Source organism: Hymenobacter sp. BT188 (assembly GCF_014333585.1).
Taxonomy (GTDB): Bacteria; Bacteroidota; Bacteroidia; order Cytophagales; family Hymenobacteraceae; genus Hymenobacter.
Genome location: NZ_JACSCW010000004.1, coordinates 634,112 through 748,282, shown reverse-complemented (window position 1 = coordinate 748,282; position 114,171 = coordinate 634,112). Strand labels below are relative to the sequence as shown.

At 54.6% G+C, this 114,171-nt stretch carries 107 protein-coding genes and 1 pseudogene (1 of these 108 running past the window's edge); 67 read left to right on the top strand and 41 right to left on the bottom strand.

The genetic code is table 11. The annotated features are described in order from the left end of the window. From H8B13_RS14685 to H8B13_RS14675, 3 genes are all read left to right on the top strand, one after another. A protein-coding gene (locus H8B13_RS14685; protein WP_187311539.1) for a L,D-transpeptidase family protein crosses the window boundary here: on the top strand, nt 1-1,263 show its 3' portion. Its footprint begins 222 nt before the window's first position; the window shows 1,263 of its 1,485 coding nt (coding positions 223-1,485); its start codon lies beyond the left edge, outside the window; it ends in the stop codon at nt 1,261-1,263. A gap of 179 nt (nt 1,264-1,442) precedes the next feature. Then, a complete protein-coding gene (locus tag H8B13_RS14680) occupies nt 1,443-2,306 on the top strand; it encodes a universal stress protein (RefSeq protein WP_187311538.1) in 864 nt (287 codons plus the stop codon). A 49-nt stretch (nt 2,307-2,355) separates the two neighbouring features. After that, a complete protein-coding gene (locus tag H8B13_RS14675) occupies nt 2,356-2,577 on the top strand; it encodes a hypothetical protein (RefSeq protein WP_187311537.1) in 222 nt (73 codons plus the stop codon). An 85-nt stretch (nt 2,578-2,662) separates the two neighbouring features. Here the strand turns inward: H8B13_RS14675 and H8B13_RS14670 are convergent, their stop codons facing one another. Both H8B13_RS14670 and H8B13_RS14665 read right to left on the bottom strand, forming a co-directional pair. Then, the gene (locus H8B13_RS14670; RefSeq protein ID WP_187311536.1) at nt 2,663-3,427 is read right to left on the bottom strand and encodes an SDR family NAD(P)-dependent oxidoreductase; all 765 of its coding nucleotides are present in this window, start codon (nt 3,425-3,427) and stop codon (nt 2,663-2,665) included. A 47-nt stretch (nt 3,428-3,474) separates the two neighbouring features. Then, nucleotides 3,475-4,347: a universal stress protein gene (locus tag H8B13_RS14665; RefSeq protein WP_187311535.1), complete on the bottom strand. Its 873-nt coding sequence runs from the start codon at nt 4,345-4,347 to the stop codon at nt 3,475-3,477. 274 nt (nt 4,348-4,621) lie between these two features. Here H8B13_RS14665 and H8B13_RS14660 point away from each other — a divergent pair, with 274 nt between their 5' ends. The 6 genes from H8B13_RS14660 (at nt 4,622) to H8B13_RS14635 (ending at nt 10,213) form a co-directional block, all read left to right on the top strand. After that, a complete protein-coding gene (locus H8B13_RS14660; protein WP_187311534.1) occupies nt 4,622-5,344 on the top strand; it encodes an intradiol ring-cleavage dioxygenase in 723 nt (240 codons plus the stop codon). A 65-nt stretch (nt 5,345-5,409) separates the two neighbouring features. Then, on the top strand, nt 5,410-5,913 hold the full coding sequence (locus H8B13_RS14655; RefSeq protein WP_187311533.1) for a hypothetical protein: 504 nt from the start codon (nt 5,410-5,412) through the stop codon (nt 5,911-5,913). A gap of 1 nt (nt 5,914) precedes the next feature. Further along, entirely contained in the window at nt 5,915-6,652 is a 738-nt protein-coding gene (locus tag H8B13_RS14650; RefSeq protein WP_187311532.1) for a hypothetical protein, read from the top strand. Between the two features lie 73 nt (nt 6,653-6,725). Next, nucleotides 6,726-7,907: a sensor histidine kinase gene (locus H8B13_RS14645; protein WP_261990379.1), complete on the top strand. Its 1,182-nt coding sequence runs from the start codon at nt 6,726-6,728 to the stop codon at nt 7,905-7,907. Between the two features lie 9 nt (nt 7,908-7,916). After that, a complete protein-coding gene (locus tag H8B13_RS14640; protein ID WP_187311531.1) occupies nt 7,917-8,672 on the top strand; it encodes a LytR/AlgR family response regulator transcription factor in 756 nt (251 codons plus the stop codon). Nucleotides 8,673-8,941: 269 nt separating this feature from the next. Next, complete coding sequence (locus H8B13_RS14635) at nt 8,942-10,213, top strand: metallophosphoesterase (RefSeq protein ID WP_187311530.1); 1,272 nt, start codon at nt 8,942-8,944, stop codon at nt 10,211-10,213. On the opposite strand, the gene H8B13_RS14630 is transcribed toward H8B13_RS14635, so the two are convergent. Beyond that, nucleotides 10,170-11,081 carry a diacylglycerol/lipid kinase family protein gene (locus H8B13_RS14630; RefSeq protein ID WP_187311529.1) on the bottom strand — a complete coding sequence of 304 codons (912 nt, stop codon included), beginning with the start codon at nt 11,079-11,081 and terminating at the stop codon, nt 10,170-10,172. The genes H8B13_RS14635 and H8B13_RS14630 overlap by 44 nt on opposite strands. Nucleotides 11,082-11,181: 100 nt before the next feature. Beyond that, on the bottom strand, nt 11,182-11,994 hold the full coding sequence (locus H8B13_RS14625) for a M48 family metalloprotease (protein WP_187311528.1): 813 nt from the start codon (nt 11,992-11,994) through the stop codon (nt 11,182-11,184). Nucleotides 11,995-12,179: 185 nt separating this feature from the next. Here H8B13_RS14625 and H8B13_RS14620 point away from each other — a divergent pair, with 185 nt between their 5' ends. Continuing rightward, nucleotides 12,180-12,374: a hypothetical protein gene (locus H8B13_RS14620; RefSeq protein ID WP_133272968.1), complete on the top strand. Its 195-nt coding sequence runs from the start codon at nt 12,180-12,182 to the stop codon at nt 12,372-12,374. A gap of 90 nt (nt 12,375-12,464) precedes the next feature. Here the strand turns inward: H8B13_RS14620 and H8B13_RS14615 are convergent, their stop codons facing one another. Beyond that, nucleotides 12,465-13,232, bottom strand: coding sequence for a murein L,D-transpeptidase catalytic domain family protein (locus H8B13_RS14615; RefSeq protein ID WP_187311527.1), 768 nt, complete (start codon nt 13,230-13,232; stop codon nt 12,465-12,467). 436 nt (nt 13,233-13,668) lie between these two features. On the opposite strand from H8B13_RS14615, the gene H8B13_RS14610 reads away from it, so the two are divergent. The 3 genes from H8B13_RS14610 (at nt 13,669) to H8B13_RS14600 (ending at nt 15,378) form a co-directional block, all read left to right on the top strand. Then, on the top strand, nt 13,669-14,052 hold the full coding sequence (locus H8B13_RS14610; RefSeq protein ID WP_187311526.1) for a hypothetical protein: 384 nt from the start codon (nt 13,669-13,671) through the stop codon (nt 14,050-14,052). Between the two features lie 496 nt (nt 14,053-14,548). Continuing rightward, nucleotides 14,549-14,866, top strand: a complete 318-nt coding sequence (locus H8B13_RS14605; protein ID WP_187311525.1) for a hypothetical protein — start codon at nt 14,549-14,551, stop codon at nt 14,864-14,866. 110 nt (nt 14,867-14,976) lie between these two features. Then, complete coding sequence (locus H8B13_RS14600; protein ID WP_187311524.1) at nt 14,977-15,378, top strand: hypothetical protein; 402 nt, start codon at nt 14,977-14,979, stop codon at nt 15,376-15,378. A gap of 132 nt (nt 15,379-15,510) precedes the next feature. On the opposite strand, the gene H8B13_RS14595 is transcribed toward H8B13_RS14600, so the two are convergent. Together H8B13_RS14595 and H8B13_RS14590 are read right to left on the bottom strand one after the other, a co-directional pair. Further along, nucleotides 15,511-15,915, bottom strand: a complete 405-nt coding sequence (locus tag H8B13_RS14595) for a hypothetical protein (RefSeq protein WP_187311523.1) — start codon at nt 15,913-15,915, stop codon at nt 15,511-15,513. Between the two features lie 276 nt (nt 15,916-16,191). Further along, nucleotides 16,192-16,659, bottom strand: a complete 468-nt coding sequence (locus tag H8B13_RS14590; protein ID WP_187311522.1) for a DUF4199 domain-containing protein — start codon at nt 16,657-16,659, stop codon at nt 16,192-16,194. Between the two features lie 357 nt (nt 16,660-17,016). Between H8B13_RS14590 and H8B13_RS14585 the strand changes: the two genes are divergently transcribed. Continuing rightward, nucleotides 17,017-18,639, top strand: coding sequence for an ABC-F family ATP-binding cassette domain-containing protein (locus H8B13_RS14585; RefSeq protein WP_187311521.1), 1,623 nt, complete (start codon nt 17,017-17,019; stop codon nt 18,637-18,639). 17 nt (nt 18,640-18,656) lie between these two features. Then, nucleotides 18,657-19,472, top strand: coding sequence for a hypothetical protein (locus H8B13_RS14580; RefSeq protein WP_187311520.1), 816 nt, complete (start codon nt 18,657-18,659; stop codon nt 19,470-19,472). 129 nt (nt 19,473-19,601) lie between these two features. Here H8B13_RS14580 and H8B13_RS14575 read toward each other — a convergent pair whose 3' ends face one another. Further along, nucleotides 19,602-19,763 carry a lmo0937 family membrane protein gene (locus tag H8B13_RS14575; protein WP_133272977.1) on the bottom strand — a complete coding sequence of 54 codons (162 nt, stop codon included), beginning with the start codon at nt 19,761-19,763 and terminating at the stop codon, nt 19,602-19,604. 374 nt (nt 19,764-20,137) lie between these two features. Here H8B13_RS14575 and H8B13_RS14570 point away from each other — a divergent pair, with 374 nt between their 5' ends. From H8B13_RS14570 to H8B13_RS14560, 3 genes are all read left to right on the top strand, one after another. Continuing rightward, nucleotides 20,138-21,028 carry a 3-hydroxybutyryl-CoA dehydrogenase gene (locus tag H8B13_RS14570; RefSeq protein ID WP_187311519.1) on the top strand — a complete coding sequence of 297 codons (891 nt, stop codon included), beginning with the start codon at nt 20,138-20,140 and terminating at the stop codon, nt 21,026-21,028. 240 nt (nt 21,029-21,268) lie between these two features. After that, the gene (msrA, locus tag H8B13_RS14565) at nt 21,269-21,808 is read left to right on the top strand and encodes a peptide-methionine (S)-S-oxide reductase MsrA (protein WP_187311518.1); all 540 of its coding nucleotides are present in this window, start codon (nt 21,269-21,271) and stop codon (nt 21,806-21,808) included. Nucleotides 21,809-22,024: 216 nt separating this feature from the next. Beyond that, nucleotides 22,025-22,435, top strand: coding sequence for a DUF983 domain-containing protein (locus H8B13_RS14560; RefSeq protein ID WP_261990378.1), 411 nt, complete (start codon nt 22,025-22,027; stop codon nt 22,433-22,435). Between the two features lie 6 nt (nt 22,436-22,441). Here the strand turns inward: H8B13_RS14560 and H8B13_RS14555 are convergent, their stop codons facing one another. The 4 genes and pseudogenes from H8B13_RS14555 to H8B13_RS14540 form a co-directional block, all read right to left on the bottom strand. Beyond that, nucleotides 22,442-25,042: a cation-translocating P-type ATPase gene (locus H8B13_RS14555; protein WP_187311517.1), complete on the bottom strand. Its 2,601-nt coding sequence runs from the start codon at nt 25,040-25,042 to the stop codon at nt 22,442-22,444. Nucleotides 25,043-25,255: 213 nt separating this feature from the next. After that, nucleotides 25,256-26,074 (bottom strand): 2,3,4,5-tetrahydropyridine-2,6-dicarboxylate N-succinyltransferase, encoded by an 819-nt coding sequence (locus tag H8B13_RS14550; RefSeq protein WP_187311516.1) that lies wholly within the window; start codon nt 26,072-26,074, stop codon nt 25,256-25,258. A 480-nt stretch (nt 26,075-26,554) separates the two neighbouring features. Beyond that, nucleotides 26,555-26,812: pseudogene (locus H8B13_RS21695) on the bottom strand (sensor histidine kinase); the annotation flags it as partial. A 132-nt stretch (nt 26,813-26,944) separates the two neighbouring features. Then, the gene (locus H8B13_RS14540; RefSeq protein ID WP_187311514.1) at nt 26,945-27,487 is read right to left on the bottom strand and encodes a hypothetical protein; all 543 of its coding nucleotides are present in this window, start codon (nt 27,485-27,487) and stop codon (nt 26,945-26,947) included. A gap of 268 nt (nt 27,488-27,755) precedes the next feature. On the opposite strand from H8B13_RS14540, the gene H8B13_RS14535 reads away from it, so the two are divergent. From H8B13_RS14535 to H8B13_RS14510, 6 genes are all read left to right on the top strand, one after another. Then, nucleotides 27,756-28,625 (top strand): glycerophosphodiester phosphodiesterase family protein, encoded by an 870-nt coding sequence (locus tag H8B13_RS14535; RefSeq protein ID WP_187311513.1) that lies wholly within the window; start codon nt 27,756-27,758, stop codon nt 28,623-28,625. After that, nucleotides 28,625-29,788, top strand: a complete 1,164-nt coding sequence (locus H8B13_RS14530) for a glycosyltransferase (protein ID WP_187311512.1) — start codon at nt 28,625-28,627, stop codon at nt 29,786-29,788. Before H8B13_RS14535 ends, H8B13_RS14530 begins: the two co-directional genes overlap by 1 nt. 94 nt (nt 29,789-29,882) lie before the next feature. Beyond that, a complete protein-coding gene (locus H8B13_RS14525) occupies nt 29,883-30,893 on the top strand; it encodes a 3-oxoacyl-ACP synthase III family protein (protein ID WP_187311511.1) in 1,011 nt (336 codons plus the stop codon). A gap of 98 nt (nt 30,894-30,991) precedes the next feature. Next, complete coding sequence (locus tag H8B13_RS14520) at nt 30,992-31,651, top strand: metal-dependent transcriptional regulator (protein WP_187311510.1); 660 nt, start codon at nt 30,992-30,994, stop codon at nt 31,649-31,651. A gap of 133 nt (nt 31,652-31,784) precedes the next feature. Further along, a complete protein-coding gene (gene mnmE / locus H8B13_RS14515) occupies nt 31,785-33,173 on the top strand; it encodes a tRNA uridine-5-carboxymethylaminomethyl(34) synthesis GTPase MnmE (RefSeq protein ID WP_187311509.1) in 1,389 nt (462 codons plus the stop codon). Between the two features lie 192 nt (nt 33,174-33,365). Beyond that, nucleotides 33,366-34,652, top strand: a complete 1,287-nt coding sequence (locus H8B13_RS14510; protein ID WP_187311508.1) for a citrate synthase — start codon at nt 33,366-33,368, stop codon at nt 34,650-34,652. Nucleotides 34,653-34,743: 91 nt separating this feature from the next. Here the strand turns inward: H8B13_RS14510 and H8B13_RS14505 are convergent, their stop codons facing one another. From H8B13_RS14505 to lepA, 7 genes are all read right to left on the bottom strand, one after another. Continuing rightward, the gene (locus H8B13_RS14505) at nt 34,744-35,103 is read right to left on the bottom strand and encodes a hypothetical protein (protein ID WP_187311507.1); all 360 of its coding nucleotides are present in this window, start codon (nt 35,101-35,103) and stop codon (nt 34,744-34,746) included. A 321-nt stretch (nt 35,104-35,424) separates the two neighbouring features. Further along, nucleotides 35,425-35,793, bottom strand: a complete 369-nt coding sequence (locus tag H8B13_RS14500; RefSeq protein WP_187311506.1) for a hypothetical protein — start codon at nt 35,791-35,793, stop codon at nt 35,425-35,427. 292 nt (nt 35,794-36,085) lie between these two features. After that, a complete protein-coding gene (locus H8B13_RS14495) occupies nt 36,086-38,044 on the bottom strand; it encodes an OmpA family protein (RefSeq protein ID WP_187311505.1) in 1,959 nt (652 codons plus the stop codon). A 16-nt stretch (nt 38,045-38,060) separates the two neighbouring features. Then, nucleotides 38,061-38,663 (bottom strand): 7-carboxy-7-deazaguanine synthase QueE, encoded by a 603-nt coding sequence (locus H8B13_RS14490; RefSeq protein ID WP_261990402.1) that lies wholly within the window; start codon nt 38,661-38,663, stop codon nt 38,061-38,063. A gap of 198 nt (nt 38,664-38,861) precedes the next feature. Next, entirely contained in the window at nt 38,862-39,773 is a 912-nt protein-coding gene (locus H8B13_RS14485) for a bifunctional 5,10-methylenetetrahydrofolate dehydrogenase/5,10-methenyltetrahydrofolate cyclohydrolase (RefSeq protein WP_187311504.1), read from the bottom strand. Between the two features lie 16 nt (nt 39,774-39,789). After that, nucleotides 39,790-39,978: a hypothetical protein gene (locus H8B13_RS14480; protein WP_187311503.1), complete on the bottom strand. Its 189-nt coding sequence runs from the start codon at nt 39,976-39,978 to the stop codon at nt 39,790-39,792. A gap of 104 nt (nt 39,979-40,082) precedes the next feature. After that, nucleotides 40,083-41,870, bottom strand: coding sequence for a translation elongation factor 4 (lepA, locus tag H8B13_RS14475; protein WP_187311595.1), 1,788 nt, complete (start codon nt 41,868-41,870; stop codon nt 40,083-40,085). Nucleotides 41,871-42,232: 362 nt separating this feature from the next. On the opposite strand from lepA, the gene H8B13_RS14470 reads away from it, so the two are divergent. From H8B13_RS14470 to H8B13_RS14410, 13 genes are all read left to right on the top strand, one after another. After that, a complete protein-coding gene (locus H8B13_RS14470; RefSeq protein WP_187311502.1) occupies nt 42,233-42,646 on the top strand; it encodes a GlcG/HbpS family heme-binding protein in 414 nt (137 codons plus the stop codon). A gap of 159 nt (nt 42,647-42,805) precedes the next feature. Further along, a complete protein-coding gene (fdhA, locus tag H8B13_RS14465) occupies nt 42,806-43,999 on the top strand; it encodes a formaldehyde dehydrogenase, glutathione-independent (RefSeq protein ID WP_187311501.1) in 1,194 nt (397 codons plus the stop codon). A gap of 188 nt (nt 44,000-44,187) precedes the next feature. After that, the gene (locus H8B13_RS14460; RefSeq protein WP_187311500.1) at nt 44,188-44,541 is read left to right on the top strand and encodes a hypothetical protein; all 354 of its coding nucleotides are present in this window, start codon (nt 44,188-44,190) and stop codon (nt 44,539-44,541) included. A 39-nt stretch (nt 44,542-44,580) separates the two neighbouring features. After that, entirely contained in the window at nt 44,581-45,180 is a 600-nt protein-coding gene (locus H8B13_RS14455) for a Uma2 family endonuclease (protein WP_187311499.1), read from the top strand. 60 nt (nt 45,181-45,240) lie between these two features. Beyond that, complete coding sequence (locus H8B13_RS14450; RefSeq protein ID WP_187311498.1) at nt 45,241-45,591, top strand: hypothetical protein; 351 nt, start codon at nt 45,241-45,243, stop codon at nt 45,589-45,591. A 388-nt stretch (nt 45,592-45,979) separates the two neighbouring features. Continuing rightward, entirely contained in the window at nt 45,980-49,477 is a 3,498-nt protein-coding gene (locus tag H8B13_RS14445; RefSeq protein ID WP_187311497.1) for a methylmalonyl-CoA mutase family protein, read from the top strand. A gap of 100 nt (nt 49,478-49,577) precedes the next feature. Continuing rightward, a complete protein-coding gene (locus H8B13_RS14440) occupies nt 49,578-50,411 on the top strand; it encodes a hypothetical protein (protein ID WP_187311496.1) in 834 nt (277 codons plus the stop codon). A 37-nt stretch (nt 50,412-50,448) separates the two neighbouring features. After that, nucleotides 50,449-51,210, top strand: coding sequence for an REP-associated tyrosine transposase (locus H8B13_RS14435; protein WP_315985144.1), 762 nt, complete (start codon nt 50,449-50,451; stop codon nt 51,208-51,210). A 30-nt stretch (nt 51,211-51,240) separates the two neighbouring features. Further along, nucleotides 51,241-52,422, top strand: a complete 1,182-nt coding sequence (locus H8B13_RS14430) for an MFS transporter (protein WP_187311495.1) — start codon at nt 51,241-51,243, stop codon at nt 52,420-52,422. Nucleotides 52,423-52,837: 415 nt separating this feature from the next. After that, nucleotides 52,838-54,637 (top strand): peptidoglycan D,D-transpeptidase FtsI family protein, encoded by a 1,800-nt coding sequence (locus tag H8B13_RS14425; protein WP_187311494.1) that lies wholly within the window; start codon nt 52,838-52,840, stop codon nt 54,635-54,637. Nucleotides 54,638-54,827: 190 nt separating this feature from the next. Then, nucleotides 54,828-55,232, top strand: a complete 405-nt coding sequence (locus tag H8B13_RS14420; RefSeq protein ID WP_187311493.1) for a hypothetical protein — start codon at nt 54,828-54,830, stop codon at nt 55,230-55,232. A gap of 76 nt (nt 55,233-55,308) precedes the next feature. Further along, a complete protein-coding gene (locus tag H8B13_RS14415) occupies nt 55,309-56,592 on the top strand; it encodes a M20/M25/M40 family metallo-hydrolase (RefSeq protein ID WP_315985143.1) in 1,284 nt (427 codons plus the stop codon). Nucleotides 56,593-56,692: 100 nt separating this feature from the next. Beyond that, nucleotides 56,693-57,730 carry a methyltransferase domain-containing protein gene (locus H8B13_RS14410; protein WP_187311491.1) on the top strand — a complete coding sequence of 346 codons (1,038 nt, stop codon included), beginning with the start codon at nt 56,693-56,695 and terminating at the stop codon, nt 57,728-57,730. Nucleotides 57,731-57,810: 80 nt separating this feature from the next. Here the strand turns inward: H8B13_RS14410 and H8B13_RS14405 are convergent, their stop codons facing one another. Then, a complete protein-coding gene (locus tag H8B13_RS14405; protein ID WP_187311490.1) occupies nt 57,811-58,587 on the bottom strand; it encodes a cupin domain-containing protein in 777 nt (258 codons plus the stop codon). 39 nt (nt 58,588-58,626) lie between these two features. After that, on the bottom strand, nt 58,627-59,868 hold the full coding sequence (locus H8B13_RS14400; RefSeq protein ID WP_222841428.1) for a PmoA family protein: 1,242 nt from the start codon (nt 59,866-59,868) through the stop codon (nt 58,627-58,629). 214 nt (nt 59,869-60,082) lie between these two features. Between H8B13_RS14400 and H8B13_RS14395 the strand changes: the two genes are divergently transcribed. From H8B13_RS14395 to H8B13_RS14370, 6 genes are all read left to right on the top strand, one after another. Continuing rightward, nucleotides 60,083-61,141, top strand: coding sequence for an OmpA family protein (locus tag H8B13_RS14395; protein WP_187311488.1), 1,059 nt, complete (start codon nt 60,083-60,085; stop codon nt 61,139-61,141). Between the two features lie 106 nt (nt 61,142-61,247). Beyond that, nucleotides 61,248-62,075, top strand: coding sequence for a polysaccharide deacetylase family protein (locus tag H8B13_RS14390; protein WP_187311487.1), 828 nt, complete (start codon nt 61,248-61,250; stop codon nt 62,073-62,075). Nucleotides 62,076-62,195: 120 nt separating this feature from the next. Then, nucleotides 62,196-62,333, top strand: a complete 138-nt coding sequence (locus H8B13_RS14385; RefSeq protein ID WP_187311486.1) for a hypothetical protein — start codon at nt 62,196-62,198, stop codon at nt 62,331-62,333. A 283-nt stretch (nt 62,334-62,616) separates the two neighbouring features. Beyond that, nucleotides 62,617-63,261, top strand: coding sequence for an FKBP-type peptidyl-prolyl cis-trans isomerase (locus H8B13_RS14380; RefSeq protein WP_187311485.1), 645 nt, complete (start codon nt 62,617-62,619; stop codon nt 63,259-63,261). Nucleotides 63,262-63,505: 244 nt separating this feature from the next. After that, nucleotides 63,506-64,021 (top strand): hypothetical protein, encoded by a 516-nt coding sequence (locus tag H8B13_RS14375; RefSeq protein ID WP_187311484.1) that lies wholly within the window; start codon nt 63,506-63,508, stop codon nt 64,019-64,021. Nucleotides 64,022-64,083: 62 nt separating this feature from the next. Then, a complete protein-coding gene (locus H8B13_RS14370) occupies nt 64,084-66,024 on the top strand; it encodes a KUP/HAK/KT family potassium transporter (RefSeq protein WP_187311483.1) in 1,941 nt (646 codons plus the stop codon). 89 nt (nt 66,025-66,113) lie between these two features. On the opposite strand, the gene H8B13_RS14365 is transcribed toward H8B13_RS14370, so the two are convergent. Continuing rightward, nucleotides 66,114-67,922, bottom strand: coding sequence for a M61 family metallopeptidase (locus H8B13_RS14365; RefSeq protein ID WP_261990377.1), 1,809 nt, complete (start codon nt 67,920-67,922; stop codon nt 66,114-66,116). A 352-nt stretch (nt 67,923-68,274) separates the two neighbouring features. Next, a complete protein-coding gene (locus H8B13_RS14360; RefSeq protein WP_187311482.1) occupies nt 68,275-68,820 on the bottom strand; it encodes a hypothetical protein in 546 nt (181 codons plus the stop codon). 469 nt (nt 68,821-69,289) lie between these two features. Between H8B13_RS14360 and H8B13_RS14355 the strand changes: the two genes are divergently transcribed. The 3 genes from H8B13_RS14355 to H8B13_RS14345 all read left to right on the top strand — a co-directional run bounded on the left by H8B13_RS14355 (nt 69,290) and on the right by H8B13_RS14345 (nt 71,624). Continuing rightward, nucleotides 69,290-69,871: a C40 family peptidase gene (locus tag H8B13_RS14355; RefSeq protein ID WP_187311481.1), complete on the top strand. Its 582-nt coding sequence runs from the start codon at nt 69,290-69,292 to the stop codon at nt 69,869-69,871. A gap of 715 nt (nt 69,872-70,586) precedes the next feature. Beyond that, complete coding sequence (locus H8B13_RS14350) at nt 70,587-71,030, top strand: DUF2147 domain-containing protein (RefSeq protein WP_187311480.1); 444 nt, start codon at nt 70,587-70,589, stop codon at nt 71,028-71,030. A 126-nt stretch (nt 71,031-71,156) separates the two neighbouring features. Further along, nucleotides 71,157-71,624, top strand: a complete 468-nt coding sequence (locus H8B13_RS14345) for a DUF2147 domain-containing protein (RefSeq protein ID WP_187311479.1) — start codon at nt 71,157-71,159, stop codon at nt 71,622-71,624. A gap of 29 nt (nt 71,625-71,653) precedes the next feature. On the opposite strand, the gene H8B13_RS14340 is transcribed toward H8B13_RS14345, so the two are convergent. Further along, nucleotides 71,654-72,121: a hypothetical protein gene (locus tag H8B13_RS14340; RefSeq protein ID WP_187311478.1), complete on the bottom strand. Its 468-nt coding sequence runs from the start codon at nt 72,119-72,121 to the stop codon at nt 71,654-71,656. 123 nt (nt 72,122-72,244) lie between these two features. Here H8B13_RS14340 and H8B13_RS14335 point away from each other — a divergent pair, with 123 nt between their 5' ends. Further along, nucleotides 72,245-72,880 carry a hypothetical protein gene (locus tag H8B13_RS14335; protein WP_187311477.1) on the top strand — a complete coding sequence of 212 codons (636 nt, stop codon included), beginning with the start codon at nt 72,245-72,247 and terminating at the stop codon, nt 72,878-72,880. A gap of 320 nt (nt 72,881-73,200) precedes the next feature. On the opposite strand, the gene H8B13_RS14330 is transcribed toward H8B13_RS14335, so the two are convergent. Beyond that, nucleotides 73,201-73,563 (bottom strand): hypothetical protein, encoded by a 363-nt coding sequence (locus H8B13_RS14330; RefSeq protein ID WP_187311476.1) that lies wholly within the window; start codon nt 73,561-73,563, stop codon nt 73,201-73,203. A gap of 298 nt (nt 73,564-73,861) precedes the next feature. Then, complete coding sequence (locus H8B13_RS14325) at nt 73,862-75,901, bottom strand: M1 family aminopeptidase (protein ID WP_187311475.1); 2,040 nt, start codon at nt 75,899-75,901, stop codon at nt 73,862-73,864. A gap of 219 nt (nt 75,902-76,120) precedes the next feature. On the opposite strand from H8B13_RS14325, the gene H8B13_RS14320 reads away from it, so the two are divergent. Both H8B13_RS14320 and H8B13_RS14315 read left to right on the top strand, forming a co-directional pair. Continuing rightward, nucleotides 76,121-78,307 (top strand): gliding motility-associated C-terminal domain-containing protein, encoded by a 2,187-nt coding sequence (locus tag H8B13_RS14320; RefSeq protein WP_187311474.1) that lies wholly within the window; start codon nt 76,121-76,123, stop codon nt 78,305-78,307. A gap of 87 nt (nt 78,308-78,394) precedes the next feature. Next, nucleotides 78,395-78,805: a TonB family protein gene (locus H8B13_RS14315; RefSeq protein ID WP_187311473.1), complete on the top strand. Its 411-nt coding sequence runs from the start codon at nt 78,395-78,397 to the stop codon at nt 78,803-78,805. Between the two features lie 75 nt (nt 78,806-78,880). Here the strand turns inward: H8B13_RS14315 and H8B13_RS14310 are convergent, their stop codons facing one another. The 4 genes from H8B13_RS14310 to H8B13_RS14295 all read right to left on the bottom strand — a co-directional run bounded on the left by H8B13_RS14310 (nt 78,881) and on the right by H8B13_RS14295 (nt 80,860). Beyond that, nucleotides 78,881-79,525 carry a heme-copper oxidase subunit III gene (locus H8B13_RS14310; RefSeq protein ID WP_187311472.1) on the bottom strand — a complete coding sequence of 215 codons (645 nt, stop codon included), beginning with the start codon at nt 79,523-79,525 and terminating at the stop codon, nt 78,881-78,883. A 227-nt stretch (nt 79,526-79,752) separates the two neighbouring features. Then, nucleotides 79,753-80,280, bottom strand: coding sequence for a GNAT family N-acetyltransferase (locus H8B13_RS14305; protein ID WP_187311471.1), 528 nt, complete (start codon nt 80,278-80,280; stop codon nt 79,753-79,755). A gap of 3 nt (nt 80,281-80,283) precedes the next feature. Then, nucleotides 80,284-80,616 (bottom strand): hypothetical protein, encoded by a 333-nt coding sequence (locus H8B13_RS14300; protein ID WP_187311470.1) that lies wholly within the window; start codon nt 80,614-80,616, stop codon nt 80,284-80,286. Continuing rightward, nucleotides 80,609-80,860, bottom strand: a complete 252-nt coding sequence (locus tag H8B13_RS14295; RefSeq protein WP_187311469.1) for a hypothetical protein — start codon at nt 80,858-80,860, stop codon at nt 80,609-80,611. The genes H8B13_RS14300 and H8B13_RS14295 overlap by 8 nt, the downstream gene beginning before the upstream one ends. A 211-nt stretch (nt 80,861-81,071) precedes the next feature. On the opposite strand from H8B13_RS14295, the gene H8B13_RS14290 reads away from it, so the two are divergent. The 4 genes from H8B13_RS14290 (at nt 81,072) to H8B13_RS14275 (ending at nt 85,348) form a co-directional block, all read left to right on the top strand. After that, nucleotides 81,072-81,857 carry a hypothetical protein gene (locus H8B13_RS14290; RefSeq protein WP_187311468.1) on the top strand — a complete coding sequence of 262 codons (786 nt, stop codon included), beginning with the start codon at nt 81,072-81,074 and terminating at the stop codon, nt 81,855-81,857. A 44-nt stretch (nt 81,858-81,901) separates the two neighbouring features. Beyond that, a complete protein-coding gene (locus tag H8B13_RS14285; RefSeq protein ID WP_261990376.1) occupies nt 81,902-82,438 on the top strand; it encodes a DUF4920 domain-containing protein in 537 nt (178 codons plus the stop codon). Between the two features lie 158 nt (nt 82,439-82,596). Next, nucleotides 82,597-84,762 (top strand): NAD-dependent DNA ligase LigA, encoded by a 2,166-nt coding sequence (ligA, locus tag H8B13_RS14280; RefSeq protein ID WP_187311467.1) that lies wholly within the window; start codon nt 82,597-82,599, stop codon nt 84,760-84,762. A gap of 175 nt (nt 84,763-84,937) precedes the next feature. Then, the gene (locus tag H8B13_RS14275) at nt 84,938-85,348 is read left to right on the top strand and encodes a rhodanese-like domain-containing protein (protein ID WP_187311466.1); all 411 of its coding nucleotides are present in this window, start codon (nt 84,938-84,940) and stop codon (nt 85,346-85,348) included. A gap of 152 nt (nt 85,349-85,500) precedes the next feature. On the opposite strand, the gene H8B13_RS14270 is transcribed toward H8B13_RS14275, so the two are convergent. Further along, the gene (locus H8B13_RS14270) at nt 85,501-86,409 is read right to left on the bottom strand and encodes a polysaccharide deacetylase family protein (protein ID WP_187311465.1); all 909 of its coding nucleotides are present in this window, start codon (nt 86,407-86,409) and stop codon (nt 85,501-85,503) included. 128 nt (nt 86,410-86,537) lie between these two features. Between H8B13_RS14270 and dapA the strand changes: the two genes are divergently transcribed. After that, nucleotides 86,538-87,428 (top strand): 4-hydroxy-tetrahydrodipicolinate synthase, encoded by an 891-nt coding sequence (gene dapA / locus H8B13_RS14265; RefSeq protein WP_187311464.1) that lies wholly within the window; start codon nt 86,538-86,540, stop codon nt 87,426-87,428. Between the two features lie 77 nt (nt 87,429-87,505). Here the strand turns inward: dapA and H8B13_RS14260 are convergent, their stop codons facing one another. Further along, the gene (locus H8B13_RS14260) at nt 87,506-88,240 is read right to left on the bottom strand and encodes a (Fe-S)-binding protein (protein WP_187311463.1); all 735 of its coding nucleotides are present in this window, start codon (nt 88,238-88,240) and stop codon (nt 87,506-87,508) included. Between the two features lie 138 nt (nt 88,241-88,378). Further along, nucleotides 88,379-89,236 (bottom strand): hydroxymethylglutaryl-CoA lyase, encoded by an 858-nt coding sequence (locus H8B13_RS14255; RefSeq protein WP_187311462.1) that lies wholly within the window; start codon nt 89,234-89,236, stop codon nt 88,379-88,381. Between the two features lie 262 nt (nt 89,237-89,498). Between H8B13_RS14255 and H8B13_RS14250 the strand changes: the two genes are divergently transcribed. Continuing rightward, complete coding sequence (locus tag H8B13_RS14250) at nt 89,499-90,848, top strand: M23 family metallopeptidase (protein WP_222841426.1); 1,350 nt, start codon at nt 89,499-89,501, stop codon at nt 90,846-90,848. Nucleotides 90,849-90,935: 87 nt separating this feature from the next. Here H8B13_RS14250 and H8B13_RS14245 read toward each other — a convergent pair whose 3' ends face one another. From H8B13_RS14245 to H8B13_RS14235, 3 genes are all read right to left on the bottom strand, one after another. Further along, on the bottom strand, nt 90,936-91,535 hold the full coding sequence (locus H8B13_RS14245; RefSeq protein WP_187311461.1) for a hypothetical protein: 600 nt from the start codon (nt 91,533-91,535) through the stop codon (nt 90,936-90,938). Between the two features lie 156 nt (nt 91,536-91,691). Continuing rightward, a complete protein-coding gene (locus H8B13_RS14240) occupies nt 91,692-92,423 on the bottom strand; it encodes a hypothetical protein (RefSeq protein ID WP_187311460.1) in 732 nt (243 codons plus the stop codon). Further along, on the bottom strand, nt 92,420-94,216 hold the full coding sequence (locus H8B13_RS14235) for a S8 family serine peptidase (protein ID WP_187311459.1): 1,797 nt from the start codon (nt 94,214-94,216) through the stop codon (nt 92,420-92,422). The genes H8B13_RS14240 and H8B13_RS14235 overlap by 4 nt, the downstream gene beginning before the upstream one ends. 235 nt (nt 94,217-94,451) lie before the next feature. Between H8B13_RS14235 and H8B13_RS14230 the strand changes: the two genes are divergently transcribed. Continuing rightward, nucleotides 94,452-95,258 carry an OmpA family protein gene (locus tag H8B13_RS14230; protein ID WP_187311458.1) on the top strand — a complete coding sequence of 269 codons (807 nt, stop codon included), beginning with the start codon at nt 94,452-94,454 and terminating at the stop codon, nt 95,256-95,258. A gap of 259 nt (nt 95,259-95,517) precedes the next feature. On the opposite strand, the gene H8B13_RS14225 is transcribed toward H8B13_RS14230, so the two are convergent. Together H8B13_RS14225 and H8B13_RS14220 are read right to left on the bottom strand one after the other, a co-directional pair. Further along, nucleotides 95,518-96,063 carry a 2'-5' RNA ligase family protein gene (locus H8B13_RS14225; protein ID WP_187311457.1) on the bottom strand — a complete coding sequence of 182 codons (546 nt, stop codon included), beginning with the start codon at nt 96,061-96,063 and terminating at the stop codon, nt 95,518-95,520. 152 nt (nt 96,064-96,215) lie between these two features. Then, on the bottom strand, nt 96,216-97,613 hold the full coding sequence (locus tag H8B13_RS14220) for a M20/M25/M40 family metallo-hydrolase (protein ID WP_187311456.1): 1,398 nt from the start codon (nt 97,611-97,613) through the stop codon (nt 96,216-96,218). Nucleotides 97,614-97,887: 274 nt separating this feature from the next. Here H8B13_RS14220 and H8B13_RS14215 point away from each other — a divergent pair, with 274 nt between their 5' ends. Both H8B13_RS14215 and H8B13_RS14210 read left to right on the top strand, forming a co-directional pair. Then, nucleotides 97,888-98,193, top strand: a complete 306-nt coding sequence (locus tag H8B13_RS14215) for a hypothetical protein (protein WP_187311455.1) — start codon at nt 97,888-97,890, stop codon at nt 98,191-98,193. Then, nucleotides 98,166-98,513: a hypothetical protein gene (locus H8B13_RS14210; protein ID WP_187311454.1), complete on the top strand. Its 348-nt coding sequence runs from the start codon at nt 98,166-98,168 to the stop codon at nt 98,511-98,513. The genes H8B13_RS14215 and H8B13_RS14210 overlap by 28 nt, the downstream gene beginning before the upstream one ends. A 308-nt stretch (nt 98,514-98,821) precedes the next feature. Here H8B13_RS14210 and H8B13_RS14205 read toward each other — a convergent pair whose 3' ends face one another. Further along, on the bottom strand, nt 98,822-99,379 hold the full coding sequence (locus tag H8B13_RS14205) for a histidine phosphatase family protein (protein WP_187311453.1): 558 nt from the start codon (nt 99,377-99,379) through the stop codon (nt 98,822-98,824). Between the two features lie 53 nt (nt 99,380-99,432). Beyond that, nucleotides 99,433-100,434, bottom strand: a complete 1,002-nt coding sequence (locus tag H8B13_RS14200) for a DUF1028 domain-containing protein (protein ID WP_187311452.1) — start codon at nt 100,432-100,434, stop codon at nt 99,433-99,435. Nucleotides 100,435-100,552: 118 nt separating this feature from the next. Here H8B13_RS14200 and H8B13_RS14195 point away from each other — a divergent pair, with 118 nt between their 5' ends. The 4 genes from H8B13_RS14195 (at nt 100,553) to H8B13_RS14180 (ending at nt 106,881) form a co-directional block, all read left to right on the top strand. After that, entirely contained in the window at nt 100,553-101,644 is a 1,092-nt protein-coding gene (locus tag H8B13_RS14195; RefSeq protein ID WP_261990375.1) for an ABC transporter ATP-binding protein, read from the top strand. Next, entirely contained in the window at nt 101,632-103,197 is a 1,566-nt protein-coding gene (locus H8B13_RS14190) for an ABC transporter permease/substrate-binding protein (protein ID WP_187311450.1), read from the top strand. Before H8B13_RS14195 ends, H8B13_RS14190 begins: the two co-directional genes overlap by 13 nt. A gap of 304 nt (nt 103,198-103,501) precedes the next feature. Beyond that, nucleotides 103,502-105,037 carry a DUF4394 domain-containing protein gene (locus H8B13_RS14185; RefSeq protein ID WP_187311449.1) on the top strand — a complete coding sequence of 512 codons (1,536 nt, stop codon included), beginning with the start codon at nt 103,502-103,504 and terminating at the stop codon, nt 105,035-105,037. A gap of 245 nt (nt 105,038-105,282) precedes the next feature. Next, a complete protein-coding gene (locus tag H8B13_RS14180) occupies nt 105,283-106,881 on the top strand; it encodes a DUF4394 domain-containing protein (RefSeq protein WP_187311448.1) in 1,599 nt (532 codons plus the stop codon). Between the two features lie 90 nt (nt 106,882-106,971). On the opposite strand, the gene surE is transcribed toward H8B13_RS14180, so the two are convergent. Then, nucleotides 106,972-107,826, bottom strand: a complete 855-nt coding sequence (surE, locus tag H8B13_RS14175) for a 5'/3'-nucleotidase SurE (protein ID WP_187311590.1) — start codon at nt 107,824-107,826, stop codon at nt 106,972-106,974. A 26-nt stretch (nt 107,827-107,852) separates the two neighbouring features. Between surE and H8B13_RS14170 the strand changes: the two genes are divergently transcribed. The 5 genes from H8B13_RS14170 to H8B13_RS14150 all read left to right on the top strand — a co-directional run bounded on the left by H8B13_RS14170 (nt 107,853) and on the right by H8B13_RS14150 (nt 114,128). Further along, nucleotides 107,853-108,668: a hypothetical protein gene (locus tag H8B13_RS14170; RefSeq protein WP_187311447.1), complete on the top strand. Its 816-nt coding sequence runs from the start codon at nt 107,853-107,855 to the stop codon at nt 108,666-108,668. Between the two features lie 114 nt (nt 108,669-108,782). Continuing rightward, nucleotides 108,783-109,220, top strand: a complete 438-nt coding sequence (locus H8B13_RS14165) for a DoxX family protein (RefSeq protein ID WP_187311446.1) — start codon at nt 108,783-108,785, stop codon at nt 109,218-109,220. Nucleotides 109,221-109,541: 321 nt separating this feature from the next. Continuing rightward, the gene (locus H8B13_RS14160) at nt 109,542-111,119 is read left to right on the top strand and encodes a DUF4394 domain-containing protein (RefSeq protein WP_187311445.1); all 1,578 of its coding nucleotides are present in this window, start codon (nt 109,542-109,544) and stop codon (nt 111,117-111,119) included. Between the two features lie 104 nt (nt 111,120-111,223). Then, nucleotides 111,224-112,966, top strand: a complete 1,743-nt coding sequence (locus H8B13_RS14155; protein ID WP_187311444.1) for a M14 family metallopeptidase — start codon at nt 111,224-111,226, stop codon at nt 112,964-112,966. A gap of 265 nt (nt 112,967-113,231) precedes the next feature. Continuing rightward, the gene (locus tag H8B13_RS14150) at nt 113,232-114,128 is read left to right on the top strand and encodes an ABC transporter ATP-binding protein (protein WP_187311443.1); all 897 of its coding nucleotides are present in this window, start codon (nt 113,232-113,234) and stop codon (nt 114,126-114,128) included. The last annotated feature ends 43 nt before the right edge of the window (nt 114,129-114,171 follow it).

Genomic DNA, 114,171 nt, shown 5'->3' with positions numbered 1-114,171 from the left:
GTCGGGCCCCACGTGCGGGCATTTTACGGCGTTACCCCTCAACCTGTCTGGTCTCAGCCCAACGACAGCCTCACCACGGAAGCCAAAGCGGTACTGGCCTTGCTAGACCAGGCTCGCGCTTATGGCCTCCAGCCCGAATATTACGCTACTGATCGGCTGGTTGCATTGCGTGACTCGCTGCGCCTCCCTGCTCCTTCCAGCCCGCAGCAACGGGCGCGCCTCGACGTGTATCTGAGCGATGCCGTGCTGCGCTTTATGCTCGATTTGCACCGGGGCAGGCTGCGCACGTATGCGGCCTCACCGCGGGAGCGGGCTACAAGGCAGGTTTTTCAGCCAGCCGACTTATTGCGGGAAAGCCTGACTGCGGGCAAAGTGGCCGACGGCATTTTAGCGTGTCAGCCCCATAACCGGGAATATCGGCAGCTGCAGCAGGCACTGGAGCAGTGGCTTAGCACGCCGGTTCCGGCCGACTCGGTTGCCCAGTATCAGGTGCGGTATGAGCAGGTGGCCCTGAATCTGGAGCGCTGGCGGCAGGAGGCTATTTCAGATTCAGAATACCTGCTGATAAATCTGCCCGCGTACAAGCTGGAAGTGGTGCGCGGCGACAGTGTGGTGCGCCAGCACCGCGTGATTGTGGGCCAGCCCAAAACGCCCTCGCCTACCCTGAGCAGCACCATCGACCATTTTACCCTGGCGCCCGACTGGCACGTGCCCCGCTCCATTGCCACCAAGGAGATTCTGCCCATTCTGAAAAAAGACGTGGACTACTTGGCCCGGAATAACTTCGCCCTCTACGATGAGCGCGGCCGCCTGCTCAACCCCTACCAGATCGACTGGCAGCAGGTCTCGGCCAAGAGTTTTGCCTACACTATCCGGCAGTCGGCCGGCTGCGACAATGCCTTGGGCAACATTGTGTTTCGGTTTAAAAACCCTTACTCCGTGTATCTGCACGATACGCCGGTGCGGCAAGCGTTTACTTACCCGATGCGGGCGCTCAGCCACGGCTGTATTAGGCTCCAGAATCCCATGCAGCTGGCAGCTTACCTGCTGGCGCGTGGGGGGCAATTCAGGAAGCTACCGACTGATGAGGAGTGCGCCCGCCAGTCGAAGCCGCAGCACATTCGCCTAGCCAAGTCCATTCCGCTGCATGTGCGCTACTTCACCTGCGCCACCGAGAACGGCCAGCTTCGCTTTTATCCCGACATCTACCAGCGCGATAAGGCGCTCAAGCGCGCCCTTACCCTGATTGCGCGCGAGTCGTAGGACTCCTTCAACTGCATGATTTAAAACAGATTGTCTCATGATTTAAATCATGGCTGTGGGCGGCCGCATTTTCGAATTTTGTACCGCTGCTTGACCACGCTGGTAGAGTTCATGCCGCAAAAAAGCCCCCCAGCACTTGTTTTCGGCCTGTCTCACCACATCAATTTAAGCCTGTAGTCATGACGTTGAACCTCACTCAGTCTGCGCCCTCCACCGTACCAGCTTCCGACAAGCCGGCCCTAACGTTGATTGTGCTGACTGATTTCTTTCCGGCCGCGCATCGGGCTATTAAATACGCGGCCGAGTTGGCGGCGCCCCTCGGGGCCAGGTTGCTGCTCCTGTACGTGCGCGACAATTTTCAGCTCGATAGCAAGCTGGATCCCGACAGAGAAGAGCGCGACCAGGATCTGCACGCCGCTGTGCGGGCGCTGACCGACGAGCTGTACGTGCCTACTACCATCGAGATGGTAGCTGACCTGCAGCTTTCTACGGCCGCCGATCTGGCTAAGCGTCATGCGCCGGCGCTGTTTGTGCTGGGCCGCGCCGACGAAAGCCTGAACGAAGCTGAAGTGGGGGTAGCGGTGCTGGAAGTGCTACGTGGGGGGCATTTGCCCCTGCTGGTAGTGCCCGAAACTTACCAGGGCTCCTCCACCCCGACCCAAGCCGTAGTGGCGGCCGACGGCGAGCCATTCACTCTGGATAAGCCTTTGGCTGCCTTGCAGTTATTGGCGCAGCTAGAGCCCCGCATGACCGTCGTAACGGTGTCGGGCATTGAAGACAACCAGGCCTGCGCTACGTCGCTGCGCCAGGTAAAAGCCAGCGGCCTCGCCGATGCGGCCAGCCATGTCACGCTGGAAGCCATTCGGCACACCTATCCGGTCGAAGGTCTGCTCAAAGCCATTACGCTTATTAAGGCCGATCTGCTGATTCTTGTTGCCCGCCGACGCAGCTTTCTGGGAACGATGTTTCACCGCAGCGTCACGAACCGGCTTTTGCGCACCTGCCACATCCCCATGCTGGTATTGCCTGCCATCGATGGCTAGCGCGCTGAGCATGGCCACCTGATCTGAACTAACTACTCTTTCTACTGCTATGAACAAGCAAATCACGTATCCCGCTCTTCACTCAACCTACCCGTCGGTCGCGCGGGTGAGCCGGTCAGCGGCCGGTTCGCGCGGCCGCCAGCGCATTGCTCCTTCCCATGACGTGACTAGCCGTCCGGAAGTAAATCACCAGCTTAATGACACGGTTACGGAAGCGGCGGGCCTGGCCCGAAACAATGACGCCTGGGGTTACTACGCTGGCTCATTCTAAACACCAGTCTTAAACATAAAAAGCCCCCCAGGTAATCAAATGATTACCTGGGGGGCTTTTTTACGTGCATCGTTACTGCCGGCGGTTACTGCGCCAGGTAGCCGCCATCCACCACAATGGCCTGGCCCGTTACGAACGATGCTTCATCGGAAGCCAGCCACAGCAACGCACCTGTTATTTCTTCGGGTTTGCCCAGCCGATGCATGGCGTGTTTGGAGGCAACCGCTTCTTGCAGATCCTTGTGCGCATCGTCGATGCCTGCTTTGGTGAGCATGGGCGTGGCAATGAAGCCCGGACAGACTGCATTTATCCGAATGCCCTGCGGCCCGTATTCCAGCGCGGCGGTTTCGGTCAGGCCGATGAGGCCGTGCTTGGCCGCCACGTATGCCGATGCGCCCGCAAAGCCCACTTTCCCCAGAATAGAGGCCATATTGATAATGACGCCCCGCCCGGCCGCTACCATGGCCTGAAGCTCATACTTTTGGCAGTACCAGACGCCGCTCAGGTTGATGTTAATCACGCGCTGCCACTCCTCATCGGGGTAATCGGCGCTGAAGGCCGAAGCACCACCTATGCCAGCGTTGTTAATCGCTACATCGAGCCGGCCGAAGGTGTCGAGCGTTTGGTTAATCAGATTTTGCACGCTGGCCGATGAGGCTACGTCGCAGGCAATAAACAAACTTTTGGGCCCCAAAGCGCTCAACTGCTGGGCCACCGCCTCTCCTTCCTCCGCCGACACATCGGCTACTACTACGTGGGCGCCCGCTTTAGCAAACGCTTCCGCGGCGGCTTTCCCGATGCCGGAAGAAGCTCCGGTAATCAGCACAACTTGATTTTCAAATGATGGCATACAGAACACAGACTATTAAAAGGTTAATCACACTATTCTACTCACAGTCAATTCATTATATTCATGATGCGGGGTAGGCTTCTGCCAACGCCGCGGGATACACGCTGGGCGGGCAACACAAGCACCGGAACCGGGCTGTGCAAAATCATTTGCGCCGTTACGCTGGTATGAAACAGCCTTTCCAGGAATCGGTGCCGCCGCGCAATCATTACGAGCATATCGGCCCCCTGCTCCGATACCGCCTGCAATATTCCTTCGCCAGCGTGGGTGTGACACACATGGTAAGGGCGCACCTGGCGAGGGAGGTCGCGGGTGAGACCGGTGTCCTCCACCGTTTGAAGCGCCCGCTGGGTGGTGTGGCGAGTAGCCGATTCGGTGATGTGGGCCACCGTCAGATCAATCTGCAAAGCGTTGAAGAAGTCGCGGATGGGGGCCACATGCTCACCTAGCTCAAACCCATCGCCATCGGCGGCCAGCAGTATGCGCTGCGGCACCTCGATCGGCAGGGTATGCGGCGGAACAATAAGCAAGGGATAGGGACTTATTTTCAGCAGATTAAGCGCGGTAGTAGTCACCAACACATCAGGAATATCTTCGTCAGCCGGCCGGCTCAGCACAATCATCATCGGATTATGCAGCTTGGTGCTTTCCAGCACGGCCTCTTCCACACGGCCCGAAGCCACTTCTGCCTGAGCAAGCACGGGCAGGTCACGGATCAGGTGGTTTAATGCCAGATCCGTTTCTTTCTTGGACCTGACTACCCGCTTACCCGTCAGCAATTCCGGGTCGAGCAGGGAAGTGCGTTCTACGTGCAATAGCACCAACCGAGCTCCGAGAGGCTTCGCTATGGCAGTAGCGAAGGCTAAGGCTCGGTTGGAGCCGGCGAAAAAATCGGTCAGAATAAGCAGGGCAGGCTTCATAACCATCTAACGCTTTGTTAAAGAGCCAAATGTGGCATTTCATCAGGAAATAAGCCATGTGACAAATCATGATCAGCCATGATCTTTATCAGGTTTTCAAGTCCGTGATTTTCAGCGCTGAGCTAATTGGGGGGCTTTTTTGGGTAGCGCTTTAGCTCAACGAGGGCTATTCATCTATACAAAAGCCCGAACTGTCGATTGTGTGCTGTAGCAGAAATGGGTTCGAACGAAATTCGATCATTCATTCAGCAACTCCTTCTCCGACAGCTACCTCATGGAAAGAAAGAATTTTCTCAAAAGCTTATTAGTAGGCGCCATCTCCACTCCTGCTCTGCTCAGCGCCTGCGGCAAGGAATCGGATTCGATTACGCCGTCAACGGGCGGAACTGGAACCGGAACTGGCACCAGCTCCGGTAGCTGCGCCGTAGCGCCCACAGAGACAGAGGGCCCTTTTCCTACTAAAGCGCCCGCCTCCTATGTGCGCAGCGACATAACGGATGGCAAAGCCGGCCACAAAATGACCGCCAAGATTACCATCACAAACACTAATAATAGCTGCGCGGCCCTGGCTGGGGCCTTGGTCGACATCTGGCACTGCGACGCGGAGGGAAACTACTCCGAGTACGGCGGCAGCGGGATGCAGTCGACCAACTACACCAACGTGCACTTCCTGCGGGGGCGCCAGACCACGGATGCCAACGGGCAGGTGACATTTACCAGCATCTTTCCAGGCTGGTACAACGGCCGGGCCACGCACATTCATGTGCACGTTTACGCCGCCAACGGTACGTCGCTGAAAGTAACCCAGATTGCTTTCCCTGAAGGAAGCGGGTCGGCGGTAGCGGCGGTAAACGGCTACGGCAAGGGCCTGAACGGCTACACCTACAATGCCAGCGACAACGTGTTCAGCGACGGCGTAACCCAGGAATTGGCCACCGTAACAGGCAGTACCACGGCAGGCTTTGAGCTGTCAATCACCTTCGGGGTAGCCGCCTAACGCGGCACCCAAATTTGCCCCCCAGAGACCAAAATGGGGTTCTATAACGGTATAGTTTTCCTTGCATGTCTACCCGCCTGATTACGCTGTGCTACCGCAAGATCATTGACGCAAACGCCAGCCGACCGTGGGAGAAAATGGTGTTTGAAGATACCTACACGGAGTTTCGGATGCAGGCGCAGCTATTGAATCAGGAGAAGAAATACCGCTCCTTTGGCGAGTTGCTGCACTACGCACCCGGCGCCGACCAGCTTCACTTTCTGGTAAGCGCGGCGGTGCGGGGCTATGTGCAGCAGTTGGGCGGCCTAGTGCCCGACGTGATCGACAACCTGGGCCGGCACTTCCTGAAGTTCAGCAAGTTTCAGTTCGAGATTATCAACTCAGACCTGCTCGATAAAGCCCGGCATCAGGTAGCCATAAATTTCTACTCAGAGCCGCTGATGTGGCATGACACTATTGGTACGCAACTCCTGGTATCGGAGGCAGCAGGTGTGGGGGGCGAAATACTCACGAACCAACTTTCACTACTTCCCTTTCTGTCCATTTATTCCTTGCAAACGCGCGACTAACATGATTAAGCAAACACCGGGTAAGATATTCTTAGGCGACCAGCGCGGAGCAGCCGAAACGGCTCAATATCGGCGCTATAGTACCTTCCAGTTTGGCGCCTATGTACACGAGCATAAGCAGGCGTTTGGCAACCTACAGGCCGTGAATGAGGAAACTCTGGGCGGCGGCCAGCAAGTAACCCTGAAGGTAACAGAAGCTACCCATGTGCTCATTATTCCTGTAACCGGGGCCGTTAGAGTTGGGCTCCTTCAGGAAACACCAGCCCTGACCCACGTTGAAGAAATGCACCTGCTAACGGTGCCTGCGGGCAGCACCCTGCACTTTGCGAACCCCTATGATAACGAGGTGATTACTTTTCTGCACCTCTGGATAAGAGTACCCCAGACGGCCGAAGGCGCTTTGAACCGCCTATTTACCTTCAACTGTCAGGATCAACCCAATCAACTGGTGGAGGTAAAACAGATAGTTCCTGTTCAGGTAGCAGATCAGACGGGCGTTTCGCTTCCGTTTAAGGTGAGTATCGGCCGATTTGCGGGCCGCCAGGAAACCTTGTACACCTTAAAAAAGCCTACCTCTCAAGTATTCCTTTTCGTACTGGCGGGAGCATTTGAGGTGGAAGGCAGACTGTTGCACGAGAAGGACGGGCTCGCCTTGTGGGACACAGCGGAAGTGGAGCTGGAAGCGTTGAGCAATGAGGCCGTGGTGGTGGCTATTGAACTGGAGGCCTCCATGACCTAGCAACTTCTCCTAGTGGTTTGATGAGCTGACTTTTGCCCCCCAGCCTCTAGTATTACCCGACAACCCCTGTACTTTGAACACGTTTATTCTGCCCACGCCGCTGGCCCCAAAGCCAAGCGGCGCGCACGTTTATTTAGCAAAAGCACCCTGGATGCCCTTTTTTATGCCGCGTCAAGCCCAGACCTGGTTACTGCACGCCGTCATTTGGGTGCTGTTGGGCGTACTGTTGTTCACCCAGCCGGCAGGGCGATTGTCAGGCAGACCTTATTATCTGCTCCAAGCGGCGCTGTTTGTTACGTCGCTGAGCATTTTTTATCTAAACAGTAACTGGGCCGTGCCCCGGCTCCTGTACCATCGCCGGGTGCTGCTCTACATCGGGTTTGTGGTGATAGTCGTACTTGGGGTGGTAATGGCACACCGTCGCTTGCAAACCTATTTTGAAGCCTCAATCGGCAACTTCCGTCAAGAAGTGCCCCAAAGTTATGGGCTAGGTCCCCGCGAGCGTGGGCCGGGTGGGCCACAAAGGTCGCAATCGGGAATTTTGGGTTGGGTTAATCCGGCGGTTGTGCTTTCTACGCTATTGGTGGTGGGGCTGGGCACTAGCGTTGCGGCCGTGCAGCGCGGGCAGCGTGAAAGCCAGCTACGCCAAGCGTTGGAGCAGGAAAAGCTTTCCACTGAACTCTCCTGGCTGAAAGCACAGATCAATCCGCACTTCTTTTTTAACACGCTCAATAATATCTATTCCCTCACCCTGCTCGATGGAGAGCGGGCGCGTGAAGCTATTCACCGTCTCTCCCGCATGATGCGCTACGTGCTCTACGATACCCAACATGGCACCGCGCAGCTTAGTCAGGAAGTGCAGTTTTTGCAGGATTATATCGACCTGATGCAGCTGCGCCTAACCGACAACGTCCAAATTGAGTTCACAACCCCTCACCCGCTGCAAGAGGCGCCGATTGCTCCCATGATCCTACTTACGTTCGTGGAAAACGCGTTTAAGCACGGCGTGAGCACACTGGCTCCCAGTCGTATACGCATTACTGTACAGCAGCCGACGCCTCAAACTTTGGAAGTAACCGTGCAAAATAGCGTATTCGCGGATCGGCCGGTGGCCTTGGATGAGAACAGCGGCATTGGACTAGTGAACACCCGGCGGCGGCTTGAGTTGCTGTATCCCAACCGCCACACGCTGACCGTGACGGAGCAAACGCCCGAGCACGAATACCAAGTGCACCTACTGCTTCGCCTAAGCTAACCCTTTGCTATGACGCTTACCTGCATTGCCGTCGACGACGAACCACTGGCCCTCAAGCTGGTTAGTCACTTTATCGAGCAAACGCCGTTTCTGCAGCTCGTGGGCACTTATAGCAGTGCGGTGGCGGCGCTTCGAGGCTTACAGCACCAACCCACGCCAGTCGACTTGCTTTTTCTGGATATTCAAATGCCTGACTTGAACGGCCTGGAGCTGGCGCGTGTGCTAGATCGAGGGCCGGGTGGAAACGGGCCGCGGGTGGTATTTACAACGGCGTTCAATCAATATGCCCTGGAAGGCTACAAAGTAGATGCGCTTGATTATCTGCTGAAACCGTTCACGTACGAGGAGTTTTTACGGGCTGCGCAAAAAGCGCAGTCCTACGCTGCCCTTAAGCAGCCGTCTTCCTCACCTGCTCCAAATGCCTCATCTGTACCGGCGCCAGAGGAAGATTATCTTTATCTGAAAGTCGAGTATCAGCTCGTGCGCGTTCCGTATCAGGACATTCTGTACGTAGAGGGCCTAAAGGACTATGTGAAAGTACACCGCCGCAGTGAGGCCCGGCCTTTGTTGTCGCTGATGAGCCTGAAATCATTGGAGGAGCGGTTACCGGCCCGGCAGTTTATGCGCATTCATCGCTCCTACATTGTAGGGCTGCAACATATTACTGCCATCGGACGCGGCGCGGTGCAAATAGGGGCCGAAACCATTCCCGTCAGCGACGGATACCGCGAAGCCTTCGACCAGTTTATCAGTCGCTGGAAATAGTTAGGTAGCTTAGTCGTTGCCTATTAAAAAAGCCCCCCAATAACCTATTAACAGGTTGTCGGGGGGCTTTTTTGATGTATTTAGTTGAAAGGAGTTATAAAGGCTTCAAGTAAGTTTCAATGAAGAAATTGACTCCACGCGCCAGCTTTCAGGGAACCGGGCTTATGCTTTGATCCTGAAAACTTACCTGAAACACTTACTCAATCCAGATGCTTCTATACTACGCTGCCAGTGGTGCGTATAAGCTCCTGTACATCTGATTATTTGCTTTGCCAACTCCTACCCTTCTTTTCTACATTCTGCTGGGTATCAACCTGGTGCTGGTGGCGTGGCTGCTGTGGCGCTATTTGCAGGAACGCCGCTATCGGCGCTTGCCATATATAGCTCCGGCCGTGCGCGACTGGGAGCAGCACCAACCCGACCCGGCGTCGCCGCTGCGCCACCGCATTGCCTTGGTTGGCGACTTAGGTGCCGTAGCCACCGATGGCCGCGACCCGGTATTGAACCTACTGCACAGTTGGCTGGAAGAAGCTGGCGCCAATAGTACGGTGGTTGTTCTTGGCGATAATGTGTACCCGACAGGCTTGCCCGCTGAAACGTCCATCGGTCGGGCGGCCGCTGAGCGACGCTTAGATATCCAGCTCGATGCCTTGCGCTACCCCGGCCGGGTAGTGTTTTTGAGTGGCAACCACGATTGGAACAAAGGCCGCAGCGACGGTTTTCAGTATCTGCTGCGCCAGGAAGCATACGTGCGGGAACACTTGCCCGCTGCCCAATATTTGCCCCCCGGCGGCTGCCCCGACCCTGTAACTGTGCAGCTGGCCGATAATCTGCTACTCGTGGTGCTCAATACGCAGTGGTGGGTGCAGCACGGCACGCGCCCCCTTGGGGCAGCTTATGGCTGCAAGGCTACGGATAGCCGTATGCCTTTCCAACAATTACAGCTCTTGCTGGAAGCCAACCGCCATCAGCAGATTGTGGTAGCCGGGCACCACCCGCTTTACTCCAATGCGATGCACGGCGGGCAGTTCACGACCAAGCAGCACGTATTTCCCCTCACGGCTGTGCACAAGCGGGCATATGTACCCCTGCCGGGTGTGGGCTCCCTGTTTCCGATGTACCGGCGGGTGGTGGGCGCGGAGGAGGACATGGCTCACCCGCGCTACCGCAAAATGCGCCGCCGCCTGCTGCGCGTGCTGCATCAGTTCCCAAATATCATCTACGCCGCCGGCCACGACCATAACCTGCAATACTTTGCTTACAAGAATGGTCATTACCTAGTTAGTGGCTCGGGCAGCAAAACGGCGTATGTAGGCAAAGGCGGCAAAGCGACCTTCACCCACGAGCACAAAGGGTTCTTTACCTTGGATTTCTACGAAAACGGTGAAGCCTGGCTACGCACGCTAGAGCCCGGCAACGCCGACGGTACCGAACGCGCCCCTGAACCATTTCGGCGCCGCTTGCTAGCTGGGCTGGGGGGCATTTCTGGCGCCGCGTCTACTCCAGCGCGGGCGTCAGCACCTGCAAGCTCCGCGGATTAATCTCTACCTCAACTGGTGTATCCAACTCCAGGGGTTCACCATCAACCTGTACGAGTACTCGCGGCTGCCCCGGCACTTGGATGCTGGCGCGGCGGCAGCGCAAGCGGCGCGTATACACCGACGTATCGAAGGCATCGGTATAGAGATGATATAGAATGCCTAAGGAAGCCGTGGCGGGAAATGGCTCAATCAGACAGAGTTCGAACTCGCCGTCGTCTAGGCGGCTGTCGGGATTAATCACCACGTTGCTGCCGAAGGTACTGGCGTTGGCAATAGTGAGCATAAACGCTGGCCCTTCAAACTGTTCGCGGTCGGTTTCGATGCGGTAAGTAACAGGCTCGTAGCTGAGGTATTCCTGCAAGGCAATCCGAATATAAGCGCCCGGCCCGCGCGTGTCACCGCTGCAAAATCGCTCCACTACCAGCGCATTAAAACCCAGATCGGCTAGGTGAACCGAAAAATTCCCACTCACGTGAAGGGTGTCCAGAGCGCGCAGCTTGTGCTGCCAAATCACATCCAAAGCGCCGTTCATATCCTGCGGAATGCCTAGGTCTTTGGACAACCCATTGCCGGAGCCCAAGGGCAGTATTCCCAGCGGAATTTTGCCCCCCAGTAGCGCCTCGCCTACCAAGTTCACGGTGCCATCGCCTCCAGCGGCAAATACAGCATCGTAGGAGTTGGCTGCTAGGTGCGCCTTGAGCTTGTCAAGGTCGTTTTCGCCGGAAGTATGAAAAAACTCGGCTCGGCGGCCGCGCTGCGAGCAGAAATCGGTGATGGTGGTTTCTATATTCTGCTTATCGATGTCGCCGGAAATCGGATTGAGGACAAACAGCAGCGAATGCAGGTGGGGCGTTGATTCAGCAGCCATTGCAATAGGTTTTAAGAATAAAAGGAGGAGAACGAAGGCGGATAATGAGTTTCCTGAACTCCGCCTTACGTCTCCTCCTTTCCTGTTCAGGATTAGGTAATTACTGCTTCAATCCGCTGGGAACGCCACTGGGGAAGCGCTCCGAAATTTCCTTTTCCAGTACGCCTACGCGGTTGCCCGGATCGGGGTGGGTGCTCATAAACTCAGGGCCGCGGCTTTGGCCACCGGCCTGCGCCAGAATCTCCATTACTTGAATCATGGCGCGGGGGTCGTAGCCGGCATCGGCGGTGTATTGCACAGCCAGGCGGTCTGATTCGAGCTCATCTTCACGTCCAAAGCGCAAGGAAACTACCTTCGCAATAGCCGCTGCTACGGCCGCTTTGCCAATGGAGCTACCGGGACTATCCGGGTCGTAGGCGGCGATAGTAGCGGCACCGGCCAAGCCTTGCGTCAGCTGCGATTTGGCTAACTGCTCAGCGGAATGGCGGCCAATGACGTGACCAATCTCGTGGGCCAGCACGCCAGCCACCTGTCCTTCCGTCTTCATGTTTTTCAGCAAGCCGGCCGTAATAAATACTTGCCCGCCGGGCAAGGCAAACGCGTTGATGGTCTGCTCATCGGCCAGCAGATGAAAATCGAATTTGTAGGGCGACTGATCAGCTTTGGATGACTGGACTAGCGCGGCGCCAATGCGTTTTATGGCAGCACTGGCCTGCTGATCAGGGTGCAGACCACCGTATTGCTGAGCCATCTGGGGGGCAGCCTGCAAACCGAGCGCGATTTCCTGCTCAGTGGTCATGTTTACGTGCTGCACCTCGCCGGTCACCGGGTTCGTTTGGCGGTTGCAATAGTAGGTTACAAAGGAAAAGGCGGCAACAGCCAGGGCAATCAAATAACGAAGGCTTCCTCTCATGGTAGTAGGGAGAATTAGGGGAGGGAAAACGCGGCTTTAATGTGAGCCGACGGGCTTCTAACGCGCACTCAGCAGCAGGGTTGCTACAGAGAGGCACCCAATTTGCCTTGGTTAGCGTATCAGGCGCAAAACTGGTTCGCAACCGGTTCCTCTTGTTCAGTTGTACTCCCTAATCTCCCTCTTTTATGAATCAGAAACGCACCTTCGGCGCCATCCTTACCATTCTGGGTATTATCGGCATTATTTACGCCGCTTTAGGCTTTTTAGGAATAGCCGGCGTGAATCTTAGCAAGATCAACAGTCTGGTACCTTTCATCGTAGGCCTTATTTTCTTCTTCGCAGGCATCAACTTGGTGAAAACCACCAGCGACCGAGCCTAGCCGATATTCTGCTTTCGAAAAGTAACCCGTCACTAAAAAAGCCCCCCAGAATTAGTTCTGGGGGGCTTTTTTAGTGACGTGAGTTATCAGCTAGTTTAATCCTTTCACCTGAGCAAAAGCTTGCAAGGCCGGATCTAGCTCGAGCCAGTCGGAATCGTAGTGCACGCCGGAAGGCGCGTGCGCAAACAGTACTGTGCCATCCTTTATAGTTCGGATGATAGCACTGCTTTCTTTCATGGGCAGCGCGGGGCAACCCTGGCTGCGCCCGAGCCGACCGTGGCGTTGCACGAATTCCTCGCACACATACTCGGCGCCGTGCACTACTACCGCACGGCTGGCAGCATTCGTATTGTAGCTTGGGTCTACGCCGCGCAGACGCAGGGACAAGCCGTGCTTACCGGTGTAGGTCTGACTCGTCACGTAAAAACCCAGGCTGCTCATCTCCGAGCCTACTCGATTAGAAAAAGCCTGCGCAAACTCCTGACCCGTGTTTATACCGTGGGCGACCAATGTATGGTGAACTACCCGTGATTTCTGCAAATCAATAACCCACAGACGCTTCAGACGACTAGAACGGTTGAAATCGATGATAGTAAGGGTGTTTTTGGCTGGATTAGCCAAGCCGCGCTTCTGAAGCTGATAATAGCCCATCAGTGCCTGACGATACACATCGAGGGGAAGGCCGGATGCAGGGAGGCCTGCCAAAGCGTACGTATGCAGCGTATGCTGCTCAAAAGCCGCCAAGTAGGTAGCTCGCCGATTCTCACTCAAAACCGATTCCGGGGCGTTATCCGCAGTTGATTTAGCTTTGGCAGCAGGAATAGCTACTGGGGGGCAAAAAAGGGATAAAAGACTCAAGGAAAGGCAAGCGAAGGCAGTCGGTGTACGCATTATCGGCTGGAGCTGGTGTTGCGAAAATAGGGTAAAACAAGGCTTACGCAAAAGTCGGGCCTTTCAACTTTAACATCATAATGCAGTAATTATTGCTTAAAGAACTCAAAAATCGTTTTATGCCCGCTGATGATCAATTGATCAAATAGCAAAAAAGCATGTTTAACGCTATCATCTAGAAGTTTATAGCTCACATTTACGTATGATTAATCACATATAAAGACACAAATCGCTACTACAAAAATTAATGAAATACAATGCAACATTCTATTATTTTCACTGTATTATACAATATAATTACTTCTGCGTTATAAAATTCTATTACCCTCCGCTCCTCTCACCTACTGCATCGGATTCGCTTGAGTAAGCGGGTTCATGATACACTCTTGTCATACAGCCTCTTATGACAACGTTTAGCGCCTTATCAAAACAACTGCACTGTGAGTTGCAGCCGCTGATGCATGCGGCTGAGATTTCACCTCAGATTCAGCAGCAGCTATTGGCTCGTCTGACATTGTTCCTGCTATTCACTTCGCGCCAGCCACCAGCTACGCTTAGTGTTCGGGTGCCCCAGCCTTTGGAAGGCGCGGAGTTGACGCTTTACTATTCCAATGGCCAGCAGATTACGCTGCTTACGCGTCATACTAGATCATTAGCGCCCGCGACCGAAAAACTATATGATACAATGGTAACCTTACAACAGCGTGGTCGGCAATTAATACAAAAAGCCTGCTATAGCTGGGAAATGGGAAAAGTGTTCGACACTTACTGCAACCGTAGCGCTTAGAAAAACACGCTGAAGAGCGTTGCCATGGCTTTTCAGACTAATAACCAGGTTTTAAACACAGCATATTCCTACTGCTTAATTCTTGGAATTACAAAGGATAACTGTAAATAAAACCTAGTGCTAGAGTGTAATATATATTAAATAATTACATTTTGAAGCATCGTTCCATATAAGCTGGTCTACTTGTTGTTTATACAGAAATTATCCTTAAATTTATGCATTAAATTGTCTTTTGCCAAGCAATAATAAAGCAAATACATACTTTCATATTGTTCTTCATTCGCATAAAAACAAACTCTCTGACCTTTGTAAGTAGCTTTTGAGCAGAATTAAGGTGTAATTTCAGTAGATTAATCGGTAATTAGTTTTCAACTTACTGTTCAGCTTCGATAAACGCCTTATTTCTCACTCCTACTTCTGGCCCAGATTAGCTTAAGATTACGCTTACCAGTACCTCGCCCCGCTCCCTGCTTCCGCCTTTGCATTTCTCTTATTCATGTCTTCCTTGCCGCACTTAATCGCGCGTGCTACGGCTGCCTATTACCGACAGGCCCGTGAGCTTTATCCTACTGAAACTGACTTTAACGACTGGCTCGACACGCTAGACGCTGATAATCGTCGCCGGTTCCGACAGCAGGGCCTCGACATGACATGTCTCCTCCCTCAGTTTCAACTTTTTTGTTTAGAGCGACGTGGTATTTATCTACGCGAGTTTATGGCGGCCCGCCTCACTTCCGATCAGTTTGAATATTGGGAGCAGGAGAAGGCTATATCGGATTTTAAACCATCCACCCCGCCCACTGACTTATTCTAAGCAACTAATCGTCTTTCATTCGGTTCTTAACAAGTAGCTTAGCGGCATAGCGTCGAATACTCAGTCCACTAACGGCCGACCTATCGCCCCACCTTTGCGCTTGTCAGCCTATGCACCTATTTCGAGTTTTTGCGGCCGGAGCGGCCACCTTATTTCTAACTGCTTGTGGGCATGCGTTGCCCAAAATAGAAGGGTTTGATGATGCGGCATGGCGCAGCGACCCCTACGCCTGCCAAAATAAGCGAGCCGCGCAGCTACCAGCGTTGAACCGCTACCGGGACCAGTTGTATGGAGCCCGCATTGCCAGCATTGACAACTTACTCGGCCGCCCCGATGAGGAAGAACTGAGCGCTCAGACTGAGAAAACCTATTATTATTATGTTGAGCCCGGCACGCAGTGCGAACCAAGCCATCAGCGCTCCTCTGCCAACAAAATTACCCTGCGCTTCGGTCCTTTAGGAGTAGTAACGGAGGTTTTGTATGAACGTCCCTTGGCAGTGCCGGCATCATAGAATAACGTGAGAGCATTTCTATGCCAGCATGGCGATAGGCAGAAAAACAACCACAAAAAAGCCCCCCAGATATGTTTCTGGGGGGCTTTTTTGTGGTTAAAAAATATTTTTTCAACAGGTGGTCGAGGCTATTTAGCCTAATCCGCCTTCGTTGGAATCAGTTTTACTGGGTTGATCAGGCTGTTGATTTTGCTCAGCACGGAAAACACTTAATTGAGTTGGAGTCAGGATGCGGCTGCACTCAGCTTCGTATTGCGCCTCCAGCTCAGCAGCTTTTTGACGACGCTGCTCGGCATCCGTGAATTCGTACTCAATTTCATTCAGACGAGCGAGTTTGATCTGATTGACCGAGCGCAACCGAATGTACTGGGCTTCATTCAACCGAAGATTGCTGCTCATATCACGTGTCAGGTTATCTACGCGGGCTAATGATGGCATTAAGCTACCTGGACGCTCAGCATACACGTCGCGCTTTTGAGCGGAGGCAGGCGCGTAAAAACAGCAGATGAAAAGTGCGAGTAGAAATATTGATTTCATAGAAAGCAGTGATAAAAAATACTAATGCGTGCGTTCAATTAAAGGCTGAAACGAGTGGATAATAAAAAGGTTTTGTGTAGCTGCCTTTTTATATAGTACAAATATATATGCTATAAGTATAACATACAAAAGATTTATAAAAATTTCTGAATTTGGTCCAATCCATCTATCCCCATAGTTTCGTAGCAAACCTTTCCCGAAAATTGCCACCAAGAAAAAGCCCCCCAGAACAGTTCTGGGGGGCTTTTTCTTGGTGGCTACTTGTATACTCAGCTATTACTCAATTCCCTTCATGGGCTTATGATCAGGGCTCTTAAAGTACTGCATAGCGATGAGCGAGACAATCATACCTCCCATTGCACCTTGCAATACAATGGCGAGGAAGGCAATTGTTACCGATAAGTCAAAGCCAAACAGATCCTGAGCCTGCGTCTGCTCCATAAAATCGCGATTAATGGAGGAATAGATAATGAAGAACAATCCAAAAGCGACCGAAGCCACGAGCGACGTCACGATACCCGTTCCAAAACCCTGCAAATACGGTAGCTTGTCGCCTTTCTCGCGCTTAAGACGCGCGATTGCCACGCAGGCTCCTACGGCCAGAATACCGGCATTTAGGAAGCTGTATTCGATGCGAACAAAGCCCAGCAGATTGGCAATCAGGAAGTAAGCCATCATCGCAACGCCCGTGAACAGACCTACGCGAACTCCATTGTTTTCAGCGGTTAATCGAAACGCACCCATACAGGTAAGGGGAAAATGTGAAAAGGTGAATCAGTGAGGTAGAGGAACTGCCAGGGCAACGATAACTGTTAGTCAGTCGCCTAAGATTAGCATTTCCATTTGCTTTTTATACTCTTTTATCCGGCGGGATGTTGTGCAAGCCATATATTTTTTTGGTTTTTGACACCGCAGGGGGCTTTTTTTCTAGCCAAATTGTTGAGTATGAGCACTACACTGTCTTTGCCTGATTGTCTATTTTGACGTTTATAGTTAGCCAGACAGCGTGTGCGCAGGGCATTTTGCGTACTTTTGCGCGCCGAATTGTCCTTATTCCAAGGTTGGCACCAACGATTTTTCGTTTTCAGCATCCACACCTCTATGATTAGTACCTCCAATGTAAGCCTGCGCTACGGTAAGCGCATATTGTTTGAAGATGTTACCATTAAGTTCATGCCCGGCAACGTGTATGGCCTCATTGGAGCCAATGGAGCTGGTAAATCCACGTTTCTGAAGATATTATCGGGCGAAATTGAGCCTAATACGGGCTCAGTGAATATGCCTGCCGGTGCCCGCCTTTCGGTGCTGCGCCAGGATCAGTTTGCCTACGACCAATACCCCGTTCTCCAAACCGTGATTATGGGCCACACGCGCCTGTGGAAGGTGATGGAGGAAAAAGACGCGCTGTATGCCAAGGCCGACTTCACGGACGCCGACGGCGAGCGGGCCGCACAGCTGGAAGGCGAGTTTGCTGACCTGGAAGGCTGGAATGCCGAGTACGAAGCGGCCGAGTTGCTGTCGGGTCTGGGTATTGGTGAAGATAAGCACTTCACCATGATGGCCGACCTCGGCGGCTCCGACAAAGTGCGGGTGCTCCTCGCGCAAGCCTTATTCGGCAACCCCGACGTGCTGCTGCTCGACGAGCCTACCAACGGCTTGGATGCCGAAACGGTACTGTGGCTGGAAAACTTCCTCGACTCGTTTCAGAACACAGTGATTGTGGTCAGCCACGACCGCCACTTTCTCGATGCCGTGTGTAACTACATGGCCGATCTGGACTTCTCGAAACTCACGATGTTTCCCGGCAACTACTCCTTCTGGTACGAAAGCTCCCAGTTGGTGATGAAGCAGAAGCAGGACGCTAACAAGAAGACCGACGATAAGCGCAAAGAACTGGAAGAGTTCGTGCGCCGCTTTTCGGCCAACGCCAGCAAAAGTAAGCAGGCTACATCGCGCCAGAAGCTGCTGCAAAAGCTGACGCTGGAAGACATCAAGCCCAGTTCGCGCCGCTATCCATATATCGCCTTCAAGGCCGATCGTGAGGCCGGCAACCAGCTGCTAACGGTAGAAAACCTGAGCAAGAAGGTGGACGGCCAAAACGTATTCCGCAACGTTACTTTCTCGCTGGATAAAAAGGATAAAGTAGCCATCATCAGCCGCGACGACCGCGCTCCTTCCCTCCTGTTTGATATCCTGTTCGAGCAGGTGCGGCCGGACACGGGCAACTTCAAGTGGGGCACCACTATCACGCCATCTTACTTTCCGCGCGAAAACCACGAGTTCTTCGATACCGACCTGAACCTAGTAGATTGGCTGCGGCAGTATTCTAGGGAGAAGGATGAGAGCTTTATTCGGGGCTTTTTGGGTCGTATGCTATTCTCGGGCGAAGAGTCGCTGAAGAAGTCGAACGTGCTGAGCGGAGGCGAAAAAGTACGTTGTATGCTATCCAAAATGATGTTGGAGAGCGGCAATGTACTGGTGATGGACGACCCAACGAACCACCTCGATCTGGAAAGCATCACGGCGCTCAACAACAGCCTGCGCGATTATACCGGCTCGCTGCTGTTCGTATCACACGACTTACAGTTTATTGAGACGATTGCTAATCGCATTATCGAGCTTACGCCCGACGGCATCATTGACCGGCGCATGAGCTACGAAGAATATTTGGCCGACGAGACCATTAAGGCTCAACGCCAACGCATGTACCAACTTGTGTCTTAAGCTCGTTGCAGCTATCTATGAAACGCACCTTGCTCCCGTGGGCCCTGGCTGGGGCCGCCCTGTTTATGGCTCCGGCCGCTGCTTTAGCCCAAACTGATACGACGGCACGGCCCGCGCCGGCCAAGCCACAGCTGAATACGGCTCCTCCGGCCGCACCTGTACCCGTCACCCCGCCAACTCAGCAGAAGGAGTACGAGGCGCGTCCGGCCGTGCCCGTACCACCACCGCCACCCGTAGACGAGCCTCTACCTACTCAAACCAGGCCTAACAGAGACAGCCCGTCTGGGTTAGAGTTTCCAGAAGGTAGCCGGGCTTCGGAGCAGCCAAAGCCGCTGCGCAAGTACTTCCTGTACGCCAATTTTGGTCTCGGCTACAATGGCAGTTCAGCCTACGGCAGTCAGTTCAGCGCCAGTATAGCGCCTGCTATTGGCTATCGTATTAATGAGCGATTTGCGGTGGGGCCGGGCATATCGTATGCTTTCAACAACTACTCGATTCCGGCTCAGTTCCGGGCTCCGGGTACGCCTTCCAGCTATCAAACCAATAATATTGGGTTGAAAGGCTTTGCTCAGTTTATCTTCTACAAAGACTTTTTTATGCACGGTGAATATGAAGTAACACGAGCGGAAGTGCTATTCCAGGACCAGAACACAGGCGTTATTTCTACCGGCAAGATTACCGTGAATACGCCCCTAGCAGGCGTTGGCTACCGCAGCCGCTTCAGCGACCGGGCTGCTGCCGACATTGTAGTGCTCTACAACTTCAACGATGGCCTCGACGATATCTATGGTCAGCCTGTCATTCGCTTCAGCTTTCTGTTTGACCTGAAGTAACCGAAAATTGCCCCCCAGCGGGGCTGCAACGCCAAAGAGCCGCTGTTCCATCCGGAACAGCGGCTCTTTTCGTTTTTTAGATTCTTTAGAAGGCTGAGCAGCACCTAACAGCTACTCATACAGAGGCATTTAAACGGTGCCGCCCCGAACCAAACGCAGTACCACAGCGATGATGGCGATGACGAGCAAAATGTGAATCAAGTTGCCTAAGCCAAAGCTATTGAAGCCCAGGAAGCCGAGCAGCCAAATAATAACGAGGATGACGGCAATGATGTACAGGAGATTTCCCATGGTATTAGGGTTGAGGTGTAGGGTGAGGGAAAAACAATTTCGTCGGGAGCTAGTTGATTGTGGTTAGGAAACCAATTAGCAAGCGATTTGCGGATTTGTACGCGACGCTTTTCAAAAAAGATATATCTCCCTAGCGCAATTTATTTATTAGAGGTTCTAAATATGATCTAAAAGCCTCTCTACAGGCTGGAATGCGTATTTATAAAGTAATTTTATTTTTTTCAGATTGTACTTAATTGACTTATTACTTAGCGAATAGTATTCTCTGAGTAGGCCGATGGAGGTCACAGTTGGGGCTGGCTGCATTTCAGATTAGTTTTGCGCCCCGGCCCACCGGTCGTCACATCCATCTTCCCACCCACTTATATTTTCGTATGCTCCACGTCGCCGTTATTGGCTCGGGCACTATGGGCAATGGCATTGCTCACGTTTTTGCCCAGCACGGATTTCCTGTTACGCTCATTGATATTTCACAGCCCGCTCTGGATAAAGCCTTGGGTACGATTGGCAAAAATCTGGACCGCCAGGTAGCCAAAGGCAGCCTCAGCGAAGGCGACAAAATGGCCACTATGGGCCGCATTACTACTCACACCAGCATTGCTGAAGGTGTCACCAACGCCCAGCTTGTGGTGGAAGCGGCCACCGAAAATGTGGACCTGAAGCTGCAGATCTTCCGCGACCTCGACCTGTACGCACCCGAAGGAGCCATTCTGGCGTCCAATACGTCTTCCATCTCCATTACGCGCATTGCCGCTGTCACCAAGCGCGCTGAGCAGGTAATCGGGATGCACTTCATGAATCCGGTGCCAGTAATGAAGCTCGTGGAGGTTATCCGCGGATACGCTACTTCCGATGCGGTAACGCAGCAGGTAATGGACATTTCGCGCCAGTTGGGCAAAACGCCCACGGAGGTGAATGATTACCCCGGTTTCGTGGCCAACCGCATCCTCATGCCCATGATCAACGAGGCTATTTATAGCCTGTTTGAGGGCGTGGCCGGCGTGGAGGAAATCGACACGGTAATGAAACTGGGCATGGCCCACCCCATGGGCCCTTTGCAGCTAGCCGATTTTATTGGCCTTGATGTGTGCCTGGCCATTCTGCAGGTGTTGCACGAGGGTCTGGGTAACCCCAAATATGCCCCTTGCCCGCTGCTGGTGAACATGGTAATGGCCGGTCGCTTGGGCGTGAAGTCGGGCGAAGGCTTTTACACCCACTCGCCGGGCAGCAAGGATCTGGTAGTTGCTTCTCGGTTTCGGAAGTAATTTTTTTCTTCAAAAAAGCCCCCCAGAAACTATCTGGGGGGCTTTTTTATATCTGAACACTGGTAACCTAGCTGTTATTCTGCGCGAAGTTGACCCTATTGCTTTACTCAGAAGTCTATTGAGGCTGATTCAAACCTTTCAGGGCTCACTTGCTGTTACTACGTAGTTACCGGTTACTGCCGCCATTTATCGAATAAGCGGCGTGGCTGGCTCCCAACTCACCTAGACTAACCCTTGACAATGGAACAAGCAACATTTGGCGCCGGCTGCTTCTGGTGCGTAGAGGCCGTTTTTCAGAACCTGGAAGGCGTGGAGAAAGTCGTGTCGGGCTACACCGGCGGGCGCATCGCCAACCCTACGTACAAAGAAGTATGCAGCGGCCTGACGGGTCATAACGAGGTAACGCAAATCACCTTCGACCCGCAGAAAATCACGTTTGAAGAACTGCTCGAAGTGTTCTGGAAAACCCACGACCCGACGACCCTCAACCGTCAGGGCAACGACGTAGGCGACCAGTACCGCTCCGGCATTTATTACCACAATGAGGAGCAAAAGCGCCTGGCCGAAGAGTACAAGCAGAAGCTCAACGAGGCCCATGCTTTTCCCAAGCCCATCGTGACGGAAATCCTACCTTTAGGCACGTTTTATCGGGCCGAAGACTATCACCAGAACTACTTCAACCTGAATGGCAGCCAGCCTTACTGCCAGTTTGTAGTAAAGCCGAAAGTGGATAAGGTGAAAGCGGTGTTTGGCGAAAAGCTCAAAAAAGCAACGGCTTAAAACAGCACGCTTTCAGCAGTTATCAGCAATCTGTGAAAAAGCCCCCCAGACATATCTGGGGGGCTTTTTTGGGCCAACATGGCAAAAACAATTATTTTAAGCGTATCAACTGATAAGGGGGCGTTGTACCACCTATTTCGCGACTAACATTACATTCGGTTTCACTAGGCGGGCGTTGGTTTACAGCCTCATTCTCATCTGATTTTTACTCCCATTATGGCCGCCAACGACTCTACCCTCTTAGCCTTGCTGGCCCAAAAATGTCCGCGCTGTCATCGGGGCGACCTTTTTACGCACTCAGCTTTCAACCTGAGTAAGTTCACAGACATGCCCGCCAGCTGCCCGGTCTGTGGACTGCAGTACGAGCCCGAAACCGGTTTTTACTGGGGCGCCATGTACATCAGCTACGCCTTCTCCACCGGCATTGTGATTATGGTGGGCGTATTGCTCTATAACTTTTTCGGCGACCCGGATACGTGGGTGTACATCGTAACGGTGTCTATTGCCGTGCTGCTGTTTACGCCTGTGCTGCTGCGCTACTCCCGCGCTGTGATGCTGTACTTCTTCGGCGGCACCGGCTACGATCCGGAGAGAGCTAAGCGCACATTTCCTAATTCAAACGACTAGAGCCAGTTACTTATTCACAGTTGCTGTATGGTCGGGGTTTGAGGTGGATTGCGCATCATTCGTAATAACCTTGCTTTCAGGGCTTCTAAGTGCTTTGTACACTTCAAACCAGCCTGTGCTCAGAACCGCTACGCCAGCACAGATTACCAGTTGCAGCCAGCTAAGCGATTGTAGCTGAAACAGTTGCTGAAGAGCAGGCACTGCGAGGCAAAGCGCCAGCAAAACCAGCGTGAGGGCCAGCATAGCAGGCAGCAACGGATTATGGTAATACAGCGAACGGCGCAGCGTATGGTGGCGCGACCGGCTCACGAGCGTAAGCAGCACGTTGGCCAGCACCAGCGTCGTAAAGGTGAGCGTGCGGGTCAGTGGCTCAGAATAGCCCTGCATCTGGGCATAAGCGGCCACACCCAGCACCCCGGCGGCAATTACAAGGCCCTGCATAAGACTGCCGCCTAGCTCACCAAGTTGCAGAAAAGTAGTCGTGACTGGCCGAGGCGGGCGCTGCATGGTATCGGCTTCCATCGGCTCATTCTCGAAGATAATGGAGCAAGTCGGGCCCATGATAAGCTCCAGAAATATGACATGCACCGGCCCCAGCAGCACCGGATACTGCCACGCCAGCAAGGACGGCACTAACACCGTGAGAATAAGCGGAATATGGATGGCGATGATGTACTGCACCGCCTTTTTCAGATTGTCATAAATCCGGCGGCCGTAGCTGATGGCCGTAACCATACCACCCAGATCATCATCCAACAATACGAGGTCGGCGGCTTGCCGGGCCAGCTCCGTGCCCCGGTGGCCCATGGCTACCCCAATGTGGGCCGCCTTGAGGGCCGGCCCATCGTTGACCCCGTCGCCGGTCATTGCCACCACTTGTCCATTGGCTTTAAGCGCTTCGATCACGCGCAGCTTGGCTTCAGGAAACATGCGGGCATACAAATCAACCTCTCCTACTTGCTGTTCCAGAGCCGCAGGTTCCAGCGCCATTACTTCGACTCCGGTTAGCATCGGCTCCTTGTGTCGCAGGCCAACCTGTTGGGCTATGGCAGCGGCTGTCAGGGCATTATCGCCGGTAATCATTTTTACTTGCAGGCCAGCCTCATACAGCTGCCGGAGCACGGCCGCCGCTGTCGGCTTGGGTGGATCAGTAAAAGCAACCAGCCCCTTAAACTCCCAAACAAAGTTTTCCTGCGAGGCCGGATATACCTCGGGGATATCCGTGCAGCTGGCTACCCCCAGTACGCGCAGGCCCGCCGTCGTCAGCTGTGTGAGCACAGCCAACGCCTGAATCTTCTCGGCTTCGGGCAGATGGCACCGGGCAATAATGCCTTCGGGGGCGCCCTTACAAGCAACGATCAGGCGGCCATCAGCATGCGCAAAGATGTGCGTCATCATGGGGGGCTTTTCCCCCAGCGGATATTCGTGCACCATGCGGTAAGCCGGGCGCTGGTCGATGAGAGTTATTTGGGCATAAGCCCGATGCAAAGCCTGCTCCATCGGGTCGAAGGGCGTAGGCTCGCTGGCCCACATAGCAGTTTCCAGTAAGTCAGTTAGCGGTGCTGGAAGCTCTTTTTGCTCCTCAAAAGGAAGGGGACCCGTCTGGCCAGGGTAATAGAGCTGGCTCAGCGTCATACGATTTTGGGTGAGCGTTCCGGTTTTATCAACGCAGATAACGGTAGCCGAACCCAGCGTTTCTACCGTTTGCGGCTGCTTGGTCAGCAGGCGCTGCTGCATAAGCCGCCAAGCGCCCAAGGCCATAAAAGACGACAGGGCCACCGGTATTTCCTCCGGCAATACGGCCATGGCAATCGTTAGCCCATGCAGCAGCCCATGCGCCAGGCTGCCTGAGTCCCACCAGTTGTAGGCCCACACTACAATGAAGGCCACGCCGCCCACCATTGCCATGCGGCGTACAAACGAGCGCACCTGCTGCTGAAGCGGCGTCGGTGGCGTCTTCACCTGTGAAATTAGCCCCCCAATGAGGCCCAGCCGGGTTTGGCTGCCCACCGCCGTAATCTGCACGATGCCCGTACCGCCCACCACCGACGAGCCAGCAAACAGCTGCTGCTGACCGTCGGCCACTTTGCTCACCGACAACGACTCGCCCGTCAAAAATGACTCGTCGGCTTCCAAGTCATGGGCTTCGAGCAGCACGCCATCGGCCCCCACCTGCTCACCTTCCGCCACGAGCAGGATATCGCCTACAACAAGCTCGGCGGCGGGTAGCGCCACATCCTGACTGGCCCGGCGCACCCGGGCCAGCGGTTGCGCTAGCTGTTGTAAAGCAAGCAACGCCTGGTCGCTGCGGGCTTCCTGATATAGGGAGATGCCTGCTACAATTGCGGTGGCCCCCAGCAGAACGTAGGCTTCGGAATAACTGCCAATAATGAGATAAATGCCCGCCGTAGCGACCAGCAGCGCAAACATTGGTTCGGTTGCGATGCCGCGCACAATTCCCCAAAACCGGTGGCGAGTGGCAGGAGCTAGCACGTTTTCCCCGAAGCGCTGCCTTTGAAGAAGTACCTCCTCGGCAGTCAACCCTTCAGGTACGATTTCGGACCGGGGCACCTCGGTAGTGGAAGCAGTTTGGAGCGGAGCCAGCATAAGCAAATTCTTAAGAATCAGCTGAGTACTCCTGTGAGTAAGCAGCCAGAAAGAAAATTACAGCGTCCGACTCTTTCTGTCTCTGATGTAAATCATTGGCAGCAATGATATTAAGCACAAAACCCGTCTCTGGCTTGATCTACAGCGCTGTAAACCAAGTTAAAGACGGGTTCTATGCTTTCTTCACTACGGAAGAAGGCTAATTACAATAAGCTAAACAGCTACGTTGTGCTCGCGCAGGGCGTCATTCAGCGAAGTTTTCAAATCCGTGCTTGGCTTGCGCTGGCCGATAATCAGGGCGCAGGGCACATGGAACTCGCCAGCCGGAAATTGCTTGGCATAAGAGCCGGGAATAACCACCGAGCGCGCCGGCACGTGGCCACGATATTCTTTGGGCTCCGGACCTGTAACGTCGATGATTTTGGTGCTGCCCGTAATAGTAACGCCAGCTCCAATCACAGCTTCCTTACCGATGTGGCAGCCTTCTACCAGAATGCTGCGCGAGCCAATGAAAGCGCCATCCTCAATAATAACCGGCGCTGCCTGCACGGGCTCCAAAACGCCCCCCAGACCCACACCGCCGCTCAAATGCACGTGCGCGCCTACTTGCGCGCAGGAGCCTACTGTGGCCCATGTATCCACCATCGTCCCCTCGCCTACCCAGGCACCAATGTTCACGTAACTGGGCATCAGGATAACGCCGGAGGCCAAAAAGCTGCCGTAGCGAGCCGTAGCGGGCGGTACTACGCGCACGCCTTGGGCTTCGTAGCCAGTTTTAAGGCGCATTTTGTCGCGATACTCGAAGGGTTTCAACTCCAGGGTTTCCATCTGCTGAATGGGAAAATACAGGATGACGGCTTTTTTCACCCAGTCGTTTACCTGCCACTCGCCGCTAGCGGTGGGCTGGGCCACGCGCAAGCGGCCTTTGTCCAGCTCTTCGATTACGGCATGAATAGCGTCGGTAGTAATGGATTCGCGCAGTAGGTCGCGGTTGTCCCAGGCGGCTTCGATGGTGGCTTGCAGGTCGGTCATGAAATGAATAGAAGTAAGTTTCTAGCCAGCAAAACTACGTAATTAGGGTGTGTTGCCGGGTATAAGTATATAAGCCCCCTGCTGACTATGTCTACGGTCTCATGAGAACTAGGCACATTAAGTCAAATCAATAGTATCGTTCTCGATTAGCTACAGTCGTATGGAGGCGCAGGTAGTCGTGTAAAAAGCAGGAGATTTCAACCTACATAAGGTGGATATGCCGCGCGACGCCTTTCGCGTGCAGTCTTTGTTATATTAATTACACAAAGTAGATTTCTAAATGTATCTCTCACCCCACTCTCTGTCATCCTGACGCAGGAAGGACCTTCTTACGGTAGGGCAATTCATTACCATGCTAGTTGTTCTATAGTGAGAAGATCCTTCCTGCGTCAGGATGACAGAGAGTGGGGCAGCTATTGCCCACGAGAGGCGTCGTGCCCCGCGGCATGACCGTTCTTTTAGTTTAGTATCTACACAGTCTAGTGAAACGGTAAACTCTGAACCATGACCTTCTTGGCTTTCCACGGCAAGTCCACCGCCGTGACCTTGGGCAATAATATCGTAACTCAAAGATAGGCCAAGGCCTGTGCCCTCGCCGGGGGGCTTTGTGGTAAAGAAGGGCTGGAATATCTTCTCACGCACTGCTTGACTCATACCCGTGCCGTTGTCCTGTACCCGAATGTGCACGTGCCCATCCACTTGCTGGGTCGAGACCCGCACTGTGGGCTGGTAACCGGCTTCGCCCACCTACTGGCGCTGGCGCACGGCCAGGTACAGTAGCGTGAGCAAAGCACTAATTCCCAGAAGAATGAGAAAAGGTGTCACCGCACCTTTACTTGTTGCCTCACCTTGCCAATACTGCTATGGCAATTACAGTCGTATCGCAAATTGGGGCCGGTAGCTATTACCACGCAGTAGCGGCTGCCCGGGGGCGTAGCGCACCGCCAGCACCTGCTCGGCCGGTGCACCCGTTGGGAGCACGACTGGCCCCACCAAGCCATGGGGCAGTACCCGAGCTGCGTCGGCGTCATTAAGACCCTGGTGCGCGAGCAGGTGGCCGTTGAGGTAGATCTCGCAGGTCCCAATCAGCCATGCACTCATCAATACTTCACGCTGGTGCAGGCTGTCGCCGAGACGGAAGCGCAGGCGTAGCCAACTAATCTTCATGCCCAGGACAGCCGGCAGTTCCCGTCGGAGCCGAGTGGGATCGAGAGTATCCCAGGCGCTGTCATCGAAATCGGGTCGGGCCCACTGCGGGTTGTCGCCCAACTGATAGCGCCAGCCTTGGGTGAGTAACAAGCCGTTGCTTGGTAAGCGGGAAACCTGGAGAGTGACCGTGTCGGCGGGCAGCGGGACAGCTACGGTGGAGAGGAACAGCAGCCCGCAGGCCACCAGCAAGAGAAGAAAGCGCATAGTAGGGCGAAAAACCACACAGCGAGCTACTTCTCGAGGCTGGAATTAATCCAAGTTATAGTTGGGCTTTAAGGGAGGCAAGCTAAGCGTTTACTTACTGCTAATCAGCAGAATAAACACCTATCTAAAGCCCTTAGATACCAGCAAAGGAAGCTCAGATAAGAAAGCCAAAAGCGGGCAAAGCGGTACACAATCTCCATATTTGGGCGAGCGTTCATTAGCCGAGCTTCTTCAGCCGACCGCTTATAGAAATGCCTCCATAGTTATCATGAAAAAAATCAGTCTGTTCCTTTTCGGTATTAGTGCTTTACTAAGTGGTTGCCAGCCCAAAGCCGATACCTTCGCCGGCCGCTTATCCGTAGTCGAGACGCCGCAGGTATTCCGATACCGCCCAGGCCTGCCAGCCCGCGTGAGCGCCCACCGGGGTGGCGGTAATTATCCTGGCTACCCCGAAAATGCGTTGGAGTCCTTTGCTTATTTGGTTGGTCAGACGCCCATGATTATTGAGTGCGACATCGACCTGACCCGCGATAGTGTGCTGATGCTTTTGCACGACAAAACGCTAGACCGCACGACCACCGGCACCGGCCCTCTTATCAACAAAACGTGGGCTGAATGCCAGGAGTATCGGCTGGAGGACAACTTTGGCACTGCCACCAACTTCCGCATTCCTACCCTGGAGCAAGCCTTGCGTTGGGGCAAAGACAAATGCTTGTTTACTCTGGATGTGAAGCGTGGAGTGCCCTTTACGAAAGTGGTAGACATGATTCATCGTACCAACGCGGCCAGCTATGCCGCCGTTATTACCTACAATGCTCCCGATGCGGCTACTGTGTATCGGCTGGATCCTCAACTGATGATTTCGGTGTCCATTGGCGGTCAGGAAGACTACGAGCGCCTACGCGCGGCCGGTGTGCCCGACCAGAACATGATAGCCTTCGTGGGTACTGCCGAGCCCGATCCGGCGCTGTATCAGTTTTTGCATACCAAAGGAATTGCCTGCATTTTGGGCGTTCTGGGCAACCTCGATAAGCAGGCCGAGACTCGCGGCGACCAACAGTACCGCACTTTCGTGCAGAACGGCGCCGATATTCTGGCCACCGACCGACCCCTCGAAGTCGCCCAAGCGCTGCGCTAATGCCCGCGTCAACCTCAAGTGGGCGCGTAGTGCTGCTGGCCTCTGTGCTCAAGCCGCTGAATGATACCCGAATGCTGGGCAAATTCGCCCGCACCTTGCTTGCCCGCCCCGGTGTGGTGGTACACGTAGCGGGCCGGCGGGCATCTACTCCCAAAAAAGCCCCCCACAATCTTTATACCCACGAATTGCTGGCTGGTTCGCGCCTGAGCTGGCAACGATTACTAGCTCAATGGCGCTACTGGCAGCTCCTGCGCCGCCTACGCCCCGCCCTTGTTTTCGTGCATGCCCCAGAGCTACTGCCGCTTACGTTACTGTGGCAAAAGCTGACGCCTGGGGGGCTTTTTATCTATGATGTGCGCGAGAACTACGCTCTCAATATCCAAACGCAGGCCGTGTATCCAGCCTGGATTCGTGATACGCTGGCTGGCCTCGTGCGGCAGATAGAAACGTGGGCGGCGCAGCAGGCGTCTGCTGTTGTGCTGGCCGAGCGCAGCTACGCTGATGAACTGCCCTTTGGCCAATCCGAACGCACGGTTATTCTCGAAAACAAATACCAGCCTCCCCAAGGCGAAACGCCACAATTTGCCCCCCAGCCTCTGCCCCAGCCCGGCCAGAAGCTACAGTTGCTATATTCAGGTACCATTTCCGAGTTGAACGGCGTGTTTGAAGCTCTGAAGCTGACGCGCCAGCTGCAAACCATCTGGCCCCAAACCCGGCTGACGATTATCGGGTATTGTCAGCAGCCGGATCTACTGCGTCGCTTCCAGGAAGCTATTGCGTCCAGCGGCGACGGGGTCATATTGATTGGTGGCGATACGCTGGTGCCCCATGAGCAAATTGTGGATGCCATCCACCAAAGCCACATCGGGCTGCTTCCCTACCGGCCCCACGCCAGCACGAGGCGCTGCCGCCCGACAAAGCTATTTGAGTATATGGCCCATGGGCTACCGGTTCTGATTCCGCCCAATCCGCTCTGGGAAGAGTTAGTGAGTAAGCATGGGGCAGGCGTTGTACTAGAGTTTGATAGGCTTACTACCGCCAATGTGCGCGCAGTAGCTAATGCCGTAGCCGGTCACAGGTTTTATCCGAATGGCATTCCGACGGAAGTATTTTGGGATACCGAAGCCCAAAAACTAAATCAGGTGATCGATTCTATTTGGTAACTGCTGACCTTTGCGCCCCGTTTATGGAACGGGGACCTATTTTTTTTAACTTCGGCCCCTTTTTCTCCGTTCCTCGCCCAAAATCCCCCTTCCTATGAGCACCCTCCGCCAAACCGAAATTGCCGGCGTCGGCCACTACGTACCCGACCGAGTGGTAATGAATGCTGAACTCGAACAACTCATGGAAACCACCGACGCCTGGATTCAGGAGCGGACGGGCATCAAGGAGCGTCGTTGGTTCGAGGAAGGCAAAGACACCACTGCTAATATGGGCGCGCAGGCCTCTCGTCGCGCTCTGGAGCAGGCCGGCCTCCAGCCCGACGATGTGCAGCTCATCATTTTTGCTACCCTCTCTCCCGATTATATCTTCCCCGGCTCCGGCGTCCTCCTGCAACGTGAACTAGGCATCAAGGACAATATTCCGGCTTTGGACGTACGCAATCAGTGCTCGGGCTTCATCTATGCTCTTTCAGTAGGCGACCAGTTTATTCGCACCGGCATGTATGATACCGTGCTGGTGGTCGGTTCCGAAATTCACTCCTCCGGTCTGGATAAAAGCACTCGGGGTCGGGCCGTATCCGTCATTTTTGGCGATGGTGCCGGTGCCGTAGTACTGCGCCCCTGCACGCGGGAAGGCCACGGTATTCTGAGCACTCACCTGCACGCCCAGGGCGAATTTGCCGAGGAGCTTATTGTGAAAGAGCCCGGCTCGAACCGCGAAGACCGTGTTCGGGTAGCCATGGAAAACCAAGAGGAGATGTACCCTTACATGAACGGTACCAACGTGTTTAAGCACGCCGTGGTCCGTTTCCCCCAGGTCATCAACGAGGCGTTGGCGCAGAATGGCTTCCAGCCCCAAGACATCGACATGCTGATTCCGCATCAAGCCAACTTGCGCATCACGCAGTTTGTGCAGCAGAAAATGCAGTTACCCGACGATAAAGTGTACAGCAATATTCAGCGCTACGGCAACACTACCGCCGCTTCTGTGCCTATAGCTTTAAGCGAGGCCGTAGGTGAAGGCAAAATCAAACGCGGCGACCTGGTTTGCTTAGCTGCTTTCGGGAGTGGCTTCACCTGGGCCTCCGCCCTGATTCGCTGGTAAGCTGAGCTACGACAAACAGGAAGCGGAAAATAGTTACTTTCCGCTTCCTGTTTGCATATTTAATATCTAGCCAAACGTTTCATCCTTCAATCGACAAAGTGCCCAGTCACACCGAGGAAAATTATCTGAAGGCAATTTATAAGCTGTCGGAAGCACAGCCCGGCGTGGAGGTGAGCACCAACCGCATTGCCGAAGTGCTCCAAACGCGCCCTGCCTCAGTGACTGATATGCTACGCCGCCTCGGCGAAAAAGGATTGTTGCACTACGAGCGTTACCGTGGTGTGTCGCTTACCCACGATGGCCGGCGCGTGGCCTTGCTCACCATTCGTAAGCACCGACTTTGGGAAGTTTTCCTTGTAAATAAGCTGGGCTTCAATTGGGACGAGGTGCATGACGTAGCCGAGGAAATGGAACACCTGCAGTCCCCGCTGCTCATCCGCCGCCTCGATGAGTTTCTAGGCTTCCCCCAACTTGATCCGCACGGTGACCCCATCCCGGCCGAAGATGGTGCCATTGTTCGGCCGCAGCATCGGCTGGTTTCAGACCTGCAACCTGGCGAGGAAGGAACCGTCATGGCTGTCAAAAATACCTCTGTTCCCTTCCTTCAATACCTCGACAAAGCTGGACTGAGCCTCGGCGCAAAGATTGAAGTTCTGGATAAAGTAGCCTTTGATAATTCTTTGGAAATCAGAATTAACAGCAATAAGGTTACGCTGATCTCTAATGAGATCAGCTGCAATTTATTTGTGGCTGACTAAGCCAGATCTGGCACTTCGCGCAGCCTCTCATGTGTTAGCAAAAACGCCCCTAGTCACCAGTGACACAGCTCGAGCTATCCGGCATTAGGCTGCGGAAAGCGGCGCTGAAATTTGCCCCCCAGTACTCCCATTTATGTTGCTGCCTCCTGTCCTTTCCGATACCATCATCGCCTTATCTACGCCGCCGGGCGCCGGGGCTATCGCAGTCATTCGCCTTTCCGGACCGGATGCCTTCTCTCTGACTAATGGCTTCTTTCGCGGCAAAGATCTCGCTGAGCAGCCCAGTCACACTTTGCACTACGGCACCCTACGTGAGGCTGATGGTCGCATCCTTGATGAGGTAGTGGTATCCTTATTCCGGGGGCCAAATTCTTATACCCGTGAAGACGTAGTAGAGATAAGCTGCCACGGATCCGACTATATTGTGCAGCAGGTGCTAACTGCTTTCACGCGACGGGGCGCACGCTTAGCCGAGGCCGGCGAGTTCACTAAGCGTGCCTTCCTGCACGGTGCCTTCGACCTAGCCCAAGCCGAGGCCGTCGCAGATCTGATTGCCGCCGATTCGGCCTTGTCGCATCAGGTAGCCATGCAGCAGATGCGGGGGGGCTTTTCGCGGGAACTGCGCGACCTGCGTGCCCGACTAATTCAGTTTGCTTCCTTACTGGAGTTAGAGCTGGACTTTGGTGAAGAAGACGTAGAGTTTGCGGACCGCACTGGATTGGTAGCACTGCTACAAGAAGTACAAGCATTAGTCCGCCGTCTGCTCCGTTCATTTGAGTTAGGCAACGTTATCAAAAATGGCGTTATCACCGTCATTGCCGGACGGCCTAACGCAGGCAAATCTACCTTGCTCAACGCCTTACTGAATGAGGAGCGAGCCATCGTATCGGCGGTAGCCGGCACCACCCGCGACCTGATTGAAGATGAGGTTAGCATCGAGGGTATTCGCTTCCGATTCGTGGATACGGCCGGCCTGCGCGAGACGACGGATGAGGTAGAATCTATCGGAGTTGAGCGCACTCGCCAGCGCGTACGCCAGGCAGCACTGCTTCTTTATCTATTTGATTTAACGAGCAGTACGCCTGGCGAAGTTCAAGCAGAGATTGAAGCGCTGAACCCTGGGGGGCAAATTCCACTGCTGGCGGTTGGCAACAAACGCGACGTAGCTTCTGAGGGGCAACTACAGGCTTTCAACGACCAGCCAAATACCGTCCTGATTGCGGCTAACCGCGGTGAAGGCCTTGAGGAGCTACGCGCTGATTTGCTGGCCCGCGCCCGCGGCACCGGCCTCGACCAAACAGGTGCGTCAACCATTGTCACCAATTTGCGCCATGCTCATAGCCTAGAAAAAACCAACGCCGCTCTGGACGCCGTTCTGGTAGGCTTAGCTACAGGTGCAGGCACTGAATTGGTGGCTGCTGATTTGCGTCAGGCCCTGGCGGCGCTGGGTGAGATTACGGGTGAAATCTCCTCAGATGATTTATTAACAAGCATTTTCACTCAATTCTGTATCGGTAAATAGCTGCCTACTTACGTGCTTTTTAGTTCCAAGGCCCTGAATCGAATAAAACCGTGTTTGGGGGGCATATTGCTCGTTTTAACCTAAACAACATAAGTCGCCGAGTTGTAGTATAGTGTTCAAACATCGATTATCCTTTCCGGCTTGCTAGTTATTCTTTAGTTTCGCCCCGCAACCACCCTCTAACCCACGCTTATGGCAGAGTCTGCTGAACTTATCCTCGACGGTAAATCCATTTCTTTACCAGTCATTGAAGGCACCGAAAACGAAAAAGCATTTGATATTGGCAAGCTGCGTGATCAGACGGGTTACGTAACCCTCGATTCAGGCTACAAGAACACCGGCGCCACCAAGAGCGCCATTACCTTCCTCGATGGCGAAGAAGGCATCCTACGCTACCGCGGCTATCCTATTGAGCAGCTCGCTGAGCGGTCGAACTTCCTGGAAGTAGCATATTTGCTGATCTACGGCTCTTTACCTACCCAAACGGAGCTGGACAAGTTTGCTCACCAAATCACGACACACACGCTGGTGCACGAAGATGTGCGCAAGATATTCGACGGATTCCCGTCGGGGGCCCATCCTATGGGCATTCTATCTAGCCTGATTTGTTCGCTTACTGCTTTTTACCCAAAAAGCCTCGATCCAAATCAAAGCCCCGAGGAGACCAACCTGAATATTATTCGTCTGATTGCCAAAATCTCGACGATTGCAGCTTGGTCGTATAAGAATTCGGTAGGTCACCCGCTCAACTACCCCCGCAACGACCTCGACTATTGCTCGAATTTCCTGTACATGATGTTCGCTTTCCCTACGGAAAAGTACGAAATCAACCCTGTGGTCGTAAGTGCACTGAATAAACTACTAATTCTGCACGCCGACCACGAGCAAAACTGCTCTACCTCTACGGTGCGCCTGGTGGGTTCGGCTAATGCCAGCTTATATGGCTCCGTTTCGGCCGGTGTGAACGCTCTGTGGGGCCCATTGCACGGCGGAGCCAACCAAGAGGTGATGGAGATGCTGGAGGCCATTCAACAGGACGGCGGCAACACCCAGAAGTGGGTGGATAAAGCCAAGGACAAGAACGATTCTTTCCGCCTGATGGGCTTTGGCCACCGTGTATACAAGAACTTCGACCCCCGCGCCAAAATCATCAAGAAGGCCGCCGATGACGTGCTCAAGGCATTAGGTATTGATGATCCGCTGCTCAAAATTGCCCAAGAGTTGGAGCAAGCAGCGCTCACCGATCAGTATTTCGTAGAGCGCAAGCTGTATCCGAACGTTGACTTCTATTCCGGTATCATCTACCGGGCTATCGGTATTCCAACGGAGATGTTCACGGTGCTCTTCGCGATGGGCCGCCTACCCGGCTGGATTGCCCAGTGGAAAGAAATGCGTGAAAACAAGGAGCCTATTGGTCGTCCCCGCCAAATTTACACCGGTGAGTTGGAGCGTGATTATGTTGGCATTGATCAGCGCTAGTTGCTTACGAGTCATACTAGCCACATAAAAAAGCCTCCCAGAACTTATCTGGGAGGCTTTTTTATGCATTCCTCTTCATAGGGAAACAGCTTTAGTTCTTCACCGCTGTCATTGTGGTTTTAGACTGGTTGTACGCTACCATTTGCTTAGGCCACAGAATGGCGGCAAGGTCCCACTCGTAGTGCGATTGAACTTCGGCCAAGTACTGGTCAAGAGCAGCTGGATCAGACGACAAGCGAGTCTTAGCTTCCTCCATTTCGGCAAGCATTTGCAAGTTTAAACGCTTGACCTTCACATACTGACCTTCATCGAGGCGCACTTTCTGAGCCATCTGACGAGTAAGCTGAGTAGCGCGTGCATTGAGTGATGTGCCGTTGTCAGCGAGCGCAGTAAAGGATAGCCCTGAAGCCAAGCTGATCATGACACAAACCAGAGTATAGATTCTTTTCATAAAAGGAGGGATTTGAGAGTGAGAAGAGAACGGTTAATTACTACTATTCTGCCATCGGCCAAAACGCTGCTTTGTGCTTCTTGATTGACAACTATTAGAACACCTAAATATAAACTGATTTAAATTAAAATCAACACATTTTATTAATTAATTACCATTTATATAAATATAATGTTGCTTAACACAGAAAAGCTAGCGTTTTACTGAGCAGCTAGAGAAGTCCATTTGCAAGCCCTGTTGTCTTCAAATGAAAGCTAAAGCTGTAAAATAGCCCACTTTGAGTGGGCTATTTTAAAACTAAAAAACAGTCTTAAATCAAGATTAGTTAGCGGCATTCATCAATGCCGTCATGCTGCTGCGCGACTGTTGGTACATAGCGAACTGGTTGGTGCGCATTACTCGAGCAAGCGCTACATCATATTCGATCTGCACTTCAGCCATTTTCTGATCTAGGCTCAACGGATCGGCCGCATAGCGAACTTTCAAGTCATCCATGTCGGATAGCATCTTCACGTTGAGCTGTTTCACTTTTAAGTATTGCCCCTCGTCCAGCCGTGCCTTATTGGCAATAGCGCGGGTGAGTGTAGTTGCCCGAGCCTGAATAGCTGTCGATTCGTCGGCTGCCGATGTATTAGTGGAAGCTCCCTGAAGGCACAGGATTAAACAAGCAAAAAAGTATACTTTTTTCATAATGGTAGGTAAAAGATGTGAAAGTGGAAAATTAATATTTAACGGGTTTTACATGGTGACACAGCTATAATTCGTTGCTGATCACTGTAGTGCCACGACTCAAATGTATGTGGAAATATTTAAAAAAAAACATAATTTTTATCACTATTCTATTGTTATACTTTTACTGCAATCTGTTAATTCGTTCGTTAACAGGCTTTTAATTATTCTATCAGCAAGAAATACTACAACACAAAAAACCCTAACTTTTATAAAAGTTAGGGCCTATTTTGAACTATTTCTATTGGATAAACTAGAGTATCCTAAACTCTATACGTCTGTTTTGTTGACGATGGATATCGGAATCATTCGGTTGAAGAGGCTTGGTTTCGCCATAACCTTTAAAGCGTAGTCGGCTAGCCTTAACTTCGTTTGCCACTAAATAGTTATACACAGCTTTCGCCCTGTTTTGCGACAAAACCATGTTGTCAGTATCAGCTCCTACATCATCAGTATATCCCGAAATCTCTACTTCTATATCCTTGTACTGACGCATAAACTGTATCAAGCGGTTTAACTCCGTACGTGATTTGGGCTTAAGATCGTACTGATTGGTATCGAAAAACAGGTTGTTCAGCACGATGCTACGCCCGGCCTTTACGGGCTCCAGATAAATATCAAGAGTAAGCGGATCAAAGCGTCGCTTGTCGGTATAGTCAAAGCTCAAGCTCTTCATCAGATACTTATCTGCCACGGCATACATTGCGTATTGGCGCCCTTCGTTGAGCACCACGGTGTAGTCACCCGATTCGCTATCGGAGGTTACATACTGCACCAACTCATCGGTTTGCAGGTCATACAGCTGCACATCTGCCCGCAGAGGCTTTTTGGTAGTTGCATCGAATACGCGGCCCTGCGTGTAAGTGCTGGTTTCACGGGCCCGTACTTCGGCTGGTACCTCAAACCCGAATAACTCTACCGGGCGGTCGCGCTCCTGCTTTACGCCCGGCTCGGTGGCACGGGAGCGGGAGCAGAATCCGCGGCGGTTGTCGGATGTAATAAAAAGGGAGGCTTCATTCTCGAAGGTGTTCAATGGATAGCCCAAGTTGCGGGGCTCGCTCCAATGGCCGGGGGCTTGCATCTCACAGCGGTACACATCTAAGCCCCCCATACCAACAAGGCCATCGGTAACATAATACAGCGTAGTGCCGCTGGCGTGAATGAACGGTGCCATATCCTTGCCGGGCGTATTCACAGGCTCTCCAACGTTACGAGCTGGACTCCAAGTATCATCAGGCTGAAGCGTAGTCACGTAGATATCTTCTTGACCTTTACCACCCCGGCGGGTTGAGGTATAGTATAATGTCCGCCCATCGGCCGAGAGAGTGGGTTGCGAGTCCCACTCAGGCGAGTTCACATTGCGACCCAAGTTCTGCGGCTTACTCCAGTTATTACCGGTGCGGCGCGAGATATACAAATCGCAGCTGCCTACGGAGCCAGGACGGTCGCAGGAGGTGAATACAAGCGTTTTACCGTCGCCGGAGATAGTGCTGGCTCCCTCGTTATAAGGCGTATTGATAAGCGGAGATATAGATACTGGCTGCCCAAACGAACCATCATCATTACGCTTAGCGATAAACAGGTTCTCGTCGCTCGTTTCCTCAGCAGTAGGCCGAATGGTATAAAGCAGGAAACGATTATCGGCAGTAAGCGCCGGAAAGTATTGAAATCTATAGGTATTCAAGGGCTCACCCAACCGCTCAGGTGTCATACCTACCGGATTGGCCATAGCCTTTATCGCAAAATCACAGTTGTTAAGCTGACGCTGGGCCCTAGCTAGGTTTTTTTGGCTCTTGGGGGCCAATTTCAGGTATGTCTTATAACTGGTAGAGGCCGTCTGGTAATCACCAAAGGTCATAGCCAGTTCCCCTAGTGTATAATAGTCAGCGGAACGCGTGGGGCTGGGGGGTAATTTTGCTAAGCCGGCTCGGTAAGCTTCGAAGGCCGCCTGATTTTCCCCCATAGCCTTGAGCAGGGAGCCTTTCAAGACAAATGGCTCGCCCTGGGATGGAAACTTATCGTTGAGAATCAAAAGCGTTTCGAGGGCTTTCGTGAAATCGCGCTCTTTGGCCTGCTCCTGCGCTTTTTCAAACAAGTGGCGGGCCTTCGTATTCGTGGTAGAGAGTTTGGCTTGCGCTACTGCAACGGTGGTAGGAATGATGGCCCCCACTAACAGCATCAATAGCACGAAAACAGGTAGCGAACGGCGCATAAGCAGAAGCTGAAAGCTACGGTATATCGAGGTACTTATGCGTCTGTAAAGACACCTGCCACTGCGGGTTTTGCTTTACATAGTCCACAATAAGTGGGGTCATCTGTGCGGCGCGGCTCCATTCAGGTTGCAGGTACAGGCGAGTGTGCGCGCCTACTTGTGCGGCGTGCTCTTCAGCCCATGCAAAATCACTCTTGTTGAACACAACTACCTTCAATTCATGAGCCAATTGTAGCACTGAAGACAATGGAGCCTTGAATTTTTTGGGCGAAACGCAAATCCAATCCCAATCGCCGGTCAGTGGATACGCACCCGATGTTTCGAGCCAGGTTTGGCAGCCGGCTTCTTTGAGCGTAGCCGTAAGCTGCGTTAAGTCGTGCATTAGTGGCTCGCCGCCCGTCACTACCACGTTACGGCCCGGATACTGCTTCACTGCCGCGACCATATCAGCCAACTCAACTCGCGGATGCTTGCTCGCATCCCACGACTCCTTCACATCGCACCAGTGGCACCCTACATCGCAGCCGCCCAAGCGAATAAAATAAGCAGCCCGACCTGTATTATAACCTTCTCCCTGAATGGTATAGAACTGCTCCATCAAGGGCAGTGCGGCATGCATAGATGCCACCGACGCCGAGCCGGCCATAAGGGGAATTGTGTGCAGCAAAACAGTAAAATATAGTAAAATAAAAAGTAAGCCAGGCCCACAGCCCGGATGTTTAAACGCTATTGCGCTAGTCTTCCGTTCCGCGTAGCCACTTTTAAAAGTAGTGTAACCACCCGGACTTTAAAAGCTTTATTTCAACAGAATGGGATTCTACCGGGCGTATATTTCTCCCTTGGCAGCACGTAATGTATTGAGTAAGAGCATCGCAATCGTCATTGGTCCTACCCCACCCGGTACGGGCGTGATGTAAGAGGTCTTAGGTGCTACACCAGCAAAATCCACGTCACCCTTCAGCGTAAACCCCGACTTCTTGCTAGGGTCAGCTACGCGGGTAGTGCCCACATCAATAACGATGGCACCGGGCCGCACCATGTCGGCCGTAACGAACTCGGGGCGGCCAATCGCAGCCACCACGATATCAGCGGTGCGAACAATCTCGGCCAGGTTACGAGTACGTGAGTGACATAAAGTAACCGTACAGTTACCCGTATCTAAGTTCTTGGCAAGCAGAATACTAACCGGAGTACCAACAATGTTACTGCGGCCAATAACCACGCAATGCTGCCCACTGGTTTCAATACCATAGCGGCTCAGCAGCTCCACAATACCGGATGGTGTAGCCGGCAACAAAGCTGGCAAACCGGCCACCATGCGCCCAATGTTCATGGGGTGAAATCCGTCCACATCCTTCTCCGGCCGGATGGTCTCGATAACCTTATCAGCCGAAATGTGAGCCGGGAGCGGCAGCTGCACGATGAAGCCGTCAATGCGGTCATCCTGGTTGAGTTCCTCCACCTTCGCCAGCAACTCCGCTTCCGTGATGTCGTCCTCGTAGCGCAGCAGTGTCGACTCGAAGCCGACTCGCTCGCAGGCCAGCACCTTGTTGCGCACGTAGGTTTCAGAGCCGCCGTCGTGGCCGACCAGAATCGCGGCCAGATGGGGAATTTTGCCCCCCACTGCCTTTATCTTTTCAACCTCGGCGGCAATCTCTACTTTAATGTCTTCGGCGATTTTCTTGCCGTCGATGAGTTTGTAGCTCGTAGCTTCGGGGGCAGTGGTCATGCGGGTATCAGCGATATTATTCGGAAGAAGTAGTACTTGTCTTACGTGCCTCATTATGCGCCGCAATAGCAGCGGCGCCGGACTCCTGCAACTCTTTCTCCATCGTGGGCCAATCGTCGCGCCACCGGAACTTGCGCTCTTGTCCTTTGATAATCTTGTCTAGCTGTACTTCGGTGGTACAGTTCTCGGTGAGTTTGTTAGCCATTGGTTTGAAGGTTTCATACAACGGCTTGTCAGGAAGTGTATGGGTGAAAAATGAGGTAAGCAAGCATAAAAAACGCGCCCCATGAGGCGCGTTTCAATCTTTAATCAGTCGAGTTTTAGCACTGCTAGGAAGGCTTCCTGTGGAATTTCCACGGAGCCCACTGAGCGCATCCGCTTCTTGCCTTCCTTCTGCTTTTCAAGCAGTTTGCGCTTCCGGCTAATATCGCCGCCGTAGCACTTGGCAATCACGTTTTTGCGCAAAGCTTTTACCGTTTCGCGTGCAATAATCTTCTGGCCAATACTGGCTTGAATAGCAATATCGAACATCTGGCGCGGGAGCAACTCGCGGAGCTTCTCGCAGATGCGCTTACCCCACTCATAGCTCTTGGAGCGGTGCACAATGGCCGAAAGTGCGTCAACTTTCTCACCGTTGAGCATGATGTCGAGCTTTACCATATCCGACTCGCGGAAGCCAATCAGCTCATAGTCAAGGGATGCATAACCACGGCTGATGGTTTTGAGCTTGTCGAAGAAGTCAAACACGATTTCTGACAGGGGCAGCTCAAAGTTCATCTCTACGCGCTCAGAAGTCAGGTAGCTCTGGCCCTTGATGATGCCGCGCTTTTCCATGCACAGGGTGATAATGGCCCCCACATAGTCAGCCGCCGTGATAATTTGGGCTTTGATATAGGGCTCCTCAATGTGCTTGATCAGGTTTGGCTCCGGCATTTCGGAGGGCGCGTTGATGGTGAGCAATTGATCTTTGGTGCCCGTGGCGTGAAACTGCACGCTGGGAACAGTGGTAATCACGGTCATGTTGAACTCGCGCTCCAGGCGCTCCTGCACGATTTCCATGTGCAGCATGCCCAAGAAGCCACAGCGAAAGCCAAAGCCCAGGGCCGCCGAGGTTTCGGGCTCCCATACCAGGGAAGCGTCGTTGAGCTGGAGCTTTTCCATGCACGAGCGCAGCTCTTCGTACTCCGTGGTATCCACGGGGTAGATACCAGCAAATACCATAGGCTTCACGTCGGCAAAGCCGTGGATGGCTTCCTGTGTAGGCCGGGCGACGTGGGTGATGGTATCGCCTACTTTTACTTCGCGGGCTTCTTTGATGCCTGAAATAAGGTAGCCAACGTTGCCGGCGCCCATTTCCTGGCGCGGCTCCTGGTTGAGGCCCAGAATACCAATTTCGTCGGCACCGTATTCCTTACCAGTGGCCATGAAACGGAGCTTGTCGCCCTTGCGCATGGTGCCGTTCTTGATGCGAAACAGTACTTCAATGCCCCGGTAAGAATTAAACACCGAATCAAAAATCAGGGCTTGAAGCGGGGCTTCAGGATCGCCTTTGGGCGCCGGAATCCGCTCGCATATGGCGTTCAGAATGGCTTCAATACCGATACCGGATTTGCCGGAAGCCGGAATAATATCTTCCCGGTCGCAGCCAATGAGGTCCACGATTTCGTCGCTTACCTCCTCGGGCATGGAGTGCGGCAAGTCGATCTTATTAAGCACCGGAATGATTTCCAGGTCGGCCCCGATGGCCAAATACAGATTGGAAATCGTTTGGGCCTCAATTCCTTGGGAGGAATCGACGATAAGCAGGGCCCCTTCGCAGGCGGCAATGGAACGGCTTACTTCGTAGCTAAAATCGACGTGGCCGGGAGTATCAATCAGGTTGAGCGTGTACACTTCCCCTTTGTAGGGGTACTGCATCTGGATGGCGTGGCTCTTGATGGTGATGCCTCGCTCCCGCTCTAGGTCCATGTTATCGAGTAGCTGAGCTTGCATATCGCGCTTCGACACCGTGCTGGTGAATTCAAGCAAGCGGTCGGCCAGGGTGCTTTTACCGTGGTCGATATGGGCGATGATGCAGAAATTGCGGATATGCTTCACTGGCGAGGGTTTTACAACTACAAAGGTAGGCAACAAGGGGCGGAAAAGCTATCTGAGTGCTATGGATGGCAATCAGGCGTTGTATTAAGACAGTCATGCAGAGCAGAGCGAAGCATCTCGCGTGTTTAGCAGGAGTAGTAATCAGACATCAGTACGCGAGATGCTTCGCTCCGCTCTGCATGACGTTCTTTTTTAAGAATTTCTTGCCCCGTGCTAATCCCACTGGCAGGCAGCCAGAATCTACCCCTAGTATTCTCTCATTTCATACCCGCATCATCTCATTCTAGTTCATTGGGTATGACAAATGCCCGGAAATACTGTTGTTAGACTAGTCAAACTAATCTAACCTCAACACCTCTCCCATGAGCATTACCCTCAAGCAAGCCCAACAAGCCCTCACCGCCGCCCACGAGGCAGCCGTGCAGCACAACGTAAAAATGAACATTGCCATCGTGGACAGCGGCGCCAACCTCGTGACATTTCTGCGCATGGACGACGCCTGGCTCGGCTCGCTCGATATCTCTATTAAGAAAGCCAAAACGGCCCGTTTCTTCGACATGAACACCGGCGAGATCGGCAAGATTTCGCAGCCCGGTGGCTCACTTTACAACATTGAGCACTCCAATGGTGGCCTCATCACCTTCCCCGGCGGCATCCCGATTCGTAACAGCCAAGGCGCGGTAATCGGCGCTATCGGCGTGTCCGGCGACACGGTGGAGAACGACCATACGGTAGCCCAAGCCGGCGCCGACGCCGTGCAGGCAGTGAAGGAGTAACACGTAGCCTTAATCTAATAATACCTAGCAAAAAAGCCCCCCAAGCCTGTAGTTTTTACGCTGAGGGGCTTTTTTGCTCTTTGTTCGATTACTCCAAGCTGGTGCGGAGCTACTGGCGCCGGCATTCAATCCTTACCTCCAAAACCAACCTTTATAACTATGGCAGACAATCGCGGCGTCGTGTACCTGGGGCCAGGCAAAGTGGAAGTGCAAGACATTGCCTTTCCCGAGCTGAAGAATCCTAAGGGGCGCAACATCACTCACGGGGTGATTCTCAAAGTCGTATCCACCAATATTTGCGGCTCCGACCAGCACATGGTGCGCGGCCGAACTACGGCGCCAGCTGGCCTGGTACTGGGCCACGAAATAACTGGCGAAGTCATTGAAACTGGGGCCGATGTAGAGTTTCTGAAAAAAGGCGACCTAGTGTCGGTGCCTTTTAATGTGGCATGCGGCCGGTGCCGCACCTGCAAGGAGATGAAAACTGGTATCTGTCTGACTGTGAATGAAGGCCGTGCCGGCGGGGCCTACGGCTACGTGGATATGGGCGGTTGGATTGGGGGGCAGGCCGAATATGTGATGGTACCCTACGCCGATTTCAACCTGCTCAAGTTTCCTAATAAAGATCAGGCTATGGAGAAAATCCGCGACCTGACCATGCTGAGCGACATTTTCCCAACAGGCTTCCACGGCGCCGTGAAGGCCGGCGTAGGTCCGGGCGCAACGGTTTATATTGCTGGCGCTGGCCCAGTAGGCTTAGCCGCTGCGGCTTCGGCCCAGCTCTTGGGCGCGGCTGTGGTCATTGTGGGCGATATGAACAAGGCCCGTCTGGCTCACGCCCGCTCTTTCGGCTGCGAAACGGTGGACTTGACCCTCGACGCGACTCTCACGGAACAAATCACCCAGATTCTGGGGGTACCTGAGATTGACTGCGCCGTCGATTGCGTGGGCTTTGAGGCCAGCGGCCACGGCGCCGACTCCAAGAAGGAAGTGCCCGCCGCCGTGCTTAACTCGCTTATGGAAATCACCCGCGCCGGCGGCTCCATCGGCATTCCCGGTCTGTATGTAACTGAAGACCCTGGCGCGGCCGACAAAGCCGCTCAAAAGGGCAGCCTTTCCATTCGCTTTGGCTTAGGCTGGGCCAAAAGCCACTCCTTCCACACCGGCCAAACGCCCGTGATGAGCTACAACCGCCAGCTCATGCAGGCCATTCTATACGATAAAGTGCAGATTGCCAAAGCCGTGAACGTGGAAGTTATCACTCTCGATCAAGCTCCGGAAGGCTACGCCGAGTTTGATAGTGGAGTGGCTAAGAAGTTCGTCATCAACCCCCACAACCTGATTCCGGCATAAGGCGGTTAGTCCAGCCAGAATAAGCTCACCTAAAAAAGCCCCCCGGATACCTTCTGGGGGGCTTTTTATATTTATGAGTAAGCTAAGTAAGTATCAGCAGACAGCAACCCCAACTTAACCTCCTACCTGAGGTGGCGTATTAAAGTGGGTAAATGGTCTAGTTTTTCTCGCTTTTCCACACTCCCGTTATGAGCCTTACCTTAAACCCAGCGGCCGTCCAGTTTGCCAAGCGCCTTATCGAAGACGGCCATTATAAGAACGACCAAGGTCATTGGGGTGAGCATAATCCCAAGACGGCAGCCCAAAATAGCTACCTCAGCAAACACGAAATTGAGGAATACGGTCAATGGCACCTCGGCCTCGATATGAGTAAAGCCGAGGACACCAAAGGCCGCTACCACTTTCCCTACGGCGACTTCAAAACCGTGCACCGCGACGGCCTTATTGCCGCTAAGGAACGCGCCGCCCAGCAAGGCTACACCGATATCGAACAGGCCGCCGACGAACTACTCCAGACGCTGGAAGCGAAAGCAGCGAAATAGGACTCTGCATTCCGCGCCCATTTTCCGTACTTTTAGCGTATGCGTAATCCATTCGAATCCGGCGGCATACTTCTGGGGGGCTCTTATTTAGAGCGCATGAGCGACGACGAGTTTTTCGACTTCTGCCAGCAGCACCCCGACCTGCGCATTGAGCGCACGGCGAATCACGAAATTATTATTATGTCGCCTACTGGCAGTCTTTCTAGTCAGCGCAATGCTGAGATCAATTTTCAGCTAAGTCTGTGGAACCGGGAGCGGCGGTTAGGACGCGTATTTGATTCCAATGGTGGTTTCCGCCTTCCCGATGGCTCCATGCGTGCGCCTGATGCCGCCTGGCTTGCCAACGCCCGCTGGAATGCGCTGACGCTGGAGCAGCAGAAGAAATTTGCCCCTCTATGCCCGGAATTTGTCTTGGAGCTAGCTTCCGAAACCGACAGCGTAACTGACTTGCAAGCCAAGATGCTGGACTGGCTGAGCAATGGCGCGCAACTCGCGTGGCTCATCGTGCCCGAAACCGAAACGGCTTATATCTATCGTCCCGGCCAGCCGGAGCCGGAAGTCGTGCAGGGCTTTGACAACGAGCTTTCAGGTGAAGCAGTGCTGCCGGGGTTTCGGCTGCGGCTGGCGGAGCTGCTGTAGTATTGATTATTGAGATTTCGTAGAACCAAGGACTATGTTGGTGAATCAAATCAGCCTGCAATGCCCAAAACTTATATGCCTAACCTAGATACCATAGGCTTTTGTTTACCTGACTGGTATTTAGCTCTGATGAGCCATAAGCATGAAAAATTCTATGATCTTGAGGAAGGCAAGTATCTACACTTATGGCCGCTGGCCGAGGTTATAGAAATAAACCACGAGTACAATGCTGACGAAGACTTCCCAGTGTTCTTCTTGATAGGAACTTATGAAAATGGCGAGGCCTGTGCCATTGAGAAGGAAACTGGCAACATTTATACTGTTCCGTTTATTGGTGCTATTCCAGATGATGTGATTTATGTCGGTGAAACATTAGAAGAACTAACAGCATACTTGCACGAGCCTTGGTAACAAAAGTCTCTATTGCCGCGTCAGGATCTTTCTAATGTTACTCTATTCCAAACTGCACCCACCACAATACCCCTAGTATAATACTTATGGTGAGCCAGAAATTATAACCAGAGTCGTTTAAGTATTCTTTATAAGAACGCTCTTTACGTCTTAATAAGCCGCGAAAGAAGACCCATCGAATTGAGCCGCCAACTAGCCCAAAAAGCCCTTCAATGATTATTTCACTTATAAATTCTGCTATGAAGTTTCCTATGGCTTGATGATAGTCGGAGCATGAAAGCTGAAAGCATACCAAACATCGTTAGCTGTCTAACAAAAAGCCCCCCGCTACCGCGCCGGGGCTTTTTTCGTACCTTAGCCCCTCTTACCCCACCCCATTCCACCCGCTATGCAAATTGCTCCCGTAGCTCCCTATAAACCACAACATCATATCCGCATTGTGACGGCGGCAGCCCTATTCGACGGCCACGATGCGGCCATCAACGTTATGCGCCGCATCATCCAGAGCAGCGGCGCCGAAGTCATTCACCTGGGCCACAACCGCTCGGTGCAGGAAATCGTGGACTGCGCCATTCAGGAAGATGCTCAGGCTATTGCCATTACCTCCTACCAAGGCGGCCACAACGAGTACTTCAAGTACATGCATGACCTGCTGAAGGAGCGCGGCGCGGGCCACGTGCGCATCTTCGGTGGCGGCGGTGGCGTGATTCTGCCCAGCGAAATTGCCGAGTTGCAAGCCTACGGAATTGAGCGCCTCTACTCCCCCGACGACGGCCGCGCTATGGGTCTGCAAGGCATGATTAATGACCTCTTGCAGCGCTGCGACTTCCCCACCGGCCAGAACCTGAACGGTGAGGTGAGCCACGTAAAAGAGAAAGACGCCCGCAGCATCGGCCGCCTGATTTCGGCCGCCGAAAACTTCCCTGAGGAGTTTGAGCGCGTGAAGAGTCAGCTCGTGGCCGAGTTTCAGCAGCAGGAAAAAGCCCCACACAGCGGCAACGGCTCTACCCAGCCAGAAGCCACTGGCGACACGGAAGTTGCAACTAGCTCCGCTCCTATTCTCGGCATTACGGGTACGGGCGGCGCGGGCAAATCCAGCTTGGTAGATGAGCTGGTGCGGCGCTTTCTAATGGACTTCCCCGAGAAGACCATTGCCATTATTTCCGTGGACCCCAGCAAGCGCAAAACCGGCGGGGCCCTGCTCGGCGACCGGATTCGGATGAACTCCATCAACTCGCCGCGGGTATACATGCGCAGCCTGGCCACGCGCCAGAGCAACCTCGCCCTGAGCAAGTACGTGCAGGACGCCGTGGACGTGGTGCGCGCCGCCAACTACGACCTGATCATTCTCGAAACCAGCGGCATCGGCCAGTCCGACACTGAGATTATCGAGCACTCCGACGCCAGCCTCTACGTAATGACGCCGGAGTACGGCGCGGCCACCCAGCTCGAGAAGATTGACATGCTGGACTTCGCCGACGTTATTGCCCTGAACAAATTTGACAAGCGCGGCGCCCTCGACGCCCTGCGCGACGTGCGCAAGCAGTACCAGCGCAACCACGGCCTCTGGGACCAACCGCTGGACTCGCTGCCCGTGTTTGGCACCATCGCCTCGCAGTTCAACGACCCTGGTATGAACCGCCTGTACCGGGCCGTGCTGAGCATGTTGGAGAAAAAGACAGGAGCCACTTTTGCCTCCCAGCTCGAGACCACCACGGAGGACTCGGAGAAGATTTACATCATTCCGCCTCACCGCACGCGTTACTTATCTGAAATCGCTGAAACCAACCGCAACTATGATATTTGGGTACAGAAGCAAGCCGAAGTGGCCCAGCAGCTTTACGGCCTCGACCAAAGCCTCAACGCCGTTAGAAGCCTCCAGTCCGGCGGATCTGGTGCCGGCAGCGGGGGCAGCAGCAACGGAACCGACCCCGGATCACTCGTGGCCGGCTTGGAGAGCACATTCCAGGAAATCAAGCTCCGGCTCGATGGTCAGAACTGGAAACTCCTGGAGACCTGGCCGCAGAAGGTAGCCGCTTACAAAGCCCCCGAGTTCGTCTTTAAGGTGCGCGACAAGGAAATCCGTATCCTGACGCACACCCAAAGCCTGTCGGGTCAGCAGATTCCGAAAGTGAGCATGCCCCGCTTCACGGCTTGGGGCGACTTGCTACGCTGGCAGCTCCAGGAAAACGTGCCCGGCGAGTTTCCTTACACGGCCGGCGTGTTTCCGTTTAAGCGCGAGGGCGAAGACCCCACCCGGATGTTTGCGGGCGAAGGTGGCCCCGAGCGCACCAACCGCCGCTTCCACTACGTGAGCATGGGCCTGCCCGCCAAGCGCCTGAGCACGGCCTTCGACTCGGTGACGCTCTACGGCGAAGACCCCGACCACCGGCCCGACATCTACGGCAAAATCGGTAACGCCGGGGTGAGCATCTGCTGCCTCGACGACGCCAAGAAGCTGTACTCCGGCTTCAACCTGGCCAACCCCAGCACATCGGTGTCCATGACCATCAATGGTCCGGCCGCGCACTTGGCTGCCTTCTTCATGAATGCCGCCATCGACCAGCAGTGCGAACTCTATATAAAGGAGCACGGGCTGGAGCAGGAAGTCGAAGCCAAAATCAACCAGATTTATCAGAATAAAGGCGTGGTGCGCCCCAGCTACCAGGGCGAGCTGCCCGCCGGCAACGACGGCCTCGGCCTGATGCTACTGGGCGTAACCGGCGACCAGGTTTTGCCCCCCGATGTGTACGCCACTATCAAAGCGCGCACGCTGAGCCAGGTGCGCGGCACCGTGCAGGCCGATATTCTGAAGGAAGACCAGGCCCAGAACACCTGCATCTTCAGCACCGAATTTGCCTTGCGCCTGATGGGCGACGTGCAGGAGTACTTTATTAAGGAGAAGGTTCGCAACTTCTACTCGGTGAGTATTTCGGGCTACCACATTGCCGAGGCTGGCGCCAACCCCATCACCCAGTTGGCCCTCACCCTGAGCAACGGCTTCACCTTCGTGGAGTACTACGTGAGCCGCGGCATGGACGTGAACGACTTCGCGCCCAACCTGAGCTTCTTCTTCTCCAACGGCATCGACCCCGAGTACGCGGTTATTGGCCGCGTGGCGCGCCGCATCTGGGCCAAGGCCATGAAGCTGAAGTACAACGCCAACGCCCGGAGCCAGATGTTGAAGTACCACATCCAGACGTCGGGCCGCAGCCTGCACGCCCAGGAAATCGACTTCAACGATATCCGCACCACGTTGCAGGCCCTCTACGCCATCTACGACAACTGCAACTCCCTGCATACCAACGCCTACGATGAGGCCATCACCACGCCCACCGAGGAATCGGTGCGCCGGGCCATGGCTATTCAGCTCATCATCAACCGGGAGTTGGGCCTGGCCAAAAACGAGAACCCGCTGCAAGGCTCCTTCATCATCGAGGAGCTAACCGACTTGGTGGAGGAAGCGGTGCTGCTGGAGTTTGACCGCATCACGGAGCGCGGTGGTGTGCTGGGTGCTATGGAAACCATGTACCAGCGCGGCAAGATTCAGGAGGAAAGCCTGCACTACGAGATGCTCAAGCACACGGGCGAGTACCCCATCATCGGCGTGAACACGTTCCTCTCCTCCAAAGGCTCGCCCACGGTGCTGCCCGCCGAGGTTATCCGCGCCACGGAAGAGGAAAAGCAGTACCAAATAGCTATGCTCAACAACCTCCACGCCCGCAACGAAGGCACCACGGAGCAGCGCCTGAAGCAGCTACAACAAGTAGCCGTGCAGAATGGCAACTTGTTCGAAGAGCTAATGGAAACGGTGAAGTTCTGCTCCCTAGGGCAGATTACGAATGCGCTGTTTGAGGTTGGGGGGCAGTATCGTCGAAATATGTAAAGCTGCTTTATAGTTTGACTAAGAAGGCGCGCTATCTTGCTTAGATAGCGCGCCTTTTTTGCTAGTTATAATTAGTGAGGTGTTTCTCATTAAATCCAATATGATAAAAATTCAGGGCACTCAAGAAGACAGCAATGCACTTGCAGACTATAGTACGCTTTTATCAGAAGACATTTGTAATATTCTAAATTGTGCATCACCCGTCTCATTAATTGATGACACATATTTAAACATATTAAAACGTATTAGGGCTAACTTGTTTGGAATTGCTATACAGCTTACAAGCTGGCCTAAATTTCATGAGCTTAAACTACCCATTGATTTATTGTTCAGAACTCTACTCACAGATTCACTTACCCTTTTGTACTTAGCAACTTTTGACGAATCAGAGCAGTCTTTTAACAACGAATTAAGCCTATTGGACACAGGTGTTATAAGTTACATTAAAACCTATTTAGAAAATTATCATCTTATAGATGATGATATTACGGAATTTAATAAAGAAGATTTTTTAAATAACTTATATAAATTAGTCCCTCATCTCAGATCAGATTCTGATATTAAGATTAATAGGAAGCCAGAAAGTATAAGACATAATAGTAATAGTACTCTATTTAAAGCGACTACCAATCAAATACCCAGAGGAAAACTAACTGAAGAGGCAATGTTTGAACAAATAAAATCGCATTTTGGTACGGCGCATCTATCTTACATATACATTTACCAACGTTTATTTTCACAAAGCCACCACTTTGCAAGATTTAATAAGGAATATATTAATTGGTCGCAAGAGCATGTTTGTTTAAACTGGTTCATTGCATTAGGTGGCGTTTATCATACTGTAGATATAATCTCAGGTATGCTAGGGATGCATGCCATTTCAGATCAAGTCAAAAATAACGTAAGCAAAATGTGGGGTTACGTTTCTGATTGACTATTTAATTCCCCCAACTGGCGCGAGCTTGTAGCTCGTGACTAGCCTTGAGGTGGAGGTCGTACCTCCCCTGCCGCAGCAGCGGCAAACAATGACCGCGCCGCTTGGGGAAATCCGGGCGGCGTTGTCGTTCTGGCGGGGGAGGCGCAGCCTCCCGGCATGGCTGGTCACGAGTTACGCTGCGCTAAACTCGCGCCAGTGGAAAGTCATTGCGTTATGTGGTGTTTGGATAATCCTGCATCTTGCTGGCATGAGTGAGAAGTATAAGATTCAGGATTCGCAGAAGCTCTACTTTGTTTCCTTCGCTACCGTTAGCTGGATTGACGTGTTTACGCGGCGGCTTTACAACGACATTTTTGTGGACAGTCTGCGTTATTGCCAGCAGCACAAAGGACTGGAGCTTTACGCGTGGTGCCTGATGACTAATCACGCCCACCTGATTATCAGCAGCGCCCACGATAACCTGTCGGCTATTCTTCGTGATTTGAAGCGCCACACTTCCAAGAGTATTCTGAAAGCCATTCAGGAAAACGACCAGAAAAGTCGCCGCGAGTGGATGCTGTGGATGTTTGGGAGGGCCGGGCAGCGCAATGCCCACAACGAGCAGTATCAGTTCTGGCAGCAGGACAACCACCCAATCGAGCTATACTCCAATCAGCTCCAACGCCAGCGCCTCGACTACTTGCACCGCAACCCAGTTGTAGCCGGCTTTGTGGACATGCCAGAGGATTTTCTCTACAGCAGCGCCCGCAGCTATGCCGACCGGTCCGGCTTGCTGGATGTATTGTTTATTGGTTAAAAAAGCCCCCCAGATTCCACCCACTCTCCTATGCCCCGAATTCTACTCGTCATTGTGCTGGCCCAGTTCTTATGCACCTCCCTCTGGTTTGCGGGCAATGCTATAGCGGCAGATTTGGCGGCCACCTTGCAGCAGCCTTCCACCTTTGTAGCTCATCTGACCAGCGCTGTCCAGCTGGGGTTTATTGCCGGCACGCTGGTATTTGCCCTGCTAGCCATTGCCGACCGCTTTTCACCGTCACGGGTGTTCTTTTTCAGCGCCTTAGCGGCCGCGCTCTGTAACCTGGGCATTAACCTCCCCGGCGTGGAAGCGGGCAGTTTGCTCGCCTTCCGGTTTTTGACCGGTTTTTTCTTGGCGGGAATTTACCCAGTGGGTATGAAAATAGCTGCCGATTACGCGCAGACGGGCTTAGGCAAATGGTTGGGGTTCTTGGTCGGGGCGCTGGTGCTGGGCACGGCTTTCCCACATCTGCTGAAGAGCGTCACGGCGCAGCTGCCGTGGCAGTACGTGGCCCTGGCTACCTCAGGCTTGGCGGTGCTGGGCGGCCTGGCCATGCTCCTGCTGGTTCCCGACGGCCCCTACCGCCGAACCGGGCAACGCCTGCAAGTCACGGCTTTTTTGAGTGGCTTCCGGTTGCCGCGCTTCCGCGCCGCCGCCTTCGGGTATTTCGGCCACATGTGGGAGCTGTACACCTTCTGGGCCTTTCTACCGCTGATACTGACGACCTACAACAACGCCCACCCCGACGCCAATTTACCGGTGTCCTTCTTGTCGTTTCTGCTGATTGGAGCGGGTGGCCTGGCGTGCATGGGCAGCGGGCTGCTCTCGCGCAAAATTGCCCCCCAGCGGGTGGCCATCACGGCGCTGGCTTTGTCGGGGCTGTGCTGCCTGGTGTCGCCGCTGGTGCTGCGCAGCCCGTCGGGGGGCTTTTTTTTGAGCTTTTTGTTTGTTTGGGGACTGGTAGTTGTCGCCGATTCGCCCATGTTCTCCAGCCTGGTGGCGCAAAGCGCGCCGGACGCATCCCGCGGCACCGCCCTAACCATCGTGAACTGCATCGGATTCGCCATCACCGTTGCCAGCATACAGTTTACGAGCTGGCTCAGTGGCTTTGTAAATGCCTATGACCTTTATCTAATTCTAGCTGTGGGCCCGGCGCTGGGTTTACTGGCCCAGCTAGGTCGCCGGCCAGGGCCAGCTACAGCATCGCAGTAAGGAAAGGTAAGCGGTTGCCGGGCTCGCGCTACTCACGCCCCCCGAACGTCATGTAGAGCAACGCGAAGCATCTCGCGGGCTGATGCCAGAACCAGCATAGCCGCCTTTTCAAGGAGTTAGCATGGCAACGAAGCCCGCGAGATGCTTCGCTACCGCTCTGCATGACCGCCTATTTTGTGTCAACGACACCATGCGAAATGATTCGTCGTTGGCTTGATACGCAGAATGTCCTAAATTACTAAACCTGAATTTTTGGGTTAAACAGGTTAAAAATGTGGTGAGCCTTAAAGCTGGCGGTGCTTTCGATGTGGTTTGACTAACGACGAACTTGGTTTGTCGGAAAGCACATCTATGCTATGGGTAAATACGTAGGTTCACCTTGATGCGCAATCCTTTAAATAGTTGTATTTGGGCAATGAATCTACTAACAGTGTTTTTAGCGCTGGTCGCCTGTTCATCACCTGAACAGAAGACTAGCATTCTAACTCAGGATCCGGATACAAGCGTACGCTACATTCAGCAGCGCGTGGTGTTGCCAGAGGTGCCGCAACGGGGCCGCGTGCTCGACCGTAACGACTCGGTGCTGGTGGCCACTCGCACCCAATATCTGCTGAAGCTGCCGCGCCGCCCACCGCTCGACACCGTTGCGCTGGGCCAACTACTCGGCTGGGGGCCAGTTGCTACCCGCAAGCGCATTGCGGATGCCCTTCCTTATGAAGACATGCCAGCTGGCTACCCGGTTGAGCTTAGTCTCACCGCAGCCGAAGCCAAACGAGTGCGCCGCCAGCGCAAGGACTGGCCCCAACTAACTTTGACGGAGCGCCCCCAGCGCACTTACACCACCACTGTGGGTGCCCACTTCTTGGGGTACAAAAGCGATGAGGCCCAGGCTTTCTTTAAACAAGCCAAGCGCTACCGACGCGGCCGCTTCTATGAGTTGCGCAACGGCGGGCTCGAAACCTACTACAACGGCCTGCTCAACGGGAACCGGGGCTATCTGCACCCTTTAGTAGATTCGCTGGGCCAGATCCATGGCAATTGGGCCCCGGATACGGCCTTTCAACAAGGCCAGGACCTGCACCTAACTATTGACGTGAAGCTGCAAGCCTACGCCGAGCAACTGATGGGCCGCCGCAAGGGCTATCTGGTGGCCCTGGACCCGCGTACCGGCGAGATTCTGTGCTATGTATCGGGGCCCGTATTCAAGCCGGCTACCATCACCGCCCCTGATCAGGCCCTAGTGCGCGCCAAGCTGCTGGAACACGAAAAAATGCCTTTAATCAACCGGCCAGCTACACTGGCTAATCCGCCCGGTTCGGTATTTAAGCTGGTGAATGCTGCGGTGGCGTTGCAGCTAGGCGCCATCACCCCCACCACCGCGTTCCGCTGCGACCAAAAGCTGCTTAGCTGCGTGCACAAACACCCCCAGCCAAAAGACTTGACTTTGGGCCTGCAGTACAGCTGCAACCCTTATTTCTATCAGGTGATGCGGAATGTTATTAACCACGTACCTGATAGTCTTGCGCAGGATTCGGTAGCCGCTCGCCACAGAAATTTGGCCTCGTGGCGCCGCTACGTTCGGTCGTTTGGACTAGACTCGGTAATGGGCGTGGACTTGCCGCGTGAAGCTCCCGGCTTCCTCCCTACCCCCGATTACTATGATAAGGCCCGCGGAACGAGTAAGTGGACCTATCGCTCGATCTATTCCCTGAGCATCGGACAGGGCGAAATCAACCTCACAGGGCTGCAAATGGCCAACATGGGGGCCATTATTGCCAACCAGGGGTGGTATTATACGCCCCACCTGGTGCGTAATGTGGGGGACAGCGGACCGCTGCCGCGCTTCACCGAAAAGCGCTACACTCTCATCGACAGCGCACACTTTGCTGCCCTGCTGCCCGGCATGGTAGCCGTTATGCAGCGCGGCGGCACTGCCGAAACTTCCAGTCTGGCCGATGTGGGCATTACGGTGGCGGGCAAAACCGGAACCATCGAAAATGATGGCGACGACGACCACGCCGCATTCGTTGGCTTTGCTCCGGCCGAGAATCCGGAGATAGTTGTGGCTGTATACCTCGAAAATGCAGGGTTTGGAGCTACGGCGGCCGCGCCCTACTCTGTTCTTGTAATGGAGAAATATCTGAGAGGCAGCATTGCGCCCAACCGCAAAAAGTGGGAAGCACGCATCCAGCAACGTGCCCGGCGCGGGTACTGACCGGCCCGCCACGCCGGAAGCGTAGCAGAAGCTTCAGTAGCTCCACATTACCGACTATGGCTTAAGTTTAAGAAATAACGGACTCTTTTTGGCCTCAAAAAAGCCCCCAGAACCATCCAATCCTTCCTGCGTTATTCGTAGCCTACGCCTCCCCGGAAGTAAGGAGTGACCTCCCACCCTATCCATAGTTATGACAACTACATTGCGCCGTGGCGATGGCAGCACTTACCTTACGGTTCGCTATGACCAGAGCGAAAACTGGATTCATGCGCAATGGTTTGGTTGTCAGACCCTTGGAACCGTGATGGACGGCGGCCTGACCTATCTGGACATGATGCGCCATGAATCGTGTCCGAAGCTGCTCAACGACCACCGCAACCTGGTGGGCACGTTCTTAGAGGCCAACGACTGGATTCAGCAGGTCTGGACGCCTCTCATCATAGCCGCCGGACTGCGCTCCATCGGGCAGATTGTGTCACCGGATGTGTTCGGGCAATTATCCATCGAAGACCTTCAGCACCGCATCAGCGACAAGCTCGACATTTACCTGTTCGACGACCTGGACGCGGCCCAGAACTGGCTGCGGGCGCAGTAATATTTGCCCCCCAGAATTGCTTGGCAGTGCTATTTTGCTTTTCGTTTTTGCATCATTAATTCCCAACTCTCACACCGTGAAAAAACTCCTACTTGCCTCCGCTTTCCTGTGCTGCTATGCTGCGCAAGCCCAAAAGCTTACCCACACCGAGCGTAAGATTGTAGCGGCGGTGCAGCAGAATATGCCGCAGAGCGAGAAGCTGCTGGAGCAGGTAGTGAACATCAATAGCGGCACGCTCAACCTGAAAGGCGTGCGGGAAGTGGGCACAGTATTCCAGAAAGAATTTGACGCCATAGGCTTCAAAACTGAATGGGTACCCATGCCCGAAACCATGAACCGGGCGGGTCATTTGGTGGCCCAGCGCAAAGGCAAAAAGGGCAAGAAGCTGTTTCTCATCGGCCACCTCGACACGGTGTTTGAGCTGGACATGCCTTTCACCAAGTACACCCGCCTGAACGACTCCACTGCCACCGGGCAGGGCGTAAATGACATGAAAGGGGGCAACGTGGTTATTCTGGCGGCGCTCCAGGCTTTGCACGCCAACGGTCTGCTCAAGGACGCTACAATCACCGCCTATTTCACCGGTGACGAGGAGCGCGGCGGCAAAGGCCCCGAAAGCCGCGCCGACTTTATTGCCAAAGCCAAAGAGGCTGACGTGGCACTGGCCTTCGAAACTGCTACTAACCTGCATACTGTGGCTACGGCCCGGCGTGGCAGCAGCACTTGGCAGCTCAAAACCTTCGGCAAGGCAGCCCACTCTTCAGGCATTTTTAAGCCCGATGTGGGTTATGGTGCCATCTATGAAGCGGCCCGCATTCTGAATTCGTTTCGGGAAACACTGAGCAAGGAGCAATACCTCACCTTTAATCCTGGCCTGATGGTGGGCGGCTCGGAAGTAAACTACGACGAAGCCAAAGCCCGCGGCGAAGTGGTGGGAAAAACCAACATTATAGCCCCCACCGCCTCCATAACCGGTGACTTACGCTTCCTGACCGAGGCGCAAAAAGAGGCCGCCCGCACGAAAATGCGCGCCATCGTGGCCGAAAGTCTTCCCCAAACCCGGGCTGAAATAACCTTCTCCGATGGTCTACCTGGCATGGCTCCTACTCCCGGCAACCAGAAGCTGGCGGCCCTCGCCGACCAAGTGAGCCGCGACTTGGGCTTCGGCCCCGTAGCCGCCGGCGACCCAGGCTCGCGCGGAGGCGGCGACATTTCCTACGTAGCGCAGTACGTCGATTGTCTGGATGGCTTGGGCGTGTCGGGCAAGGGCGCGCACGCGGCCGGCGAAACCATCAACTTAAAGGAGTTTCCGATGTTGGTAGAGCGCGCCGCTTTGATGATTTACCGGCTTACGCGTTAGATACGTATTGCTAATTTGCCCCCCAGACTAACTTTGGTCGGCAGATCACAGTCGAAATTTACCCCCACAGCAATAGCGGAAGCACTTATCTACTTTACTCATGGAGCAACAAATTCAGCAGCAGGTTCAGGACTATTATGGCACGCAGCTGCGTACCAGTCAGGACTTAAAAACCAATGCCTGCTGCACCGACGACATCCCAGCGGCCCACAAAAGGATACTGGCAACGCTGGAGCCGGAGGTACTGGAAAAGTATTACGGTTGCGGGGTGTGCGTACCTGAGGCCGTGCAGGGCTGCACCGTGCTTGACCTGGGCTCAGGCAGCGGGCGCGACGCCTTTTTACTTTCCCACCTTGTGGGTGAGCATGGCCGCGTTATCGGCGTGGACATGACGGAAGAGCAGTTGGCTGTGGCCCAGCGGCACGTAGCTGCCCATACTGCTCACTTCGGCTATGCCCAGCCCAACGTGGAGTTTCGACATGGCTTTATCGAAGACCTGAGCACCGCTGGCCTCACTGACAACAGCGTCGATCTGGTGGTCTCGAACTGCGTGCTGAACCTTAGCACTGACAAAGCCGCTACCTACCGCGAGATATTCCGGGTGCTAAAGCCGGGCGGTGAGCTATACATTGCCGACGTGTTTGCCGACCGGCGTATTCCGGAGGTTCTGCGCCATGACCCGGTGCTGTACGGCGAATGCCTGAGCGGCGCGATGTACATCGAGGACTTCCGCCGCCTGCTTATGCAGCTTGGCATTCGCGACTACCGCCTCACGGCTAAGCGTGTATTGACCATTGATAACGACGAAATTCAGCAGAAAACGGGCAATATCACTTTCTACTCACTCACCGTCAGGGCCTTCAAGCTCGACCTGGAAGACCAGTGCGAAGATTACGGCCAAGTGGCTATCTACCTCGGCACAGCCGATAACCCGCACCGCTTCGTGCTCGACGACCACCATGTGTTCGAAACGGGCCGCCCGCAACTTGTGTGCGGTAACACCGCCGATATGCTCAGCCGCACCCGCTATGGCACCCATTTTCGCGTTGATGGCTCCAAGGATCAGCACTTCGGCTTATTTTCGTGCAGCCCGGCACCAGTGACTTCCGTCAGTGTTACACAAACCAGTTGCTGCTGAAGCAGTAGCAACTGGTTTGAATAATGCCCATTGAATTTGCCCCCCAAGGCATACTGTACGTAATTAAAGTCAGGGCACGACTACTTTTCTGCGTTGCTGTGCCATTGAATGGCAAAATAGCCGCAAGGTTCTTTTCCGGTGTTGGTGAAGGCGTGGGGTACGTTGGCTTCCAGAAAAACGACATCGCCCGCCGTGGCCTTGTGCGCTTTCTGATCGATCAGAATCTCGCCGCTGCCTTGCGTCATCAGAATAATCTCCTCCGTGCGGTGCGTGTGCGGCGGATGGCTGGCAATGCCCGGCATGAGCATAGTAGCGTGCACATCAAACCGCTGGAACATGCTTGATGGCCGGTCGAAGACGGGCCGCGTCTCCTTTGTATCGGTTTTCACAACTTTAAACTGGCCCCAATCCTTCATAAAGGAGCCGCCGCCTGCCTGGGCCCGTTGCTGGTCTACGCCGTCTTTCGACTTGTAGCGCAGCACATAATACGTGGTAGGCGCCCCCGACACATTGCGCAATCGTTGTTTGTCGCCGGCGCCAATGAGCATGACACCGCCGGGGCCGAGGATTTTGGTTGAGTCCTGAATGGTGGCGGCGAGGCTTCCCTCCTTCACCACTACCAATTCCTCTGCATCGGTGGCGGCTGGTTGGGCTTGGTTGGCCTGCCCAGCCTTCAGGGTAAAGATGTACACCTCCAGTTGCGTCAAATCGAGGGTGCTGCCTTTTATGAATAGGACCTGCTCTCCGCCCTTTTCCGTAGTTCGGGTGGTGCCTTTGTACACTGCGGATGGAAGATCAGCCGTTGGAGCAGTGCTGCCCAATAATAGGGCTACCACAATAAGTAAAGCAGTTTTCATAGCTAGATATTTGGCAGAATTAGTAAAAATTGAATACCGTTACTTACGCTTGACGGAAACGGTGGGCGGCTGGCTGAAATAATGCCAGTTGGTTTCCGCTTGCTCTTTGGTGTAGCGGCCGTTGAACACCAGCAGCCGGTAGCGCAGCGTGTAGGTTTGGCCGGGGCTCAGAAGCCAGTCTTTGTTTTTGGTGGGCGAATAGTTCACGAATACGTCGCCTTTACCATTCTGCGTTTCGGGCCACACCCGCAGCGGTTCCGGGTGGTTGTAGTTGGCGGGAGATGACATCATCAGGGCTCCGCCGTAGTCTTTGTCGAGTTCACCCTGCACAATGCACCAGCGGGCCGTGGAGCCGTCGGCGTCTTTGCGGGTTTTGCCCCCCGAGGTCAGGATTTCGCTGTTGTCCTTGTTCCATTTTTCGGTGGCTCGCCAGCCAAAGCCCCCGTACCGATACGTGAGCAGCCGCACCGGGCTGGGGCTGGCACATGTGAGGTTGATGGTCACGTCGGCTATGTAGTAATCGGCATTGCTGGGCTGATACACCCGCACCGTTTGCAGCTCGTTCAAGGCTACTTTTTCTTTGCCGCCCTTCTTAAACGCCACGTGCTCTTGCTCAACCTGATATTCGCTGAATACGGGGCCATCGGTTTTGGAAACCACGCCAGTGAAGCGCACGGTGCCTTTCCGGTCTTTCAGGTTCCAGAAATCAACGGTGTCGCCTTCGAATAGCACGTGCGTCCAGGGGTTCCAGATGCCGTAGTGGTGGTAATGATCAGGGGCCTGAATGCGGGTTAACTCTTGCCCGCCGGGCGACCAGAGTGGATGGATAAAGCCGCTGCGCTTAAACGCCGTATCGATGCCGGTGGGCGGATACACCGTGTGGTAGTTGTATTGAAGCAGGTTCTTCGCGCCGGCCTGAACAAGCAGAGCGCCCTCTTTGTCGACTATGTTGATGGTAGGTGGCTTTTTTGTCTTCGCTCCTTTCACCAGTTCGTACGTTCGCTTCGTCAGAGTGCTGCTGCGGTTTTCAACGTTCCAGTGAAGAATTCGGGCTTTTGCTTTCTCAATCTGGTAGGGCACGGGAGTGCGGATATTGCCCTGTACTTCTACTAAGCTCAGTTCAGCGTCCGACAGGGATGTGATGGCATCTAGGCTCGTCTGCACCGGTATAATTTGCTGGTTAGTGGAGCGCGGCAAGGTTACTTCCAGCGTTGCCAACTGCTGCGCAAACGCGCTGGTGCCGAGGCCAGTAAATAACAGTAACAGCCAGAATTTCATCATCTTCATACTACAGTAATGGGAGTAAGGATTGAGAAATCAGGCAAAAAAGCCCCCCAGCCAATGAAGCCCGGACGAGTTAATGACTGTTGACAATCGGGGACACAGTATACTAAACTTGCGGTAGTTGGGCGTTAGAAGCAACTCACTGTTGCCCCTCACCTTCTTATAGTGGCTTCGTATCTATCATAAATAAGCTAAACTCAAGTATACAGGTATGAAACTCAGCTTTTGGTGTGGCATACTAGCCCTCGTGCTTGCTGGGCCTGCGCGGGCCCAATCTCTGGCGGGCGAGTGGCAGGGCGTTGAAACTGACCCCAGGGAAGAAGGCAACTGGCCAGCCGTGCTTCGCTTGCAGCAAAATAAAGACGCCAAGATATTTGGAGTGCTTTATCAGGAAGTAGGTAACCAGCCGACCATGACGGTTACGTTTGAAATGCAGGGCGCGCGTACGGAAGACGGGGTCAGCCTCACCCATACCCGAAAGCTGAGCGAGACGGGCCAGACGCCCTGGACTTACTGGTGCGATGGCTCCATCACGTTTACCTACGATCCGAATCAGGAAAAGCTTGTGGGCAATGCGACCTACCGCCCAGTAGGCGACTGCGACGTGGGGACGTTTACATTGTACCGCATCAAGCTAAAATCGTCCCCCACGGTGCCGGCCAATACGGAAAGCACCCTGCGCGTATCGGGTCAGGATGTGCGCTGGTACGCCGACCCTGATTTGAAGCAGCGCGTAGCTACCGGCAATACGTATCGCACCAAGCTCAGTAAAACCACCACCTTCTACCTCACGCAGGGCTATTTTGCCACCAGTCAGAGCCCGGTGGTACCGATTACTATTACCGTAGGTGGAACGGAAGCTTCAAAGCCAGTTGCTGCTGCCCCGACTCCCGCCCCGGCTGATACGGCGCGCCCGGCGGCACCCATTCTGGCTCCCTCGGTCAAGCCGATAGTATTACCCACTGTCCTATTCAAGTTGGGTACACCCGAGTTGCTGCCAACAGCCATTCCGGCTCTCGACCAGCTAGCCGCCGAGCTCAAGGCTCGCCCGACGCTGAAGCTGCGCGTGTCCGGCCACACCGATAAAATTGGGGAGCCCCAGAAAAACCAGATACTATCGGTGCAGCGAGCCGAGGCGGTGAAGTCTTACTTGGTAAAATCGGGGATTGCGGCGGAGCGCATCAGCACCGCCGGCTACGGCGACTCGCGCCCAATCTACCGCTCGCCCGACGCCCGCAATCGGCGCGTGGAGGTGGAAGCAGTTAAATAAGTTTAGAAGACGCATCCTGAGTCTATATTTTCAGGCTTGAATGTGCAAATCTTATGTCCTAGTGTTCCAATCAATGGTAAACACAGTCAATTTAATTGCCCAGCGCATGCGCCTATTTAAATCCTTTACATTCGCGACTTCTCTATTGCTGGCAAGTCAATCGGCGGCTTTCGCTCAGGCTGCTAACAGCTGGAATAACAAGCAATGCGCCGTTGTGCTGACTTATGACGATGCTATCGACGTAGACCTCGACAATGCTATTCCAGCGCTCGACTCGTTGAAGCTGCGGGGGACATTTTACCTGATTGGCTCCTCACCCGTGGTGGGCAAGCGCCTGAGTGAGTGGCGACAAGCGGCCGAGCGCGGCCATGAGCTTGGCAACCATGCCCTCATGCACCCCTGCGACGGCAGCCAGCCCGGCCGCAGTTTCGTGACGCCCGATAACGACCTGAGCAAGTACACCGTGAGCCGGGCAGTTAGCGAAGTACGAACGATGAACACGCTGCTGACTGCCATTGACGGCAAAACCGCCCGCACGTTTGCCTACCCGTGCGGCGACCTGCACATTGGCGGCGTAAAGTTCTATGACCAGCTAAAAAACGATTTTGTGGCCGCCCGGGGCGTTACGAGTGGACTGCAAACAGCCGCGCAAGTAGACCTGACGAACATCGACAGCTACATGATCAATGGCCAGTCGGGCGAGTATCTGATTGACTTGGTTAAAAAGGCTCAGCAGTCGCGCACGGTGCTGGTGTTTCTGTTTCACGGCGTGGGCGGCGGCCATAGTCTGAACGTGGATTTGAAAGCGCACCGCCAACTGCTGCGCTACCTCAAGGCCAATGAAAAGGATATCTGGGTGGCCCCGATGGTAGAAGTAGCAGAGAAGATAAAGGCCAGCCAGCAAGGCGAAGCAGCTAAGAAGCCGCGTGGATAATGCGGATGACACGAGAATTGACTTGACAACAAATTAGTTATGCTTGCATAACATATTAATAATCTTTACGTATTACCTTTGTACCCAACAAACTGATAGAGTACCACATACACCATTGACATGAAAAAGAGCACTGCCACCGTTTCGTCGCTTTTATTGCTGGGGGGCCTTGGTTCTTTGAGCTATTTGGCCGCGCAGGTTCGGGAGTTTAACCTGTTTTTCGACCTGCGGGACGAAGAAGAATGCTACTACTGCTAAGCTTCTCAGTCGCCGTTTTACGGCCACGTTTTTTTAATTAGTAGAAACGGGTTCCGCTGCACAGCGGGACCCGTTTTGTTTGGCCCCATCCAAAAAGCATCTTTCAAAATCAGGAGTTTAGTAGCTAAGAATAAAAAAACCACATCTATTCGAGCCGGTTTTCGGTACTTCACTGTAGCAATGGCCTCCGCCGGGTCGTTCGTTTCCCCTTCCACCGCTGCGTTGGCATTTCATTTCACGTTGGAATCTGTGAAATCTGCTCAATCAGCAAAATCTGTGATTTATGAACTTAGAAAGCCTCAAGGAGCAAATCAGCTACATCATCGGGCGCGATTTGGCCCGCAACTTTGCCCAGCAAGGTCTTGACCTTGACATCGAGGTGCTGGCCAGCAGCATGAAAGAAGGCCTGGCCGGACAACCCAGCCGTCTCACGCAGGACCAGATGCGCAATGCGATGGAGCAGTTGCAGAGCCAAATGCAAGACCAGGATGACCAACAAGGTGACGGCAACGCCACCGTAAACGACCCTAATGCCATGAACAACAAGCAAGCCGGTGAAGACTTTCTCGCCGAAAACAAGAACAAGCCCGGCGTAACCACCCTGCCCAGCGGCCTGCAATACGAAGTGCTGACCGAAGGCTCGGGCCCCAAGCCCTCGCTGACCAGCAACGTAACTACCCACTACCACGGCACCCTCACTAACGGAACGGTATTCGACAGCAGCTACCAGCGCGGCCAGCCTGCTTCATTCCCAGTAAACGGGGTAATTGCCGGCTGGACAGAAGCGCTCCAGCTGATGCCCGAAGGCTCGAAGTGGCGCCTCTACATCCCCTCTGATCTGGCCTACGGCAAGCGTGGCGCCGGTCGCGACATCGGCCCCGACTCGGCGCTGATTTTCGATGTGGAGCTGCTGAAGGTGAATAAATAAGCTTTGCTTCTAATTAAAATTGCCCCCCAACTTGCTTGTAGTAGCCGGCTGGGGGGCAATTTTATACGCATCATGACGAATAATCAGAACGCTGGAGAGACGCGACACTTCGCGTCTCAATCGTTGCGGTTGTTGTTTAATGAGTGCGGCATGTGTTGTTCAACGATTGAGACGCGAAGTGTCGCGTCTCTACAGCGTTCGGCCAGCTCAAAGCACTCGTTTAGAGATATTATCAGTTTACCCCATGCTCCCTTCTGAAGAAGATCCTACGCTGCGCAGCGCCAACGGGCGCGTGGTCCTGACGGCTGACGCGCTGGAGGTAGACGGGCAGCGCTTTGCCCTGCTGGAACTGGATGCGGTGGAGCTTAAGCCCATTCGGTGGCTGCTGTGGTTTTTGCTGGGGGGCATTACGCTGGCTGGCTTTGCTTTAGCTTTTTTACAGAACTGGCTGCGCACCGTGCCCGCCGCCCTGGGCCTCACGGCGGGAGCTTTGCTTTTGGCTTACGGCAGCCGAGGCACTAATCGGCTGCGCTTGTACCGGGCTGGTCGGGAAGCGCTGCACTTTGCTTTGGCCGGCGACCCGCTGCCCTGGCAGAAGCTGGCGGCTGAGGCCAACCGTCGCATCCGGCGGCGCCATGAAGAAGCGGCGGCAGCGGCTGTGGCTGCCTGGGCCACTGATTTGCCCCCCACCGAAACCGACCCGAACTCCTGGCCGGGACCACCTACTCCCCCACCCGATACGGCGGCACTTACGAGTTGATTTGCCTTACCTTTGGGCGTTTTTTCGTTTGGCATTAGCTTTTCCTCTTCCCCCTCACTTTCATGGACGCCACAAAATCGCACTCACACACCGCCATCTCTACTGGCGGGTTGCTTATCGCGCTCGGTATTATCTATGGCGACATTGGCACGTCGCCGCTCTATGTGATGAAGGCCATTGTGCCGGGCAATATCGATCCGCGCCTTGTGTATGGTGGCATTTCCTGCGTCTTCTGGACCCTGACCCTGCAAACCTCCATCAAGTACGTATTGCTCACCCTCAATGCCGACAACAACGGTGAGGGGGGCATTTTTTCGCTTTTCGCGCTGGTGCGGCGGCGTGCAGCTTGGCTTACTATTCCCGCTATTATTGGCGGTGCTGCCCTACTCGCCGATGGTATTATTACGCCCCCTATCTCCGTCTCGTCGGCCATTGAAGGACTGGAGGCGGTGTACCCGGGTATCCCGACGGTGCCCATCGTCATTGCGATTCTGGCGGCTTTGTTTTTAATGCAAAACTTTGGTACCCAGATAGTAGGAAAAGCATTTGGACCCGTCATGCTGATCTGGTTCAGTATGCTGGCCACCCTGGGTATCGTCTGGATTTCGCAGCATCCTGGCATTCTGCGTGCAGCCAACCCTGCGTATGCCTACGACTTGCTCGTTCGCTTTCCGGGCGGATTTTGGCTGCTGGGGGCCGTTTTTCTGTGTACTACTGGGGCGGAAGCGCTGTACTCCGATCTCGGACACTGTGGCAAAGGCAATATTCGCATCAGCTGGATTTTTGTAAAAGCCTGTCTACTAATCAATTACTTTGGGCAAGGCGCCTGGCTGATCGAACATCAGGGTCAGCAGCTCAGTGGCCGCAACCCGTTTTATGAGCTGATGCCCGAGTGGTTTTTGCTTATCGGTATTGGCATTGCCACAATGGCCGCCATTATTGCCTCCCAAGCCCTTATTACGGGTTCATTTACGCTAGTGGCAGAGGCTATTCGCTTGAATATGTGGCCCAAAGTGAAGCTTAATTACCCAACCGATATGAAGGGTCAACTGTACGTACCCAGCATGAATCGGCTGCTATTTCTGGGCTGCATTGGGGTGGTGCTGTACTTCCAGCGATCCGAAAATATGGAAGCGGCTTACGGTCTGGCCATCACGCTCACCATGCTTATGACCACCACGCTACTGGTAGTATGGCTCCGTTCGCGACGGGTGGCCATGCCTATCGTGGTATTATTTGCCGTGGTGTACGGCCTGATTGAAGGAGCCTTTCTGATTGCCAACCTCATCAAGTTTCCGCACGGCGGCTGGGTGTCGCTGGCTATTGGGTTGGCGCTGATTGGGGTGATGTACGTGTGGCTGCGGGCCTATTATATCAAGCGTCGCCTCACGGAATTTGTGAAGATTGAGCCTTATATGCAGGCGCTGAAGGACCTCAGCGACGACGATTCCATTCCTAAATACTCGACGCACTTAGTGTTCATGACTTCGGCCGAGCGCGCTACCGAAATCGAGTCCAAAATCATCTATTCCATCTTTCAAAAGCGGCCCAAGCGAGCTGATATTTACTGGTTTGTGCATGTTGACACCACCGACGAGCCATATACCATGCAATACAAAGTGGTAGAGCTCGCGCCCGATGATGCCTTCCGCATCACCTTCCGTTTAGGGTTTCGGGTGGAACAACGGATCAACCTTTATTTCCGCCAGGTAATTGAAGAGTTGGTACGCAATAAAGAAGTGGACATTACGTCCCGCTACGAGTCCCTAAGCAAGCAGCACGTGACCGGCGATTTCCGCTTTGTGGTACTGGAAAAGTACTTATCAGTCGAGAATGATTTCCCGCTAGTGGAAAAACTGGTGATGCAGGCCTACTTCTATATCAAGCAGTTCATAGCGTCGGAAGAGAAGTATTTCGGGTTGGAAACCAGCTCCGTTAAAGTAGAGAAAGTACCTCTGGTTATTGCGCCCGTTCGCAAGGTAGAGCTAGAGCGTATCCGTTAAGAATAGTCTTCGAAGTTCAACAATTGTTTCACAAAAAAGCCCCCTATATATTGTCTGGGGGGCTTTTTTATACCTTAGAAATACGAATACTACTGAGCCGTGCGCAACCATTTGGCCAGCACTGCCTGCTGCTCCGGGCTCGGAGTTGGCAGCTTTTCCACGCGGTAGCGGCGACCAGTTGAGGCCAGCAGCGGGAACGTAAGCTCCTTCATTTGGCCATCGCGGGCTACCAGCAGCTTCACTTCGGTGCCGGCGGCGCGACCAGTCAGGGTTTTGTTGGGGTCGTCGGAAAGACGGTTGCCATCGAGGGCTAGGATTTCGTCGTTCACATTCAGGCCACCTTGCCAGGCGCTGCCATCGCGCAGCACGCTGGTCACGGTCAGTTTGCCCCCCGCGGTGCTCACATTGGCCCCCAGCGCGCCTGTGGTGGCCGCGGGCTCCATGACCAGCGTCAGGCCGGCGTAGCCAAGAGCCGTGGCGTAGTCCAGGGTTTGGGTATCGTACACGCGGGTGCGGAAAAACTCATCGTACCGACGACCGGCAACTTTCTCCACGGCATCCTGAAACTCATCATCGGTGAAGCCGCGGCGCTGCTGCTCATAGTAGCGCTGGTAGAGGAAGCGCATCACATCGTCGAGGCTTTTCTGGCCCTTGGTTTCGTTGATGATCATCAGGTCTAGCACGGTGCAAATCAACTCGCCTTTGTCGTAGTAGCTGATGGTGGAGTTGACGGAGTTTTCGTTGGGCCGATAACCTTTAATCCAGGCATCGAAGCTCGATTCGCTGGCCGACTGCAACTTATTGCCCGGCTGATTTTCTACGCGGGTGATGCCGTTGCTGAGGCTCGCCAGATAATCATTGGGAGTCACGAAGCCGGCCCGCTGCACGATAATGTCGCCGAAGTAGCTGGTGCCGCCTTCGCTCAACCAGAGCATGCGGGTGTAGTTTTCGTGGTCATAATCGAACGGTCCCAGCGCCACAGGCCGGATGCGCTTCACGTTCCAGAGGTGAAAATATTCGTGGCCCACCAGCCCCAGAAATCCCTTGTAGCCGGCTTCGGTGCTGTAGGCATTGCGCGATACGGATAAGGTGGTCGAAAACAGGTGCTCCAGACCGCCGGTGCCGCGCTCAATGTTGTGAATGATGAATACGTAGCGGTCCAGCGGGTTTTTCCCTACCACCCGGTGCGCTTCTTCGCATACCCGCTTCATATCCGCGAGTAATTTGGCCTCGTCGTAGCGCGCATTGCCAAACATGGCAATCGTGTGAGGCGTGCCGCTGGCTTCAAACGAGAGTACTTTATGGGTACCTATCTCGATGGGCGAGTCGGCCAGCTCGTCGTAGTTGCTGGAGCTAAAGGTGAATGGCGCGCCGCCAGCCACTGGCTTCAGACTGGTTGTCACCTGGTTCCAGCCAGCGGCGGGCTGTACGGTGATGGTGCTTGCCAGGGGCTTGCCTTCGGCCGGATACATGAATACGCTGGTGCCATTGAGGTAACCGTGAGCGGCGTCCAGAAAGCTGGTGCGCACGCTTAGCTCGTAGGCATACACGCGGTAGCGAACTGTAAAGTCCTTGGTACGCGGATGATACACCCGCCACGTGTTTTTATCGATTTTCTCAGCACGCAGCTTGTTTGAGCCGGCCGTGGCCTCAAAGCCTTCCACGTGCTTCGCAAACTCGCGCACTAAGTAAGAGCCGGGCGCCCATACGGGCATTTTGACATCGGTGAACTGTTTACCAAAGCCCCCCAGCGACATTTCCACTTCGTAAAAGTGGGTTTGCGGAGCTGGCATAGCCAGAGTGTAGCGCAGCGTAGGCGCCGCCAGAACCGCGCTGAATTGACAAAACAACAGTAGCAGCGCTGCGAGCAGCACCAAGCGAAAGCGAAAATGAGGCATGAAGTAAAGGGGTGTGAGTGAAGGAAACAGTAGTTGGAGGGCTAGACTCAGGAATACCTCCAAGGTTGCAAAGTAACGCCGAAATTTGCCCCCCAGCGTTTGATACGCCGTTCGGGTGCTCAGGCCGCGCCGCGCATCCACCGGAACCAAAAACACCCCACTGTTGCCGGTGGGGTGTTGGAATGCGAAGCGGTAAGCACCCCCGGCCCGATCACTCTACCTGCAAGCGCACCCGCCGTCGTCGACCTCCATGATGGGTTGAGCTTGAGTGTGGACTAAAGTATAGGCATACAGAGCCTATACGACGAGTAAGTATCGTTTCATACAAACAGAATAAAGGTAAAGAAGGGAGTTAGTACTGCATGTCGAAGCGCCCGCTAGTGATGCGCACGGTATTCCCAGCCCGATCCACGGGCGAGAAGGAGAACTCGCCCGAAACGATGCGCTTGACCGAATCCAGGCGGGTAATGGTCAGCACCCCGTTATGCGTGGCATTGGTTTCATAGTGTTCGGCTCCCCGACTAAACGTTCCCCCACTGGATCTTCCCGTATTTAATGGGGCATACAGCGGATAGGTGCCCGGCCCCGAGCGGGCATTGCCTAGGTACAGGCCAAAGCCGGCTTGATCATTGGGGTTGGCATTCGGGCTATAATTGCCATAAAGGACCAACCTGCCCTCCCCATAATAGCCCCCTAGCCGGGGCCTATTCCAATTCCCTTGAGGCAGCCAGACAGTATCATTGACCAGAAAGCCCACGGTGTTGCGCCCGGTCTGGGTGGCTTCAGGCAAAACGGGCACGGCGGGCTGGGGGTCGAGTGCTTTGCTGAACAGCCCCCGACATTGGCCAAAGAGGAGGCTGCCCGAGCACAGGGCGAGCACTAACAGGGATTTTCGCATAAGGCGAGGAAGAGATAAGTTAAATGGATAGGCGCTGCCGCGAAAGCAGGTAATAAAATATAAGAATATTGCAAGTGGTAGGTAGACCGGCAACGATAGAGCGGCAAGCACGAGCCTACAAGTGATTACTTTAGAACAGGATAATACGGTAAATATAGGCGGGTAAATGTGTTAAAGAATAAATGAGTGATTCATTTTGCCACGATAAGAAGTTGGTCGTCAACTTCTAATTATCCTGTTGTAGCTGGAGCTACCCCGGCTGCACGCCCCGCTCTGCCTGAGCACCTGAGTACAACCGGCAAGTGCTTCTGTCTGGGCACCTTGGTAGGAATGGCTTCGTAAAGCCGAAATTTGCCCCCCAGCTACCCCTTTTGCACTTGGCGATGCCCGGCCCACCGGAACCCACACCCAACCTGCGCCGTTAAGGCGCACAGGCAGGCCGTTCACCCCACGGCTTGCCTTATCTACTATGCGCTACGTCTGGATCACCTTTATCGGCTTAGCTGTGCTGATGCTCAGCTTGTTGGTTTGGCAGCGCCAGCCTTCGAAAGCCCCCGTTGAGGCAGCTTCGGTTGCTGCGCCTGCTACGCCAGTTTCCAAAACGCAGGCCCGCGCCGCTGTGTGGGTCAGCAATAAGCCCGTGCCGCGCGCCGATAGTGTGGTGCGCTTCGCGATGGAGCAGCTCGGTACACCCTATGTGTATGCCGGCGCCACGCCCACCAGCGGCTTCGACTGCTCGGGCTTTGTGATGTACGTGTACGGCCGCTTTGGCATTGATGTGCCCCACTCCACGGCCATGCTCATCAATACCGGTCGCCCCATTCCGCGCAGCCAGGCCCGCCCCGGCGATCTGGTGATATTCACGGGTACCGCCGAAACCTCTACCGAGCCTGGCCACGCTGGCATTATCATCTCGAAGGCCGGCGAGCCCATCCGCTTCATTCACTCTTCCTCGGCACGCCGTGAGTCAGGAGTGAAAATAAGTGCGGTGGATAACACCGGCTATGAGCGCCGCTTTATGGGTGTGCGCCGCGTGCTGGATGCTGATTAACTCTTTTGCAGTTTGGGTAAAGCAAAAAGCCCCCCAGAAACATTTCTGGGGGGCTTTTTTGTAAAAGGCTTTCATCGACGTAATTCAAACGAAAGCGCGGCGAATGGCTACAAAAAAACGATGCCCGGTCGCCTGTGCAGAACCTACTAAAAGGCTGCTGGGCGAACCGGGCATCTAATCCTTCAAATCTTACCAAGCGACGAGTCTGGGGTTCAGCCCCGTCATCCTTTGTGTAAGACCTTGCCAGAATGCGGGAAAAAGCCTTATTAGAGCATATTTCCGCGCGAAAGCTGTTGTTAAGCGCGTCCGGCGGTGAAGCAGACTACATTCGACAGGCTTGGCAGGACTTGGTTGGGACTACTAGACATTTTGTACCTCCTTTCTTTAGATCCGACATCCCTCAATCGCGTTTCCCAGCACCTTAGGGACCCTTGAAAGAGGTCGTAGCACTCACTACTGATCGGTAAAGTTAAAAGACCCTCGGATGGTTCAAAATAAAAAACCCTTTTTTTAGCTCAATGGCTAATATTTTTGGCCAGATGACTGAGGATCAAGCAGTTTTTAATTTAATAAAATTCAGGCTTTGCACATAGGCTATCCTAAAATGGGGCTGGCCTCAAAGTTGCAACGGCCAAGCCCAACAGAACCTCTTGGGCGATTACCATAATTCAGGATTTTTCTTCTATCTTTTCCCACAAATCCTACCCTTTACCTCATGAAAAAAACCTTGTTCCTCTGTCTAACCCTCCTGTTGGGTTACTCTGGATTGGCTTCGGCCCAGTCACTCTCGCCCTTGGGCACGTGGACCAACTCTGAAAAGAAGGCCACGTTTGAAATCTATAAATGCAACGGCGACAAGCTCTGCGGCAAAATTGTGTCGCTGACGGTACCCAACGATCCGGCCACGGGCAAGCCCAAAACCGACTCGATGAACCCCGATCCGAAGTTGCGCTCCAAGCCCCGTCTGGGCCTCGTGTTCATGAAGGGCTTCGAGTACGACGAAGGCAACAAGTGGGACGATGGCAAGATCTATGACCCCGAGACGGGCAAAACCTACTCCTGCTACATGAAGATGGAAAACGCCAACACCATGGAGGTGAAAGGCTACATTGGTTTCTCCATGATTGGCCGCTCCCAGACCTGGACCCGCGTAAAATAAACCACACCTGCTCCCGGCACGTAAAAGCGACGCTCCCAACCGGGGCGTCGCTCTTTTTTGTACCTTACTGCTTTCTAAACTTAGGTTGGATATGTGCGGCGGGTTCTTCTTTTCAATCCCTTTTTCTTGAAACACCTCTTCCTGACGTTGTTGCTGTGCCTGGCAACCATAGGGGGCGCAGCCGCCCAAACCCACTCCCCGCTAGGTGTGTGGAAGGATGATGCGGGCGAAACCCACGTCGAGATCTATCGGTGCGGCAACTCGAAGCAGCTCTGTGGGCGGCTGGTGTGGCTAAGCGAGCCGCAGGATTCGACAACCAATTTGCCCAAAACCGACCGCCGCAACCCGGAGCCGGAAAAGCGCAATCAGCCCCTGCTCAACCTCGTGGTGATACAAAACCTTAGCTATGACCCTGACGATGAGCGCTGGGAAGACGGCCGGATTTATGACCCGATGAATGGACGCACCTATTCCTGCTACCTCAACATGGTCAGCAAAGACCGCATGGAGGTAAAGGGCTACATTGGCTTTTCCTTAATCGGGCGCTCCCATTATTGGTCGCGGGTGAAGCCGCAGGTCATGGGAGCTAAATAATGAGCAGCTCTCATGTAGCCCTACGGCCTTTAATACACCGCCTGAACATGGTACGATTTGCCGCGGAAGGAGAAAGCGTCGCCGGGTCGCGCAGACGTCATAGCCTGATAAATGGGCGAAAAGGCTGATATAACACAATAAGGCTGCCCCTCGACTTTTATCTCGCCTAGGCTCAGGGCAATAAAGAAGGTTTGACTATCGGTGACTACGACGGAGCCCAGGCTGGGCTTATTAATGGAAGGACGCACATCCGAAACGCGTTGCAGCACTTGTAAGCCAGAAAGAGCTTCGTCCAACTGGCGAGCAAAAAGGTCGCGCTGAATATGGCAGGCCTCCCGAAACGACTCGAACTTATCCTCAGTAGCGCCTTGGGTTTCGTTGGCGCTTTCCTCTACCAGCAGCATCGCTTTGCGGGCAGTATCCGCTTTTTGCTGTTGAGCCCGCCGACATTCGGCCAATAGTTGATGACGTAACGCAGTGCGTTGTTTGGCAGTCATTTGCATAGAATAACTTAGAGATAAAGAGCTTAAGGATGTCTATTTTGAGCCGTGCGTTGCACATCACCGAAAAAACTATTTCAGACGGGTAATGTTGCTCCCTATAATCCCTCTCTATCGCTCTTGTTTACTTTTTTAAAACAGCTTCTAAGTCAAAGATCGGCTCCCAACCGAACCGACTGGCAACCAGCCGTGCGCACGCCGGCACAGATGAAACGCCACGAGCAGTGGCTCGCTGACCGCGTGTACCTGAACTGGGCTGGTCCTTACTTTAAAGCGTATCACTTTCGCAAAGCCGGGGTGGGCAGCAGCCAGGGTCTGCGGGTGCAACTGATCACCGACTGCGGCCGACAGGGAGCCATTTTCTTCTTCGATCCCAGTATCGGGCCGGGTAACTTCCGCCACTTTTTCGACTTTACCTGCGAACGGGTGCTGGAGCTTGGCTACAACCTGTCGACCTCCGATCAGCGCACGCTGGTGCACCCTACCTACACCGAGACGATTGACAAGCATTTTCTGAAGCCTCAGCCTAAAGATTGCTCGGAGACGGGCCGGTGCAACCAGCGCTACGGCAGCATTACCATCGATCTGATCAGTATCAATGAGCAGCCAGGGTTCATCCGGTTCTTTGCTAATCCCTACCACGACGACATTTTTACCCCGGCGCACTCCTTCGATGAGCTGATGGCAGCCGTTTATCAGCTGCCCCCTGCCGATGAGCAAGTGCAAGCTCGGATTGCGGAATACGCCCGCGAATAGGCATTTTGCGCCATAAAAAGCCCCCCAGTATGTAACTTAGCCTTACCCAAATTGCAAAATACTTCGGCTGCTGGTTGAAGCGTTTTTTTGGCTTCCACAAAGGGCTGAAAACGGGTTTGCGCGCTGAGCGCTATAACTGCACACCTCCCCGCACCTTTTCGCGGCCGTCGCCCTGTTCAGCGTAGTCGCCCTGGCCTTAGTGGAGGATCTGCACGAACATTGGCGGATGAGATGCTCGCTATCGGGGCGCATCTGGCGAAGCTCCGCGTTGATTCCCGTTAAGAGGCCGCAGAACTTCTTCATCTGCTCGGCGGGAACTGCTAGGTGCAAGGGGTGATCCATCTGGCAGAAAAAAGCAGCCGGTAGGCAAAGAGCTTGTCGGCGAAAAAGTCATTGAGGAATTCTTCCTGGAAAATGAGAAAGGTGAATTCCAGTTGGTCGGGGTCAAGCTTCCACTGCCTTTTTTGGAAGGGTGAGATAAAGATAATGGTGTTATCGTGGATGGGAATGGTTTGCTGGTTTAACACCACGTGACCTTTTCCCTGCTTGAAAAGCAGAACTTCAAAGTAATCTGTGTTGTAGAGTTCGGTAGTCAGAAAGCTAGCGGGCAACTCGTGCCCCAGGCCCACCCGCAGCAGAATCTCTACGCCGCATTCAGCTTTATGGAATTTGATTGTTTTCAAGCGGGAAAGATGCTAGGAGGAACGTGGCCTACAAATTCATATGATGGACAGTCTCGGCCCGGAAATGAGAACTGAATAGGCTGTAGTATTAGTACGTGTTGCTGCCTTCCCACTAACACAAGACGAGTACATTTTAGCCCCTTAGGCTTCTCCCTAAGTCTTATCGTGCTCTATCTTCGGTTTCCTGAGAGCACAAATACGCTCCGGCTGCTGGCCGGAGCGTATTGTAATTTGGGTAAGGCAAAGAGTATGGTGCTGGGGGGCTTTTTTATGGCGCAAATAGTAGACCTATTGGCCATTATTCACGCACAAAACGCAGCCGCTTTTGCTCGCCGGTACTACTGGTGAGCAACACATGATACAGTCCGCTGGCCAATGGGCGCGTATTGAGCTGACTAGCAGCCGGACTCAAGCTTTGGCGCAGCACCTGTCGGCCAACGGCATCAATTACCAAGGCTTCCACTGGTTCTAGCAGATCAGCCAGCGCCAGAAAGTCGCGGCAGGGATTAGGAAAGGCACTTACGCTAGCCAGCGTGCTTTCCTCGCTGTCGATGTCGACCAAAGCGGTAGTGCGCACAATCGGTCCGGTGGCATTTAGCACCCATTGGTCGGGGTCAAGCTCAATGCCGGTGACCGTGCCCGCTACTGCTACACTAAAGGCGGAAACCAGCTGGCTTTGGCGCAGCCGCACCACCTGGCTACTGCCCGTATCGAAAGTGATTTTATAATCCAGCTCGGTTTCAAAAAAGGGCGTCACGCTGGGCATCGAGGTGATTTCGGTGGTTTGCAGCAACAAATTGCCCCCCACCTGATTCCACCGGACGCTAAAGCTGGGGAAGCCCTCACCGGCGTACCACTGCTCAAAAAAGCCCCCCAGCGAGCGGCCTGCCTCTACCTCAAACACGCGTTGCAGATCGGCGGTGCGGGCGGTGCGGCCAGCATACGTTGCCTGAAACGTGCGCAGTACGCGAAAGAATTTGGCGTCGTCGTGGAGCAGATAGCGAAGCATGTGCACCACGGCTGCCCCTTTCTTGTAGCTCAGGCGCTGATCAAAAATGCGGCCTACGCTGGTGGTATCAGGTACGCGCACGCTGCCGCCGGGCGTATTGATGAGCACGCCCGTTATCCGATCTATCCGAAACTGTACCTGCTCATGCGTCTGATCCATCCAGAAGCGAGCGGCTTCGGGCGTGGCTAGAGCCTGCAGCGACAGGTATTCGCCGTAGGAAGCAAAGCCTTCGTTCAGCCAGATATCTTCCCAGGAAGCGCAGGTCACGTTGTTGCCAAACCACTGATGAAACAGCTCGTGGGCGGTGAGCGTGAAGTTGAAGCCATCCTGGGTGGTCATGGTTTGATGCTCCATGCCACCGCCGATGGGCGCCATACTATGCCCGTATTTCTCATTGGCAAATGGATATGCTCCGGTCAGGGCTGAAAAATTCTCCAGAAAACCAGATGTTCGGTCTATTTCCGCGCGATTATCGTTGAGCGCGGTCTGATTGTAGACGTAGTTGATAATAGGCACTCGCACGCCGTTGGGCATATTAGCGTAGTTTACATACTCCAAATACGGTGCTACGGCCACCGAAACGAGGTAATAAGCAATGGGATGGCGCGACTTCCACTCGTAGCGGCTGCGGTTATCGGGCAGCGGCACCACGCGCGTCAGCACACCATTTGAACCGACTTTATTAGGGTTCTTGGTGGTAATCCAGACGTCGGTAGAGTCGGCTTTGTCGGTAAGCACTTGCTTACAGGGCCACCACTCGTAGGCATGAAAAGGTTCGCTCAGGCTCCAGGTTACGTTCACATCGTAGCGGGGCACATAGCGCGTGTCAAGGGCATTGCCGATGGCGGCGGAGCTACCGTTGGGAGCCGTGCCGTGGTAATAAATAATGGCGTCGAACAAGGTATTGGGCGCCACTGGCTGAGGCAGCGTCACGCTCACGTCGCCAGATTCGCGGCGCGGTGCGGGGGTGCGACGTCCATTCACTAGCACCGAGTCGAGCAGCAGCGCCGGGTGCAACTCGAAGGCCAGCACGTCCAGAATTTGCCCCCCAGCGCGTGCCCGCAGCCGCACGGAGCCCCCCACCGTGCGAGCGTTATTCTCTATGTCAAGGTCCAGCTTGTAGTACTTTACGTCGTAGCGGTCCATGAGGCGGCGGTGGGCCGGCGTGGTCAGCTCCTGCCTCGTGCTGGTCCGCAAGTGCGTTTCGGCGCAGCCACGAGCCGCCGAGCCATTCAGGCCGGCCGCTACTGGGCGGTAAGTTGGGCGTTGCGCCTGGGCTTTATGACCGATTATCAACAGGCAAACCCAGAAAAGCAGAAAGCGCGTCATGAAGGAAAAGTAAGGGCAAATGGCACCTGAAGTTTACGTCCTTTTCAGGGGGCCAAAATAGTGGCGGGTATGCTAAAAACTCTGGGCTGATAAAGTGGGTTCCAGGGTCGCAAGTTGTATATTTAAAGACAACTCCGCCCTGATTACCAAGCTATTCGACTAATGCTTACACATCTACGCTTTCTTTTAGTTACTAACCGACTGCGGTTACTACTGCTTTTGGTTTGTAGCTTTTTCGCCCTCCAGGTCACCGCCACTCATATCGTAGGTGGTGAGCTTGATTTGCAGTACCAGACAGGCAGCACCTACCGCATCACGCTGAACCTTTACTTTGATGCCCTAAATGGCAATCCGGGCGCGCTGGACCAGGATCTGACGGTCAGTATTTTTGAAAAAGGCACGAACCGCCGCCTGCAAAATGTAGTGCTGCCCCTTTCCACCAACACGTTTGTAGCTTATACTAACCCAGCCTGTACTCAGCCTTCGCTGAGCACTCGCAGCTTGGTATATAGCCGCTTGGTGGAGCTGCCAGCCAGTATTTATAACAGCGCTGGCGGCTATTATGCGGTGGTGGAGCGCTGCTGCCGCAACAACGGCATCAACAATATTGTGCTGCCCGGCAATGCGGGTCAAACCTTCTATCTGGAGTTTCCGGCCGTGGTGCGCAACGGGCAGCCCTTTATCAATTCTACGCCCCGCATTTTCCCCCCACTGAGCGACTACGCCTGCCGCGGCGACTTATTCTACTACAACTTCAGCGGGCAGGATGCCGACAAAGATTCCCTGGTTTATGAGCTGGTAACGCCACTCAACGGCAGCTCCGATCCCGCCGACCCAAAGCCCGTTGTAGCCGCGCCAGCGCCGTATTCGTCCATTAACTGGAACCCTGGCCTTGGTACTTTAAACCAGATTCCCGGCAGTCCGACGCTTACTATCGGGCGCTTTACGGGCCGGTTGGAAGTGCGGCCTACCCAAATTGGGCTGTTCGTGTTTGGCATAAAATGCTCCGAGTATCGCAAGGGCGAGAAGATTGGGGAAGTACGCCGCGATTTTCAGCTAAAAGTGCTCAATTGCCCCAGCAATATTCCGCCCGAAATGGTGGTACTCATGCCCAATGCCCCACGCGCCTACCAACCCAGCCGCGACACGCTGCGCCTGCAACCCAACGCCGACCGTTGCGTCCGCCTGCGCTTTACTGACCCCAACCCTACTTCTCGCCTAACTTTATCATTGAACCCGGTAAATTTTACCGGCCCTCTACCCACTTTCGCGAGCGTTACACAAGGCTTGGTTCGTGCCCCCGGCGCGCCCGATACGCTGGTGTCGCAGCTGTGCTTTCCGGCCTGTCTGGACACAAAGGGCAAGGTGTTTTTCGTGGATGTTATTGTGGCTGATGATGGCTGTGCGCTGCCAAAGCGCGATACGGTGCGGGTAGCATTCACGTCGGCGCCAGTGCCCAATGGCGTGCCGCGCATTACCACTACTGCCAATACACTGCCCCTACGCGCCCGCCCCGGCGACCTGATAACGTTCGATGTAGCCGTCACGGACCCCGAAAACGACCCTATCACGCTTACGATGGCCGGGCGCGGCTTTCAGGCGGCGGCAGTGGGCGCTCAGCTCACGCAAGGGCTGAGTGGTAATCAGGTGCAGGGTCGCTTTAGCTGGCGCGTGCCCTGCCCTACCACTAACCAACGACTTTTCGAGTTTGAGCTGGCCGCGACCGGCTCACCCTGCGCTGATCGGCAGGCCACCACCGTGGTGATACCCGTGCAGGTGGAATACAACAACCGGCCGCCAACGCTTACCGCCGATTTGCCGGCGGCCCTGAGCGCGGAGCCCATAGTCATTCGCCGGGTGCTGGGGGGCTTTTTTGAGGCTACACTTGAAGGCCTCGATGCCGACTCCGACCAGCTCACCCTGACGGCGGCGGGCAATAATTTCGATCTGGCGGCGGCGGGCATGAGCTTCGTGCCAACCAATGGCGCGGGGCGGGCTACGGGCGTTTTCCGTTGGGAACCCAACTGCGACCAGACCACGCTGGCGACTCCCTTGGAGGTTACGTTTCAACTGCGGGAAGCCACTTGCGCGCCTGTGGGGCAGCAACGCACGGTGCGCTTCGAGGTAGCTAGCGCGGATACGCTGACCTTTTTGCCCCCCAACATTTTCACTCCCAATACTGACGGCACCAACGACTTCTTCGAGCTACGCGATTTGCCTCCCAACTTCTGCAACGCCGAGTTCTCTGATATCAGGATCTTCAACCGTTGGGGAAAGCAGGTGTATACCTCAACAAGTCGCAATTTCCGCTGGGACGGCAGCAATATGCCGGCCGGTGCTTACTATTACCTGATCGTGTATACCGACAAGCGGCGCTACAAAGGCAACGTGACGATTGCGCGGTAGCCACATTAGAGGCGGCGGCAGCCGTGGTGCTGAACTACTCTAGCATTACTTTTGCACGACGCTACTCGTCCTCCTCTTTGCTCTGATATGATTTTTACCAAGAACTCTGGCTTACTGCTGGGCCTGCTTTTGGCCGCTACGGTTCCTAGTTTGGCCCAAACTAATCCGAAAGCTGCACCAGCCCAAGCTGCGGCGCCTGCCCGCAAGGCCACTCCCTTTGATGGTTTGCGGAAATATATGGCTGAGAATACGCGCTACCCGGAGCAGGCTCGCGCGAAGGGAGTTGCGGGCACGGTACACGTGCGCTTCGAGCGCGACGATGCCGGTCGGATTATCAATCCTAGCATCGCGAAATCGTTGGAGCCCAGCTGTGATGCCGAGGCCATTCGAGTGATTAAAACAATGCCCCCGCACCTGCTCAATGTGTTTCCGCCCGGCATGAGCATGCTGTTGCCAGTCGTTTTTCCGGCACCCGGCTCAGAAGCCACCAAGCTATAATTAACCAATATCAGGTTTAAGCCAAAAAAGCCCTCCAGATAGTTTCTGGGGGGCTTTTTTCATGCAAAATTCAGCCTAATACAAAAACAGGAACAGGGCAAATAACGCTATCCACAAGCCATCCAAAAAGTGCCAATAAATGCCCAGCATCTGAATCTGGCGGCGGCGATATGGATTGCGGATAAACACCAGCGTCCGCACTCCGTCGCGGGCGGCATGCGCGGTGCGCAGAAATAGAATCATCAGGAACAAAACGCCCCCCAGCAGGTGCAAAATGTGCAGCGCCGACAGCAGATACACGTACGTACCGCTGGCCTCACCATTAAAGAAAACACCCTGCGCAATCAGTTCGCGCCACCCCAGACCCTGCAACCCCACAAAAATAGCCGCCAGCAATAGCGTAGCGCCCAGGCAGCGAGTAAGCATCGTAACGTCGTCCTGCTGATAGAGCCGCCGGGCCTGACTAATGGTATAGCTGCTGACAAGCAACACAATAGTGCTGATGGAAAAGTAGCGCGGAAACGGATGCATACCTTGCGGCATAGCGCTATTAAAGCGCGTTTGGGCATAGGCCGTAGCAAGTACTACAAACAGCACTGTGCTGGCTATCATACTCAGATACAGCAGCATCTGCATGGGTGGCATACGCTCCATGCGGGAAAGTGTGGATGCTGGCTGGCCCGCGCCCACTTTATTTCTATGGTCTTTATCAGAATTCATTAGCTGGAGGTGGCAGCGTGTGCTTGGGCAAACCAATCCAGCGGCCTTTAGTTCCGAAAAAGTGGGTCTAAAGCCGCAGCTTGGTTTATCCAAGATACGCAAATCAGCCGCCGCCGACCAGTCTTTTTTAGTGCTATTTTTTGTGCCGGCATACTCGCCTCTAGGTAGTTAAGCTTTGCCCGGAGGCTGCGCGGCTTCTCCCCGTCGTCCTTACGCCGTGCCGAAGCCTATTGCCCAAATAACGGAGCGTGCCAGGCCATGGGAATATCGGCCTCATACTGCCCTGGCGTGACGGAAACGCGCCCCAACAAACGACCTTCTCGTTGAAAGCCAAGCTTCTCGTAGAGCGCAATGGCGCGCCCATTGCTTTCGCGCACCAGCAGCTCTACGCGCCGCACGTGGGGATATCGCTCCTGAATGTTCGATAATAAAGTCGTGAACAATCGGTGTCCGAGTTGCTGCCCCTGATACTGCGGGTGCACGGCCACTGTCAGGTCACCCAGCACGTGCGCAAAGATCTGCAAGCCGCTGGAGTAGGCATGAATTTCACCCGCCAACCCGGCGCCATCCGGCTGCTCCACTACCAGGGCAACACCCGTAGCCAAGCTGCGCGCAAGAAAGGTATGCACGTACTCGACCGTTATTTCGGCGGGCTGCCGCGCCAGGCCGCCACCCTGCTCCGCTACCGTAATGTAGTGAGCCTGAATGGCGGCCGCATCAGCAGCGACGGCACCACGAATCAGTAGCTCCGACATAAATCAGTTACCCCGGAAGAAAGACCCAATTTTGCCGAGCACGGCGTTGAAGTGGATTTTGGGAGCACCACCAATGCCAAACGTAACGTGGGTTTTGCCTGCTACCCGCAGCTCCAGCACCAGGCCCAGCGTGCGCGCTAAGTCATGGAGCTGCTGCAACGGGTCGAAGCCGGGCGGCTTGGGCTTCTTAGGGCCGGGCGGACCGCTGGTGGCCGCGTCGAGCACGCGCTGACTGGGGAAGTTGACAATGAGGTAATTACCCGTTCCCGCCACCTGCACGTGGTCGTCGTTGTAGGAGATGACCAGGCGTGCGTCTATTTCCAGACCCTTAACCAAGATTGGAAGGGTTGCTGGGGGGCAATTGTTGGCCGCTGCCGGGGTTTTCGCCGCGGGTGCGAATGCGCAAAGAGCCATTGAGGCGCCAGGTAGCGGCAGGCGCCGCTGGGTTCTGCGCATTGGGCACTTGCAATTCTATCTGGTCGAAGGCACAGGATAGCTCAACACCGCCTGAAAGCTTGGAGAGCAATGAGGCAGCGGTATCGGCCCAGTTTGGGGCATTTTGGGAGGAAGAGTCAGCCATAAGTTGGGGCGGAATAAGAATGAGAGATACGGCTCCCTATAGGGGCCACGTTGCTAAACGTGCGAGTTGAGGCACGGTTTTGTATTGGTTCGAAAGCTACCACCTGCCAGGGGCAAACGCAATTTTGTGCATTCGGCTATTATCTACTATATTCCATATAGCGTATGGAAGCTCAGCCGTAGCCGCTTTGGCTGCCAAAAACCTTACTCTCATGCCCCAATACTATTGCTCTTTGCTTAGCTCGTGCGCCTTGGTTCTGTTGAGCCTCACTACCCAGGCGCAGGATTCGCTCCCCGCTCCGGCTGCTTCCACCTCTCTCGACTGCACCCATCCGTTCGGTCTTGATAGCTACATGGAGCTGGTCTATTCCATCACCGATGACCGCGGCAAGCCTGCCGGTACCATTCGGCAGCGCGTGGTAAGCCTGGGGAGCCAGACCAACAAAAAGAAAACCATCACGACCAACACGGCCTTGGTCAAAAGCGGCTTGTACGACGTTAAAAACCGCCTGATTCGCATGCAGGATCTCACCTACGGCTGCCGCCAGGATACTACCTTCACCGACGGCATGAGTGAGATAGAATTTAAAAATATGTCTTCCTTCCGTGACCGTCGCCTTGCGTACGCGCCCGTAGGACTAGCGTGGCCCAATCAGCCCACCGTAGGCAGCATGCTGCCCAACGGCGGGGTTTCGGTGCAGGTGAGCAGCTCCGCCGTAGATATTGCGCAGGTAAATACTACAGTTCGCCGCCGGCGGATTGTCAGTGGGCCGGCTCCGTTGGTCACGCCGGCTGGCACCTTTCAGTGCTACAAGGTAGAGTCGGAACGTGAAGCCAGCATGGCGCCCCGCGAGGATATGGTGATGCGCACCCGTACGCGCGTGATTGATTATTACTCCCCGACCGTGGGCATCGTCAAAACGGAGGTTTACAACAAGAACGGTAAGCTGGCCGAAACACGACTTCTCACCGCTCGCAACGCTGGCAATCAGCCGTAAGCTCTATCTTCGGGAGCTGTTTCTGCCTTTTAATCTAACCCGTCATGTCTAAGCCTTTTCTGCTGATAGCCAGCGTAGTTGTGTTGGCCGCTTGTCAGTCATCATCTACTTCCGATAACCAGGCTGCTGTTTTAACCCCTGATGCTACCGAGAAAATGCCCCCCAGCACCGCAGTTGCGGGTGGCAAAACATATGGGGCACCTATTACGGCCGCCAATGCCGTGCCCGTCGCTCAGCTCACCCAGTTGCTTGGCACCAAAGATTCGGCGCAGGTAAAGCTGGTTGGCAAGGCGACTGAAGTGTGTCAGGCGAAAGGCTGCTGGATGACAATAGCTATTGCCGATGGCAAACAAATGCGCGTCCGCTTCAAAGATTACGGCTTTTTTGTCCCGAAAGACATCAGCGGCAAAACCGTTGTCATCAACGGCTGGGCCCACCGCGAAACCGTTCCGGTTAGTGATTTGCGTCACTACGCCACCGATGCGGGCAAATCAGAAAAGGAAGTAGCGGCTATCACTAAGCCTGAGCAACAGCTTAATTTTGAGGCTGATGGCGTGTTGGTGATGGAAAACAGCCTTTAGATTTTTATAGTAAAGCAAAAAGCGGAACGGAGTCGTAACCATACGACTTCGTTCCGCTTTTTGCTTTAAACCTTATTCAAATTCACAAGTAACAATCGCACAAGAAGAAACGGCGTGTGCTCAAATCCGTAGCTTGCAAAGCCAACGAACTACGTTCCATGACTGCTATACAAGACCAGATAAAGGACCTCACTGAGCGCCTCCACCACCTCAATTACCAGTATTATCAGAAGGATATTTCTGAAGTTCCAGACCAAGAGTTCGACCATATGCTGGCCGAATTGCAGCGCTTGGAGCAGCAGCACCCGGAGTTTGCGCTGCCCAACTCGCCTACTCAGCGTGTAGGCGGCACCATTACCAAGCAGTTTCCGACGGCCCTGCACCGCTACCCCATGCTTTCGCTGGGCAACACCTACTCGGAGGCCGACCTACGCGAGTTCGACGAGCGGGTGCGCCGTGGCTTGGGCGGCGACGATTTCGACTACGTCTGCGAGCTGAAGTTCGACGGTGTAGCTATGAGCCTGACCTATACCGACGGCCAACTTACCCAAGGCGTAACGCGCGGCGACGGCACCCGAGGCGACGTAGTCACCAACAATGTGCGCACCATCAAAAACCTGCCGCTCCACCTGCGCCCCGCCAATAATCAGCCCTCCGAGTTTGAAGCCCGTGGGGAAGTATTTATGCCCCTGCACGTATTTGAAGAGCTAAATAAGGAGCGCGAGCAAAACGGGGAAGCGCTACTAGCCAATCCGCGCAACGCTTGCAGCGGCGCCCTCAAACTCCAAGATTCAGCCTTGGTAGCGGCCCGTCGCCTGCGTTTTTTTTCCTACGGATTTCTCAGCCCGAACCGGGGGGCTTTTCCGACCCACAGTGCTTCGCTCGAAGCGTTGCAAAGCTGGGGCTTGCCCGTATCGGATAGCTGGCGGCGGTGCCACTCCATTCAAGAAGTGCTCGACTTCATTCATGAGTGGGAGAAAAAGCGCTTTACCCTACCCGTTGCTACCGACGGCATTGTAATCAAGGTCGATAATTTTCGGCAGCAGGAAGTGCTGGGCTACACGGCCAAAAGCCCACGCTGGGCCATTGCGTACAAATATCCGGCTGAAGCCGCCCGCACCCGTCTGCGAGAAGTGCAGTACAACTTAGGCCGTACCGGGGCCGTGACGCCCGTGGCCCACTTAGATCCCGTTCCGCTGGCCGGCACCGTGGTTAAACGCGCTTCCGTGCACAATGCCAACCAGATTGCTGCCCTCGACTTACGGCTTGGTGACATGGTATTCGTGGAAAAAGGCGGCGAGATTATTCCCAAAATAACCGGCGTAGATATCACCGCCCGCCCCACCGACAGCCAGCCAATCAGCTTTCCGGCTACTTGTCCGGCCTGCAATACGCCCCTTATTCGCCCCGCCGGTGAGGCCCATTATCGCTGCCCGAATGAGCGCGGCTGCCCGCCTCAGCTAAAGGCCCGCCTCGAGCACTATGTATCGCGCAAAGCGCTGAATATCGACGGCCTGGGAGCCGAAACCGTGGGGCGTTTCTTCGACCTAGGCCTTGTCACAACTCCCGCCGACATATATGACTTGCCACAGCGGCGCGATGAGCTGGTGAAGCTGGAGCGTATGGGTGAGAAGTCTATTCAGAACCTTCTAGCCGGAATCGAAGCGAGCAAGCAGGTTCCATTTGATCGGGTACTGTTTGGGCTGGGCATTCGATACGTGGGCGAAACCGTGGCCGATAAATTAGCTACTCATTACCGCACTATTGATGCTCTGGCGGCCGCATCGGCTTCCGAGCTGGCGGCCGTACCGGAAGTTGGCGGCGTGATTGCTGAGTCGGCAGCGGCGTGGTTTCAGGATGATTTTAATCGCCAAATCGTTACCCGCCTGCAAGCCGCAGGTGTCCAGATGGCTCTGACTGGCGAAGCACCCAAGGCCGTCAGCGACCGACTCATGGGCTTGACCTTCGTGCTATCGGGAGTTTTTGAAGACCATAGTCGTGATGAATTGCAGCAGCTAATTGAACAGCATGGTGGCAAAGTAACGGGGTCAATCAGCAAAAAACTCAGCTATCTGGTGGCCGGCGACAAAATGGGTCCTGCCAAGCGCGAAAAGGCAATCGGGTTGAAAGTGCCAATCATCAATGAAAACGATTTAATAGCCATGTTACCGACTCCGGAAACGATTGCGGAGCCAGACATTTTTGTATCTTTGCCCGTAACCCCGCCGGACAACGAGCCGGTGGAGCCGCCGACTTATCCTGCCCCTGTTACGCCTTCACCGGCGACGGGCGGCGGAGCAGGTCAACAGGGTTCGTTGTTTTAGCGCTTGCGCTCACGCACCCAGCCGGCTCCCGGGCTGCCTTATATATACTGTGGGTCACATTGGCCTTCCACCCGGGGCCAGGACCTTCCCACCCTAGCCCACAGTTATATAAGGCGGCCCGGTCGAGCTGGAGCGAGCTGCTGGCCATTTTTCTTCTCCTTTTTGACTTCCTGTTATGAAAACCCTTTTGCGGGGCTTCGGCCTGCTTTGCGCTATTACTATTCTTGTCCCCGTTGCTTCGGCCCAAAAAGCCCCCCAGCAGGTTTCAACACCAGCATCGGGAGCAGTAGATGCGGTTACGGCAGCTAAGCTCATCAAGCAGCCCAACGTGGTGGTACTGGACGTTCGCACACCCGCCGAGTACGCGACAGGCCATGTGCGGGGCGCTAAAAACGTTGATTTTCGGGCTCCTGATTTTGCTCAGCAGATAGCGCAGCTTGATACTACCAAAATGTACATGCTTTACTGCGCCTCCGGCAACCGGAGCGGCCAGGCCAGCAAGCTAATGAAGGCAAAAGGTTTCGCTAAAGTGGTCGATGCCGGTGCATTTAAGACTTTGCAAGCTGACGGCTTGAAAACCGAATAATGCTGGTCTGACGCAGTAAGCTGAAGTGCTTGTGATGAGCGTCAGCTTATATAAAATGGTGCTTATTAAATGCCGTAAAAACGCGACACAAGGCCCATAAGAAAGCCCCCCAGAAGTAGTCTGGGGGGCTTTTTTTATAAGAATTCAGCCTATTAAAAGCTGTTTTTCATGCTATTATGCAGCGTCCGGGGCGACCAGTAGCCGCTGGCAATAATGCGGCGAATGGTAAACAATGGGTCCTGCTGGTCGCGCTTCTCAGCCAGAACAAAGGCGCTCACAAAACCGCGCTTCTTCAACTCCGGAATAGCCTCGGGATTCCATAAACCGAAGGGATAGGCGAAATAGTTGATCTTTTTGCCCGTAATTTCCTCTAACGTCTTGGTGGGTTTCTCAATCTGCGTTACCCAATCCTCGCCCTGATACTTTTTCACGTTGTGGTGATCCCAGGTGTGCGAGCCGATGACGTGGCCCTGGTCGGAAAGCTCCTTTACCTGCGCCTTGCTCATGTAGCGGGGACGGCCCAACGAGACGGTCATAATAAAGAAGACACCTTTGAAGCCGTACTTATCCAGCTCAGGCTTGGCTACCGTAAACTGATCCAGGTCGGTATCATCGAAGGTGAGCATGACGGGCTTGGAGGGCAGCGGGGCACCAGTTGTCAGGTAAGCGTACAGCTGATCGGGCAGAATGGTGTGGTAGCCGCTGTCGGCCAGCATCTTCATCTGATCGCGAAACTGAGCCACCGGCACGATGTAATCTTTCGCATTCTTTGAGTCCTTCGGCTTCCAGTCACGGACTTGGTGATAGCATAGGATTGGTACCTGCGGACGCGCCAGAATCTCGGCGGCAGTGGCAATTTTATTCGCCGGAATAGTCTTCGGATCAGGAGCCGGTGCGTTCGGATTGGCTGGTGCAGCGGCGGCTGGTGCAGTCGCAACAGTATCGACAGCAGATGGTTCCTTCGACTCCGAAGCGGCAGCTGATTTGGTTTCGCAACCAGACAGGGCAAGCGTGGTGGCCAACATGCTGGCCACAAAAAGAGGGGTACGGGTAAGCTTCATTCGGGGTGTGAGCAGGAAAAGGAAGTCGATATTTTTTAAACGAAAGAAAAGGGCAGAATAAAGCATTTGACGGTAGTCACTTACCTTCACGCAACCAATCCAATTACAAAACAACGGCTTATTCCCGCATGGACCAACAAGATTCTCACCTTTCTGCCCTGCGTGGCACGGGGGTCGCTTTAATTACACCTTTTACCTCTGCCCCCGACCATGCCGTGGATGTTGAGGCCCTGCGTCGCTTGGTCGATTTCGTGGTAGATGGCGGCGTTGAGTACGTGGTAATCAACGGTACAACGGCTGAGTCGCCGACCGTAACGGCACCAGAGCGCGCTGATATTCTGCGCATTGTGCGGGAGCAGGTAGCTGGTCGGGTACCGCTTGTGTATGGCATTGGAGGCAACGATACAGCGGGCGTTGAACACCTACTGCGCACCACCGACCTAACTGGCGTAATGGCGATTCTTTCGGCCAGCCCCGCTTATAATAAGCCTTCCCAAGCCGGTATCGTAGCCCATTATGAGCGCCTGGCTGATGCCTCTCCCCTGCCAATTATCCTGTATAACGTGCCCGGCCGCACCAGTTCCAACATGACCGCCGCCACGACCCTGCGTCTGGCTCAGCACCCCAATATTATAGGTATCAAAGAAGCCAGTGGCAACCTGGAGCAGTGCATGGCCATTGCCGCCGGTCGCCCCGCCGGATTCCTACTCATCAGCGGCGACGATATGCTGACTGTGCCCATGATTTCCTTCGGGGCCGAGGGCGTTATCAGTGTGCTGGGCAATGCCTTCCCCGACCGCATGAGCAGCATGACGCGGGCCGCGCTGGGGGGCAATTTTGCCGAAGCCAGTGAGCTACTTTTTGGCTTTCTGGATTTGAACCCCTTGATGTATGAAGAAAGCAACCCAGTAGGCGTGAAAGCTGCCCTCGCGGCCCTCGGTATTTGCTCTGATGCCGTACGTCTGCCGCTCGTCCCTGCCTCGGAAAGCCTGACAGAACGGGTGCGGCAATTGATTTAAGGAATCCGAATAATAACAAAAAAGCCCCCCAGACCAAGTCCGGGGGGCTTTTTTGTTAAAATCAAGCGAGGGATTAGCTACCAGCCGCTTGCCAGCACATCGGCTACGTGTAGCGTTTGGATAGGCTTTTTCTCCCGTCGAATGTAGGCATCCAAATGCATGAGGCAGCTTGTGTCGGTGCTCACGATGTAGCGGGCGCCAGTAGCCAGGGCGTTTTCTACTTTCTGCTCGGCCATAGCTACCGAAATGGCTTCAAACTTCACGGCAAACGTGCCGCCGAAGCCGCAGCAGGTTTCGCTTTCATCCATTTCCATCCGCTCCAGGCCTTGCACGGCATCGAGCAACATGCGCGGCGCAGCTTTAATACCGCATTCCCTGAGGGCTGAGCAGGAGTCATGGTAGGTGTATTGGCCAGCTAGCTTAGCTCCCGGTATGGCCTTAATACCCAGCACGTCCACCAAAAACTCCGTCATTTCAAAAATGCGCCGTTGCACGCCGTGGTAACGAGCTTGGTCGGCGGAGCCCTCAAACAGCTCGGCATATGCGTTGCGCACCATGCCCACGCACGAAGCCGACGGACTCACGATATACCGATTTTGTCCCCCAGCCGGAAAATCGTCCAGAAACTTGGTGGCTACCTCGCAGCTTTCGGATTTGTAGCCGGCGTTGTAAGCAGGCTGCCCGCAACAGGTTTGGTTGGTATTGTAGTGCACCTCGCAGCCTACGGCCTCCAGCACCTTCACCATGTTCATGGCAGTCTGGGGGAAAAGCTGGTCTACGAAGCAGGGAATGAATAAATCGACGATGGGCATAGCGAAGGTTGAAGCGCGAATCGGGGAGGAAGCTAGGCGGCGCTTCACTCAGCGAGCTGACATGGCGCTGGGGGGGGGTTTATAGAGCCGCAACTGCGGAATTAAGCAGTAGTTGGCCGCAAAGGCCACAGGTTCAATTTATCGTTTAACAAAACCAAATACTTCCCCAGCCGCTACCTGAGCAATCCGGAAGGCGTCCCGATCAAGCCCCAAATCTACGCCAGTCTCGTCAAAGTAGGCCACCAGTTTTTCGGTGGGCATGTTACCGGTGAGCTTGTCAGTTGCCATCGGGCAGCCACCTACGCCGCCAATGGCCCCATCGAAGCGGCGGCAGCCAGCCCGGTACGCCGCGTCTACTTTCTCGCGCCAGTATACCGGTGCTGTGTGCAGGTGCGCGCCAAATTCAATTTGAGGGAAGGCCGAAATCAGCTCGCCAAATAAGGGCGTAATGGTATCGGGCGTTGAAGCGCCGATAGTGTCGGAGAGGGCCACAATACGCACGCCCATATCGGCCAGTTGCCGGGTAAAATAGGCTACCACTTCCGGACTCCAGGGGTCACCGTATGGGTTACCAAAACCCATCGAAAGGTAGGTGACGAGCGTTTTGCCAGCCTTTTCGCACACATTGTGCATCTCAGCCAGCTCCGTGATGGCTTCCGCAATGGTCTTGTTGGTATTACGCCGCTGAAACGTTTCGGATACCGACAACGGGAAGCCAATGTATTGAATCTGAGGATAAGCCGCAGCCGTTTCGGCACCGCGCAGGTTGGCCACAATGGCCAGGAGCTTGGTGCGCGTGTTGCTCAAATCGAGGCCGGCCAGCACTTCTTCCGTATCCCGGAGTTGGGGAATTGCTTTCGGCGACACAAAACTGCCAAAATCCAGGGTATCGAAACCGACGCGAAGCAGGGTATTTAGATAAGCGATTTTGGCGGAGGTGGAAATAAACTCTGGCAAGCCCTGCATGGCATCACGCGGGCATTCTATAAGCTTCATAAAGTAAAGAGCAGAATTGGGTGGGTAGCCTGGGGCGGGAAACAAAATTAGAAGGAAATCGGTGGGATTGATGCAAAAAAACCGTTCCTACGCTTTGCTGATAAGTCTGGTTAAGACCAATTAGTTGCCAATCTGAAAGGAAAAGCGACGCCGCTCCAACCAAACACTATGTCTTACCTTGACGGAATGAACAAGGCGTACTACCGAACCACTCGGCGGGCTCCGGGGTTATTTATGCAATTCGTAATTCTAACCCAGTCTGATGCCTTTACGCTCCGTGCGCACGCCGTTTTATCTGTTATGCTTTTTATTGTTGCTTTCTGCCTGTAGCAAGCAACAAACGTTGCAGGCCATATTTCAGAAAACCACTCCCCACGAATCCTACGCGCGCCGACTGCGCCAGAGTGGCCTCGACCAAACGGCCCTTGGTCGCGACTGGCTTGCCGCCGCCGACCGCGCCCTGCGCGACTCGCTGGTGGTAACACTTCCCTTCCAGGAGACCGGTTTTTTCCGCGCCGATCAGGCCCGGGCGGCCGCTTACCGCTATGCTGTGCGTGAGGGCGAAACCGTGCGCATCAGCCTGACGCTGGATGCCGGTGCCGATGTACGAGTCTTTCTTGATGCTTTTGAGCTTAGCCCCGATAACACTCCTCCCCGCCTCATCACCTCGGCTGATACGGCCGCGTCCACTTTTAGCTACGTGGCCGAGGATGACCGCCAGCACTTATTGCGGGTGCAGCCCGAACTGTTGCGCACGGGGCGCTATACCCTGCGCATTCAGCGCGAGCCGTCATTAGCTTTCCCAGTGCAGGGCAAAAACGATGTGGCCGTAGGTAGTTTCTGGGGCGTAGACCGCGACGCTGGCGCCCGGCGCCACGAAGGCATTGACATTTTTGCCAAGCGTGGTACGCCCGTGGTAGCGGCTGCGCCGGGCCATATCACTAGGGTAAACGAAACGCCGAGGGGTGGTAAAGTGGTCTGGCTGGCCGACACCGAGCATGGCCAGCACCTCTACTACGCCCACCTCGACCAACAGCTTGTGCAGGCTGGTCAGACGGTGCAGATCGGTGATACATTGGGCTTAGTAGGCAATACCGGCAACGCTCGTACTACACCGCCCCATCTCCATTTCGGCATTTATCGGGGCGGCCGCGGGGCTGTTGATCCTTTTCCTTTCGTGCGCCGCGCTGATGCGTTGCCTCCGGCTCCACGCACCAGCCCTGAGCGCCTTGGTCAATGGGTGCGGGTGCGGGAGAAGCGCGCCGACCTGCGCTTAAGCCCCGCTGCGAAGGGCGCTACTACCGTAGCAACTTTGGTGCGCGATACTCCGCTGCTGGTAGTAGGCAGCCAAGCCGATTATTACCGCGTAGAGCATCCTGGGGGGCAAATTGGCTACATCGCCGCCCGTTCAGTGGTATCAGCCGCGGCGGAGCCTCTGCGCCAGGAACTGCTGGCCGCCGCCACCGATTTAATAAAGCTGCCCCAAGCCGGCGTAGCGCCTTTTGATACGTTGCCCGCCCGCAGCAGCGTTGCTGTTTTGGGCGAAGTTGGTGGGTTTCAACTAGTGCGCAGTGCGGCAGGCATTGTAGGCTGGGCCGCTAAAGCAGGTTAAAATAAACATCACTCTTTTGAGCACTAAAAAAGCCCCCCAGAATATTTTGGGGGGCTTTTTTATGTCTGCTTAATTCTCTCTGAAAGCTTACTGGGCAACGACTACCGCGCGCTGCAATTCCTTGGCATACGCAATACGGCGCTCGCGGCCGCCCGCCCCGATATAGTCGAAGCCTACGGCCTTATTGTCGCCCTGAATAGCGGTCCAGACTTGCGGCTCTACATCTTCGGGCTGGTCGGCGTTGCGCGGAATAGCGGGCTGCGTGAACCGGTCGGTGCTAAAAAAGGTATTCATAGCCTTCAAAATGGCTATTTCTTTATCGCGCACCGTGGCCGAGCTGGGGTTTTCCAGATCCCGGTCGCTGAGCAGCGCCGTGGCGGGCATTACCTCATTGCGGATGGTATCGCCGGTGGCATTAATGATGATAAAGCGGGCCTGTGCGTTCAGGATTTTAGGCCCCTGCAACAAAAGCACGAAGCTGTCCTTCTCCTTATTACTGGTGAAGTTATGGCTGGCCCGAACGGTATTCAGAATGCTGCGCTCAGTGAGGCGGGCGCGCTTATTAGCAGGCGTTGGGGTAAATATTTTACCGTCGCTTTTAGAGGTAGCCGTTTCGCGCTCAGTCGTTATACACGACGCTTGAAACAGTAAAGTAGCCACTGAGGCAGAGAGAAAAAGTTTTTTCATTATAGACTAAGGAAGTATGCAGGAGTAGTTCGACGACACTACAGATTTGAAACATATAGTGACCAGCTTTCACAGCTAAATTTGTACCAAAGGAATCATTTTAGAGCGATTTAAACGTAAAAAAAGCTGGATTTATCTTAGAATATGGATACTTCATTAGAACAGCCCTAGCTCCAGACCTATCACTAGGCGCGGGAATTCTGGGTAGCGCGGCGCATCAGCCAAATCCTTAAAGCTATCGGCGAGCCGGTAGCGAGTTACCACAGCGTAGCGCCCCGAACCCAGCCGTGCCCCCACCCCGTACGACCAACGGTTTATATAGTTCAGTTTACGCTCCGTTACCTCTATTAGCCCAGCGCCGTTAGGGCCGGGTTTGTCGACGTAGTGATGCGCCGAACTGATAATCCAGCCGCCCCAGCCCGTCAGGTCGAGGTAGCGGCCCACCACATTGCCGCGCCGACCGATGTTCAGGCGGCCATATACTTCGGCCTGAGCCTGAGGCAGGGCAATGGTTTCGCGTTGGTGCTGATCAGGAGTGGGCAGAAATTTCTGGTCATTCTGGGCCAGATGATACACTAGGCGAGCATAGCGCAAATCGAGGCCAACTGCCGCCGTCTGCGACAACCGATATTTCTGCCGCATTCCTACAAACATCTCCCCCGACCGCCCATAGCGCAACTCAGCACCCGGCCCATCAAATTTGCCTACCACGGCCGCATAGCCCAGGTAGAAATGACTGAAGAAAGTCCGATTGGGGCCCGTGTCGGAGCGGAGCGTATCGGCGGCCACATTGCCGCGCAACAACACACTTTGAGCCTGAGCTGCAGGTATGCCCATGAGCCATGTAGTCGCGCAGGCCGCGACTGTCAGCAAGCGCAGAAGCTTCATTTAGCTGAATAAGTAGAAGTGAACCCCCGATAATGCACCTGCACCGTGTCGCCAGCTTGTAGGTTACGCAGAGGTATTTGCAGCACAGCGCGCTGTTTCACGTCCAACACCTCGTACGTGCGTAGCACCCCGCGGCGGTCGGATACGTGCCAGTACAGGTAGCTGGGTGGGTCGGGCAAAGCAGACGTGGCACCGGCTGGGGGTTTTTTTTCGGCACTTTCGGATACGGGTGGGGCCAGTTCTTCACGGCCAACAGCCGGCACTGAGACAGGTTTATCTTTACCAGCAGGCGCCTTTACATCCACCGAATCAGAATACAAAGGCAATGCCCGCGCAGCCACCTCCCCAACACCCGGCCGAATGATAACTGCCAACATACTATCGGGCTGCGCTACAAAATCGAAGGTAGCGGCTGTGGGGGGCTTTTTCGAGACATCTGCCGTAAACCAGGAAGCACGCGGCATTCCATACCCATGAGCATAGTCGTAGTAAGGATATAGGTTGGCCGAGGCCTGCAGCTTTTCGAAGAGCTGCATAGCCGTTAGGTTGCGGTTTTGCTGCCACGCGCAAGCCGCAAAACCCGCCAGCAGCGGACTCGCAAACGACGTGCCCTGGGTGCGCACATAACCACCCGGCGCGGCCGCCAGCACTGTTCCATAAGCGGTTACATTGGGCTTAAGGCGTTTATCGGCCGTCGGGCCGTAGCTGCTGAAGCCGATATGCAGGAAGTTGTCAGGGTCGAGACCACCCACGGCCAGCACCGAGTCGCCATCGGCGGGCGTACCGATAGTGCGCCACTCCGGGTCGAGGCCGTCGTTTCCGGCCGCATTCACCACCAATATTCCCTTGCGCACGGCCATGGCTGCCGCGCGGGCCACAAGGCTATTGCGGCCATTCATCTGCTCAGGAAAGTAGCGGCGGCTGGTGTAGCCCAACGAGGAATTGATAATATCGACTCCTTGTCGGTCAGCCCACTCGGCGGCAGCCAGCCACGCTTCCTCCTCGGCGAATTGCTCGCGGTGCAGCTGCTCGGTGCGGGCCAGCAAAAACTCGGCTTCAGGGGCCAGACCCAGCGCTGTTCCGTCGGGCAGAATACCGGCTATACACGAGAGAACCTCTGTGCCGTGGCTGCCGCCAGCGTACACATACGGCTGTTTTTTAAGAAAATCGTAGGTCGCCAGAATACGCTTACCGGTGCGTAAATGCTGGAACGCCGCGTGCTGGTCGGCGCCTGAAAAGCCTACATCGAAGATAGCAATCCGCAGCCCACGGCCGTCGAGCTTGGCCTGGCGAAAGTCAGCTAACCCTAGACTGGCCGTTTGGCTGAATGCCAGCTGATGGTCAGTAGCGGATACTTCCGGCATACCACGCTCCGGCGCTCCTGGCTGGGCAGCCGGAAGCATAGGCGCATCAGGCCGGCTTTCTACGGTTCGCACACCCGGCAAGCGGCGCAGCGCGGCAGCTTGAATTGGCGTTGCGCGACAGGAGACAGCATTAAACCAGCGGCTTACGAACACAACTGAATCGACCGCAGCCTGCACCTGACGCAAGTAGTCGGGGCGCACGGGGAAATCGGTGCTGTCGATGAGAGGCAGCTGCTGGCGTTTGCGACGAGCCAGGGCCTGGGGGGCAAAATATGTAGTTGGATCAAAGCGGACGCCGGCTTTATCGCGCAGTACCACCCAGTAGCGGGCCGTAGGCGGCGTGGCGGCGTGAGTAACATGGCAAACCCCACTCAACACCAAACTGAGAAGCAGAAAAAAAGCCCGCACGAAGGAAGAATGAATACGCAAGTGATGCGGCGGTAAAATGGTAAGCTGAAGCGACCACGAAGATACGATAGTGGTGTAAGGTGCGTGCTGTCTGGGAGGCTTTTTTACTTTTTCAAACGAAACCAGTACAACGCTTTGCGCTGAAGGTAGCGCGAAAAATATTTCCCGCTACCTTCAACCCCGCAAGCTCAAGGGTTGCCGTATGTGGGCCGTCCAAGCTTATGCTGGTCTTTACTTTCTTCTTAAATCCTTTTTTATGAACTCTACTGTTTCCCGAACCGCACTAGTGGCACTTTGGAGCGCAGGCACTCTCCTGCTCGGCGGCTGCAACAAGAAAGAAATAGCAGCCCTGCAGCAGCAAAACTCGGAGCTGCTCAGCTCCCGCGAACAATTGGAAGCCCAAAAATCAGCTTTGGAGCAGGAGAAAGCTCAAACCGAGGAAGCTTTGCGCTCCAACCTGTTGAGCAAAAATCAGGAAGTCAACCAGTTGAACGAGAACCTAGGCACCACCAAGGAGCAATTGCAGGACCGCGAGCAGCGCATTGCCGAGCTGCAACGCGTGCTCGATCAGAAGGAAGCTGCCGTAAAGGCCCTGCGCCAAAAGGTGGGCGACGCACTGCTGGGCTTCAATGCCAACGATCTGACGGTGAATGTGAAGAACGGCAAAGTGTACGTTTCGCTCTCTGAGCAGCTTTTGTTTAAATCAGGCTCCACCGTTGTTGATCCGAAAGGCCAGGAGGCGCTGAAGAAGCTCGCCACTGCCCTCAAAGGCAACCAGGATGTAAACGTGTTGGTGGAAGGCCACACCGACAATGTGCCCATTGCCCGCGGCACGGCCGGCATGAAAGACAACTGGGATCTGAGCGTGCTGCGCGCCACCGAAATCACCCGCATCCTGACTACGGCCGGCCTCACTCCTGCTCAGGTTACGCCCTCTGGTCGGGCCCAATATCTCCCCATCACTGCCAATGCTACCCCCGCCGAAAAGGCTCAAAACCGTCGCACCGAGATTATCCTGACGCCCAAGCTCGACGAGCTTTTCCAGATTTTGGAAGCTAACTAAGTCGCCTGTTTTCTTATCATTCAGCCTGCTTGCTGCATGGAATATTAGGATGACTGAAGCTGGTTTTATCGGTCATTTTTTATAAAAGGTTAACAACACAAAGGGTTCAAAAAAAAACGGCTGCCTCGCTTGGGGCAGCCGTTTCTTTTTGAACCCTTTGTGTATTTATTCAGAGGAGTGATTTCCGTTTGATGCTCGTTTTCACACAGTTAAATCTTAATTATAAATTACTCATTATAAAATAATTAAATCATAAAATTTAAACCTGCGCTTTCAAATCGAATTCTTCAATGGGCAACCAGTGCTGGCCGTCGTGGCGGAAGAGTTGAAGGCTGCTCACGAGGAAGGATGCAGTATAGGAACGGGCCTGAAAAAGCTGGCGCAACGCCGACACGTGGCTGGGAGGCAAATCGCGGGTGGCTAGGGTCATATGCGGAGTAAAAGGACGCGTTTCGCGCGGGATATCCGCCAGTCGCGCTGCACACCACCCAGCGAGGTCTGCGTGGAAAGCCTGTAAGGCCGCAGCCTCCGTCACGCGCACAAATAAGGTGCGGTTACCAAACCAATCGAAACCCTGTAAGCCTACGCTAAACGCCTCCTCCAGTGCAGCAAAATCACGTAGCTCCGCGCGCAACGTCGCCTCCGCTTCCGCCGCTTGCCGCCACGGCGGAATGAGTGTGATGTGTGCCGGCAAACGCACCGCATTGCGGCTGCCCGTCAGCGTGTGCACCTCCTGCTTCATCGCCCAGACCTCGGAAAAAATCGGCTCGGGGGGCAAAATGGCGACAAGGTATAGCGGATCCATTGCTTGCTAATCTATCAGGTTCGGCACCCTGTCTAAACAATTGTAGAGACGCGTATTCGCGTCTAATCGTTGCGAATATTGTTTAGGTAGCGTAGTACCGAGTTCAACAATTAGACGCGAATACGCGTCTCTACAATTGTTCAGCTATTACTCTACAAACCGTATTTGCTGAGCAAATACACCAGCGCGGCCATACTAGCACCGCCAAGTTCCAGCTCGCGGCGGTTCACTTTGTCGAAAGTGTCGGCGGCGGTGTGGTGAATATCGAAGTAGCGCTGGGAGTCGCAGTCGTAGCCGATGAGCACTTTTGCCTGGTCTTTCAGGGGGCCAATATCGGTACCGCCATGACCAACCACGAACTCGCCGCTGCCGTAGGGGGCAAATAACGAGCGCCACTGCTGCATCCGGGTCACGGTCTCCGGGTTTGTCGTTTCCAGGGCAAAGCCACGGGGCGTGAAGCCGCCGCCATCCGATTCCATGGCCGCTAAGTGCTTCTCGTTAGCCGCTTTAGCCAACTCAGCGTACTTTATACCGCCCCGGTTGCCGTTCTCTTCATTCATAAACATGACGGCACGCACGGTGCGCTCCGGCTTCAGACCAGTGGCTTTCAGCAGGCGCAGCACTTCCATGCTTTGCACGCAGCCCGTGCCGTCGTCGTGGGCGCCTTGGCCCAGGTCCCAGGAGTCGAGGTGGCCGCCAACGGTGATAATCTCGTCGGGGTATTTAGAGCCTTTGATTTCGCCAATCACGTTGTATGATTTCACGTCGGGCAACGTCTGGCAGGCCATTTCCAGCTCAAAGGTCAGGTTTTTATCGGCCTTGAGTAGTTGGCTGAGGCGGTCGGCGCCGTTGGTGCTGAGAGCAGCGGCAGGTACTTTGGCCACATTGTCTTCGTAGCGCATCGTGCCCGTGTGGGGGAAGTCGTCGTGCGCCAAGCTGAGCGAACGGACCAAGGCGCCCACCGCGCCGCGCTTGGCGGCAGCTGAGGCTCCGGCGCGGCGCTGGTCGCCGGCTTCGCCGTAGGCCTTGCCGGTTTCAATGTACGTCGGGTTCATGGGGCGGTTGAAGAACACAAACTTGCCCTTCACTTTCTCCTCCGGCAGCCCCGCCAATTCATCCAGACTCTGCACCTCCACTACTTGGGCGCGCAGCTTGCCATTGGTGCCCACCGAGCCACCCAGCGCACAAACCGGCACATCTACTCCTTTGCCTTTCGCGACTTTGATCTGGCCTTTTTCCTTCGCCCCACGCACCCAGTGCGGCACCATCACTTCCTGCAAGTATACGCGGTCGAGGCCTAGCTTTTCCATCGTCACTTTGCTCCAGTCTACTGCTTGCTGGGCCTGGGGGGAGCCGGCTAAGCGCCCACCAATCTGGCCGGTGAGGTAGCGCAGGTTTTCGTGGCTCTGCCCCCGCAGCAGGGCTTCATCATAAATGCGGCGAATAGCCAACGAATCGGACTGGGGGGCTTTTTGGGCCAGTGTGGGCGTTGATAAAAGAAGATAAGCAACGCCCGCCAGCAGCGGGTAGCGGGAAACGAAAGAGGGCATAGGAAATGAGGATCAGCAAATGAAAAAACCACTTCAGTCGCTACGAGAGCGGCTGAAGTGGCTAATGTACAAGGAAACCAGAAAGGGGTTGCACGGCTACGCGCCCGCATGCACTAAAACCACCAGGTTAGGACTTGGCCCCGATGTACTGTATTTTTTCCAATTAATGAGTCTGATTCGGGAGTTTGGTCTGCAAAAACGAGGAGGATTACCCTCTGGTCCTTCAATTGCTGAGACGCTATATCATTCGTTTTCACATCCTATGTATATGCTTATGCTTAATATATACTCTATCGGCCCTTGGCGAGCCTTACTTGTCATTCTGTGCTTGGGGATGCTGGTTAGCTGCCAGAAGCCAACGGACGGCCCGACCCTAGTTGAGGGCCAAGTAGTGGAACACATGGGCCGCCAGCCCGTGGGCGGGGCCACCGTGCAGGTCTGGAGGCGGGTAATGGTGGAGGTTACGCCCCCGTGGGCCAAGGCCAGCCTACTGATGCGCAGGGGCGTTTTCGTTTCCGCTTCGAGGCTGACAGCAAGAGTGGCTACATCGTTATGGCCACAGCCCCACTCGGCTACGTGACAGACTGGGGTCTGGCTCCCAGCCTGACGGCCGGGCGCAAGAACGAAGATCTGGTTATCCCCATGTATGCTCCGGCCTGGGTGCGTCTCGTGCTGGTCGATGAGCCGCCGAAAAGTCGGGTAACACTAAATGTACAGGGCTATAACGGACAGGATAAATGGCCTTATCCAGCCAGAGATACGGTCTTGATTCGGCCTATTTTAGCGGACCTAACGAATTCTGTTACTTGGTTGATTTACGAGCCTGGGCAGGATAGAAAAGTAACATACCCTTTCCAAGTAGCTTCCTTGGATACAGTTACGATACGCATTCCTTTCTAAGGAAATTGAGTCGAAGGCCAGACAGAAGATTTTATTTAACACAAAAAGGGACCGTTGCTTCTATAGCAACGGTCCCTTTTTACTGGGGAGTTCAAGTTTAATGCCCTACTCCAAACTGATGCGTAGTAACCGTAGCAGAGCCCGTGGGGGCATCTTCACCTCGAACAGATAATCGTACTCACCACAACTGGCGCGAGTTTAGTAAAGTGATTTTGTTCTGGCGGGGGAAGCGTAGCCTCCCGGCACGCTAGACACGAGCTGCAAGCTCGCGCCAGTTGTGAAGATTGTACTTAGATGTAAGCTTACATCTAATGCTCTGCCCCGAATCGATGCGTAACCACCGTTGCTTCGCCTGTGGGGGGCACTTTTACTTCGAATAGATAATCATACTCACCATCCTCAACCGTGGTAATCTCCGATTTGGCCCCCAGCGCCGTCACTAAAGGCAGCAGCGTATTCGAGTGGCCCACAACCAGTACCGTTTTGCCCTTCTGCTCCTGCAGGATGCGCGCGGCCAGGTCGGCGGGCTTATCATAGACTTGGGGCGTGCGTTGCAGAGCAGTAGCCAGAGGAGCGGCCGTAGCACGGCTGCGCACGGTGTTCGTGACATAAAGCGACTCGATATTGCGGCTGCCCAGGGTGTCGCGCAGCGTGAGTGCCCGCTGCTCACCGGTAGGCGTCAGAGGCGGATCTTTCAGCGCCGGATCAGCTTCTTTTTCGGCATGGCGCACCACATAAATAGTAGTTACAGCCGCGCTGGGAATCTTTTCAGCAGTGGATCCAGACGCAGTTGGCCGCTCCGATGAACAGCCGACGACCGCACTCACGAGCAAAACCAGGGAGGGAATTAGGTGTAGAAAGCGCATAGAGAATGAAGGAAAGTGTGAAGCAATAACGCCGGGCTAAGCGCCAGGTTGCATTATTTGAGCGCCATAATCTGCTTCAGCTCAGCCTCGGTCACGGTGAGTAGTCCCACTTTGGGCAAACGAGCCGTAAGCGTACGCCAGTCGGGCTCCTGCTTGAAAATAGGCTGGAGGAGCTTCAGAGCGGCGGGTACTTGCTTATTATTGGCGAGCGTAATGGCATGCCAGTAGCGCATCTCCAGGTTTTCCGGAAACATCTTCTCAGCAGTCTGGTACTCGCGCATGGCGCCGGGCATGTCGTTTTTCTCTACGGCTAAGTCGCCGGCGTTCATGTGGTTATAGGCACGGTGCAGGCGCAGCAGGCGGTCCAGCTCTTTCAGCGGGGCCGGGTTGTCATCCACTCGCAAGTCAATCAGCCGATCCTCCCAGGGCGCATTGGTGGCTTGGCCGCGCACCACCAGCAGGGCCGCCGACTGCTTGCCCCTAATGTCACCGCCTACAGCTTGGGCAGCATTCAACGCCGCCATCACCCGCTCGGCCAGAGGCAGATTGGCGCTTTGCTCGAACGCTTTGGCCATGGCTGGCCATACCTTCTCGCTAAGCATCATATTGGCTTGCACTGAAAACTCCTTGCCCGTAATATGACCCGCGTAATCCACGCATTTTTCGCCGGTGTGGGCGGCCACGTTGCCTTTCGCATCCAGAATGGCTACCTGGCGCACGGCCTTGCCTTCATCGGTGCTGAGCAGCTCGTCGAGGGCTTGCTGGGCTGTTTTGCCGCTTTTCATCAAAGCCAAGCCGCGCATTCCGAAGGACTTATTGGTAAACGACTGGGTAGCAACCACGCCTACGCCGGCCTCGCCCCAGCTTACCGACGTGCCAACCGAAAACCAGTGGCTTTGCACAGCCACGGCCATCTCGCCCGTTTTGGGGTCGCGAGCCACAATGGAAAAGGTATGCGCTAACGGCTCGGTGGCCGAATATACCTGCGCCGAAGCGTTGGGCAACAGACTGAGCAGCATAGGCAGTACTAGTAAAATAGTGTGTCTAAGGAGCATAAAAAAAGTAGTTTTGGATGGTTCGCGGTTCAAGATACAGCCGTTTCCGACTCAGGGTGTTTTCACGGGCACTTTGTTGTTAGCTACCCTTCCCAATAACTGCCCTACTCTCTTCCCTTTGAGCATCGCCCCTGCCCCGCCCGTTATCCGCGTCCGCGACCTGTGTAAGTACTACCCCGGCCATGTGGCTGTGCAAGACGTGTCGTTTGAGCTGGCAGCGGGTGAAACCCTGGTGCTGCTGGGCCCTAGCGGCTGCGGCAAAACCACGTTGCTCAAAATGCTGAATCGCCTCATCGAGCCAACCTCCGGCACGGTGGAAATTAATGGCGTGGCAGTGGGTCGGCAGCAGCCGGAAGTATTGCGCCGCGGCATTGGCTACGTAATTCAGCAAGTGGGCCTGCTGCCGCACTACACCGTGGCCGAAAATGTGGGGGTGGTGCCGCGCTTGCTGGGCCATGCGCCCGCGGCAATTGCGGAGCGTACTAACGCGTTGCTCACGCGCCTACATTTGCCCCCCAAGCGCTTCGCTCATCAGTATCCGCACCAGCTCAGCGGCGGGCAGCAGCAGCGTGTGGGAATAGCCCGCGCTCTGGCCGCCGATCCGCCCATTATGCTCCTCGACGAACCCTTCGGTGCTCTCGATCCGGTAACGCGGGCCGGTATCCGGCGCGAGTTTCGGGAGCTGGAAGAGTTGCGCACGAAAACGATGGTGCTGGTAACCCACGACGTGACCGAAGCCTTCGAGTTGGCCGACCGTATTGCGCTGCTAAATGGGGGGCAAATTCAGCAATTGGGTACGCCGCACGAACTGCTGTTTCGTCCGGCTAATGACTTCGTCCGTGACTTCTTCGCTGCGGAGCGGCTGGCTCTACAACTGCGCACATTGCGCCTCCATGAGCTACTCCCATTTTTGCCCCCCACGACGCAAAAATCTTCATCCAGCACAACAGAATACGCAGTAATAACCAATTCATTTCCAGCTATTAGATTATTATCACCTAATCACACAGTTCAAGAAGCATTTGAGATACTGACGGAGCCGCGAGCAGCTGCTGCACCTACCGATCAACAGCAAGCTAACGACTCTGTACACCACGTGCTCATCGCCGAATCAGATAAAAAAGCCCCCCAGCGCCAGGTCACTTTACCGGAGCTGATGGCCGCTTTTGCCCAAGCCATTCACCAAGCCGAAACCGCATGGAAGTCCTGAACGAGCTGCTGGCTTTCTGGCAAAACCAGGCCGGTAAGCTCGGCCATCAAACCCTGCAACACATCGGCCTTACGGCAGCTTCCCTCCTGCTGGCGGTGCTGGTGGGCGTGCCGCTGGGGCTCCTGCTCACACGTCGGCCGCGGCTGGCGCCGGCCGTGCTGGGCTTCACCGGCGTACTCCAAACTATCCCCAGCATTGCTTTGCTTGGCTTCCTGATTCCGGTGCTGGGCATAGGTCCGCAGCCGGCCATTTTTGCGCTGTTTCTGTATTCCTTGCTGCCCATTGTGCGCAACACGTTGGCGGGCGTGCAGGGCGTGAGTCCGGCCGTGGTAGAGGCCGCCCGTGGCCTAGGCCTTACCGATGGGCAGGTGCTGCGCCGGGTGGAATTGCCGCTGGCTTTGCCGGTGCTGTTTGCGGGCATTCGGACGGCAACCGTTATCAATGTGGGCGTGGCCACCCTGGCTGCTTACATTGCGGCGGGTGGCTTGGGCGAGTTTATCTTCGGCGGAATTGCCTTGAATAATCCGGCTATGATTCTGGCTGGCGCCATCCCGGCCGCCGCATTAGCCTTAGCCTTCGATGCAGCGCTGGCCCGCCTCCAACGCCTCAGCGCCCGCCGTCTCACCCGCGTGGGAGGCTTTTTGTTGGTGCTATTGCCCTTGCTGGCGGGCTTGTACCTGCTGCCGCGCGCCACGGGCAAGCTGCTGGCAGGCTTCAGCCCCGAGTTTGTGGGGCGGGCCGATGGGCTGCCGGGTCTGCAAACGAAATATGGGTTGAGGCCCTTACCCAGCGTGATTCTGGCGCCGGCGCTCGTGTATGAAGCTGCCCGCCACCGCGATGTCGATGTTATCGACGGCTACTCCACCGATGGCCGCATCAAGGCGTATAACCTACGCGTGCTGCGCGATGACCGGGGGGCTTTTCCGCCCTACTTTGCCGCGCCAGTAGTGCGCCAGGCGGTGCTGATGGCTCATCCGGAGTTGCGCCCCGTACTGGAAAAGCTTGCCGGCCGCATCAACGACTCGGTGATGACGGAGCTGAACTACCGCGTAGATTACCGCCACGAAACGCCCCGCGCCGTGGCCCACGACTTTCTGCGCCGCCAGGGCCTATGGCGGGCACCGCAGCCTGTCAATGGCGCCACCATTACGCTGGGCTCCAAGATCTTTGCCGAGCAATACATTCTGGCCGAAATGTACGCGGCCCTCATTCGGGGCTACACTAACCTGGATGTCGTCACCAAAACCGGCTTGGGCGGCACTAGCATTTGCTTCGAGGCGCTACGCTCCGGCGACATCGATCTGTATCCGGAGTACACTGGCACGGGTCTGCTGGTGCTGCTCCAGCCTGCTCCCGCCACCGTTGACTCGCTGGGGGGCAATCCGCGCGCGGTATTCGACTACGTGCAAACGCGTTTCAGGCAACGCTATGAGCTGGAGTGGCTGAGCCCCTTGGGTTTCAACAATACCTATGCTCTACTCATGCGCCAGCAGCAGGCTGAGCAGCTGCAAATTGCATCTGTATCAGAATTAGGCGCTTATCTGCGCAGGTAAATAAGCTTAAAGCATAGAAAAGCTCCCCAGCAACTTGAATAGCGGTTGCGGGGGGGCTTTTTATGTCTTTATAAATCCGTCTGCTTTCACGATATCGGCAAAAATCAGCCGCTTCATTTCAGCTTACACTATCGATAATATACTGACTATAAACAGGATAACATGTCATAACAACTCCATTAATCTTATTGAATTAAACTAGGATTAAATCCGGAATAAATTACGAATGAGGCAATCCGGTCGAGTTGGCGCATCGTAGCTAATCCCAACCAACCCCAGTCTTTCATTCTTACTACATCCGGAAATGAGAAAACAGTCTTACCTCGTCAAGTTCAGTGCGTTTGCTCTTGCCTTATCATCTCTGACCAGTTGCGAGGATGTATTGGAGCAGTACCTCCCCCAGAATAGCAATAGCAACGACAAGCCCGTTCCCAGTCAGGATATCCCCTTTTACGCCCTATCGGGTGGGGTGAAGCTTGATCTTTACTCTACTAAGAATCCTGCCCGAAGCTCCGCTTCTACTGCCATTACGGGTTTGCAAGCTGGCGAAAAACTGCTGGGTATCGACTTCCGCCCCGCCACGGGCCAGCTTTATGGCATCGGCAGCACCAGTCGCCTGTACGTCATCAACACCGCCACCGGCGCAGCCCGTGCCATCGGCAGCGGCCCTATTACACCCGCCTTGGAGGGCGATATGGTAGCCTTTGATTTTAACCCCACCGTTGACCGCATCCGTGTGGTGACCAGCACGGGCCAAAACCTGCGCCTCAATCCCGAAACCGCAGCCGGCACTATCGTCGATGGCAGCATTAATGGGGTACCCGGCGCGGGTATAACTGGCGCCGCTTACACAAACAGCGTAGCCGGCGCCAGCACCACCGTGCTCTACGACCTCGACCCCGCCACGAATACGCTGTATCGCCAGGACCCACCCAACAACGGCACGCTGGTAGCCGTCGGCGACCTGAAGCTCGACATCAGCGGCAACGGCGGCTTCGATATTGATGCCAAAACGGGTACCGCGCTGGCCCTTTTCGACGTGAATGGCAAGCCTACGCTCTTCACCGTTGACCTGGCCACTGGCGGCACCAAAACACTGGTAAAATATGACAACAACGCAGCGTATACCGGCCTCGCCATTCCAACCCAGCCGGTAGCCTATGCCGTGAGCGCCAACAATCTGTTAATTTTCAATCCGACCAATCCATCCGCCGTTGTAACAAAGCCGATTACAGGCCTAGCCTCAGGCGACAACATTTTGGGACTGGATTTCCGCCCTGTGAATGGTCAGTTATATGCCCTTGGCAGTGGCAGCCGCCTTTACACTATTAATGCCTCGTCGGGGGCAGCCGCTACAGTTGCTACCTTAAGCACTACGCTGGCAGGCACCAGCTTTGGTTTCGACTTCAACCCAGTTGTTGATCGGATTCGCATTATCAGCAATACCGGCCAGAATTTGCGTGTGAATCCCGCCGATGGTGTGGCTATCGTGGATGGTAGCCTGAATCCCGGCACTCCCGCCGTAAGCGCCGCCGCCTATGAGAATAATTTTGCTGGCACTACCGCCACCAACTTGTTTGTGATTGACTACACCACCGATAAGCTGTACCTCCAAAACCCGCCAAACAATGGCACCTTAGTAGAAATCGGCAGCCTTGGTATCAACGTAGACGCTGCGAATGGTTATGACATCGGCGGCACCAGCAACACTGGTTACGCTATTCTGACTGCCAGCGGCGCTACCAAGCTTTACAGCGTCAGTAAGTCCAGCGGCGCAGTTATGGCGCTCGGCGATTTTGCCGGCACTGTGAATGGCTTCGCGGTTGGGTTAGGTTTCTAAAAGCGTATTTGCCATCAAGCCTAGAGTAACAAAAAGCCCCCCAGCCATGCGCTGGGGGGCTTTTTGTTATGATCCTTAGAGCAAATGAATTATTTGGCAGAAAGCACTAAGGTCGGCTCAGAGCAATTGTGAGCGCGGAATTGGCAGGAACTGATGAATAACTCGAAGCATATAGCCCTTATTCGATAAAAACATTATATATTTAATTATATTTATTATGTTTTTAATCCTATAACACTGATGTTATGTCAAAACTCGCTTTTCTCGCCAAGTGGGGCGTAGCTGCTTTGCTCATGACTTCGCTGACCAGTTGCGAAGACATCCTGGAGCAGTACTTCCCCCACAAACCCAATCCGACTACTCCCTCTTTTCCCCCACTCGGACAAGAGATTTCGTTCTACGCTCTGTCTGGGGGATCGCGCCTCGATGCGTACTCTACGAAAGATGCCGCCACACGCATCAGTTCCGTGGCCATTTCGGGCCTCGGCAGCGGGGAGAAACTATTAGCCATCGACTTTCGGCCCGCTACCGGGCAGCTTTATGGGGTGAGCAGCGCCAGTCGCCTCTACGTGATTAACCAGAATACGGGCGTGGCCCGGGCCATTGGGGCAGGCGCTTTCACACCCGCGCTGGGGGGCAATCTGGTGGGCTTCGACTTCAATCCCACGGTCGACCGCATCCGCTTGGTCACCAGTACGGGCCAGAACCTGCGCCTCAACCCCGAAACAGGCACCGTAGCCGCCACCGATGGCTCTATTAAAGATGATACGGGGGTGACGCTGACTGGAGCCGCCTACACTAACAACAGAAATGGAGTTAGCACCACGGCCCTGTATGCAATTAACACCCAAAATCAGCAACTATACTTGGTCAACCCACCCAACGATGGCACCGTCGTACCGGTCGGCAGCCTGAATTTGCCGGTGAGCGGGAATGGCGGCTTCGACATTGATGCTACGACCGGTACAGCCTTAGGTCTATATAGCGTCAATGGGCAGTCCACCCTGTTCACCGTGGACCTAACCACGGGGGCCGCACGGGCGCTCGCAAGGTATCCTGCGAGCCTGAACTATAGTGGCCTAGCCATTCCCACTCGGCTTGTCGCCTATGCTTTGGATACGCAACGGCATATAAAAGAGCCCATACAGTATAATGGCTTATACACCATCGATCCAATGGTTAGTTCTGGCTACTTCCGTAGAGAAATCGGAGGTCTCACCGACCGCGAAGAGGTTGTGGGGCTAGACTTTCGGCCAGCCACTAGCCAGCTTTACCTGCTCACCTCCGCCAATCGCCTTTATACACTTAATCCGGCTACGGCCGAAGCCACGCTCGTGGCCACGCTGAGTATTCCCTTGGAAGGTGGCATCTATGGATTTGACTTTAACCCGGTTGCCGATCACATTCGCATCGTGAGCGTTAGCGGCCAAAACCTACGGGTGAATCCAGTGGACGGCGTAGCCATTGCCGATGGCCGTATTAGTCCCAGTGGATCACGTATCACTGGGGCGGCCTACAATAATAACTTCGCGGGCGCCACGACGACCAGCTTATATGTGACGCACAGATCGACAGCGCCCCAATTTTCCTATACTGGTACGTTGTACCTGCAAAATCCGCCCAATGAAGGCACGCTCGTAAAAATCGCCCCTTTGAGCAGTGGGATCATGCACTTAGATATTGGTGGCACCACTAACGTGGCTTATGCCTACGGCGATGAAAGTGACGGATCTTATGCCACCAGTAAGATTTACACCCTTAATCTGACCACGGGAGCACTGACGCCTCTACGTACCATTACTGACCCTGTTCTACACGGCTTTACCGTGGGCTTAGGCTTCTAAGATCAAGTCTTGTTAGCTTATATTTCCTACACTATACGCAAAAAAGCCCCCCAGAGCAGCTCTGGGGGGCTTTTTTATACTCGATTCACTTTACGGATTTACCACGCCGTAATCTTCCGACTCCACGGGATGAGCTGCCGGAATACTGGTGGGCGCTGGCTGGCCGGGCAATTGCATCTCCCAGCCCTGCTGCATCTGCGTGAGGCCGGCGCGGGCGGTGAGGTCGAACTGACAGGGCACGATGGATACAAAGTTGTGCGCCAAGGCCCACTCGTCGGTTTCGTCGCCTTCGTCGAGGTTTACGAAGCTGCCGATCAGCCAGTAGTAGGGGCGCTGGTGCGGGTCGTGGCGCAGGTCGAACTCTTCCTGCCACTTGGCGCGGGCCTGACGGCACAAGCGGGCCCCCAGAATGGGGATATCTGACTTTTTGGGAATATTCACATTCAGGGCCGTACCGGCCGGAATGCCGTGCTCTAGCGCCTGACGGGTAACGTGCTCCACCCATTCTTCGGTGTGTGAAAAGTCGGCAGAGTGGCCGTAGTCGCACAGGGAAAAGCCGATGGCGGGGAGTCCTTCAATAGCCGCCTCAATAGCCGCCGACATGGTACCGGAGTACAGCACGTTTACCGACGAGTTGGAGCCGTGATTAATACCTGAAACCACCAAATCAGGCTGGCGGTCTTTGAGCACGTGATGTTTGGCCAGCTTCACGCAATCGGCAGGCGTACCAGAGCATTCGTAGGCTTCGATGCCCTCGAAAATAGTGCTGGAGTCGAGGCGCAGCGGGTGACCAATCGTAATAGCATGGCCCATGCCCGACTGGGGCGAATTGGGCGCCACCACCACTACTTCGCCAATGCGGCGCATGACGCGCACTAGCGTAGCAATGCCGGGGGCCGTAATGCCATCGTCGTTGGAAATCAGAATCAGGGGTTTGGAAGGTATAGCAGCCACAGGAAACAGAATTTGAAGTGAGTAACCGAGCCGCAAAGGTAGGCAAGCCCGGCGGCATACGCCTTAATAGCCGTACTCCAACTGCTTTCAAGTCAACGACGAGCGCACCGCTACCGTATGGCATCGGTACTATGTTCTACTTCTCTGCTTCCGCTCGGGCCGCAGCATTGCTACTGGCCCTGACTGCCGTTAGCGCCTGCGACTCTTCCCCGACTCAAACCCCCGTGTCATCGAGCGGCGAACAGCCGTTTCAATCTTCGCCCCCACCTACAGCATCTGCCCCATCGGCTACGTCGCCCCCGCCACCGGGCACCCCCGAGAAACCCGTATCGGCGGCCAACCCCACTACTCCCGACTCCCTGCATCTGCTCAGCTCCGACCGCGTCGGGCGCTTGCGCCTGAATACCAGCGAGCAGGCTGTTCTGCGTCTGATTCCGGCCAGCCGCCGCCGTAGGTCAACGCGTACCGTTGAGGGCATTACGTATCCTGTGTATGAAATAACCGATGCGCAGCAGCCCACTGCGCCGCCCATCATGTTAGAAATGGCTGGCGATGAGCAGGATGGTTTTCGTATCTGGCGCATCCGTGTCACCGACCCGCAGTACCGCACCGCCGATGGCATTGGCGTAGGCTCGCCCTACGGCGCGGCCCGTCAGCAATACGGCATCACCACCATCGAGAAAACCGACGCCGGCCTGGTAGCCGTATCCGATGCGGTAAATATGTCGTGGGTTCTGGATGAGCAATCTTTGCCCCCCAATCGCTCCAGCCAGCTGCGCCCTACTGACGTGCCCACGGCCACGCGCATTATCGGAGTATTGGTGTCGCGGTAGCGCGAGGAGCGAGTAATTGTATTACCCTATATTTCCTGTACTTTGGCAATGTCGAGCTACTTAATGGATTAGCAGCCCGCAACCACCCACGATTCTATCATCTACCTATTGCCTATGCTTCTGTTCGAAAACACCTATCGTACGCGTGATTTTGGGTTGTTGATATTGCGAGTGGGCCTGGGTATGATGTTCACCATTCATGGCTATCCGAAGCTGATGGGTGGTCAGGCCGCCTGGACCGAAGTAGGTGGCGTGATGAAGCTGGTCGGGCTTGATTTTGCCCCTACTGCCTGGGGACTTCTGGCCGCCGTAGCGGAGGCCGTTGGGGGGCAATTATTAGCTGTAGGGCTGTTTTTTCGAATCACCTGCGCCGCCCTACTTATCACCATGATTATGGCCGCCATCATGCACATCAGCAAAGGTGACGGTTTCAGTGGCTACTCCCACGCCGTTGAGTCTGCGTTTGTGTTTTTAGGGCTTCTATTCATCGGCCCCGGCCGGTACAGCCTGGATAAACTACTGTTTCCAGGTCCGCGCCGGCTTTATCAATAAACGGCTCCGATACTGCTTAATTACAAAAAGCCTCCCAGATACTGAACTATAGTATTTGGGGGGCTTTTTCTTAGTTGAGTGAATCCGCTGAAACTTGCTTGAAAACTTACTAAAACAATAAATATCAGAATTATGCATAATAAATATTTTCGAATTTAAAACACAATATACTGTACGATAATGCTTTATATCTCAACAATATCATATCCTAAAACTTATTTTTACAATAATATACTTCTGAACACCTGATTATCACTAACCTACGTAAGTTTATCTATCAAGTCATATTAATTCTTTTTTACATCCTATAATCTCACTAGAATGCTAAAACCCTTTTCCCTCGCCAAATGGGGCTTGGCTGTTCTATTAGTGTCCTCGCTCAGTAGCTGCGAAGACATCTTGGAGCAGTACTTTCCCAAAAACCCCAACACGCCCACTTTTCCCGGCTTAGGCCAGAATGTTCCCTTCTATGCCTTATCGGGCGGCAACAAGCTGGACTCTTATAATACAGGGAATACGGCTTCCCGTACGGGTACCGTCGCCATTACGGGCCTGGGCAGCGGCGAAACGCTGCTGGCTATCGACTTCCGCCCCGCTACCGGCCAGCTCTATGGGGTCAGTAGTGCCAGCCGCTTGTATGCGATTAACCAGAACACGGGCGTGGCCCGCGCTATCGGTGCTGGGGCCTTTACTCCTGCTGTCTCGGGCAACTTAGTCGGCTTCGACTTCAATCCGACCGTGGACCGAATTCGCCTAATCACTTCCACGGGCCAGAACCTGCGCCTGAACCCGGAGACGGGCACGGTGGCCGCTACCGACGGGGCTATCAATGGTGCCGAGGGCGCCATGCTGACCGGCGCGGCCTACACCAACAATGTGGCCGGGGCCACGTCGACGGCCCTGTATGCCATCAATACGCAAAACCAGCAGCTCTACTTAGTCAATCCACCCAATGACGGCGCGGTCGTGCCCGTGGGCAGCCTGAACCTGAAGATCAGCGGCAATGGCGGCTTTGATATTGATGCCAAGACGGGGGCGGCCCTGGGTCTATACTCCGTCAATGGGAAGGCCACGCTCTTTACCGTGGATTTAAGTACCGGCGCAGCCCGGCCCTTGGCGGAATACGCTGCCAACCTGAATTACTCCGGCATTGCCATTCCTACCCAGCCCGTCGCGTATGTGACGGAAGCTTTTGATGATCCACAAACCAGAGATTTGGTAAATGTTCAGTTACTGTCATTTGACCCCACTGATGTTTCCAATCCTAGGTCTTACCAATCCAGAGGAATTAGTGGCATTGACCGCGGGGATCTTATCGTCGGCCTGGACTTCCGACCGGCCACGGGCCAACTCTATGCGCTGACTTCTTCCAGTCGCCTCTATACTTTTAACCTAGGCACTGGCCAAGCTACCTTGGTTGCTACCCTTAGCATTCCCTTAGAACGTGGTAGCTATGGCTTTGACTTCAACCCAGTAGCTGATCGCATTCGCATTGTGAGCAGTACTGGCCAAAATCTGCGGGTGAATCCGGTAGACGGCGTAGCCATTGCCGATGGGCGTATTAATCCCAGTGACGTAAGCGTGCGTGGGGCGGCCTATGACAATAACTTCGCCGGCGCTACCACGACCAGCTTATACACATCTGGCCGTACTTCAACTAACATTAGCACCCTGTATCTGCAAAATCCGCCTAATGCAGGCACTTTGGTGGCAATCAATCCTTTGAGAACTAACATCAACCATCTTGATATTGGGGGAACGACCAATATGGCTTACGGACTTGAGGGTTCATTTACTACGACAGTTTACTCGATTAATTTGACTACTGGAGCTCAAACGCCACTGCGGCAACTTACTGGACAGGAATTTACTGGCTTTGCCGTGGGCTTAGGCTTTTAAGCGTCCCTCTTTACCTTCTCACACATCATATCAGCAGAAAGCCCTGACGTGCACGTCAGGGCTTTCTGTTTTTTTAGCGTTGATTGCAGAAAATTCACTGCTGCATGCTCGCCCTTCTACTCTCCGCCTCCCTACTTTTCATCGCGCCCCCTGATTGGCGCACGCCGTTCGAGAAAGGTAATGGCAATACCACTGCCACCTACGCCGAGTGCATAGACTACTATAAAAGACTCGACGCGGCCTATCCCGAGATTACCTTGCGCGAGGCGGGGACTACCGACATCGGACAGCCGCTGCACGAGGTAATTGTGTCGTTGGATGGCGACGCGGACCCGGCTTCGGTGCGAGCCAAAAACCGGCGCGTGGTCTTTATTCAAAACGGCATTCACCCCGGTGAGCCCGAAGGCATTGATGCCAGCATGATGCTTGTGCGCGACTACGTGCAGAAGAAAGAGCTGCGGCGCCAACTCAAAAATGTAACATTAGTACTCATCCCAATTTACAATGTAGACGGCTCCCTGAATCGTAATAGCACCACCCGCACCAACCAAAATGGTCCCCAGGAATACGGCTTCCGTGGCAACGCCCGCAACCTCGATCTGAACCGCGACTACATCAAGCAGGATTCGCGCAATGCTCGCAGCTTTGCCCAACTTTTCCAGCGTTGGCAACCCGAAGTATTTGTTGATACACACACATCGAATGGTGCTGATTACCAGTATACCATGACGCTGATTGATACCCAGCGCGACAAGCTTCATCCGGCCATGAGCGAGTACATGCAGCAGCGGCTCCTGCCGGCTTTGTACGCGGGCATGGAAAAGAAGAAATGGCCCCTGACGCCTTACGTTGACTTTGAGGGCCGTACGCCCGAGAGTGGCATACGAGGCTTCCTGGAAACACCGCGCTATTCCACTGGCTACACGACATTATTCAATACCCTGGGCTTCGTGACCGAGACGCATATGCTCAAGGAATTTGCCCCCCGGGTGCGCGTCACCTACGATTTTCTGGATTTACTCATCCGTACGGTAAACCAGGATGCAGCCCAAATCAAGCAGGCCCGCGCCACAGCCGACCAGCAAACCCGCACCCAAATCGAATTCCCTTTAACCTGGAAACTCGACACGACGCAGGTAGACAAGTTCAGCTTTCGGGGCTACGAAGGCCGCACCAAAACCAGCGAAGTAAGCGGGCAGCCCCGCCTGTACTATGACCGCAAAGCGCCCTTCACGCGGCCCATCAACTACTACCACACCTACCGCCCCACCACAACCGTGCGCCGTCCCGTAGCCTACCTTATTCCGCAGGCTTGGGGGGAAGTACTGGAGCGCTTGCGCCTAAGTGGCGTGCAACTGCAGCGCCTCCGTAGCGACACTACCCTCACTGCCGAAGTATATTATGTAGAGGATTATAAAACATCGCCACGGCCCTACGAAGGCCATTATCTGCACTCTCAGGTAAAGCTCCGGCCTGAGCAGCAAGCACTAGCATTCCGCAAAGGGGATTACGTAGCCATCCTCGACCAACAGGCCGCACGCTACCTAGTTGAAACCCTCGAGCCACAAGCCACAGACTCCTTCTTCAACTGGGGCTTTTTCGACAGCATCCTACAGCAGAAAGAGCACTTCTCCGACTACGTCTTCGAAGACCTAGCCTCAGAGCTACTCCGCCGCGATCCGCAACTCCGCCAGAAGCTCGAGGCCCGCAAGAAGGAAGATCAAGCCTTTGCCAAAAGCGCCAGTGCCCAACTGGACTTCATCTATCGCCGCTCCCCGCATTATGAGAAATCCTACCAGCGCTACCCCGTAGCCCGCTGGCTGGGGGGCAAATTGCCGGTAGAATAATGCTCTATGCTCTGTATTTCGATCTATTCACCATAGAGAGTCACAGGGGAAGCGTCCCACTTATGGTCGTTGTCACAAATAAGGTGGTCATGCAGAGCGTTAGCGAAGCATCTCGCGTGCTGACAAGAAGGCTGACAAGAAGTTAGTAATCCCACTCACTAAACACGCGAGATGCTTCGCTAACGCTCTGCATGACAAACACAGGTGTTAAGCTTCGTTTTCAGTATAATCTTAAGCCTTTTCCTTCCAAATTTAAGTTCACCACATGCCCATTCTTGAAATCGAGAACCTCTCCAAAAACTATGGCAGTACGCAGGCGCTGAAGGGTCTGAACCTCACGGTGGAGGCCGGCAGTGTGTACGGGTTATTGGGACCAAATGGCAGCGGCAAAACCACCACGCTCGGCATTGCGCTGGGGGTACTACAACCATCTGAGGGCAGCGTTCGCTGGTTTGGGGGGCAAATTTCGAGTGCGAGTAAGCGGCGGGTGGGAGCTCTGCTGGAAACCCCCAATTTCTTTCCCTACCTCTCCGCTCGCCAAAACCTTCAGATTGCCGCCGAGGTGAAAGGTGCCGACACGGCCACTATAGCGGAGGCACTGGAAATAACCGGCTTGGCTGCCCGTCAGCATGATGCTTTTCGGGGCTTTTCACTAGGCATGAAACAACGGCTCGCTCTGGCGTCTACGCTATTGGGCCGCCCGGAGGTTCTGGTTCTCGACGAGCCTACAAATGGCCTCGACCCGCAGGGCATTGCCGAAGTGCGGGCGTTGGTACTGCGCTTGGCCGCCGAAGGGAAAACGATTATTCTGGCCAGTCATCTGCTTGATGAGATTGAGAAGGTTTGTACCCACGTAGCCGTGCTTCAGCGCGGCGAGTTACGAGCGGCGGGTTCGGTCAGCAACATCCTAGCCGTTGCCGACCGTATCGTACTGCGCCTAGCTCCCAATGCCGCGCCGGCTGCGCTGCTGGAGGCGCTGGGGGGCTTTTCCTGGGTAACTGATGTGCGACCCGAGCCGGGTGGGGCGTTCAGTGCGGTGCTGGGTACTGGCTATCAGCCCGCTGAGCTAAACCAAGCTCTTTTCCTGCAAGGCTTAGTGCTTAACAGTCTGGAAGTTAGGCACCGCAGCCTCGAAACGCAGTTTTTGGAGCTCACCAAGTAACATTCACCATTCTCATAGTCTCTCTCAACAACCTCATTTTCTT

What these genes read in the sequence shown, in the direction of transcription:
- H8B13_RS14400 (WP_222841428.1), bottom strand. Translation starts at nt 59,868, where the DNA reads ATGATGAAATTCTGGCTGTTACTGTTATTTACTGGCCTCGGCACCAGC.
- H8B13_RS14540 (WP_187311514.1), bottom strand. Translation starts at nt 27,487, where the DNA reads ATGCGCTTTCTTCTCTTGCTGGTGGCCTGCGGGCTGCTGTTCCTCTCC.
- H8B13_RS14395 (WP_187311488.1), top strand. Translation starts at nt 60,083, where the DNA reads ATGAAACTCAGCTTTTGGTGTGGCATACTAGCCCTCGTGCTTGCTGGG.
- H8B13_RS14555 (WP_187311517.1), bottom strand. Translation starts at nt 25,042, where the DNA reads ATGCTGGCTCCGCTCCAAACTGCTTCCACTACCGAGGTGCCCCGGTCC.
- H8B13_RS14240 (WP_187311460.1), bottom strand. Translation starts at nt 92,423, where the DNA reads ATGAAGCTTCTGCGCTTGCTGACAGTCGCGGCCTGCGCGACTACATGG.
- H8B13_RS14375 (WP_187311484.1), top strand. Translation starts at nt 63,506, where the DNA reads ATGCTCCCTTCTGAAGAAGATCCTACGCTGCGCAGCGCCAACGGGCGC.
- H8B13_RS14440 (WP_187311496.1), top strand. Translation starts at nt 49,578, where the DNA reads ATGATAAAAATTCAGGGCACTCAAGAAGACAGCAATGCACTTGCAGAC.
- H8B13_RS14305 (WP_187311471.1), bottom strand. Translation starts at nt 80,280, where the DNA reads ATGTCGGAGCTACTGATTCGTGGTGCCGTCGCTGCTGATGCGGCCGCC.
- H8B13_RS14165 (WP_187311446.1), top strand. Translation starts at nt 108,783, where the DNA reads ATGCTTCTGTTCGAAAACACCTATCGTACGCGTGATTTTGGGTTGTTG.
- H8B13_RS14650 (WP_187311532.1), top strand. Translation starts at nt 5,915, where the DNA reads ATGATTAAGCAAACACCGGGTAAGATATTCTTAGGCGACCAGCGCGGA.
- H8B13_RS14350 (WP_187311480.1), top strand. Translation starts at nt 70,587, where the DNA reads ATGAAAAAAACCTTGTTCCTCTGTCTAACCCTCCTGTTGGGTTACTCT.
- H8B13_RS14610 (WP_187311526.1), top strand. Translation starts at nt 13,669, where the DNA reads ATGACAACGTTTAGCGCCTTATCAAAACAACTGCACTGTGAGTTGCAG.
- H8B13_RS14510 (WP_187311508.1), top strand. Translation starts at nt 33,366, where the DNA reads ATGGCAGAGTCTGCTGAACTTATCCTCGACGGTAAATCCATTTCTTTA.
- H8B13_RS14455 (WP_187311499.1), top strand. Translation starts at nt 44,581, where the DNA reads ATGCGTAATCCATTCGAATCCGGCGGCATACTTCTGGGGGGCTCTTAT.
- H8B13_RS14295 (WP_187311469.1), bottom strand. Translation starts at nt 80,860, where the DNA reads ATGGCTGACTCTTCCTCCCAAAATGCCCCAAACTGGGCCGATACCGCT.
- H8B13_RS14620 (WP_133272968.1), top strand. Translation starts at nt 12,180, where the DNA reads ATGAATCAGAAACGCACCTTCGGCGCCATCCTTACCATTCTGGGTATT.
- H8B13_RS14590 (WP_187311522.1), bottom strand. Translation starts at nt 16,659, where the DNA reads ATGGGTGCGTTTCGATTAACCGCTGAAAACAATGGAGTTCGCGTAGGT.
- H8B13_RS14270 (WP_187311465.1), bottom strand. Translation starts at nt 86,409, where the DNA reads ATGAAGCTTACCCGTACCCCTCTTTTTGTGGCCAGCATGTTGGCCACC.
- fdhA (WP_187311501.1), top strand. Translation starts at nt 42,806, where the DNA reads ATGGCAGACAATCGCGGCGTCGTGTACCTGGGGCCAGGCAAAGTGGAA.
- H8B13_RS14160 (WP_187311445.1), top strand. Translation starts at nt 109,542, where the DNA reads ATGCTAAAACCCTTTTCCCTCGCCAAATGGGGCTTGGCTGTTCTATTA.
- H8B13_RS14410 (WP_187311491.1), top strand. Translation starts at nt 56,693, where the DNA reads ATGGAGCAACAAATTCAGCAGCAGGTTCAGGACTATTATGGCACGCAG.
- H8B13_RS14585 (WP_187311521.1), top strand. Translation starts at nt 17,017, where the DNA reads ATGATTAGTACCTCCAATGTAAGCCTGCGCTACGGTAAGCGCATATTG.
- H8B13_RS14560 (WP_261990378.1), top strand. Translation starts at nt 22,025, where the DNA reads ATGGCCGCCAACGACTCTACCCTCTTAGCCTTGCTGGCCCAAAAATGT.
- H8B13_RS14425 (WP_187311494.1), top strand. Translation starts at nt 52,838, where the DNA reads ATGAATCTACTAACAGTGTTTTTAGCGCTGGTCGCCTGTTCATCACCT.
- H8B13_RS14665 (WP_187311535.1), bottom strand. Translation starts at nt 4,347, where the DNA reads ATGAAGCCTGCCCTGCTTATTCTGACCGATTTTTTCGCCGGCTCCAAC.
- H8B13_RS14550 (WP_187311516.1), bottom strand. Translation starts at nt 26,074, where the DNA reads ATGACCGACCTGCAAGCCACCATCGAAGCCGCCTGGGACAACCGCGAC.
- H8B13_RS14625 (WP_187311528.1), bottom strand. Translation starts at nt 11,994, where the DNA reads ATGAGAGGAAGCCTTCGTTATTTGATTGCCCTGGCTGTTGCCGCCTTT.
- H8B13_RS14430 (WP_187311495.1), top strand. Translation starts at nt 51,241, where the DNA reads ATGCCCCGAATTCTACTCGTCATTGTGCTGGCCCAGTTCTTATGCACC.
- H8B13_RS14360 (WP_187311482.1), bottom strand. Translation starts at nt 68,820, where the DNA reads ATGCGAAAATCCCTGTTAGTGCTCGCCCTGTGCTCGGGCAGCCTCCTC.
- H8B13_RS14675 (WP_187311537.1), top strand. Translation starts at nt 2,356, where the DNA reads ATGAACAAGCAAATCACGTATCCCGCTCTTCACTCAACCTACCCGTCG.
- ligA (WP_187311467.1), top strand. Translation starts at nt 82,597, where the DNA reads ATGACTGCTATACAAGACCAGATAAAGGACCTCACTGAGCGCCTCCAC.
- mnmE (WP_187311509.1), top strand. Translation starts at nt 31,785, where the DNA reads ATGTTGCTGCCTCCTGTCCTTTCCGATACCATCATCGCCTTATCTACG.
- H8B13_RS14500 (WP_187311506.1), bottom strand. Translation starts at nt 35,793, where the DNA reads ATGAAAAAAGTATACTTTTTTGCTTGTTTAATCCTGTGCCTTCAGGGA.
- H8B13_RS14260 (WP_187311463.1), bottom strand. Translation starts at nt 88,240, where the DNA reads ATGCCCATCGTCGATTTATTCATTCCCTGCTTCGTAGACCAGCTTTTC.
- H8B13_RS14180 (WP_187311448.1), top strand. Translation starts at nt 105,283, where the DNA reads ATGTCAAAACTCGCTTTTCTCGCCAAGTGGGGCGTAGCTGCTTTGCTC.
- H8B13_RS14210 (WP_187311454.1), top strand. Translation starts at nt 98,166, where the DNA reads ATGGCCACAGCCCCACTCGGCTACGTGACAGACTGGGGTCTGGCTCCC.
- H8B13_RS14485 (WP_187311504.1), bottom strand. Translation starts at nt 39,773, where the DNA reads ATGACCACTGCCCCCGAAGCTACGAGCTACAAACTCATCGACGGCAAG.
- H8B13_RS14150 (WP_187311443.1), top strand. Translation starts at nt 113,232, where the DNA reads ATGCCCATTCTTGAAATCGAGAACCTCTCCAAAAACTATGGCAGTACG.
- H8B13_RS14185 (WP_187311449.1), top strand. Translation starts at nt 103,502, where the DNA reads ATGAGAAAACAGTCTTACCTCGTCAAGTTCAGTGCGTTTGCTCTTGCC.
- H8B13_RS14570 (WP_187311519.1), top strand. Translation starts at nt 20,138, where the DNA reads ATGCTCCACGTCGCCGTTATTGGCTCGGGCACTATGGGCAATGGCATT.
- H8B13_RS14370 (WP_187311483.1), top strand. Translation starts at nt 64,084, where the DNA reads ATGGACGCCACAAAATCGCACTCACACACCGCCATCTCTACTGGCGGG.
- H8B13_RS14450 (WP_187311498.1), top strand. Translation starts at nt 45,241, where the DNA reads ATGCCCAAAACTTATATGCCTAACCTAGATACCATAGGCTTTTGTTTA.
- H8B13_RS14480 (WP_187311503.1), bottom strand. Translation starts at nt 39,978, where the DNA reads ATGGCTAACAAACTCACCGAGAACTGTACCACCGAAGTACAGCTAGAC.
- H8B13_RS14220 (WP_187311456.1), bottom strand. Translation starts at nt 97,613, where the DNA reads ATGCCCTCTTTCGTTTCCCGCTACCCGCTGCTGGCGGGCGTTGCTTAT.
- H8B13_RS14505 (WP_187311507.1), bottom strand. Translation starts at nt 35,103, where the DNA reads ATGAAAAGAATCTATACTCTGGTTTGTGTCATGATCAGCTTGGCTTCA.
- H8B13_RS14640 (WP_187311531.1), top strand. Translation starts at nt 7,917, where the DNA reads ATGACGCTTACCTGCATTGCCGTCGACGACGAACCACTGGCCCTCAAG.
- H8B13_RS14205 (WP_187311453.1), bottom strand. Translation starts at nt 99,379, where the DNA reads ATGCGCTTTCTACACCTAATTCCCTCCCTGGTTTTGCTCGTGAGTGCG.
- H8B13_RS14680 (WP_187311538.1), top strand. Translation starts at nt 1,443, where the DNA reads ATGACGTTGAACCTCACTCAGTCTGCGCCCTCCACCGTACCAGCTTCC.
- H8B13_RS14535 (WP_187311513.1), top strand. Translation starts at nt 27,756, where the DNA reads ATGAAAAAAATCAGTCTGTTCCTTTTCGGTATTAGTGCTTTACTAAGT.
- H8B13_RS14380 (WP_187311485.1), top strand. Translation starts at nt 62,617, where the DNA reads ATGAACTTAGAAAGCCTCAAGGAGCAAATCAGCTACATCATCGGGCGC.
- H8B13_RS14325 (WP_187311475.1), bottom strand. Translation starts at nt 75,901, where the DNA reads ATGACGCGCTTTCTGCTTTTCTGGGTTTGCCTGTTGATAATCGGTCAT.
- H8B13_RS14420 (WP_187311493.1), top strand. Translation starts at nt 54,828, where the DNA reads ATGACAACTACATTGCGCCGTGGCGATGGCAGCACTTACCTTACGGTT.
- H8B13_RS14470 (WP_187311502.1), top strand. Translation starts at nt 42,233, where the DNA reads ATGAGCATTACCCTCAAGCAAGCCCAACAAGCCCTCACCGCCGCCCAC.
- H8B13_RS14670 (WP_187311536.1), bottom strand. Translation starts at nt 3,427, where the DNA reads ATGCCATCATTTGAAAATCAAGTTGTGCTGATTACCGGAGCTTCTTCC.
- H8B13_RS14275 (WP_187311466.1), top strand. Translation starts at nt 84,938, where the DNA reads ATGAAAACCCTTTTGCGGGGCTTCGGCCTGCTTTGCGCTATTACTATT.
- H8B13_RS14630 (WP_187311529.1), bottom strand. Translation starts at nt 11,081, where the DNA reads ATGGCTGCTGAATCAACGCCCCACCTGCATTCGCTGCTGTTTGTCCTC.
- H8B13_RS14460 (WP_187311500.1), top strand. Translation starts at nt 44,188, where the DNA reads ATGAGCCTTACCTTAAACCCAGCGGCCGTCCAGTTTGCCAAGCGCCTT.
- H8B13_RS14495 (WP_187311505.1), bottom strand. Translation starts at nt 38,044, where the DNA reads ATGCGCCGTTCGCTACCTGTTTTCGTGCTATTGATGCTGTTAGTGGGG.
- H8B13_RS14230 (WP_187311458.1), top strand. Translation starts at nt 94,452, where the DNA reads ATGAACTCTACTGTTTCCCGAACCGCACTAGTGGCACTTTGGAGCGCA.
- msrA (WP_187311518.1), top strand. Translation starts at nt 21,269, where the DNA reads ATGGAACAAGCAACATTTGGCGCCGGCTGCTTCTGGTGCGTAGAGGCC.
- H8B13_RS14285 (WP_261990376.1), top strand. Translation starts at nt 81,902, where the DNA reads ATGTCTAAGCCTTTTCTGCTGATAGCCAGCGTAGTTGTGTTGGCCGCT.
- H8B13_RS14200 (WP_187311452.1), bottom strand. Translation starts at nt 100,434, where the DNA reads ATGCTCCTTAGACACACTATTTTACTAGTACTGCCTATGCTGCTCAGT.
- H8B13_RS14245 (WP_187311461.1), bottom strand. Translation starts at nt 91,535, where the DNA reads ATGAAAAAACTTTTTCTCTCTGCCTCAGTGGCTACTTTACTGTTTCAA.
- H8B13_RS14390 (WP_187311487.1), top strand. Translation starts at nt 61,248, where the DNA reads ATGCGCCTATTTAAATCCTTTACATTCGCGACTTCTCTATTGCTGGCA.
- H8B13_RS14600 (WP_187311524.1), top strand. Translation starts at nt 14,977, where the DNA reads ATGCACCTATTTCGAGTTTTTGCGGCCGGAGCGGCCACCTTATTTCTA.
- H8B13_RS14530 (WP_187311512.1), top strand. Translation starts at nt 28,625, where the DNA reads ATGCCCGCGTCAACCTCAAGTGGGCGCGTAGTGCTGCTGGCCTCTGTG.
- H8B13_RS14405 (WP_187311490.1), bottom strand. Translation starts at nt 58,587, where the DNA reads ATGAAAACTGCTTTACTTATTGTGGTAGCCCTATTATTGGGCAGCACT.
- H8B13_RS14490 (WP_261990402.1), bottom strand. Translation starts at nt 38,663, where the DNA reads ATGCATGCCGCACTGCCCTTGATGGAGCAGTTCTATACCATTCAGGGA.
- H8B13_RS14315 (WP_187311473.1), top strand. Translation starts at nt 78,395, where the DNA reads ATGATTTTTACCAAGAACTCTGGCTTACTGCTGGGCCTGCTTTTGGCC.
- H8B13_RS14155 (WP_187311444.1), top strand. Translation starts at nt 111,224, where the DNA reads ATGCTCGCCCTTCTACTCTCCGCCTCCCTACTTTTCATCGCGCCCCCT.
- H8B13_RS14250 (WP_222841426.1), top strand. Translation starts at nt 89,499, where the DNA reads ATGCCTTTACGCTCCGTGCGCACGCCGTTTTATCTGTTATGCTTTTTA.
- H8B13_RS14255 (WP_187311462.1), bottom strand. Translation starts at nt 89,236, where the DNA reads ATGAAGCTTATAGAATGCCCGCGTGATGCCATGCAGGGCTTGCCAGAG.
- H8B13_RS14595 (WP_187311523.1), bottom strand. Translation starts at nt 15,915, where the DNA reads ATGAAATCAATATTTCTACTCGCACTTTTCATCTGCTGTTTTTACGCG.
- dapA (WP_187311464.1), top strand. Translation starts at nt 86,538, where the DNA reads ATGGACCAACAAGATTCTCACCTTTCTGCCCTGCGTGGCACGGGGGTC.
- H8B13_RS14190 (WP_187311450.1), top strand. Translation starts at nt 101,632, where the DNA reads ATGGAAGTCCTGAACGAGCTGCTGGCTTTCTGGCAAAACCAGGCCGGT.
- H8B13_RS14385 (WP_187311486.1), top strand. Translation starts at nt 62,196, where the DNA reads ATGAAAAAGAGCACTGCCACCGTTTCGTCGCTTTTATTGCTGGGGGGC.
- H8B13_RS14445 (WP_187311497.1), top strand. Translation starts at nt 45,980, where the DNA reads ATGCAAATTGCTCCCGTAGCTCCCTATAAACCACAACATCATATCCGC.
- H8B13_RS14310 (WP_187311472.1), bottom strand. Translation starts at nt 79,525, where the DNA reads ATGAATTCTGATAAAGACCATAGAAATAAAGTGGGCGCGGGCCAGCCA.
- H8B13_RS14340 (WP_187311478.1), bottom strand. Translation starts at nt 72,121, where the DNA reads ATGACTGCCAAACAACGCACTGCGTTACGTCATCAACTATTGGCCGAA.
- H8B13_RS14290 (WP_187311468.1), top strand. Translation starts at nt 81,072, where the DNA reads ATGCCCCAATACTATTGCTCTTTGCTTAGCTCGTGCGCCTTGGTTCTG.
- H8B13_RS14215 (WP_187311455.1), top strand. Translation starts at nt 97,888, where the DNA reads ATGCTTAATATATACTCTATCGGCCCTTGGCGAGCCTTACTTGTCATT.
- H8B13_RS14605 (WP_187311525.1), top strand. Translation starts at nt 14,549, where the DNA reads ATGTCTTCCTTGCCGCACTTAATCGCGCGTGCTACGGCTGCCTATTAC.
- H8B13_RS14225 (WP_187311457.1), bottom strand. Translation starts at nt 96,063, where the DNA reads ATGGATCCGCTATACCTTGTCGCCATTTTGCCCCCCGAGCCGATTTTT.
- H8B13_RS14655 (WP_187311533.1), top strand. Translation starts at nt 5,410, where the DNA reads ATGTCTACCCGCCTGATTACGCTGTGCTACCGCAAGATCATTGACGCA.
- H8B13_RS14355 (WP_187311481.1), top strand. Translation starts at nt 69,290, where the DNA reads ATGCGCTACGTCTGGATCACCTTTATCGGCTTAGCTGTGCTGATGCTC.
- H8B13_RS14660 (WP_187311534.1), top strand. Translation starts at nt 4,622, where the DNA reads ATGGAAAGAAAGAATTTTCTCAAAAGCTTATTAGTAGGCGCCATCTCC.
- H8B13_RS14365 (WP_261990377.1), bottom strand. Translation starts at nt 67,922, where the DNA reads ATGCCTCATTTTCGCTTTCGCTTGGTGCTGCTCGCAGCGCTGCTACTG.
- H8B13_RS14525 (WP_187311511.1), top strand. Translation starts at nt 29,883, where the DNA reads ATGAGCACCCTCCGCCAAACCGAAATTGCCGGCGTCGGCCACTACGTA.
- H8B13_RS14575 (WP_133272977.1), bottom strand. Translation starts at nt 19,763, where the DNA reads ATGGGAAATCTCCTGTACATCATTGCCGTCATCCTCGTTATTATTTGG.
- H8B13_RS14580 (WP_187311520.1), top strand. Translation starts at nt 18,657, where the DNA reads ATGAAACGCACCTTGCTCCCGTGGGCCCTGGCTGGGGCCGCCCTGTTT.